This is a genomic window from Streptomyces sp. NPDC048590 (genome assembly GCF_043199535.1).
Lineage (GTDB): Bacteria > Actinomycetota > Actinomycetes > Streptomycetales > Streptomycetaceae > Streptomyces.
In genome coordinates this window covers 515663-628174 of record NZ_JBICWC010000003.1, presented here as the reverse complement: position 1 = coordinate 628174, position 112512 = coordinate 515663, and the positions used below count along the sequence as shown (strand labels likewise).

The 112512-nt window shown below is 71.4% G+C and carries 107 protein-coding genes, 1 tRNA gene, 1 pseudogene and 2 riboswitches (1 of these 111 running past the window's edge); of the genes and pseudogenes, 57 read left to right on the top strand and 52 right to left on the bottom strand.

Annotation, left to right across the window (positions count from 1 at the left end; all coding sequences use genetic code 11):
• Both ACGFNN_RS11145 and ACGFNN_RS11140 read left to right on the top strand, forming a co-directional pair.
• Positions 1-415, top strand: the final stretch of a protein-coding gene (locus tag ACGFNN_RS11145; protein ID WP_393555114.1) for a sel1 repeat family protein. It extends 1679 nt beyond the left edge of the window; 415 of the gene's 2094 nt are visible here — the last part of the coding sequence; the start codon falls outside the window, past its left edge; the stop codon is at positions 413-415.
• A gap of 132 nt (positions 416-547) precedes the next feature.
• Positions 548-621 (top strand) — tRNA-Met (locus ACGFNN_RS11140).
• 104 nt (positions 622-725) lie between these two features.
• Here the strand turns inward: ACGFNN_RS11140 and ACGFNN_RS11135 are convergent.
• Positions 726-1145: a Fur family transcriptional regulator gene (locus ACGFNN_RS11135; RefSeq protein ID WP_393554773.1), complete on the bottom strand. Its 420-nt coding sequence runs from the start codon at positions 1143-1145 to the stop codon at positions 726-728.
• A 160-nt stretch (positions 1146-1305) separates the two neighbouring features.
• Between ACGFNN_RS11135 and ACGFNN_RS11130 the strand changes: the two genes are divergently transcribed.
• Positions 1306-2775, top strand: a complete 1470-nt coding sequence (locus ACGFNN_RS11130; protein WP_393555112.1) for a catalase — start codon at positions 1306-1308, stop codon at positions 2773-2775.
• A gap of 109 nt (positions 2776-2884) precedes the next feature.
• On the opposite strand, the gene ACGFNN_RS11125 is transcribed toward ACGFNN_RS11130, so the two are convergent.
• Both ACGFNN_RS11125 and hisN read right to left on the bottom strand, forming a co-directional pair.
• Positions 2885-3286 (bottom strand): CBS domain-containing protein, encoded by a 402-nt coding sequence (locus ACGFNN_RS11125; RefSeq protein ID WP_362553497.1) that lies wholly within the window; start codon positions 3284-3286, stop codon positions 2885-2887.
• Between the two features lie 126 nt (positions 3287-3412).
• Positions 3413-4213 (bottom strand): histidinol-phosphatase, encoded by an 801-nt coding sequence (gene hisN / locus ACGFNN_RS11120; protein WP_362553499.1) that lies wholly within the window; start codon positions 4211-4213, stop codon positions 3413-3415.
• 135 nt (positions 4214-4348) lie between these two features.
• On the opposite strand from hisN, the gene ACGFNN_RS11115 reads away from it, so the two are divergent.
• A complete protein-coding gene (locus tag ACGFNN_RS11115) occupies positions 4349-4990 on the top strand; it encodes a TetR/AcrR family transcriptional regulator (protein WP_393554770.1) in 642 nt (213 codons plus the stop codon).
• Here ACGFNN_RS11115 and ACGFNN_RS11110 read toward each other — a convergent pair.
• The 4 genes from ACGFNN_RS11110 to ACGFNN_RS11095 all read right to left on the bottom strand — a co-directional run bounded on the left by ACGFNN_RS11110 (position 4882) and on the right by ACGFNN_RS11095 (position 8620).
• Complete coding sequence (locus ACGFNN_RS11110) at positions 4882-5205, bottom strand: multidrug efflux SMR transporter (RefSeq protein ID WP_362553505.1); 324 nt, start codon at positions 5203-5205, stop codon at positions 4882-4884. The two genes, ACGFNN_RS11115 and ACGFNN_RS11110, sit on opposite strands and share 109 nt — an antisense overlap.
• A 139-nt stretch (positions 5206-5344) precedes the next feature.
• Positions 5345-6361 (bottom strand): ribosome small subunit-dependent GTPase A, encoded by a 1017-nt coding sequence (gene rsgA / locus ACGFNN_RS11105; protein ID WP_393554767.1) that lies wholly within the window; start codon positions 6359-6361, stop codon positions 5345-5347.
• A gap of 4 nt (positions 6362-6365) precedes the next feature.
• Entirely contained in the window at positions 6366-7769 is a 1404-nt protein-coding gene (gene aroA, locus ACGFNN_RS11100) for a 3-phosphoshikimate 1-carboxyvinyltransferase (protein ID WP_393554765.1), read from the bottom strand.
• A gap of 137 nt (positions 7770-7906) precedes the next feature.
• Positions 7907-8620, bottom strand: coding sequence for a M50 family metallopeptidase (locus tag ACGFNN_RS11095; RefSeq protein WP_362553514.1), 714 nt, complete (start codon positions 8618-8620; stop codon positions 7907-7909).
• A 74-nt stretch (positions 8621-8694) separates the two neighbouring features.
• On the opposite strand from ACGFNN_RS11095, the gene ACGFNN_RS11090 reads away from it, so the two are divergent.
• The 9 genes from ACGFNN_RS11090 (at position 8695) to ACGFNN_RS11050 (ending at position 16962) form a co-directional block, all read left to right on the top strand.
• The gene (locus ACGFNN_RS11090) at positions 8695-9510 is read left to right on the top strand and encodes an SOS response-associated peptidase (protein WP_393554763.1); all 816 of its coding nucleotides are present in this window, start codon (positions 8695-8697) and stop codon (positions 9508-9510) included.
• Between the two features lie 10 nt (positions 9511-9520).
• On the top strand, positions 9521-10183 hold the full coding sequence (locus ACGFNN_RS11085) for an alpha/beta family hydrolase (protein WP_393554761.1): 663 nt from the start codon (positions 9521-9523) through the stop codon (positions 10181-10183).
• Between the two features lie 316 nt (positions 10184-10499).
• Positions 10500-11156, top strand: a complete 657-nt coding sequence (locus ACGFNN_RS11080) for a sigma-70 family RNA polymerase sigma factor (RefSeq protein ID WP_033298180.1) — start codon at positions 10500-10502, stop codon at positions 11154-11156.
• The gene (gene rsrA / locus ACGFNN_RS11075) at positions 11153-11470 is read left to right on the top strand and encodes a mycothiol system anti-sigma-R factor (RefSeq protein WP_362553524.1); all 318 of its coding nucleotides are present in this window, start codon (positions 11153-11155) and stop codon (positions 11468-11470) included. Before ACGFNN_RS11080 ends, rsrA begins: the two co-directional genes overlap by 4 nt.
• A gap of 142 nt (positions 11471-11612) precedes the next feature.
• Positions 11613-13004 carry an HD-GYP domain-containing protein gene (locus ACGFNN_RS11070; protein ID WP_393554758.1) on the top strand — a complete coding sequence of 464 codons (1392 nt, stop codon included), beginning with the start codon at positions 11613-11615 and terminating at the stop codon, positions 13002-13004.
• Entirely contained in the window at positions 13001-14248 is a 1248-nt protein-coding gene (locus ACGFNN_RS11065; RefSeq protein WP_393554756.1) for an HD-GYP domain-containing protein, read from the top strand. The genes ACGFNN_RS11070 and ACGFNN_RS11065 overlap by 4 nt, the downstream gene beginning before the upstream one ends.
• A 92-nt stretch (positions 14249-14340) precedes the next feature.
• Positions 14341-15333 (top strand): hypothetical protein, encoded by a 993-nt coding sequence (locus tag ACGFNN_RS11060; RefSeq protein ID WP_365528501.1) that lies wholly within the window; start codon positions 14341-14343, stop codon positions 15331-15333.
• Between the two features lie 78 nt (positions 15334-15411).
• Complete coding sequence (def, locus tag ACGFNN_RS11055) at positions 15412-16050, top strand: peptide deformylase (protein WP_393554754.1); 639 nt, start codon at positions 15412-15414, stop codon at positions 16048-16050.
• 174 nt (positions 16051-16224) lie between these two features.
• Positions 16225-16962: a D-Ala-D-Ala carboxypeptidase family metallohydrolase gene (locus ACGFNN_RS11050; RefSeq protein WP_362553539.1), complete on the top strand. Its 738-nt coding sequence runs from the start codon at positions 16225-16227 to the stop codon at positions 16960-16962.
• Positions 16963-16985: 23 nt separating this feature from the next.
• On the opposite strand, the gene ACGFNN_RS11045 is transcribed toward ACGFNN_RS11050, so the two are convergent.
• On the bottom strand, positions 16986-17960 hold the full coding sequence (locus ACGFNN_RS11045) for a GlxA family transcriptional regulator (protein WP_393554751.1): 975 nt from the start codon (positions 17958-17960) through the stop codon (positions 16986-16988).
• An 81-nt stretch (positions 17961-18041) separates the two neighbouring features.
• On the opposite strand from ACGFNN_RS11045, the gene ACGFNN_RS11040 reads away from it, so the two are divergent.
• Positions 18042-18251 carry a hypothetical protein gene (locus tag ACGFNN_RS11040; RefSeq protein ID WP_393554749.1) on the top strand — a complete coding sequence of 70 codons (210 nt, stop codon included), beginning with the start codon at positions 18042-18044 and terminating at the stop codon, positions 18249-18251.
• Here the strand turns inward: ACGFNN_RS11040 and ACGFNN_RS11035 are convergent.
• From ACGFNN_RS11035 to ACGFNN_RS11010, 6 genes are all read right to left on the bottom strand, one after another.
• On the bottom strand, positions 18248-19261 hold the full coding sequence (locus ACGFNN_RS11035; protein ID WP_393554748.1) for a ribonucleotide-diphosphate reductase subunit beta: 1014 nt from the start codon (positions 19259-19261) through the stop codon (positions 18248-18250). The two genes, ACGFNN_RS11040 and ACGFNN_RS11035, sit on opposite strands and share 4 nt — an antisense overlap.
• Entirely contained in the window at positions 19261-21654 is a 2394-nt protein-coding gene (locus ACGFNN_RS11030) for a ribonucleoside-diphosphate reductase subunit alpha (RefSeq protein WP_393554746.1), read from the bottom strand. Before ACGFNN_RS11030 ends, ACGFNN_RS11035 begins: the two co-directional genes overlap by 1 nt.
• Positions 21655-21785: 131 nt before the next feature.
• A riboswitch (cobalamin riboswitch) is annotated at positions 21786-21927 on the bottom strand.
• Between the two features lie 62 nt (positions 21928-21989).
• A complete protein-coding gene (locus ACGFNN_RS11025) occupies positions 21990-22490 on the bottom strand; it encodes a GNAT family N-acetyltransferase (protein WP_362553554.1) in 501 nt (166 codons plus the stop codon).
• 123 nt (positions 22491-22613) lie between these two features.
• Positions 22614-24248, bottom strand: a complete 1635-nt coding sequence (mctP, locus tag ACGFNN_RS11020) for a monocarboxylate uptake permease MctP (protein ID WP_393554744.1) — start codon at positions 24246-24248, stop codon at positions 22614-22616.
• Entirely contained in the window at positions 24245-24499 is a 255-nt protein-coding gene (locus tag ACGFNN_RS11015; protein ID WP_393554742.1) for a DUF3311 domain-containing protein, read from the bottom strand. The genes mctP and ACGFNN_RS11015 overlap by 4 nt, the downstream gene beginning before the upstream one ends.
• A gap of 176 nt (positions 24500-24675) precedes the next feature.
• Complete coding sequence (locus ACGFNN_RS11010) at positions 24676-25440, bottom strand: GntR family transcriptional regulator (RefSeq protein ID WP_362668536.1); 765 nt, start codon at positions 25438-25440, stop codon at positions 24676-24678.
• 285 nt (positions 25441-25725) lie between these two features.
• Here ACGFNN_RS11010 and ACGFNN_RS11005 point away from each other — a divergent pair, with 285 nt between their 5' ends.
• The 4 genes from ACGFNN_RS11005 (at position 25726) to ACGFNN_RS10990 (ending at position 30459) form a co-directional block, all read left to right on the top strand.
• A complete protein-coding gene (locus ACGFNN_RS11005; RefSeq protein ID WP_365095207.1) occupies positions 25726-27009 on the top strand; it encodes an extracellular solute-binding protein in 1284 nt (427 codons plus the stop codon).
• A 90-nt stretch (positions 27010-27099) separates the two neighbouring features.
• Positions 27100-28083: a carbohydrate ABC transporter permease gene (locus ACGFNN_RS11000; protein ID WP_393554739.1), complete on the top strand. Its 984-nt coding sequence runs from the start codon at positions 27100-27102 to the stop codon at positions 28081-28083.
• Complete coding sequence (locus ACGFNN_RS10995) at positions 28080-28922, top strand: carbohydrate ABC transporter permease (protein ID WP_362553569.1); 843 nt, start codon at positions 28080-28082, stop codon at positions 28920-28922. The genes ACGFNN_RS11000 and ACGFNN_RS10995 overlap by 4 nt, the downstream gene beginning before the upstream one ends.
• A gap of 10 nt (positions 28923-28932) precedes the next feature.
• Positions 28933-30459 carry a glycoside hydrolase family 3 protein gene (locus tag ACGFNN_RS10990; protein ID WP_393554737.1) on the top strand — a complete coding sequence of 509 codons (1527 nt, stop codon included), beginning with the start codon at positions 28933-28935 and terminating at the stop codon, positions 30457-30459.
• A 73-nt stretch (positions 30460-30532) separates the two neighbouring features.
• Here ACGFNN_RS10990 and nagB read toward each other — a convergent pair whose 3' ends face one another.
• Positions 30533-31318 (bottom strand): glucosamine-6-phosphate deaminase, encoded by a 786-nt coding sequence (gene nagB / locus ACGFNN_RS10985; RefSeq protein WP_393555110.1) that lies wholly within the window; start codon positions 31316-31318, stop codon positions 30533-30535.
• A gap of 549 nt (positions 31319-31867) precedes the next feature.
• On the opposite strand from nagB, the gene ACGFNN_RS10980 reads away from it, so the two are divergent.
• Positions 31868-33334, top strand: coding sequence for a PAS domain-containing sensor histidine kinase (locus tag ACGFNN_RS10980; protein WP_362554476.1), 1467 nt, complete (start codon positions 31868-31870; stop codon positions 33332-33334).
• Positions 33335-33520: 186 nt separating this feature from the next.
• Here ACGFNN_RS10980 and ACGFNN_RS10975 read toward each other — a convergent pair whose 3' ends face one another.
• Together ACGFNN_RS10975 and ACGFNN_RS10970 are read right to left on the bottom strand one after the other, a co-directional pair.
• The gene (locus ACGFNN_RS10975; RefSeq protein WP_003953983.1) at positions 33521-33778 is read right to left on the bottom strand and encodes a WhiB family transcriptional regulator; all 258 of its coding nucleotides are present in this window, start codon (positions 33776-33778) and stop codon (positions 33521-33523) included.
• A gap of 321 nt (positions 33779-34099) precedes the next feature.
• Positions 34100-35068 carry a diacylglycerol/lipid kinase family protein gene (locus tag ACGFNN_RS10970; protein WP_393554735.1) on the bottom strand — a complete coding sequence of 323 codons (969 nt, stop codon included), beginning with the start codon at positions 35066-35068 and terminating at the stop codon, positions 34100-34102.
• Positions 35069-35217: 149 nt separating this feature from the next.
• Between ACGFNN_RS10970 and ACGFNN_RS10965 the strand changes: the two genes are divergently transcribed.
• Positions 35218-35667, top strand: a complete 450-nt coding sequence (locus ACGFNN_RS10965) for a hypothetical protein (RefSeq protein WP_393554733.1) — start codon at positions 35218-35220, stop codon at positions 35665-35667.
• 50 nt (positions 35668-35717) lie between these two features.
• Here the strand turns inward: ACGFNN_RS10965 and ACGFNN_RS10960 are convergent, their stop codons facing one another.
• The 3 genes from ACGFNN_RS10960 to ACGFNN_RS10950 all read right to left on the bottom strand — a co-directional run bounded on the left by ACGFNN_RS10960 (position 35718) and on the right by ACGFNN_RS10950 (position 37569).
• Positions 35718-36638, bottom strand: coding sequence for an RNA polymerase sigma factor SigF (locus ACGFNN_RS10960; RefSeq protein ID WP_362554478.1), 921 nt, complete (start codon positions 36636-36638; stop codon positions 35718-35720).
• Positions 36639-36661: 23 nt separating this feature from the next.
• The gene (locus ACGFNN_RS10955) at positions 36662-37075 is read right to left on the bottom strand and encodes an anti-sigma regulatory factor (protein WP_362554384.1); all 414 of its coding nucleotides are present in this window, start codon (positions 37073-37075) and stop codon (positions 36662-36664) included.
• A 233-nt stretch (positions 37076-37308) separates the two neighbouring features.
• The gene (locus tag ACGFNN_RS10950) at positions 37309-37569 is read right to left on the bottom strand and encodes a UBP-type zinc finger domain-containing protein (RefSeq protein WP_362668519.1); all 261 of its coding nucleotides are present in this window, start codon (positions 37567-37569) and stop codon (positions 37309-37311) included.
• Between the two features lie 35 nt (positions 37570-37604).
• On the opposite strand from ACGFNN_RS10950, the gene ACGFNN_RS10945 reads away from it, so the two are divergent.
• The gene (locus ACGFNN_RS10945) at positions 37605-39206 is read left to right on the top strand and encodes a Na+/H+ antiporter (RefSeq protein ID WP_393554731.1); all 1602 of its coding nucleotides are present in this window, start codon (positions 37605-37607) and stop codon (positions 39204-39206) included.
• Here ACGFNN_RS10945 and ACGFNN_RS10940 read toward each other — a convergent pair.
• Both ACGFNN_RS10940 and ACGFNN_RS10935 read right to left on the bottom strand, forming a co-directional pair.
• A complete protein-coding gene (locus ACGFNN_RS10940) occupies positions 39182-40117 on the bottom strand; it encodes a 1-aminocyclopropane-1-carboxylate deaminase/D-cysteine desulfhydrase (RefSeq protein ID WP_393554729.1) in 936 nt (311 codons plus the stop codon). The genes ACGFNN_RS10945 and ACGFNN_RS10940 overlap by 25 nt on opposite strands.
• A 29-nt stretch (positions 40118-40146) precedes the next feature.
• Positions 40147-40737 carry an N-acetylmuramoyl-L-alanine amidase gene (locus ACGFNN_RS10935; RefSeq protein ID WP_365095225.1) on the bottom strand — a complete coding sequence of 197 codons (591 nt, stop codon included), beginning with the start codon at positions 40735-40737 and terminating at the stop codon, positions 40147-40149.
• A 266-nt stretch (positions 40738-41003) separates the two neighbouring features.
• On the opposite strand from ACGFNN_RS10935, the gene ACGFNN_RS10930 reads away from it, so the two are divergent.
• The 5 genes from ACGFNN_RS10930 (at position 41004) to ACGFNN_RS10910 (ending at position 46780) form a co-directional block, all read left to right on the top strand.
• Positions 41004-42392: an FAD-linked oxidase C-terminal domain-containing protein gene (locus tag ACGFNN_RS10930; protein ID WP_365095228.1), complete on the top strand. Its 1389-nt coding sequence runs from the start codon at positions 41004-41006 to the stop codon at positions 42390-42392.
• A gap of 233 nt (positions 42393-42625) precedes the next feature.
• Entirely contained in the window at positions 42626-44032 is a 1407-nt protein-coding gene (locus ACGFNN_RS10925) for a family 2B encapsulin nanocompartment shell protein (protein ID WP_393554726.1), read from the top strand.
• 271 nt (positions 44033-44303) lie between these two features.
• Positions 44304-45347: a family 2 encapsulin nanocompartment cargo protein polyprenyl transferase gene (locus ACGFNN_RS10920; RefSeq protein WP_393555107.1), complete on the top strand. Its 1044-nt coding sequence runs from the start codon at positions 44304-44306 to the stop codon at positions 45345-45347.
• A gap of 89 nt (positions 45348-45436) precedes the next feature.
• Positions 45437-46033 carry a GNAT family N-acetyltransferase gene (locus tag ACGFNN_RS10915; RefSeq protein ID WP_393554724.1) on the top strand — a complete coding sequence of 199 codons (597 nt, stop codon included), beginning with the start codon at positions 45437-45439 and terminating at the stop codon, positions 46031-46033.
• A gap of 78 nt (positions 46034-46111) precedes the next feature.
• Positions 46112-46780: a DUF6304 family protein gene (locus ACGFNN_RS10910; protein ID WP_393554722.1), complete on the top strand. Its 669-nt coding sequence runs from the start codon at positions 46112-46114 to the stop codon at positions 46778-46780.
• 108 nt (positions 46781-46888) lie between these two features.
• On the opposite strand, the gene snpA is transcribed toward ACGFNN_RS10910, so the two are convergent.
• Complete coding sequence (snpA, locus tag ACGFNN_RS10905) at positions 46889-47560, bottom strand: snapalysin (protein WP_393554720.1); 672 nt, start codon at positions 47558-47560, stop codon at positions 46889-46891.
• Positions 47561-47813: 253 nt separating this feature from the next.
• On the opposite strand from snpA, the gene ACGFNN_RS10900 reads away from it, so the two are divergent.
• The 4 genes from ACGFNN_RS10900 (at position 47814) to ACGFNN_RS10885 (ending at position 51149) form a co-directional block, all read left to right on the top strand.
• Positions 47814-48767: a LysR family transcriptional regulator gene (locus ACGFNN_RS10900; RefSeq protein ID WP_362554406.1), complete on the top strand. Its 954-nt coding sequence runs from the start codon at positions 47814-47816 to the stop codon at positions 48765-48767.
• A gap of 72 nt (positions 48768-48839) precedes the next feature.
• Positions 48840-49844, top strand: coding sequence for an NAD-dependent epimerase/dehydratase family protein (locus ACGFNN_RS10895; RefSeq protein WP_393554718.1), 1005 nt, complete (start codon positions 48840-48842; stop codon positions 49842-49844).
• 64 nt (positions 49845-49908) lie between these two features.
• Positions 49909-50271: a DUF952 domain-containing protein gene (locus ACGFNN_RS10890; RefSeq protein WP_393554716.1), complete on the top strand. Its 363-nt coding sequence runs from the start codon at positions 49909-49911 to the stop codon at positions 50269-50271.
• The gene (locus ACGFNN_RS10885) at positions 50268-51149 is read left to right on the top strand and encodes an SDR family oxidoreductase (protein ID WP_393554714.1); all 882 of its coding nucleotides are present in this window, start codon (positions 50268-50270) and stop codon (positions 51147-51149) included. Before ACGFNN_RS10890 ends, ACGFNN_RS10885 begins: the two co-directional genes overlap by 4 nt.
• Before the next feature lie 232 nt (positions 51150-51381).
• On the opposite strand, the gene sodN is transcribed toward ACGFNN_RS10885, so the two are convergent.
• Positions 51382-51777, bottom strand: coding sequence for a superoxide dismutase, Ni (sodN, locus tag ACGFNN_RS10880; protein ID WP_073745117.1), 396 nt, complete (start codon positions 51775-51777; stop codon positions 51382-51384).
• Positions 51778-51956: 179 nt separating this feature from the next.
• Between sodN and sodX the strand changes: the two genes are divergently transcribed.
• On the top strand, positions 51957-52394 hold the full coding sequence (sodX, locus tag ACGFNN_RS10875) for a nickel-type superoxide dismutase maturation protease (RefSeq protein ID WP_393554712.1): 438 nt from the start codon (positions 51957-51959) through the stop codon (positions 52392-52394).
• Here the strand turns inward: sodX and ACGFNN_RS10870 are convergent.
• A complete protein-coding gene (locus ACGFNN_RS10870; RefSeq protein WP_393554710.1) occupies positions 52277-52927 on the bottom strand; it encodes a CGNR zinc finger domain-containing protein in 651 nt (216 codons plus the stop codon). The two genes, sodX and ACGFNN_RS10870, sit on opposite strands and share 118 nt — an antisense overlap.
• A gap of 48 nt (positions 52928-52975) precedes the next feature.
• Here ACGFNN_RS10870 and ACGFNN_RS10865 point away from each other — a divergent pair, with 48 nt between their 5' ends.
• The 3 genes from ACGFNN_RS10865 (at position 52976) to ACGFNN_RS10855 (ending at position 55197) form a co-directional block, all read left to right on the top strand.
• Positions 52976-53785 carry a class I SAM-dependent methyltransferase gene (locus ACGFNN_RS10865; protein ID WP_393555105.1) on the top strand — a complete coding sequence of 270 codons (810 nt, stop codon included), beginning with the start codon at positions 52976-52978 and terminating at the stop codon, positions 53783-53785.
• 141 nt (positions 53786-53926) lie between these two features.
• Positions 53927-54418 (top strand): SigE family RNA polymerase sigma factor, encoded by a 492-nt coding sequence (locus ACGFNN_RS10860; protein WP_362554419.1) that lies wholly within the window; start codon positions 53927-53929, stop codon positions 54416-54418.
• Positions 54415-55197, top strand: coding sequence for a hypothetical protein (locus ACGFNN_RS10855; RefSeq protein WP_393554708.1), 783 nt, complete (start codon positions 54415-54417; stop codon positions 55195-55197). The genes ACGFNN_RS10860 and ACGFNN_RS10855 overlap by 4 nt, the downstream gene beginning before the upstream one ends.
• 80 nt (positions 55198-55277) lie before the next feature.
• Here ACGFNN_RS10855 and ACGFNN_RS10850 read toward each other — a convergent pair whose 3' ends face one another.
• Genes ACGFNN_RS10850 through ACGFNN_RS10840 form a run of 3 tightly spaced genes read right to left on the bottom strand, consistent with a single transcriptional unit; the run spans position 55278 to position 57966 of the window.
• On the bottom strand, positions 55278-56039 hold the full coding sequence (locus ACGFNN_RS10850) for an amino acid ABC transporter ATP-binding protein (RefSeq protein ID WP_362554423.1): 762 nt from the start codon (positions 56037-56039) through the stop codon (positions 55278-55280).
• On the bottom strand, positions 56036-56977 hold the full coding sequence (locus ACGFNN_RS10845) for an amino acid ABC transporter permease (RefSeq protein ID WP_362554425.1): 942 nt from the start codon (positions 56975-56977) through the stop codon (positions 56036-56038). Before ACGFNN_RS10845 ends, ACGFNN_RS10850 begins: the two co-directional genes overlap by 4 nt.
• Positions 56978-57006: 29 nt before the next feature.
• A complete protein-coding gene (locus tag ACGFNN_RS10840) occupies positions 57007-57966 on the bottom strand; it encodes an ABC transporter substrate-binding protein (protein ID WP_362554427.1) in 960 nt (319 codons plus the stop codon).
• Positions 57967-58490: 524 nt separating this feature from the next.
• Between ACGFNN_RS10840 and ACGFNN_RS10835 the strand changes: the two genes are divergently transcribed.
• The 5 genes from ACGFNN_RS10835 (at position 58491) to ACGFNN_RS10815 (ending at position 62263) form a co-directional block, all read left to right on the top strand.
• Positions 58491-59717, top strand: a complete 1227-nt coding sequence (locus ACGFNN_RS10835) for an NADP-dependent malic enzyme (protein WP_393554705.1) — start codon at positions 58491-58493, stop codon at positions 59715-59717.
• A 227-nt stretch (positions 59718-59944) separates the two neighbouring features.
• Positions 59945-60910 (top strand): zinc-binding dehydrogenase, encoded by a 966-nt coding sequence (locus ACGFNN_RS10830; protein ID WP_362554431.1) that lies wholly within the window; start codon positions 59945-59947, stop codon positions 60908-60910.
• Positions 60911-60915: 5 nt separating this feature from the next.
• Complete coding sequence (locus ACGFNN_RS10825; protein ID WP_393554702.1) at positions 60916-61449, top strand: GNAT family N-acetyltransferase; 534 nt, start codon at positions 60916-60918, stop codon at positions 61447-61449.
• 32 nt (positions 61450-61481) lie between these two features.
• Positions 61482-61691, top strand: a complete 210-nt coding sequence (locus ACGFNN_RS10820; RefSeq protein WP_014154112.1) for a sigma factor-like helix-turn-helix DNA-binding protein — start codon at positions 61482-61484, stop codon at positions 61689-61691.
• The gene (locus ACGFNN_RS10815; RefSeq protein WP_393554700.1) at positions 61691-62263 is read left to right on the top strand and encodes a Clp protease N-terminal domain-containing protein; all 573 of its coding nucleotides are present in this window, start codon (positions 61691-61693) and stop codon (positions 62261-62263) included. Before ACGFNN_RS10820 ends, ACGFNN_RS10815 begins: the two co-directional genes overlap by 1 nt.
• Positions 62264-62508: 245 nt before the next feature.
• Here the strand turns inward: ACGFNN_RS10815 and ACGFNN_RS10810 are convergent, their stop codons facing one another.
• Both ACGFNN_RS10810 and ACGFNN_RS10805 read right to left on the bottom strand, forming a co-directional pair.
• Positions 62509-63489 carry a helix-turn-helix transcriptional regulator gene (locus tag ACGFNN_RS10810; protein ID WP_393554698.1) on the bottom strand — a complete coding sequence of 327 codons (981 nt, stop codon included), beginning with the start codon at positions 63487-63489 and terminating at the stop codon, positions 62509-62511.
• A 1-nt stretch (position 63490) separates the two neighbouring features.
• A complete protein-coding gene (locus ACGFNN_RS10805) occupies positions 63491-64348 on the bottom strand; it encodes a DUF4097 family beta strand repeat-containing protein (RefSeq protein ID WP_362554439.1) in 858 nt (285 codons plus the stop codon).
• A gap of 177 nt (positions 64349-64525) precedes the next feature.
• Here ACGFNN_RS10805 and ACGFNN_RS10800 point away from each other — a divergent pair, with 177 nt between their 5' ends.
• Positions 64526-65416: a hypothetical protein gene (locus tag ACGFNN_RS10800; protein ID WP_362672258.1), complete on the top strand. Its 891-nt coding sequence runs from the start codon at positions 64526-64528 to the stop codon at positions 65414-65416.
• Here the strand turns inward: ACGFNN_RS10800 and ACGFNN_RS10795 are convergent, their stop codons facing one another.
• From ACGFNN_RS10795 to ACGFNN_RS10775, 5 genes are all read right to left on the bottom strand, one after another.
• On the bottom strand, positions 65417-65596 hold the full coding sequence (locus ACGFNN_RS10795) for a DUF6104 family protein (RefSeq protein ID WP_014048295.1): 180 nt from the start codon (positions 65594-65596) through the stop codon (positions 65417-65419).
• 90 nt (positions 65597-65686) lie between these two features.
• A complete protein-coding gene (locus ACGFNN_RS10790; RefSeq protein ID WP_393554695.1) occupies positions 65687-69493 on the bottom strand; it encodes a multifunctional oxoglutarate decarboxylase/oxoglutarate dehydrogenase thiamine pyrophosphate-binding subunit/dihydrolipoyllysine-residue succinyltransferase subunit in 3807 nt (1268 codons plus the stop codon).
• 258 nt (positions 69494-69751) lie between these two features.
• On the bottom strand, positions 69752-70828 hold the full coding sequence (locus ACGFNN_RS10785) for an ATP-binding protein (protein WP_393554693.1): 1077 nt from the start codon (positions 70826-70828) through the stop codon (positions 69752-69754).
• Complete coding sequence (locus tag ACGFNN_RS10780; RefSeq protein ID WP_362554448.1) at positions 70825-71562, bottom strand: response regulator transcription factor; 738 nt, start codon at positions 71560-71562, stop codon at positions 70825-70827. The genes ACGFNN_RS10785 and ACGFNN_RS10780 overlap by 4 nt, the downstream gene beginning before the upstream one ends.
• A 234-nt stretch (positions 71563-71796) precedes the next feature.
• Complete coding sequence (locus ACGFNN_RS10775; RefSeq protein ID WP_393554691.1) at positions 71797-72480, bottom strand: spermidine synthase; 684 nt, start codon at positions 72478-72480, stop codon at positions 71797-71799.
• Between the two features lie 408 nt (positions 72481-72888).
• Between ACGFNN_RS10775 and ACGFNN_RS10770 the strand changes: the two genes are divergently transcribed.
• From ACGFNN_RS10770 to ACGFNN_RS10755, 4 genes are all read left to right on the top strand, one after another.
• Complete coding sequence (locus ACGFNN_RS10770; RefSeq protein ID WP_393554689.1) at positions 72889-73527, top strand: LysE family translocator; 639 nt, start codon at positions 72889-72891, stop codon at positions 73525-73527.
• A 75-nt stretch (positions 73528-73602) separates the two neighbouring features.
• Positions 73603-74106: a DUF6924 domain-containing protein gene (locus tag ACGFNN_RS10765; protein WP_393554687.1), complete on the top strand. Its 504-nt coding sequence runs from the start codon at positions 73603-73605 to the stop codon at positions 74104-74106.
• Positions 74107-74481: 375 nt separating this feature from the next.
• Entirely contained in the window at positions 74482-76905 is a 2424-nt protein-coding gene (gene lon, locus ACGFNN_RS10760) for an endopeptidase La (RefSeq protein WP_393554685.1), read from the top strand.
• Positions 76906-77151: 246 nt separating this feature from the next.
• Positions 77152-77634: a MarR family winged helix-turn-helix transcriptional regulator gene (locus ACGFNN_RS10755; RefSeq protein WP_393554683.1), complete on the top strand. Its 483-nt coding sequence runs from the start codon at positions 77152-77154 to the stop codon at positions 77632-77634.
• A 65-nt stretch (positions 77635-77699) separates the two neighbouring features.
• Here ACGFNN_RS10755 and ACGFNN_RS10750 read toward each other — a convergent pair whose 3' ends face one another.
• Positions 77700-78485: a protein phosphatase 2C domain-containing protein gene (locus ACGFNN_RS10750; protein WP_393554681.1), complete on the bottom strand. Its 786-nt coding sequence runs from the start codon at positions 78483-78485 to the stop codon at positions 77700-77702.
• A gap of 369 nt (positions 78486-78854) precedes the next feature.
• Here ACGFNN_RS10750 and ACGFNN_RS10745 point away from each other — a divergent pair, with 369 nt between their 5' ends.
• The 5 genes from ACGFNN_RS10745 to ACGFNN_RS10725 are packed head-to-tail and all read left to right on the top strand — an operon-like array spanning position 78855 to position 84506.
• Positions 78855-81713: a nitrate- and nitrite sensing domain-containing protein gene (locus ACGFNN_RS10745; protein ID WP_393554679.1), complete on the top strand. Its 2859-nt coding sequence runs from the start codon at positions 78855-78857 to the stop codon at positions 81711-81713.
• Positions 81710-82189: a roadblock/LC7 domain-containing protein gene (locus tag ACGFNN_RS10740; RefSeq protein WP_393554677.1), complete on the top strand. Its 480-nt coding sequence runs from the start codon at positions 81710-81712 to the stop codon at positions 82187-82189. Before ACGFNN_RS10745 ends, ACGFNN_RS10740 begins: the two co-directional genes overlap by 4 nt.
• Entirely contained in the window at positions 82186-82599 is a 414-nt protein-coding gene (locus tag ACGFNN_RS10735; protein ID WP_362554468.1) for a DUF742 domain-containing protein, read from the top strand. The genes ACGFNN_RS10740 and ACGFNN_RS10735 overlap by 4 nt, the downstream gene beginning before the upstream one ends.
• The gene (locus ACGFNN_RS10730) at positions 82580-83230 is read left to right on the top strand and encodes an ATP/GTP-binding protein (protein WP_362554470.1); all 651 of its coding nucleotides are present in this window, start codon (positions 82580-82582) and stop codon (positions 83228-83230) included. The genes ACGFNN_RS10735 and ACGFNN_RS10730 overlap by 20 nt, the downstream gene beginning before the upstream one ends.
• Positions 83231-83267: 37 nt before the next feature.
• Positions 83268-84506, top strand: coding sequence for a styrene monooxygenase/indole monooxygenase family protein (locus ACGFNN_RS10725; protein WP_362554472.1), 1239 nt, complete (start codon positions 83268-83270; stop codon positions 84504-84506).
• Between the two features lie 123 nt (positions 84507-84629).
• Here ACGFNN_RS10725 and ACGFNN_RS10720 read toward each other — a convergent pair whose 3' ends face one another.
• From ACGFNN_RS10720 to ACGFNN_RS10700, 5 genes are all read right to left on the bottom strand, one after another.
• A complete protein-coding gene (locus tag ACGFNN_RS10720) occupies positions 84630-85790 on the bottom strand; it encodes an NlpC/P60 family protein (RefSeq protein ID WP_393554674.1) in 1161 nt (386 codons plus the stop codon).
• Between the two features lie 182 nt (positions 85791-85972).
• The gene (locus ACGFNN_RS10715; protein WP_393554672.1) at positions 85973-88852 is read right to left on the bottom strand and encodes a PQQ-binding-like beta-propeller repeat protein; all 2880 of its coding nucleotides are present in this window, start codon (positions 88850-88852) and stop codon (positions 85973-85975) included.
• Between the two features lie 70 nt (positions 88853-88922).
• Positions 88923-89198 (bottom strand): hypothetical protein, encoded by a 276-nt coding sequence (locus ACGFNN_RS10710; protein WP_362673356.1) that lies wholly within the window; start codon positions 89196-89198, stop codon positions 88923-88925.
• A 10-nt stretch (positions 89199-89208) separates the two neighbouring features.
• The gene (locus ACGFNN_RS10705; RefSeq protein ID WP_393554670.1) at positions 89209-89970 is read right to left on the bottom strand and encodes a TetR/AcrR family transcriptional regulator; all 762 of its coding nucleotides are present in this window, start codon (positions 89968-89970) and stop codon (positions 89209-89211) included.
• A 41-nt stretch (positions 89971-90011) separates the two neighbouring features.
• The gene (locus tag ACGFNN_RS10700; protein WP_393554668.1) at positions 90012-90947 is read right to left on the bottom strand and encodes a diiron oxygenase; all 936 of its coding nucleotides are present in this window, start codon (positions 90945-90947) and stop codon (positions 90012-90014) included.
• Positions 90948-91133: 186 nt separating this feature from the next.
• Between ACGFNN_RS10700 and ACGFNN_RS10695 the strand changes: the two genes are divergently transcribed.
• Complete coding sequence (locus ACGFNN_RS10695; protein ID WP_393554666.1) at positions 91134-92243, top strand: ferritin-like domain-containing protein; 1110 nt, start codon at positions 91134-91136, stop codon at positions 92241-92243.
• A gap of 139 nt (positions 92244-92382) precedes the next feature.
• Here ACGFNN_RS10695 and ACGFNN_RS10690 read toward each other — a convergent pair whose 3' ends face one another.
• The 6 genes from ACGFNN_RS10690 to ligD form a co-directional block, all read right to left on the bottom strand.
• Positions 92383-93546, bottom strand: coding sequence for an amidase family protein (locus ACGFNN_RS10690; protein ID WP_393554664.1), 1164 nt, complete (start codon positions 93544-93546; stop codon positions 92383-92385).
• 24 nt (positions 93547-93570) lie between these two features.
• On the bottom strand, positions 93571-95028 hold the full coding sequence (locus ACGFNN_RS10685; protein ID WP_393554662.1) for a peptidoglycan D,D-transpeptidase FtsI family protein: 1458 nt from the start codon (positions 95026-95028) through the stop codon (positions 93571-93573).
• Positions 95025-96389 (bottom strand): FtsW/RodA/SpoVE family cell cycle protein, encoded by a 1365-nt coding sequence (locus ACGFNN_RS10680; RefSeq protein WP_393554660.1) that lies wholly within the window; start codon positions 96387-96389, stop codon positions 95025-95027. Before ACGFNN_RS10680 ends, ACGFNN_RS10685 begins: the two co-directional genes overlap by 4 nt.
• An 82-nt stretch (positions 96390-96471) precedes the next feature.
• On the bottom strand, positions 96472-96792 hold the full coding sequence (locus ACGFNN_RS10675; RefSeq protein WP_362555505.1) for a zinc-ribbon domain-containing protein: 321 nt from the start codon (positions 96790-96792) through the stop codon (positions 96472-96474).
• The gene (locus ACGFNN_RS10670; protein ID WP_393554658.1) at positions 96789-98906 is read right to left on the bottom strand and encodes a HEAT repeat domain-containing protein; all 2118 of its coding nucleotides are present in this window, start codon (positions 98904-98906) and stop codon (positions 96789-96791) included. Before ACGFNN_RS10670 ends, ACGFNN_RS10675 begins: the two co-directional genes overlap by 4 nt.
• A 172-nt stretch (positions 98907-99078) precedes the next feature.
• The gene (gene ligD, locus ACGFNN_RS10665) at positions 99079-99972 is read right to left on the bottom strand and encodes a non-homologous end-joining DNA ligase (protein WP_393554656.1); all 894 of its coding nucleotides are present in this window, start codon (positions 99970-99972) and stop codon (positions 99079-99081) included.
• 59 nt (positions 99973-100031) lie between these two features.
• Between ligD and ACGFNN_RS10660 the strand changes: the two genes are divergently transcribed.
• The 3 genes from ACGFNN_RS10660 to ACGFNN_RS10650 all read left to right on the top strand — a co-directional run bounded on the left by ACGFNN_RS10660 (position 100032) and on the right by ACGFNN_RS10650 (position 103845).
• Complete coding sequence (locus ACGFNN_RS10660) at positions 100032-101048, top strand: Ku protein (RefSeq protein ID WP_393554654.1); 1017 nt, start codon at positions 100032-100034, stop codon at positions 101046-101048.
• Positions 101049-101088: 40 nt separating this feature from the next.
• Positions 101089-101211: riboswitch (ZMP/ZTP riboswitch) on the top strand.
• A gap of 39 nt (positions 101212-101250) precedes the next feature.
• Positions 101251-102531, top strand: a complete 1281-nt coding sequence (gene glyA, locus ACGFNN_RS10655; RefSeq protein WP_393554652.1) for a serine hydroxymethyltransferase — start codon at positions 101251-101253, stop codon at positions 102529-102531.
• Between the two features lie 162 nt (positions 102532-102693).
• Positions 102694-103845 (top strand): NERD domain-containing protein, encoded by a 1152-nt coding sequence (locus ACGFNN_RS10650; protein WP_393554650.1) that lies wholly within the window; start codon positions 102694-102696, stop codon positions 103843-103845.
• Between the two features lie 65 nt (positions 103846-103910).
• Here ACGFNN_RS10650 and ACGFNN_RS10645 read toward each other — a convergent pair whose 3' ends face one another.
• From ACGFNN_RS10645 to ACGFNN_RS10630, 4 genes and pseudogenes are all read right to left on the bottom strand, one after another.
• Positions 103911-105215: an MFS transporter gene (locus ACGFNN_RS10645; protein ID WP_393554648.1), complete on the bottom strand. Its 1305-nt coding sequence runs from the start codon at positions 105213-105215 to the stop codon at positions 103911-103913.
• Complete coding sequence (locus ACGFNN_RS10640) at positions 105205-106920, bottom strand: condensation domain-containing protein (protein ID WP_393555103.1); 1716 nt, start codon at positions 106918-106920, stop codon at positions 105205-105207. The genes ACGFNN_RS10645 and ACGFNN_RS10640 overlap by 11 nt, the downstream gene beginning before the upstream one ends.
• 39 nt (positions 106921-106959) lie before the next feature.
• Positions 106960-108252 (bottom strand): annotated as a pseudogene (locus ACGFNN_RS10635) (DUF6271 family protein); the annotation flags it as partial.
• A complete protein-coding gene (locus ACGFNN_RS10630) occupies positions 108234-109355 on the bottom strand; it encodes a phytanoyl-CoA dioxygenase family protein (RefSeq protein ID WP_393554646.1) in 1122 nt (373 codons plus the stop codon). The gene ACGFNN_RS10630 and the pseudogene ACGFNN_RS10635, both read right to left, overlap by 19 nt.
• A 518-nt stretch (positions 109356-109873) precedes the next feature.
• Here ACGFNN_RS10630 and ACGFNN_RS10625 point away from each other — a divergent pair.
• From ACGFNN_RS10625 to ACGFNN_RS10610, 4 genes are all read left to right on the top strand, one after another.
• On the top strand, positions 109874-110731 hold the full coding sequence (locus ACGFNN_RS10625; protein ID WP_393554644.1) for a hypothetical protein: 858 nt from the start codon (positions 109874-109876) through the stop codon (positions 110729-110731).
• Positions 110732-110804: 73 nt separating this feature from the next.
• Entirely contained in the window at positions 110805-111047 is a 243-nt protein-coding gene (locus ACGFNN_RS10620) for an acyl carrier protein (RefSeq protein WP_393554642.1), read from the top strand.
• Complete coding sequence (locus ACGFNN_RS10615) at positions 111044-111685, top strand: 4'-phosphopantetheinyl transferase family protein (protein WP_393555101.1); 642 nt, start codon at positions 111044-111046, stop codon at positions 111683-111685. Before ACGFNN_RS10620 ends, ACGFNN_RS10615 begins: the two co-directional genes overlap by 4 nt.
• A 121-nt stretch (positions 111686-111806) precedes the next feature.
• The gene (locus tag ACGFNN_RS10610; RefSeq protein ID WP_362555525.1) at positions 111807-112265 is read left to right on the top strand and encodes a nuclear transport factor 2 family protein; all 459 of its coding nucleotides are present in this window, start codon (positions 111807-111809) and stop codon (positions 112263-112265) included.
• Between the two features lie 78 nt (positions 112266-112343).
• Here ACGFNN_RS10610 and ACGFNN_RS10605 read toward each other — a convergent pair whose 3' ends face one another.
• Entirely contained in the window at positions 112344-112487 is a 144-nt protein-coding gene (locus ACGFNN_RS10605) for a hypothetical protein (protein ID WP_393554640.1), read from the bottom strand.
• Positions 112488-112512: the final 25 nt, after the last annotated feature.

The following is a 112512-nucleotide window of genomic DNA, read 5'->3' as shown; positions in this document are numbered from 1 at the left end:
AGAGCCGATGCCCGAGCGTACGGAGTGCGAGGAGTGGTACGAGAGGGCGGCCGAGCAGGGCCACCGTCGTGCCCAGGTCAGGGCCGGGATGCTCGCGGCCGCGCGCGGGGACATGACGAGCGCCGCGCGTTGGTACCGCGAGGCCGCGGAGTCCGGCAGCCGCAACGGGGCGTTCAACCTCGGCCTGCTGCTCGCACGTGAGGGCAGCGAGCGTGAGGCCGCCCTGTGGTGGGCCCGTGCCGCCAACGACGGCCACGGCCGGGCGGCCCTGCGCCTCGCGCTGCTCGCCGCGCGGCGGGGCGAGCTCGCCGAGGGGAAGCACTGGTGCGGCCGTGCCGTCGAGCTCGGCCCGGCCGAGGTGGCCGACCGGGCCGCACGGCTGCTGGAGGCCCTGCACCAGGAGCTCACCGCTTGACAGGACGGGCGAACCGGGTCGACCGCCCCGACGACTTCCGGTGTCCGCCGGTCGCCGCCCGGCTCCCACAGGGCGTCGGCCGAATGAATTTGCTCCGTTCGGCAAGGGTGTCGTAGGGTTGAACCACAACGACGCGGGGTGGAGCAGCTCGGTAGCTCGCTGGGCTCATAACCCAGAGGTCGCAGGTTCAAATCCTGTCCCCGCTACTGAAGACTGAGGCCCGGATCCTTCTGAGGATCCGGGCCTCAGTCGTGTGTTCTCGCGCCGGCCCGGAGCCGCCCGAGCCGGGCGTTCTCCGTGAGGCCAGGCGTCAGGCGGCCGCCGAGCAGTTGGGGCAGAGGCCGCGGTAGGTGACCTCGACGTCCGAGACGGTGAAGCCGAAGCGCTCCTCGGCCGGCAGGTCGGCCAGCGGGTTGCCCGACGGGTGCACGTCACGGATGGCTCCGCAGCCGCCGCACACCAGGTGCTGGTGGGGCCGGTGTGCGTTCGGGTCGTAACGCTTGGCCCGGCGGTCGGTGGAGACCTCGATGACTTCCCCGAGGGACACCATCTCGCCCAGCGTGTTGTACACGGTCGCGCGGGAGATCTCGGGCAGCTGTACGACGGCCCTCGCGTGGACCTCGTCCGCCGTCAGGTGCACGTGCTCCCCTTCGAGTACCTCGGCCACCACGCGGCGCTGTGCCGTCATGCGCCAGCCGCGCCCACGAAGTCGTTCCAGGAGGTCACTCATGGGCACCAGCCTAACAGTGGAGTGTTCGAGTCCCGAGCAGGTGTGACTTTAGATCACTGCTTGACTTGGACAATGTCCATTGTAGGATCGATTGCGATCGGCCGAGGACAGGTAACGGCCGGGAGAGAACACCTCGCACAGGGAGGACGCTGTGCGGGACATGACGCAGGAGGCGCGCGTGACCCAGGGACCGCTCACCACGGAGGCCGGCGCTCCGGTTGCCGACAACCAGAACAGCGAGACCGCCGGCCCGGGTGGACCGGTTCTCGTACAGGACCAGGCACTGCTGGAGAAGCTCGCCCACTTCAACCGCGAGCGCATCCCGGAGCGCGTGGTGCACGCGCGCGGGGCCGGCGCGTACGGCACCTTCACGCTGACCCGGGACGTCTCGCGGTGGACGCGTGCGAAGTTCCTCTCGGAGGTCGGCAAGCAGACCGAGACGTTCCTGCGCTTCTCGACCGTGGCCGGCAACCTCGGTTCCGCCGACGCGGCCCGTGACCCGCGGGGCTGGGCGCTGAAGTTCTACACCGAGGAGGGCAACTACGACCTCGTCGGCAACAACACCCCGGTGTTCTTCATCAAGGACGCCATCAAGTTCCCCGACTTCATCCACACGCAGAAGCGCGACCCTTACACGGGCTCCCAGGAGGCGGACAACGTCTGGGACTTCTGGGGGCTGTCGCCGGAGTCCACGCACCAGGTGACCTGGCTTTTCGGTGACCGGGGCATCCCCGCCTCGTACCGTCACATGAACGGCTACGGCTCGCACACCTTCCAGTGGAACAACGAGGCCGGCGAGGTCTTCTGGGTCAAGTACCACTTCAAGACCGACCAGGGGATCAAGAACCTCACCACGGAGGAGGCCGTCCGCCTCTCCGGGGTCGACCCCGACAGCCACCAGCGCGATCTGCGCGAGTCGATCGAGCGGGGAGAGTTCCCCAGCTGGACCGTGCAGGTCCAGATCATGCCGGCGGCCGAGGCGGCGGGATACCGCTTCAACCCGTTCGACCTCACCAAGGTGTGGCCGCACGAGGACTATCCGCCGATCGAGATCGGGAAGCTGGAGCTCAACCGCAACCCCGAGAACGTCTTCGCCGAGGTCGAGCAGTCGATCTTCAGCCCGGCGCACTTCGTGCCCGGCATCGGCCCGTCCCCGGACAAGATGCTCCAGGGCCGCCTCTTCGCGTACGGCGACGCCCACCGCTACCGCGTCGGGATCAACGCCGACCACCTGCCGGTGAACCGCCCGCACGCCACCGAGGCGCGTACGAACAGCCGGGACGGCCACCTGTACGACGGCCGCCACAAGGGTGCGAAGAACTACGAGCCGAACAGCTTCGGCGGCCCGGCGCAGACGGACCGGCCGCTCTGGCAGCCCGTGCCCGTCACGGGCGGGACGGGCAACCACGAGGCCCCCTCGCACGCCGAGGACGACGACTTCACGCAGGCCGGGAACCTCTACCGGCTGATGGCGGAGGACGAGAGGGCGCGGCTCGTCGACAACCTCGCCGGTTTCATCGCCAAGGTCTCGCGTGACGACATCGCCGAGCGCGCGATCGGCAACTTCCGGCAGGCCGACGGGGACTTCGGCAAGCGCCTGGGGGCCGCGGTCCAGGCCCTGCGCGGCTGACGGAGCGTCCACCGGCCGACACTGCCGTCGGCGGGAGGGCCGGCCACCCCACCCGGGCGGCCGGCCCTTTCGCGTACGCGGACCCTCTGAGTGCGGGCCGGACGGGCGGTCAGATGGTCAGGCTCGCGGCGGTTCTGCGGACCGGCGCCCAGCAACGGATGATGTCGCGCACCGAGACGATGCCCACCGGCCCGTCGCCGTCCAGCACGATCAGGTGCCGGAAGCCGCCGTGCGTCATGGCCTCGGCGGCTTCCTGGAGGGTCCATACGGGAGAGGCGAAGACGACGTCGGTGGTGGTGTGGGTGGACGCCGTCTCGATGTCGGGGTCGAGCCCGGCGCCGAGGGCGTCGAGGATGTCGCGTTCGGTGAGGATGCCCAGACCGCAGGTGTCGGGATCGTGGACGACGGCTGCCCCGATGCGGCGGGCCGACATGAGCCGGGCCGCCTGACGGAGTGTGTGTGCCGGGCCGATGGTGAGGACCAGGGTGCTCATGGCGTCGCGGACAAGCATGAAAGGAGCCACCTCCTTCGCTCGGTGACCGGTGAGGCGCCTCGTGAGGCGATTCACAAGTTCACAAGTGGGGGGACTCTCAGAGTGACACCCTGGAACCGTGCCGACAAGGGGGTGTGCGCGTCCTCAGTAACGCTGGTTGAGGTAGCCCAGCAGCTCGTCGTGGAGCAGACCGTTGGACGCCGCCGCGTTTCCGCCGCCCGGACCGGACACCCCGTCCAGGCTCGTGAAGCTACCGCCCGCCTCCTGGACGATGATCGCGTTCGCCGCCATGTCCCAGAGGGAGAGCTCCGGCTCCGCGCAGATGTCCACCGAGCCCTCGGCGACCATCATGTACGGCCAGAAGTCCCCGTACCCCCGGGTGCGCCAGCAGGCTCGTGTCAGGTCCATGAAGCCGTCGAGGCGGCCCTGCTCCTCCCAGCCCGTCAGCGAGGAGAAGGCGAACGAGGCGTCGGAGATCCGCTCCACCTTGGACACCCCCAGCCGCGTGGCGGAGGTCAGGCTGCGGCCCGAGAAGGCGCCGGCGCCCTTCGCCGCCCACCAGCGACGGTTCAGGGCGGGGGCCGACACCACGCCCACCACCGGCTGGAAGCCGTCCTCGCCTGCTTCCATGAGGGAGATCAGCGTCGCCCAGACGGGTACACCCCGTACGTAGTTCTTGGTGCCGTCGATCGGGTCGATGACCCAGCGCCGCGGACCGGTGCCCTCGACCCCGTACTCCTCGCCGAGGATCGCGTCACGCGGGCGGGCCCGGTGCAGGTGACCGCGGATCAGTTCCTCCGCGTGCTTGTCGGCCTCGGTCACGGGCGTCATGTCCGGCTTGGTCTCGACCTTGAGGTCCAGGGCCTTGAACCGGTCCGTCGTCGCCGCGTCCGCGGCGTCCGCCAGTACGTGGGCCAGGCGCAGATCATCGTGGTAATCGGGCATGCCGTCACAGTATCCACCGCCACCCGGCCGGGCTACACGGGCCCGTGCGACCGGCGGGTCCCGGGCGCGCGGACCCTTGACACCTCCGCGGCACGCCTCAACTCTGATTGGCAGGTCCCGGTGTGGGAGGCGGCGATGCCGACAGCGCGTGAAGCCCTGCTGGACGCCGCCCGCTCGGCGCTCTCCCGGCAGCCCTGGACTTCGGTGCGCATGGTCGACGTGGCGGTTCGCGCCGGGGTGTCCCGGCAGACGCTCTACAACGAGTTCGGCAGCAAGGACGGCCTGGCGCGTGCGCTGATCAGGCGCGCGGCGGACGACTACCTGGCCGGAGTGGACCGTACGCTCGGCGCGGACCGCCGCCGGGGCGCGGGCCCCGCCGCCCTCGCCCGGTGGACCGTCGGGGCCGCCCGGGCGGACACCCTGGTCAGGGCGCTGCTCACGGGAGTCTGGGGGGAACGGCTGCCGGTCCCGGCCGCCTCGCCGTCAGGCCGTGGGGCCGACGGCGCCGCCCTGCCGACGCCGGGCGAGTTGCTCAGGCTGGTACGGGACCGGGCGGTCGCCGCGCTGGAGGACACCTCGGCCAGGGGGACCGCCGGGCTGGAGCTGCAGTGCGAGATCGCGCTCCGTCTCGCCCTCTCCTACACGCTGGTGCCGGCGGAACCGGCGTCTCAGGCCGAGGAACCCGACAGCTGCAGGCCGATCACACCGATGATGACCAGCGAGATGGAGACCAGCTTGAGCGTGGACACCACATCGCCGAGGAAGACCATCCCGTAGATCGCCGTCCCCGCGGCACCGATGCCCGTCCACACCGCGTACGCGGGGCCGACGTCCAGCTTCTTGAGGGAGAGGGTGAGCAGCCCGAAGCTCCCGAGGGCGAAGGCGCAGAACGCGACCGTCGGCCAGAGACGCGTGAAGCCGTGCGAGAGCTTCAGACACACGGCGAAGCCGGTCTCGAGGAGTCCCGCGACCACCACCAGCAACCACGCCATCGTCAGGTGCCCTCCACGTAGGTGACGCTTCGACCCGCTCGACGCGATTATGCCCTTACCGCTCGCCTCAGCCCGTACACGTGCGCGCGTCGGAACGCCCGGCGGGAATCTTGCCGCGTGCCGGACGGCCGGGCGGCGGTCAGTCGCCCTCGCGCCTCTCCCGGGTCGAGAGGAGCCTGCGCAGCGAGTCGAGCCGCGCGGGATCCGCGTGGCCCTCCGCGACCCAGGCGTCCAGGGCGCACTCCGGCTCCTGGCCGTCATGCGTGCAGCCGCGCGGGCAGTCCTCGGTCCCCGGTTCCAGGTCGGGGAAGGCGTGGATGACCCGCGACGGATCGACGTGATGGAGCCCGAACGACCGTACGCCCGGCGTGTCGACGACCCAGCCGCGGTCACCGGGCAGCGGCAGCGCCAGCGCCGAGGTGGTGGTGTGCCTGCCGCGCCCGGTCACGGCGTTGACCACCCCGGTGGTCCTCCGCCGGTCCTTCGGCACCAGCGCGTTGACCAGGGTCGTCTTGCCGACGCCGGAGTGCCCGACGAAGGCGGTCACCCGGCCGTCGAGCAGCTCGCGCACCCGGTCGGCCGCATCGCCGTTCTCCAGCTCCTCACGGCTGGTCACGATGTAGGGGACGCCCAGGGGCGTGTACGCCTCCAGGAGCTTGTCCGCCGAGGCCAGGTCGGACTTGGTCAGCACCAGGAGCGGAGTGAGCCCGCCGTCGTACGCCGCCACCAGGCAGCGGTCGATCATGCGCGGACGGGGTTCCGGGTCGGCGAGCGCCGTCACGATGGCCAGCTGGTCCGCGTTGGCGACGACCACCCGCTCGAAGGGATCGTCGTCGTCGGCCGTGCGGCGGAGCACCGAGGTGCGCGCGCCGATCCGCACGATGCGGGCCAGGGTGTCCTTGTCGCCCGAGAGGTCACCGACCAGGGAGACCCGGTCCCCGACCACCGCCGCCTTGCGGCCCAGCTCGCGTGCCTTCATGGCCATCACCACGCGGTCCCCCACCAGGCAGGTGAGACGGCCGCGGTCGACGGTGAGGACCATGCCGTCCTCGGCGTCCTCGTGCTTGGGCCGGATGTGCGTACGAGGGCGGTTGCCCTTGCGGTTGGGGCGGACGCGGACGTCGTCCTCGTCGGGGTTCTTCCCGTAGCGGCGCATGCCCTCAGGCCCCGTGCCCGCCCGAAGCGGCGCCGAGCGCCCCGCCCGTGGAGGCGCCGAGCGCCCCTGACGACACCCCGACGGCCCCGGACGGTTCCCCGAGCATGCCGGTCCACATCTCCGGGAAGTCGGGCAGCGTCTTGGCCGTCGTGCCGACGTTCTCGATCTCGACCCCGGCCACCGCGAGTCCGATGATCGCCCCGGCGGTCGCCATCCGGTGGTCGTCGTAGGTGTGGAAGACACCGCCGTGCAGCGGGCGGGGCCTGATCAGCAGGCCGTCGGCGGTCTCCGTGACATCGCCGCCGAGACCGTTGATCTCCTTGGTGAGCGCGGCCAGCCGGTCCGTCTCGTGCAGCCGCAGGTGTGCGACACCGCTGAGGGTGGAAGGGGAGTCGGCCAGCGCGGCGAGTGCCGCGATGCCGGGGGTCAGCTCGCCGACCTCGCTCAGATCGACGTCGATGCCGTGGACGCTTCCCGACCCGGTGAAGGTGAGTCCCCGCTCCGTCAGCTCGCAGGCACCACCCATCGCGGTGAAGATCTCGCGGAGCGCGTCACCCGGCTGGGTGGTCCGCAGCGGCCAGTCCGGCACCGTGACCCGGCCGCCGGTCACCAGCGCGGCGGCCAGGAACGGCTGGGCGTTGGAGAGGTCGGGCTCGACGGTGAGATCCCGCCCCAGCAGCGCCGAGGGGGAGACCCGCCAGACGTCCGGCTCACCGCCCGACTCCGGCTCGTCGACCTGGGCGCCGACCGCGCGCAGCATGTCGACCGTCATCCGGATGTGCGGCATCGACGGCAGCGCCGAGCCGGTGTGGCGCACCTCCACGCCCTGGTTGAACCGGGGAGCGGACAGCAGCAGCGCCGAGACGAACTGCGAGGACGAGGAGGCGTCGATGGAGACCGGTCCGCCCACCAGGGCGCCCGCCCCGTGCACGGTCAGCGGGAGCGTGCCACGGCCGTCGTCGTCGATCCGGGCGCCCAGGGACTTCAGCGCGCCGATGACACCGTGCAGGGGGCGCTCGTAGGACCGCGGGTCGCCGTCGAAGTGGACGGGACCGTCCGCGAGGCAGGCCACCGGGGGCAGGAACCGCATCACCGTCCCGGCGTTGCCCACGTCCACCCGGGCCGGGCCGTGCAGACCCGCCGGGATGACCCGCCAGGCCTCGCCGGAGCCGTCCGGGCCCACGCCCTCCTCGATGCCGACGCCCATCGCGCGCAGCGCCTGGGCCATCAGCAGGGTGTCCCGGCTGCGCAGCGGGCGGCGAAGCCAGCCCGGCTCGGAGGAGAGGGAGGCGAGGACGAGGGCGCGGTTGGTGACCGACTTCGATCCGGGCACGGTGACGGTCGCGTCGACGGCCCCGGTAGCGAGCGGGGCGGGCCAGAGGGCGGGGTGCACGGAACTATCGGTCATGACCCTCACTTTAGTGGCTCAGCGCAAACCCAGATCCTGACCAAAAGTGTCGAAACCGGTCCGTAACACAAGGGTGGTACGGACGGGTCACCCGTCCGGTGCGCCCGTGCCCCGCTCGCGCGTCCCGGCCCGCGCCCTCACAGCCCGAGGAGCCAGCGACCGCCGCCGATCAGCGACGAGAGCGAGACCGCGTGGAAGAGGAGGAGCCAGATCGCCGCCGGCGCGTGCGTCAGCCTGGCCAGCTGGTCCGCGTCGGAGTCGGGCGCACCGCCGTACCTGCGCTTGGACTGGAGCTCGAACGCCGGGCGCACCCCGCCGAGCAGCAGGAACCAGACGACCGTGTAGGCGAAGGCGGACTGCACCTGCGCGGAGGTCAGCCAGGAGACCAGCAGGAAGGTCGTGCCCGTGAGGATGACCGTCAGCGCGCCGTAGAGGTTGCGGATCATCACGAGCATCACGGCGAGGAGCGCGGTGGCCAGCCACAGGAGCAGCGTGATCCGGCCGTTGGTCAGCAGCCAGGCGCCGCCCAGCCCCAGCAGCGGCGGCGCCGTGTAGCCGGCCGCCGCGGTGAGGATCATGCCGACACCGGTGGGCTTGCCCCGGCTCACCGTGAGGCCGCTGGTGTCCGAGTGCAGCCGGATTCCGGAGAGCTGGCGTCCGGTGAGCAGCGCGACCAGGCCGTGGCCGCCCTCGTGGGCGATGGTGATCGCGTTGCGCGAGAGCCGCCATATCAGGTTCGGCACCACCGCGACGAGCGCCGCCGTGGCGGTGACGACGACCAGCCACTGCTCGGGAGCCGGCTGGGTGCCGAAGACGCGATCCCACAGATCGCCCAGTTCGGTGCTGTCCATGGTGCGAGCGGCTCCTTGAGGTGGTCGGGGGTTCCGCGTCCACTCGGGTGGCGGGTCGTGGCAGTCTGGCACTTATGTGCGGACGGTATGCAGCGAGTCGGCGGCCGGAGGATCTGACCGGGCTCTTCGGGGTGGAGAAGTGGGAACCCACCGAGACCCTTGAGCCTGACTGGAACGTGGCGCCGACCAAGGAGGTCTACGCGGTTCTGGACCGCCCTGTGAAGGACGCCGCCGACCGGCGGCCGGTTCGCCAGCTGCGCGCACTGAAGTGGGGACTCGTGCCGTCCTGGGCGAAGACACCCGAGGGCGGCGCCCGCATGATCAACGCGCGCGCCGAGACCGTCCACGAGAAGCCGTCCTTCCGCCGCCCCTTCGTCTCCAGGCGCTGCATCCTGCCCGCCGACGGCTACTACGAGTGGGTCACCGGGTCCGACGAGCGGCAGCTGGAGGAGCAGGGGAGGAAGAAGCGGCCGCGCAAGCAGCCCTACTTCGTGACGCCCGCCGACGGCTCGGTCTTCGCCATGGCCGGTCTCTACGAGTTCTGGCGCGACCGGACCCTGCCCGACGACCATCCGCAGGCCTGGTGGGTCACCTGCTCGGTGATCACCACCGAGGCCGAGACCACACCCCTCGCCGTGGCACCCGCCGAGGGTCCCTCCTCGCTCTCCGACATCCACCCCCGGATGCCGCTGATGCTGACCCCGGACCGCTGGGACGACTGGCTCGACCCGTCGCGCACCGACCTCGGGGAGCTCAAGGCGCTGCTCGAGCCGCCGCCGGCCGGGCTGATGCGGGCCTACCCGGTCGCCACCGCCGTCAGCAACGTCCGCAACAACGGCCCGGAACTCCTGGAGGAGCTCGCCGCGCCGGAGGTCGGAACGCTCTTCTGAACCGGGCAGGATGGACACTGTGAGCCGTACCACGGGGACAGGGCAGAGGGCCGAGAACGTCGGCACGGACGCCGGGGAGGCCAGGATCACCTGGTACCCCGCCGAGCGGGCGCGCCTCGTGCTCGCCGTCGGGCACGGCGCGGGCGGCGGCATCGAGGCCAGGGACCTCCGGGCGCTGGCCGCCGTGCTGCCGGCCCTACGGGTGACCGTGGCGCTGGTCGAGCAGCCCTGGCGGGTGGCCGGGAAGAAGCTGGCGCCCGCGCCCCGGACCCTCGACACCGGCTGGCGCGGCCTGTGGCCCGCGCTCGCCGCCCGGGGGCTGCCCGTCGTCTCCGGAGGGCGCAGCGCCGGGGCCCGGGTCGCCTGCCGTACGGCAGGGGAGCTGGGGGCCGCCGCGGTGCTCGCCCTGAGTTTCCCGCTCCATCCCCCCGGCAAGCCGGAGAAGTCCCGGGCGGACGAGCTGCTCGGCACGGGCGTACCCACCCTCGTGGTGCAGGGCGGCCGCGACCCGTTCGGGCGCCCGGAGGAGTTCCCCGCGGGTGAACACACGCTCACCGAGGTGCCGTACGCGGATCACGGGTTCGCCGTGCCGAAGAAGGCCCCGCTGACCCAGGATCAGGTGCTGGACACCCTGACGGACGCCGTCACCGGATGGCTCGACGGACTCACCTGACCTTCTCCAGGAGGCCGGGGGCGCGGACCGCCCCGACGTACGCGCCCCCGGGAATGCGCCGTGAGGGACGGCTGTTGTGGCTGGTGTCGGTACAACAACGTCGTACGTGGAGAGAGAGGGAGTCCGTCGCATGGGATCGACCATCTGCCCGAGCCGCTCGAACGCCGCAGACCTGCAGTGGACGGTTCTGCACGCGGCGTCGGGCACCCCGGCGCGCGCCCCGGGCGGAGCGGGACGACAGCCCGCGCGCGAGCAAGGTCGACTATTCTCCGATGCGAGCGGGTCCGGTCTCGGTTCCGCCACATCGTTGGAGGAGGTGGGTCCGGTCACTGGGACCGACACAGGGACCGACGACGGCCGTGCGCAGGAGACGACTGCCGAGCGCAACGCGCGCTTCGAGCGGGACGCCCTCGGATATCTCGACCAGATGTACTCGGCCGCGCTGCGCATGACGCGCAACCCCGCGGACGCCGAGGACCTGGTCCAGGAGACCTACGCGAAGGCGTACGGATCCTTCCACCAATTCCGTGAGGGTACGAACCTCAAGGCGTGGATGTACCGCATCCTCACCAACACCTTCATCAACTCGTACCGCAAGAAGCAGCGTGAACCCCAGCGGAGCGCCGCCGAGGAGATCGAGGACTGGCAGCTGGCGCGTGCGGAGTCGCACATGTCGACCGGTCTGCGTTCGGCGGAGTCCCAGGCGCTGGACCACCTTCCCGACTCCGACGTGAAGTCCGCGCTGCAGTCGATCCCCGAAGAGTTCCGCATCGCCGTGTATCTCGCCGACGTAGAGGGCTTTGCGTACAAGGAGATCGCGGACATCATGGGGACACCCATCGGTACGGTGATGTCCCGGCTGCACCGTGGGCGCCGTCAGCTGCGCGGCATGCTGGAGGACTACGCGCGTGAGCGCGGACTCGTCCCGGCCGGAGCCGGTGAGTCGGACGACAGGAAAGGCTCGGCCTCATGAGCTGCGGAGAGCCGCACGAGACGGACTGCTCAGAGGTTCTCGATCATCTCTACGAGTTTCTCGACCATGAGATGCCCGAGGGCGACTGCACCAAGTTCGAGGTGCATTTCGAGGAGTGCTCCCCGTGCCTGGAGAAGTACGGCCTGGAGCAGGCCGTGAAGAAGCTGGTCAAGCGCTGCTGCGGGCAGGACGACGTACCGGCCGACCTGCGTTCCAAGGTGATGGGCCGGATCGACCTGATCCGCTCGGGACAGGCCGTGCCCGAACAGGACGTCGCCCTGGGCGGAGCGGACCGCCCGGCCGTCGCCGAGTGACACCGCCCGGCCCGCCGCGCGCCGGCCGCTGAAGCCGGAGTTTGTCACCCGAATGCGCTAATCCGGCCTGTTCGGGCCCTGCCGATCACCCAACTCGCTAGCCTGGCGCCTCCATTGACCAGGCTGGGGGCGGGCGGAACGGGTGAGGGGAACACCGGGGGCGGCGCGCGCCCACATCGTCTCCGTGGTGGTCTGCGCCGTGGTGTGCGCGCTTCCGGCGCTCGATCCCCGGGCCTCGACCCCCTGGGGCACCCTCGGTCTCCTGGCCGGCCTCCATCTCGCCTGCGAACTGCCCGGCCGCTGCAGGATCCTCTCCCGTGCCCTGCCGGTGGGCGCCGGATCGTTCTTTCCCCTGCTGCTCGCCGCGGCCTTCCTGCTGCCTCCCTCCGCCGCCGTCCTCGTCGCGGTGCCCGGCGCGCTCGCCGGGCCCGTGGACCGGCCCCCGGTGGCGGCCCGCCGCCTCTGGCGGGCAGGCCGGCTCGCGCTGGCCGTGGGGGCGGCCTCCTGGACGTACTCACTCCTGGGCGGTCCCGCCACGCTCGGCGGCCCTTCGGGCGGGGGAGCGCCGGAGCTGCCCTACGCCCTGCTGCCGGTCTGCGCGACGGCCCTCGTCTTCAGCCTCGTGCTGGCGGCGCTGGACGGGAGCATCCTCGTCACCGCCGAGCGGGTGGCAGCCGGGCACGCCTGGAGGGGCCTGGCGGCCCGCTCCGTGGGACCGCATCTGGTGCACGCGCTCGCGGGGCTGATGATGGCCGTCCTGTGGCGGAGCTCCTACGGACCGCCGTCCGCGCTGGTCGTCCTGCTGCCCATGTACATCTCGTGCTGGGTGTTCGCGCAGTACCACCGCCAGCACACGGCTCACCGCGCCACCATCAGGGCGCTCGTGCAGGCGGTCGACATCAAGGACGGTTACACCCGCGGGCACAGCGAGCGCGTGGGCCACGCCTCCGAGCTGATCGGCCGCGAACTCGGCATGGAGGAGGGCCGGATGGAGGCACTCCGCTTCGCCGGCATCCTGCACGACGTCGGGAAGCTCGGTGTGCCGACCAGGGTCCTGCGCAAGGACGGACCGCTCACGCCCGAGGAGCGCCGGGTCATCGAACTCCACCCCGAGTACGGGCACGAGATCGTCCGGGGCATCGGATTCCTGGACGAGGCCCGTGCCGCGATCCTGCACCACCACGAGCGGCTCGACGGCAGCGGCTACCCGTACGGCCTCACCGGTGACACGATCCCCGAGTTCGCCAGGGTGGTGGCGGTCGCGGACGCCTTCGACGCCATGACGTCGACCCGCTCCTACCGGCGCGCCCGGCCCGTTCCCGTGGCCGTGGAGGAGCTGAGGCGCTGCGCCGGCAGCCAGTTCGACCCGCGCATGGTGCACGCCCTGGCGCGCGCCCTGGACCGGCACGGCTGGTCGGCCGCGGCCAACACGGTCACCTCCGACGAGGAGCCGGCGGGACTGCCGCGGCCCAGGCCAGGGGCGCGGACCCCGGAGACCGGGCCGGCCGAGCGCCGGCCCGGACCGCCCCGGTGACCCCGCGCCACCCGTCCCGCACGGCGCTCGCCGTCCGCGGCGCCGCGCTGCTCCTCGCGGTGTCCGCGCTGGGGCACACCCTGTGGAACGGGGTCGTCGAACCCGGGCACGCACTGGCCTTCGGCGTCCTGGTCGCCGTCGGTGAGCTCGCCCGCTGGGGCGCGCTGCCCGGCGAGCGCGAGCCCGCGCCGCTGGGGGCGGCCGGGGCGCTCGCGTACGCCCTCCTCGGGCGCAGCGCCGGGCAGGAGACCGCGCACGGCGTCCTCCAGGTGGTCACCGTCACCGTCGCCGCGCAACTGCTGGCCTGCGGGCCCCATGTGGCGCGCGGGAACGGGCCGGGGCCCGACCGGGCGGCCCGCAGGGTCCTCGTCGTGGCGTTCGCCGCCCTGTGCTTCCAGCCGCTCCACCATTCAGGCAGGTCGGAGCTCTGGTTCGGGGAGGGGCCGTACTTCGCGCTCTTCCTTCTCCTCCTGCTCCTGCTCACCGCGCTCTGCGACGCCGTGCTCACCGCCCTCACGGCGGGGACGTCCCGGCCGTTCGGGCCGCAGCTGCGCGACGAGCTCCGGGCGCTCGGCGGCATCGGCCCGGCCGTCTGCGCGACCGGTGCGGTGATGGCCCTCGGGGTCGCCGTGGCGGGGCTGTGGGCGCTGCCCGTGCTCTGCGTGCCGCTGCTGCTCACGCAGGTGTCCTTCCGCCGCTACGCGGCGGTCACGACCACCTACCGGCAGACCATCGCCTCGCTGGCCCGGTCCACGGAGATCGCCGGCTACACCCCGCACGGCCACGCCCGCAGAGTGGCCGAGCTCTCCACCGCCGTCGGCAGGGAGATGGGCCTGGCAGGGCCCGAGCTGACCGTGCTGGAGTACGCGGCGCTGATGCACGACATCGGCCAGCTCTCGCTCGTCGACCCCGTGGCCGACGGGGCGACGGCCCTCCTCCCGGACGCCGAACAGCACCGGATCGCTCTCCTCGGGGGCGCCGTGGTCCGTCAGACGGGTGTGGATCCCGCGGTGGCCCTGGTGGTGGAACAGCAGGCCGATCCGTACCGCGAACAACAGACCCTCGCCAGGATCGTCCGCGCGGTCAACGCGTACGACGACCTGTGCGGGGAAGGCGTCAAGGGGTCCCTGCGGGCGCTGGAGCAGCTGAGGCTCGGCACCGGCCACATGTACCAGCCGCAGGTGGTCGAAGCGCTGGCCAGGGTCCTGGCGCGGGGCGGGCCGGCACCGGCCGGGGCCGGGTAACCCACGGGTAATGAGCGAGCGTCCGGCCCGGCATGGTTGGATGCGAAGAAGAGCGGAAAAACGAGGGTGTCCAGTCGGGACAGGCGGGAATCGTGAGGATCTTCGGGAAGGTACGGCATCGGCCGTCCGCCTCTTGGCGGCAGGCCACGGACCGCGCGTTCACGCTGATCGGCGACGGCCGGTACGAGGACGCGGGGGCACTGCTCACGCGGGCGGCGGATCTGGAGCCCTGGCTCTCGGAGTCCTGGTTCAATCTCGCGCTGCTGCACAAGTTCCGGCACGACTGGGAGCAGGCCAGGGCCGCGGGCCTCCGCGCTGTGGCGCTCCTGGACCGTGAGTCCGGGGCCCCGGACTGGTGGAACGTCGGGATCGCGGCCACCGCGCTCCAGGACTGGCCGCTGGCCCGCCGGGCCTGGCAGGCGTACGGGCTGAAGGTGCCGGGCGCCGGGCAGTACAACGCGGCGGCCAACAGTGAGCCGACGGGCATGCAGCTGGGCACCGCCGCCGTGCGGCTCTCGCCGGAGGGTGAGGCGGAGGTCGTCTGGGGACGCAGGCTCGATCCCGCCCGGATGGAGGTGCTGTCGATCCCGCTGCCGTCCTCGGGGCGGCGATGGGGCGAGGTCGTCCTGCACGACGGCGTTCCGAACGGCGAGCGGGTCACCGCGGCCGGGCCTTCGTACCCGGTCTTCGACGAGATCGAGCTGTGGGCTCCCTCGCCGGTTCCCACCTGGGTCGTCCTCCTGGAGGCGGCCACCGAGGCCGACCGGGACGCGCTGGAGCAGCTGGCCTCCGACGCGGGCTTCGCCGCCGAGGACTGGTCGTCCTCGGTACGGCTCCTGTGCCGTGCCTGCTCGGAGAGCAGGATGGAGAGCGACGAGGGCGACGGCGAGCACCTGGACCCGCACGACCACAGCGAGCCGGGCCATCCGGGCCCTCTCGGCCACCGCACCGCCGGTGACCTCTGGGTGCCGGAACGCGAGTGCGGGATAGCGGCTCCCGCCGGGCTGGTGCGGGGTCTGCTGGACGGCTGGGTGGCGGACAGCCCGGACAGCCGTGAGTGGCGGGATCTGGAAGAAGTCTGCTGATTGGTGCCCGTAGGCTGTACGGGCACCGAAGCGGGTGCGTACTCACGGGTTCAGGTTGCAGGAAGGCGTACGGCGGACATGTCGCAGCAGGAGACGGACCAGCAGGCCGGTGTGGACGACGAGGGGTTCCTCGTGGACACCGAGGACTGCGAGGCGCGCGAGGCGGCGCACCGCGAGCGCGGCACCTCCCGCCCGATCACGGTGGTCGGCAACCCGGTCCTGCACCGGGAGTGCAAGCCGGTCACCGAGTTCGGTGACGAGCTCGCCCGGTTGATCGACGACATGTTCGCGAGCCAGCGGACCGCCGAGGGTGTGGGGCTGGCCGCCAACCAGATCGGTGTGGACCTGAAGGTCTTCGTGTACGACTGCCCGGACGACGACGGTGTCCGGCACGTCGGAGCCATCTGCAACCCGGTGGTCGAGGAGCTGGCCCCGGAGCAGCGCAACCTCGACGACTCCAACGAGGGCTGCCTCTCCGTGCCCACGGCCTACGCCTCGCTCGCCCGCCCCGACTACGCGGTCGTGCGCGGTCAGGACGCCCGGGGCAACGCGGTCCGGGTGCGGGGCACGGGCTATTTCGCCCGATGCCTCCAGCATGAGACGGACCACCTGAACGGCTACCTCTACATCGACCGGCTCTCCAAGCGGGACCGCAAGGACGCGCTGAAGCAGATGGCGGAGGGCACCCCCCGCTACCCGGTCGTCGCGAACGACTGAGTACACGACGGACGACGGCAGGGCCCCACCGGTGACCGGTGGGGCCCTGCCGCGCTTCGGTGCCGCACAGTCGCAGTACGGTTCAACAAGCGTTTTCCCAGGGGCAGTTGACGCGGGTAGACAACTTCCGACAGGCTCACTGGCGGCAGCTCACCCCCACAACAGGGAGAACTCATGCTCCGACGTGTTTCGCGTGCGCTACTCGGATTTGTCATGATCATGGCCGTTTGTGTAGGCGGTGGGCTGGCCACCGCCGGCACCGCGCAGGCCGACGGCTGTTACACCTGGACCCGGACGCTGAAGGAAGGGATGTCGGGCAACGACGTCACCCAGCTCCAGATCAGAGTGGCCGGCTACCCGGGCTACAACTCGGTCCTCGCCATCGACGGCTCGTACGGGCCCGCCACCAAGGCCGCCGTCACCCGCTTCCAGTCCGCCTACGGTCTCGCCGCGGACGGTGTCGCCGGGCCGAACACCCAGGCGAAGCTGTACGCGCTCCAGGACAACGACTGCACCCCCATCCACTTCACCTATCCCGAGCTCAACACGTGCAACAGCACCTGGGCGGGCGGAAAGGTCGCCGCCGGTACCGCGAAGGCGAACGCGCTGAGCAGCATGTGGAAGCTGGAGGCGCTGCGGCACGCGCTCGGTGACCAGCCCCTCCGGGTCACCAGCGGCTTCAGGTCCGCCTCGTGCAACTCCGCGGTCGGCGGGGCGTCCAACAGCCGTCACATGTACGGCGACGCGGTCGACCTCGGCTCCGGCCCGCACTCGCTGTGCACCATCGCCAAGCAGGCCCGCAACCACGGCTTCAACGGGATCCTCGGCCCGGGCTACGCGGGCCACAGCGACCACATCCACGTGAACCAGGGGCCGAGCCACTTCTGGTCGGCCTCCAACTGCGGTATCTGACACCGGCTCCCGGGGCCGGAAGGTCAGGCCGCCTCGGCCAGGCCCTCCGGCCCCCGGAACGTACGCCGGTACGCGTTCGGCGTCGTGCCCAGGACGCGTACGAACTGGTGGCGCAGGGCCGCCGCGTTCCCGAAGCCGGTCCGCCCCGCGATCATGTCCACCGTGGCGTCGGAGGTCTCCAGCAGATGCTGCGCCAGCAGCACCCGCTGGCGCAGCAGCCAGCGGTAGGGCGTGGTGCCGGTCTCCTGCTGGAAGCGTCGGGCGAAGGTCCTCGGTGACATGTGGGTCTGCGCCGCCAGCTGTTCCACGGTCATCTCCTGGTCGAGGTTGCCCTCCATCCAGGCGAGCGTCTCGCCGACCGTGTCGCAGCGGTTCCTCGGCAGCGGGCGCTCGATGTACTGCGCCTGGCCGCCGTCGCGGTGCGGAGGGACCACCATCCGGCGGGCGATCGCGTTCGCGACGGCGGGGCCGTGCGCCTGGCGGACCAGATGCAGTGCCGCGTCGATCCCGGCCGCGGTGCCGGCCGAGGTGATGACCGGGCCGTCGTCCACGTAGAGCACGTCCGGCTCCACGCACGCTCCGGGGAAGCGGCGGGCCAGCTCGTCAGCATGACGCCAGTGGGTGGTGCAGCGCCGGCCGTCGAGGAGTCCGGCGGCACCGAGGACGAAGGCGCCGGAACAGACGCTCAGCACGCGCGCGCCTCGCGCGACCGCCCGGCGCAGGGCTTCGAGCACCTCCTCCGGGAACTCCCGCTCCACGTATCCCGCTCCGGCGGGCACGGCGACGAGATCCGCCTCCTCCAGGCGCTCCAGCCCGTGCGGGGTGCTGATCGTGAACCCCGCGTGCGTCCGCAGGGAGGGGCCCCCGGCAGAGACGACCGCGAAATCCTGCACCGGCAGCCCCTCCTCGGAGCGGTCGAGGCCGAACACCTCGCACAGCACGCCGAGTTCGAAGGGGTTGACCTCGTCGACCAGCAGGACGGCGACATTCTTCAGCATGGCGGCAGTATGGCAGTAATTCGATGCTGCATGACAGTCCTGCCACTGCCGCGAAAGCGCCGGCCGGACGACAGTAGAGCCATGAACACATTCCTGAGCTACCTGTCCATAACCGCACTTTTCGCCCTCGTCACGCTGCCCGCGCTGCTCGGGTTCGCGCGGGAGCGCCGGATCTCACAGGAACTGAGGGAGGCCCGACGGCGGGAGGCCCAGCCCCCGGAAACGGCGGACGCCGCGCGGCCGGTCACGGCCACGCGGCGTCCCCAACCGAGAAGCTGGGCGAGGATCTAGAAGTCGTCGTCGAAGCCGACGGTCCCCTCCACCGCCACCTGGTAGGCCGAGGGGCGACGCTCGAAGAAGTTCGTCAGCTCCTGGACACCCTGCAGCTCCATGAAGGAGAACGGGTTCTCCGAGCCGTAGAGCGCCGGGAAGCCGAGCCGGGTGAGCCGCTGGTCGGCGACGCACTCCAGGTACTGACGCATCGACTCGGTGTTCATGCCGGGCAGGCCCTCGCCACACAGGTCGCGGCCGAACTGCAGCTCCGCCTCGACGGCCTCCTTCAGCATGTCGGTCACCTGCTGCTGGAGCTCGTCGTCGAAGAGGTCCGGCTCCTCCTTGCGGACGGTGTCCACGACCTCGAACGCGAAGTTCATGTGCATCGTCTCGTCACGGAACACCCAGTTGGTGCCCGTGGCGAGACCGTGCAGCAGACCGCGCGAGCGGAACCAGTACACGTAGGCGAACGCACCGTAGAAGAACAGCCCCTCGATGCAGGCCGCGAAGCAGATCAGGTTCAGCAGGAAGCGGCGGCGGTCCGCCTTCGTCTCCAGCCGCTCGATCTTCTCGACCGAGTCCATCCACTTGAAGCAGAACTGCGCTTTCTCGCGGATCGAGGGGATCTCCTCGACCGCGTCGAACGCCGCCGCCCGGTCGTCCGGGTCGGGCAGGTAGGTGTCCAGGAGCGTCAGGTAGAACTGGACGTGCACGGCCTCCTCGAAGAGCTGCCGCGACAGGTACAGCCGCGCCTCGGGGGAGTTGATGTGCTTGTACAGCGTCAGCACGAGGTTGTTGGAGACGATCGAGTCACCGGTCGCGAAGAACGCCACCAGCCGGCCGATCATGTGCTGCTCACCCGGCGACAGCTTGGCGAGGTCGGCGACGTCCGAGTGGAGGTCGACCTCCTCCACGGTCCAGGTGTTCTTGATCGCGTCCCGGTAGCGCTCGTAGAAGTCCGGGTATCGCATGGGACGCAGGGTCAGCTCGAATCCCGGGTCGAGCAGGTTCTTGTTCTCGGTGGACATTACTGGCAGGCCTCGCAGGACTCGGGGTTTTCGAGGGAGCAGGCGATCGCGTCCGCGTCGGGGGCGGACGCCTGCTGCACGGGAATCGGCACGGCAGCCGCCTGGCCGGACGCCGCACGGGCGATCCGGGTGGCCGGGCGGGAGCGCAGGTAGTACGTCGTCTTCAGCCCCTGCTTCCAGGCGTACGCGTACATCGATGAGAGCTTGCCGATCGTCGGCGTCTCCATGAACAGGTTCAGCGACTGGCTCTGGTCGAGGAACGGCGTACGGGCCGCCGCCATGTCGATCAGGCCGCGCTGGGGGATCTCCCAGGCCGTGCGGTACAGCGCCCGCACGTCCTCGGGGATCCAGGCGAAGCCCTGCACGGAACCGCTGGCCTCGCGCAGCGCCTCACGGGTACGGGCGTCCCACACGCCGAGCCTCTTCAGCTCGTCCACCAGGTAGCCGTTCACCTGGAGGAACTCACCGCTGAGCGTCTCGCGCTTGAACAGGTTGGACACCTGCGGCTCGATGCACTCGTACACCCCGGCGATCGAGGCGATCGTCGCCGTCGGCGCGATGGCGAGCAGCAGCGAGTTGCGCATACCGGTCTTCGCGACCCGGGCGCGCAGCGCGTCCCAGCGCTCCGGCCAGTTCAGCTCGGTGTCGTAGTGGTCGGGGTGCAGCACACCGCGCGCGGCACGCGTCTCGGACCAGGCCGGCAGCGGGCCGGACCTTTCGGCGAGGTCGCAGGAGGCCTCGTAGGCGGCGAGCATGATCCGCTCGGAGATCTTCGTGGAGAGCGCGCGGGCCTCGGGGGAGTCGAAGGGCAGCCGCAGCTGGAAGAAGACGTCCTGGAGACCCATCGCGCCGAGACCCACCGGCCTCCAGCGGGCGTTGGAACGGCCCGCCTGCTCGGTCGGGTAGAAGTTGATGTCCACGACCCGGTCGAGGAAGGTCACCGCGGTGCGGACGGTGGCGTCCAGCCGCTCCCAGTCGATGGAGCCGTCGGCCACGAAGGCGCCCAGGTTGACCGAACCCAGGTTGCAGACGGCGGTCTCGCCGTCGTCGGTGACCTCCAGGATCTCCGTGCAGAGATTCGAGGAGTGCACGACCCGGCCCGGCTCGGCGGTCTGGTTCGCGGTGCGGTTGGACGCGTCCTTGAACGTCATCCAACCCTGGCCGGTCTGCGCGAGGGTGCGCATCATCCGGCCGTACAGCTCACGTGCCGGAAGCGTCCTGCGGGCCATGCCCTTCGCCTCGGCGGCGCGGTAGGCCGCGTCGAACTCGTCGCCCCAGAGGTCGACCAGCTCGGGGACGTCGGCCGGGGAGAACAGCGACCAGGTTCCGTCCGCGTCGACCCGGCGCATGAACTCGTCCGGGATCCAGTGCGCGAGGTTCAGGTTGTGCGTACGCCGCTGGTCCTCGCCGGTGTTGTCGCGGAGCTCCAGGAACTCCTCGATGTCCGCGTGCCAGGTCTCCAGGTAGACGGCCGCGGCGCCCTTGCGCCGACCGCCCTGGTTGACCGCCGCGACCGAGGCGTCCAGCGTCTTCAGGAACGGCACGATGCCGTTGGAGTGCCCGTTGGTGCCCCGGATCAGCGAGCCGCGCGCCCGGATGCGGGAGTACGACAGACCGATGCCGCCCGCGTGCTTGGAGAGCCGCGCCACCTGGTGGTAGCGGTCGTAGATGGAGTCCAGCTCGTCGTTGGGGGAGTCCAGCAGATAGCAGGACGACATCTGCGGGTGCCGGGTGCCGGAGTTGAACAGCGTGGGGGAGGAGGGCAGGTAGTCGAGCCGGTTCATCAGGCCGTACAGCGCGGCGACCTCGTCCAGGGCGCGCTCGGAGTCGTCCTCGGCGAGCCCGGCGGCCACCCGCAGCATGAAGTGCTGCGGGGTCTCGACGACCTGCCGGGTGATCGGGTGGCGCAGCAGGTACCGGCTGTACAGCGTCCGCAGCCCGAAGTAGCCGAAGCGGTCGTCCGCGGCGTCGGCCAGCGCGCCGTCGACCAGGGCGTCGAGGGCCTTCGCGTGCAGCGAGACGAACTCGGCCGTGCGGTCCGCGATCAGGCCCTCGCGGTGGCCCACGGCGACGGAGGCCGAGAAGGAGACCGCGCCCTGGCCGGCCGCCTCGTCCGCGACGGTCAGGGTCAGGAGCCGCGCCGCCAGCCGGGAGTAGGCAGGGTCCTCAGAGATCAGACCGGCGGCGGCCTCGGTCGCCAGCTCGCGCAGCTCCGCCTCGTCCGCCCGGGCGCTGCGGCCGCGCAGGGCGGCGGCGGCCACCCGTCCGGGGTCGGTGTCGGGCAGATCGGCGGTGAGAGCGGTCAGGGTCCGCAGAAGCGCGGTACCGGGCGCGTCGGTCGTGAGACCTTCGGATTCCGCTGCTGAAACCGGATCGGCAGGCGCGATGGTCACTGGGGCTTTCCCTCGCTCGGCTCGGGGCCTGCGGGAGCGGGGCAGCCGGACACGGCGAGGCACGGGGCAGCGCGGCGCGCGGCGTCCACCGGCCTTCCGCGAGGCCCGGACGTCTCGTCGCCCGGTTCGGTCGAGCCGGGCGCGCTGTCGACAGGTCCTCGGACTTCACGGGTGTGCGCAGGCACACCGCCACACCGTTGCGGGACAGTTCCGGATTCACACCGGATTCCCCTGTGACGACAGCGAGGTCGAGCATACATGTGGGGGCTGCTGGTTTGAGCAGCCCCCACATCTTGTGTCGCGCGATCAGAGATCGAGAATCTTGTGTCGCGCGATCAGAGATCGAGTTGGTAGGTGAGGAGCGCCGGACGCCCCGGAAGCGGGTTCCAGTCCCGCTCGGGAGTCCGTACGAAGCCGAGGCGGGCGTAGAGGCGATGGGCGCCGAGCATGGCCGGATGCGTCGACAGGACGATCCTGGACAGCCCGGCGGCGCGCGCCCGCTCGACGCAGGCCCGCACGAGCGCCTCGCCGGTGCCCCGGCCGCGGGCCCCGGAGGCCACGGCCAGCATCCGGAACTCGGCCTCGCCACTCCGTGCGATGTCGGCCCAGGGGCTGCCGGGCGGGACATAGGTCACACCTCCCAGCAGCCGCCCGCCGGCATCGGAGGCGGCGAGAACCTCCGCCTCGGCCGCCCGCCGGCCGATCGCCCGGAGCTGCTCCAGGTAGGGGTCCTCGTCGCCGAAGTCCAAGAGCCCGTCGCCGAGGTAGGCCTGGGCCGTGATCTCGCCCAGTTCCTCGTACCGAGAGGGCCCGACCGGCCCGATCGAAACGTCCATGGCCGCCAGTCTCGCGCGTCGTTCCGGATCCGCGCCCGGATTTCCGCCGTTCCCGGGCGGGCCCGCACATGGGACGGCCCCGACGGGAACTCGCTCCCGCCGGGGCCGTCCCGGGACCGGGGGTCAGTGACCGCCGGGCGCGCCCGCCGTGGCCGGCGGGAGCTCCGCCTTGACGCCGGGGTCGCCGATGTCCGCCGTGTAGTCGGACGGCGAGGTCTCGTCCACACCGGCCGGTGCCTTGGCCGCGTTCAGCACGAAGGTCAGCACGACCACCACGATGACGTTCAGCACGAACGCGGTGAGGCCGATGTAGCCGATCTCGCCGATGCCGGGGATCTCCTTCGAGGAGCCGCCGAAGTGCTTCTGGGTCGGGCTGGCGACACCGTAGGCGGCCACCGTGCCGTAGATCATGCCGACCGCCCAGCCGGCGATCAGCGCCCAGCGGTGGAACCAGCGGGTGAACAGACCGCCCACCAGGGCCGGCATGGTCTGGAGGATCCAGATGCCGCCGAGCAGCTGGAAGTTGATCGCCACGGTCTTGTCCATGGTGAGGACGAAGGCGAGCGCGCCCACCTTGACCAGCAGCGAGACCAGCTTGGAGACCTTGGTCTCCTGCTCCGGTGTCGCGTCGGGCTTGAGGAAGTCCTTGTAGATGTTGCGGGTGAAGAGGTTCGCCGCGGCGATCGACATGATCGCGGCCGGGACCAGCGCGCCGATTCCGATCGCGGCGAAGGCCACACCCGCGAACCAGTCCGGGAACATGTTCTCGAACAGCTGCGGGATCGCGAGCTGACCGTTGTCCACCTTGATCCCCGCGGCGATCGCCATGAAGCCGAGCAGGGCCAGCAGGCCCAGCATCAGCGAGTACAGCGGCAGGATCGTGGTGTTGCGCCGGATCACCTCACGGCTGCGGCTGGAGAGCGTCGCCGTGATCGAGTGCGGATACATGAAGAGGGCGAGTGCCGAGCCCAGCGCCAGAGTGCCGTAGACCCACTGGCCGGACGCACCGGGTGCGAGTCCCGCCACCGGTTTGCCGGCCGCGTCGTTCATCGCGGAGAACTTCTCGTTGGCCGCGGAGAAGATGTCGTCGAACCCGCCGAGCTTGATCGGGATGTAGATGATGGCGACGGCGATGACCAGATAGATCAGGCCGTCCTTGACGAACGCGATGAGCGCGGGCGCCCGCAGCCCCGAGGAGTATGTGTACGCGGCGAGCACGGCGAACGCGATGAGCAGCGGCAGGTCCTTGATGAACCAGTGCGTGTTCTCGCCGCCGCCCACGCCCATCACGTCCAGTACGGCCTGGATTCCGACCAGCTGGAGCGCGATGTACGGCATCGTGGCGAGGATGCCGGTGAGGGCGACCGCCAGCGAGAGCCCCTTCGAGCCGAAGCGGCCGCGGACGAAGTCCGAGGTGGTGACGTACCCGTGCTTGTGCGAGACGGACCACAGCCGGGGCAGGAAGGTGAAGATCAGCGGGTAGATGAGGATCGTGTAGGGAACGGCGAAGAAGCCCGCCGCGCCCGCCGCGTAGACCGCCGCGGGCACCGCGACGAAGGTGTACGCGGTGTAGAGGTCACCGCCGAGCAGGAACCAGGTGACCCAGGTGCCGAACGATCTGCCGCCGAGGCCCCATTCGTCGAGGCTGGCCTCGTTCTCGGCCTTGCGCCAGCGCGCGGCCATGAAGCCGATGACCGTGACGGCCAGGAAGAAGAAGATGAACACGGCGAGTGCGACGCCGTTCACGCCGTCCTTCATGCGGAAGCACCCCCCTTGCGGGCGCGCTGGTCACGCTGCCACAGCACGTACGCGATCATCGTCAGCGAGGTGGAGATGAGGACCCACAGCATCTGGTACCAGTAGAAGAACGGGATGCCGATGAAGGTCGGATCGACCTTCGAGTACGAACTCACCCACAGCATCGCTACGAACGGCGCGATCAGGCAGAGCGCGATCACCACCCTGACAGGTGTCACGGTCGGTGGTTTCGTAGATGTTTCATCTGACATGCGGTGTCCGTCCCCTCGCTGATCACCTGGTGTAATGCGCAGGAAATCTAGGCGAGAGCTCCGGCCACCGTCACCCCCCGTCCGCATTGCGGTCCTGCAACGTTCCGGTGTCGCCCGATATGACTGATCCCCCTGCTGGAACAGGGGGATCGGCGACGCGGAGGAGCCGGAGGATCTCAGTCGGCGGGACGCTTCAGACGGGCGACGAACTTGTACCGGTCGCCCCGGTACACCGACCGCACCCACTCCACCGGCTCGCCGTCGCCGTCGATCGAGTGACGGGACAGCATGAGCATCGGCAGACCCACGTCGGTGCCGAGCAGTCCCGCCTCGCGAGGCGTGGCGAGCGAGGTCTCGATGGTCTCCTCGGCCTCGGCCAGCCGGACGTCGTACACCTCGGCGAGAGCGGTGTAGAGCGAGGTGTACTTCACCAGTGAACGGCGCAGCGCGGGAAAGCGCTTGGCCGAGAGGTGGGTGGTCTCGATGGCCATCGGTTCACCGCTGGCGAGACGGAGCCGCTCGATCCGCAGAACCCTGCCGCCCGCCGTGATGTCCAGCAGCCCGGCGAGCATGTCGTCCGCCGTCACGTAGCCGATGTCCAGCAGCTGGGAGGTGGGTTCGAGGCCCTGGGCGCGCATGTCCTCGGTGTACGAGGTGAGTTGCAGGGCCTGGGACACCTTCGGCTTGGCCACGAAGGTGCCCTTGCCCTGGATGCGTTCCAGCCGGCCCTCGACCACCAGTTCCTGGAGTGCCTGACGCACCGTGGTGCGCGAGGTGTCGAACTCGGCGGCCAGGGTCCGCTCGGGCGGCACCGGCGTGCCGGGAGGCATGGTGTCCGTCATTTCGAGGAGATGGCGCTTGAGCCGGTAGTACTTGGGGACACGCGCCGTCCGCGCGCCCGCGCCCGTCTCGCCCGCGCTGCTGGCCCCTTCGGCACCCATGGCCCGCCTTCCCGACTGCTGCGTTGCTGCCGTCACCGGCTCCTCCGTCTGTCGCGGCTCACATGGTGGCACGGTCCGGTCACGGCTCGTCGCCCTCCCTCAGGTGTCGGTCCGATAACGGACGCGAGTGCACTTCTTATACACCCTTGACACCCCTAAAGGTCTAGGCCAAGCTCCCGGTACTGGTCTAAACCATTAAAGACCAGGTCCCAGCCCCACAGGTAGCGCCAGGCGTACGTCCTCGCGGGTGGGTGGGGGGTTGCAGCACCCTGAGGAGGGTTTGGCGTGAAGCGCAAGCTCATCGCGGCGATCGGCGTCGCGGGCATGATGGTCGGCATCGCAGCATGTGGCTCCGACGACGGCGGCAGCGACAGCGGCAAGCAGGCAGGTCCGGACAGCTACAAGGGGCAGACCCTGACTGTCTGGGCCATGGACGGCTCGACGCCTGAGCAGTGGCAGAAGGATCTTACCGCCGAGTTCGAGAAGAAGACCGGCGCCAAGGTCAAGTTCGAGGTCCAGCAGTGGAACGGCATCCAGCAGAAGCTGACGACCGCCCTCTCCGAGGAGAACCCGCCGGACGTCTTCGAGATCGGCAACACGCAGACCGCGGCCTACGCGAAGACCGGTGGCCTCGCCGACCTCGGTGACCTCAAGTCGGAGATCGGCGGCGACTGGGCGGCCAACCTGAACGAGGCCTCCGTCGTCGACGGCAAGCAGTACGCGGCCCCGTGGTACTTCGCGAACCGCGTGGTCATCTACAACAAGTCGGTCTTCGCGGAGGCGGGCGTCACCGAGACCCCCAAGACCCGTGACGAGTTCTTCGCCGCGCTCGACAAGATCAAGGCGAAGGGCAAGGCGGAGCCGCTCTACCTGCCCGGCCAGAACTGGTACTTCTTCGACGGCCTCACCATCGGCAAGGGTGCTGAGCTCATCAAGAAGGACGGGGACAAGTGGGTCTCCAACCTCGCCGACCCGAAGATCGGCGAGGCGATGGACCTGTACAAGAAGTACCAGGCCTACTCCAAGGCCCCCAAGGACAAGGACGAGGCGACCCCGCAGCAGGCGGACGTCTTCGCCAAGGGCAAGACCGGTGCCTTCATCGGCATGGGCTGGGAGGCCGGCACCGCGATCGCCGCCAACCCGGCCATCGAGAAGGAGATCGGCTACTTCACCATTCCGGGTGACACCGCCGACAAGCCCGAGGGTGTCTTCCTCGGTGGCTCCAACCTCGCCGTCGCCGAGGGCAGCTCGAAGCAGGAGCTCGCCAAGGAGTTCCTGAAGCTCGCGCTCTCCGACAAGTACGAGGGTCAGCTCGCCAAGCTGAACGGCGTCATCCCGAACAAGGAGTCGCTCAACTCCAACCTGACCGGCAACGTGGTCGCCGAGGCCGCCGCGCCGTCCGCCAAGGTCGGTGGCACCACGCCGCTGATCCCGGAGTGGGCCGCGGTCGAGAACGCGCCGAACCCGATCAAGACCTTCATGACGGCGGTCCTGAACGGCAAGTCGAACGCCGAGGCCGCCAAGCAGGTCGAGGCGGAGTTCAACAAGCGCCTCGCGCAGAAGCAGTAAGGCCGAACTGCCGGGGGACGGATTCCGAAGAGGAGTCCGGCCCCCGGCAGTCGACGTGTGTCCCATGGTGCCGAGAAAGAGATGGCGAGCATGACCGTGCAGACCGAACGGCCGCCTTCAGGTCCGACGGACGTGGTGAAGGGGACCGGCGCAGAGCCGAGCGGGGCCTCGGCGGCCCGTCGCAGAGTGGGCGACGCCGCCCCCTACCTGCTGCTGTTGCCCCCGGTGGCAGTCACCCTGGTGTTCCTCGGCTGGCCGCTGGTCAAGAACGCCCTGCTGTCGTTCCAGAACCTCAACATGAGGCAGCTGATCCAGCACCTCACCGAGTGGAACGGGGGTGACAACTACAAGGAGATCCTCGGCAGCGCGGACTTCTGGAACGTCACCGTCCGGTCCATCCTCTTCACGGCCGCCAACGTCGTCCTGATCATGATCTTCGGCACGCTGATCGGGCTCCTGCTGGCGAGACTCGGCAAGCGGATGAGGATCACCCTCCTCATCGCCCTGGTCCTCGCCTGGGCCATGCCCGTCATCGCCGCGACCACCGTCTTCCAGTGGCTGTTCGCCTCGCGGTTCGGCGTCGTCAACTGGGTGCTGGACAAGATCGGCTTCCACTCGATGGCCGACTACAACTGGACCGGCTCCCAGTTCTCCACCTTCTTCGTGATCACCATCCTGATCGTCTGGATGTCGATCCCGTTCGTGGCCATCAACCTGTACGCGGCCACCACGACGATCCCCAAGGAGCTCTACGAGGCGGCCGCGCTGGACGGTGCCACCGCCTGGAAGAGCTTCACCTCGGTCACCATGCCCTTCCTGCGGCCCTTCCTCTTCGCGACGACCTTCCTCGAAGTGATCTGGGTCTTCAAGGCCTTCGTCCAGGTGTTCGCGATCAACGAGGGCGGACCGAACCGCCTCACCGAGATCCTGCCGGTCTACGCCTACGTCGAAGGCGTCGGGAACCAGCACTACGGCATGGGGTCGGCGATCGCGCTCCTCACCGTCGTGATCCTGCTCCTGCTGACCTCCTACTACCTCCGGATCGTTCTCAAGCAAGAGGAGGACGAGCTGTGAAGCGCTCGGCTTCGTCGTCAACGTTCAGCCGCGTCTGGCCCAACGCCACGGCGGTCCTGCTGGTCATCGGCCTCCTGTTCCCCGTGTACTGGATGTTCGCGACGGCCTTCAAGCCGACGCCGGACATCGTCGCGGACGACCCGGTCTGGTTCCCCGTCAACTTCACGTTCGAGCACTTCCAGACCGCGGTGAACGCGGAGAACTTCTGGACGCTGGTCAGGAACTCGCTCACGGTCACCGTTCTCGCCGTGGCCTTCTCGCTCATCCTCGCGCTGGCCGGCTCGTTCGCCCTGGCCCGGATGCGCTTCAAGGGGCGCAAGGGCTTCGTGATCGGCTTCATGGTCGCCCAGATGGCGCCCTGGGAAGTCATGGTCATCGCGATCTACTTCATCGTGCGCGACGCGGACATGCTCAACAGCCTGATCCCGCTGACCCTCTTCTACATGGTCATGATCCTGCCCTTCACCCTCCTGACGCTCCGCGGATTCGTCGCCGCGGTGCCCAAGGAGCTGGAGGAGTCGGCGATGGTGGACGGCTGCACCCGGCCCCAGGCGTTCGTCAAGGTGATCCTGCCCCTGCTGGCCCCCGGTCTGATGTCCACCTCGATGTTCGGCTTCATCACCGCGTGGAACGAGTTCCCGATGGTGCTGGTGCTGAACAAGCAGGCGGAGTCCCAGACCCTGCCCCTGTGGCTGTCCCAGTTCCAGAGCCAGTTCGGCGACGACTGGGGCGCCACGATGGCGGCCTCCTCGATCTTCGCCATCCCGATCCTCGTCCTCTTCGTCTTCCTGCAGCGCAAGGCCGTCAGCGGTCTGACCGATGGCGCAGTGAAGGGATAACACGGCTGCCATGACCACTCTCGTATCCACCACGGACACCGTCACGCGCGACGCGCTCGCGGTGCTCCAGCCCGGTTTCACCGGCACGAGCGCCCCGGACTGGCTGCTGCGCAGGATCGGCGAGGGGCTCGCCTCCGTCGGCCTGTTCGGCCGGAACGTCGAGTCGGCCGAACAGCTCGCCGCCCTCACCGCACGGCTGCGGTCCGAGCGGGACGACGTTCTCGTCGCGATCGACGAGGAGGGCGGGGACGTCACCCGCCTCGAGGTCCGCAACGGATCGTCCTTCCCCGGCAACCTCGCCCTCGGCACCGTCGACGACACCGTCCTCACCAGGGCGGTCGCACGGGAGCTCGGCCGAAGGCTGGCCGAGTGCGGCGTCAACCTCAACTGGGCGCCGTCGGCGGACGTCAACTCCAACCCGGAGAACCCGGTCATCGGTGTCCGCTCGTTCGGACCCGACACCGGACTCGTCGCCCGGCACACCGCCGCCTACGTCGAGGGACTCCAGTCGGCCGGCGTCGCGGCGTGCACCAAGCACTTCCCGGGACACGGCGACACCGCGGTCGACTCGCACCACGCGATGCCCCGCATCGATGTGGACCTGGACACGTTGCACGCCCGTGAGCTGGTCCCCTTCAGAGCGGCCATCGCAGCGGGTTCCAAATCTGTGATGAGTGCACATATCCTGCTTCCCGCACTCGACCCGACCCGGCCCGCCACCCTGAGCCCGCAGATCCTCACCGGTCTGCTGCGCACGGAACTGGGCTACGACGGGCTGATCGTCACCGACGGCATGGAGATGGACGCCATCGCCGGCACGTACGGCATCGAGCGCGGATCCGTCCTCGCCATCGCCGCGGGCGCCGACGCCATCTGCGTCGGCGGCGGACTGGCCGACGAGGAGACCGTGCTGAAGCTGCGCGACGCGCTGGTGGCGGCGGTGCGGAGCGGCGAACTGCCCGAGGAGCGGCTGGCCGACGCGGCCGCACGTGTACGGGCTCTCGCGTCCTGGACGCAGGGAGTCAGGGGGGCTGCCCCGGGGCCGGGCGCGGACATGCAGGAGGGGACCGCGCCCGGAACCGGAGCCGGTATCGGCCTGGTCGCCGCCCGCCGAGCCGTGCGGGTCACGGGAAGCGGCTCGCCGCTGGACGGGCCGGCGTACGTCGCGGCCTTCACCCCGGTCGCGAACATCGCGGTCGGCGACGAGACGCCCTGGGGCATCGCGGCCGAGCTGACCAGGATGATGCCCGGCACCGGCACGGACACCTACGACAGCGAGCGCGAGTCCCCCGCGGAGGACATCCTCAGGGCCGCCGACGGCCGGCGCGTCGTCGCCGTGGTCCGCGACGTCCACCGGCACGCCTGGATGGGCGAGGCGCTGGACGCGCTGGTCGCGGCCCGTCCCGACACGATCGTGGTCGAGATGGGTCTGCCGAAGGCTCCGCCCCGCGGCGCGCTGCACATCGCCACGCACGGTGCCGCACGGGTGTGCGGCACCGCGGCGGCGGAGGCCGTGGTGGGCACCCCGGCCGGGTGACCACCGGCGGGAACGTCGGAGGGCCGGGTCACCAGTACGGTGCCCCGGCCCTCCGACGTTCCCGCTGGGGGCTCTACAGGCCCTGCCACCGGGGCTTGGCCTCGTAGGTCGCGCGGAAGTAGTCGGCGAGCTTCAGCTTCGACGCCGCGGCCTCGTCGACCACCACCGTGGCGTGCGGGTGCAGCTGCAGGGCCGACGCGGGGACGATCGAGGCGACCGGGCCCTCGACCGTACGGGCCACCGCCTCGGCCTTGCCCGCGCCGGTGGCGAGCAGGACGGGGTGACGTGAATCGAGGATGGTGCCGATGCCCTGGGTGATGACGTGGTGGGGCACCTGGTCGATGTCGTCGTCGAAGAAGCGCGCGTTGTCGACGCGGGTCTGCTCCGTCAGCGTCTTGATGCGGGTGCGGGAGGCCAGCGAGGAGCACGGCTCGTTGAAGCCGATGTGCCCGTCGGTGCCGATGCCCAGCAGCTGGAGGTCGACCCCGCCCGCCTCGGCCAGTGCCGCGTCGTAGGCCTCACAGGCCGCCTGGACGTCCTCGGCGGCGCCGTCCGGGCCCATGAAGGACTTCTCCGACAGGCCGAGCGGCTCGATGACCTCGCGCAGCACGACGGAGCGGTAGGACTCGGGGTGGCCCGGGGGGAGACCCACGTACTCGTCGAGCTGGCAGATGCGGGCGCGTGAGGCGTCCACGGCGCCGGAGCGGACCTTCGCGGCCAGGGCCTGGTAGATGGGCAGGGGAGTCGAGCCGGTGGCAACGCCGAGCAGGGCCTCGGGCTTGCGGCTCAGCAGGGCCGCGATGGCCTCCGCGATGAGTTCCCCGCCTGCCGTGGCGTCCGGGACGATGACAACTTCCACGCTGTGCCTGCCGATCTGGAGAATGGGCGTCATGTGGTATAGACCAATCTAAAGGCCCAATCTAGCAGAACGCGGAGACTCGGAGGTGAACCGTCCGCGGGTGCGCCATCGGTTGTCGCCCTGTCGGCGGAGAGGTGCCCGCGGGGGAGAGGGGCCCGGAAACACCCGCGGGCCGCGGCGCCGGGACGGGACCCTCAGCCCGTCCGGAGCCGCAGCCCGGAGCAGCGGGCCCGCCCCGTAGGGAAGGCCCCGCGTGGCCGGCGGTGTGCGGTGCCTCCGGCCACAGGAGGCACCGGCGCAGTCAGGGCAGAGAGCGCCGGGTACCTCGGTCCGCTCTCCTGTGCGGGGAGAGCGGAGGTCTTTCGCGTGGGCGGCACTCGGTGCCGGTCCCCACGTGGTGCATTGTGGACTAGACCAATAGGGCGTGTCCATCCATGGGCGCGGACATTCTTCGGGCCCGTGGCCGCCCCCTCCCAGTGTCACGTATCCCCGGGCCGTTCGGTTCGGAACCATCTCGTCGCCACGGGTAGGCTCGCGCGTGTGCCCTCCATGAACGATCTGGTCCGCCAGCACACAGCCCTGAGTGACACCGACCTCGAGTGGCTCCATCTGCTGGTCTCGGAGTGGCAGCTGCTCTCCGACCTCTCCTTCGCCGACCTCGTCCTCTGGGTGCCCACCCGGGACGGGACGCGCTACGTCTCCGTGGCCCAGATGCGTCCCAACACCGGCCCCACCTCCTACCAGGACGACATGGTCGGCCACCTCGTGCCCCGAGGTCGCCGCCCGCTGCTGGACGCCGCGCTCGACGAGGGCCGCATCGTCCGCGAGGGGGACCCCGAGTGGCGGGAGGAGGTCCCGGTCCGGGTCGAGTCGATCCCCGTCCGCAGGGAGGGCAGGGTGCTCGGGGTGATCGCGCGCAACACCAACCTCCTCACCGTGCGCACGCCTTCCCGGCTGGAGCTCACCTACCTCCAGTCCGCCTCCGACCTGGCCCAGATGATCGCCGCGGGTTCCTTCCCCTTCCCCGGCCAGCAGGTCGACATGGACGCATCGCCGCGGGTGGGGGACGGCCTCATCAGGCTCGACGCCGACGGGATCGTGCAGTACGCCAGCCCCAACGGCCTCTCCGCCTACCACCGGCTCGGCCTCGCGTCCGACCTCGTGGGCCATCACCTCGGTGCGACGACCGCCGAACTCGCCCCGTCCCGCGGCCCGGTGGACGAAGCCCTGGTGAAGGTGGCGAGCGGGTACGCGCCCCGCGAGTTCGAGGTCGAGGGTGAGGGCGGGGTCATCCAGCTGCGCGCCATTCCCCTGAAGCCCAAGGGTGTGCGCATCGGCTCCCTGGTGCTGCTCCGTGACGTCACGGAACTGCGGCGCCGGGAAAGGGAATTGATCACCAAGGACGCCACCATTCGGGAGATCCACCACCGGGTGAAGAACAATCTCCAGACGGTGGCCGCCCTGTTGCGCCTCCAGTCGCGGCGGATGGACTCCGAGCGCGGCCGTGAAGCCCTCAACGAGGCGGTACGGCGCGTCGGTTCGATCGCCATCGTCCATGAGACGCTGTCCCAGAATCTGGACGAGAGGGTCGAGTTCGACGAGATCGCCGACCGGGTCATCGCCATGGTGGCCGAGATCTCACCCGGAAAGGTGACCTGCCGGCGTACGGGGCGCTTCGGGATCCTGGACGCGGAAGTGGCCACCCCCCTCTCGATGGTGCTGACCGAGGTGATGCAGAACGCGCTCGAGCACGCCTTCGCCGTCGCCGAACGCGGCACCGTGGAGGTGTCCGCGGTGCGTGGCGGCACGAGTGCCGAGGGGCGGCTGCTCATCACGGTGACGGACGACGGACGCGGACTTCCCGAGGGTTTCGATCCGCAGCGGGCCGGCAACCTCGGGCTCCAGATCGTCCGGACGCTCGTGGAGGGGGAGCTGGGCGGCACCTTCGGCATGGTCCCCGGCCCGGAGCGCGGCACCCAGGTGGTGCTCGACATCCCGGTGCGGAACGACAAGTAGCGAGGTCGCGGTGGCGGTGGCCACCGCACGCGAAGTGGGCCCGGACCGTGGTGACGGTCCGGGCCCACTTCGTGGTGCTCACGGTGCGATGCGCTTCGGGGGTACTGCGCGCTGCGACTCGAAGGCGGGGCCGTGCGTACGCTCTGTACGCGCCGCCTGGCTGAGGCTCGTTGTGGGGGGCGTAGGTCAGGCGCTCGCGTTGCGCGCCCGGTTGCGAGCGGCGCGGCGCTTCATCGCGCGGCGCTCGTCCTCGCTGAGGCCACCCCAGACGCCGGAGTCCTGGCCGGACTCGAGCGCCCACTGCAGGCACTGCTCCATGACGGGGCAGCGACGGCAGACGGCCTTGGCTTCCTCGATCTGCAGCAGCGCAGGACCGGTGTTGCCGATGGGGAAGAACAGCTCGGGGTCTTCCTCACGACAAACGGCGTTGTGACGCCAGTCCATGGCTGCTACCTCTCCTTGGTATTACGTGCTTGTTGCTTGTGAATGTGAACGCTTTCACGAATCCCCCCGCAGACGAAGGTCCGACGTCCAGAAGGACTGGATGTGGTCCTGTTGTGGTGAGGAGGGGTTCTGGCTCTCAGTGGAGGCCGATGTTGCGGGCCGTCTCGATCGCCAAGTAGAGATTCGCAAACCTCGGCGGCGGATACAACCCCTTCTGGAAAGTTTTTTTTGATTCCTCGGTGTCGACTAGGTCACAGCCGTACTTCTAAGGGGTGGGGGCCAGCCCAAACGTTCGAGTTAAAGGACTTTGGGCCCTTCCACTCACACAATCACACGCAGTGCACGGCGTACGCCTGTGAACGTCACGCTCGTACGCAGCCCCAGGTGGTCACCGTCCATCTGGAAGGGCAGCGGAGCCTTTGAATGCAAGGTGAAGTCCGTGAGGTCGTGCAGTGAAACGGCGTGCTTGCCGTGAGGGCCCTTCTCCGGGCTCGAAGTGAGCAGCTGGGTGGCGTAGCGGGTCACGGCCGGGGTGGACAGGCGCTTGAGCCCGAGGACGTCCAGGGCGGTGTCGAAGGACGCCTTCGGGGAGGCGTATATGGGGCGGTTCCCCAGGTAGGTCCACGGGGCGGTGTTGCAGATTATCGACAGGGCGAGGTCGGTGACCGGGTCCTGGCCGGGCACCTCCAGGGTGATCATGCCGCCGCGCCGGTGCGGGTCGTCCAGGAACTGCCGGAGCACCTGGCGCACGTACAGCGCGTGGGTCGACCGCTTGCCCCGCTCGCGCTTCTGTTCGACCCGGCCGATCACGCCGGCGTCGAAGCCGAGTCCCGCGCAGAAGGTGAACCAGCGTCCCGGAACCGCTTCGTCGGCCGTGCCGGGTGTCCCGGCCGCCAGGCCGAGTCCGACGGTGCGCTCGCTGCGGTCGGCCAGGGCGTCCAGGATGGCGCCCGTCGCCTCGACGGCGTCGTTGGGGATGCCCAGGGCGCGGGCGAAGACGTTGGTGGATCCGCCGGGGACCACGGCGAGACTCGGCAGGCCCTCCGGGTCGGGTCCGCGGTGCAGCAGGCCGTTGACCACCTCGTTGACCGTGCCGTCGCCCCCGAGCGCGACCACCAGGTCGATGTCGTCGGAGTCGGCGGCGGTGCGGGCCAGGTCACGCGCGTGACCGCGGTACTCCGTGGTGACGGCCTCGATCTTCATCTCGCTCGCCAGCGCGTGGATCAGCACGTCACGCGTCCGCGCGCTGGTGGTGGTGGCTGCCGGGTTGACCACGAGGAGTGCGCGCATGCCCGCCAGCGTACCTACCGCGGGGTACCCGCCCGAAGTCCGGATCCGCCAGGTCTCCGCCCGGTCACACACGGTGACCCCCGCCTGGCGGGAGCGACGCCACCGCCCCGGCTTCGCTTTCACGGCGCCGGGATGCGAATCTGAGAGGCGTGAGCACTCAGCAGAACACGCCCTCCTCGTCGCCCGCGGCCGCCGAGGAGAAGCCGTGGCGGATCCCGGCACTGGCGGCACTCAACGCACTCGAGGGCGCGGCACTCGCCGTCGGCGGGATCTACATGCTGGCCGTCGGGATCTTCGGCAGCCCCGACGACATCCAGCAGGCGGAGATGGGCGGGCTCACCCTGGTGGCGCTCGGCCTGATCCCGCTGTTCGCCGCCCGCGGGCTGCTGCGCAGGCGCAGCTGGAGCCGGGGCCCCGCGCTCATCACCCAGCTGATGGCCCTGCCCGTGGCGTGGACCCTGCTGCGGGCCCAGGGCGCCCTGATCCCCGCCGGCATCGTCCTCGCCGCCGTCGCCGTGACGGCCCTCGTGCTGGTGCTCAACCCGGCGACCACGCGGGCGCTCGGCATCCGGGGGCCGCGTACGACCCCCGACGCCTGAGCGGCCCGGAAAAGGCCCGGTCCACCGTGAGTGGCCCGGGCCCCGGCCGGTCACTCGTCGACGAGCAGGCGCTCCCGCAGCTGGGCCAGTGTGCGGGCGAGCAGGCGTGAGACGTGCATCTGGGAGATGCCGACCTCCTGCGCGATCTGCGACTGGGTCATGTTGCCGAAGAAGCGCAGCAACAGGATCCGCTTCTCCCGCGGCGGGAGGTCCTCCAGCAGCGGTTTGAGGGACTCCCGGTACTCGACCCCCTCCAGGGCCTCGTCCTCCGAACCCAGGGTGTCCGCCACGGCGGGCGACTCGTCGTCGGTGTCCGGGACGTCCAGGGACAGGGTGCTGTAGGCATTGGCCGATTCCAGCCCCTCCAGCACCTCCTCCTCGGAGATGCCCAGACGCTCCGCCAGCTCGTGCACGGTGGGTGAGCGGCCGTGCTGCTGGGAGAGCTCCGCGGTGGCCGTGGTCAGCGACAGCCGCAGCTCCTGGAGGCGTCGCGGAACGCGCACCGCCCAGCCCTTGTCCCGGAAGTGCCGCTTGATCTCGCCGACGACCGTGGGGGTCGCGTACGTCGAGAACTCGACACCGCGGTCCGGGTCGAACCGGTCCACCGACTTGATCAGGCCGATCGTGGCCACCTGCGTCAGGTCGTCCAGCGGCTCGCCGCGGTTGCGGAACCTGCGGGCCAGGTGCTCCACGAGCGGCAGGTGCATCCGCACCAGCCGGTTGCGCAGCTCCGCCTTCTCCACCGAGCCGTCGGGGAGGCCCCGGAGCTCGAAGAAGAGGGCCCGCGCACCGCTGCGGTCGTTCGGATCGTGGTGCCCGTGCTCGCTCATCCCGCCCGCCCGCTCCACCGCCGCCGGACGGTCCCGCGTACCGTCCGTGCCGTCCGCCCCGCCCTCCGGATGGGGCCGGGCCTGCTGTTCCGGGAGGGCTGCCGGTCGCACAGCCCCCGGCCGGATCGTCTCGTCCCGCACCGGACCGTCCCCGTTCCCGTCGCTCACGCCGGCCCGGGTCCCGCGCCGCGCTGTTTGTAGAGGCTGATGCTGACCGTGCGGTCGTCGGCGACCGCGGAGTCGACCTTCCCGGCCAGTGCGGAGAGCACCGTCCAGGCGAAGGTGTCGCGTTCCGGGGCGCGGCCGTCCGTCGTGGGTGCCGAGACGGTCACCTCGAGGGAGTCGCCGACAAGGCGGAACACGCAGCTGAGTACGGAGCCGGGCACGGCCTGCTGGAGCAGGATCGCGCAGGCCTCGTCGACCGCGATGCGGAGATCCTCGATCTCGTCGAGAGTGAAGTCCAAGCGCGCTGCGAGGCCGGCCGTGGCCGTGCGCAGCACCGACAGGTAGGCACCCGCAGCGGGCAGCCGGACCTCTACGAAGTCCTGGTTCCCGGGCTCGCCTGCGATCTGGGACACCCTCACCTCCAAGGTGGCACAAACTCGTTCGGGGCTCCGGGACGCGTGCCCCGGGGCCGTGCGGTCCGCCACCGGCCTTCGGTCGGCCGGCGACACGTTCGCGACCCATGATGCCGTGTCGCCGGGACCGCGACCCCATGGTCACTCATGGTAGGCCCATGGGTACGCACAGTGGGTAGAGGTCTGCGGCGTTCAATTGCGAAGAACCGGCGCCGGTTTGACGTACCCAGGCCTCAGACGATCGAACCGTCCACGAAGCACCAGCGCCAGCTCTCGGCGGAGTCGAAGCTGCGCATCACCGGGTGACCGGTCGACTCGAAGTGCGCCGTGGCGTGTTTCAGGGGCGAGGAATCGCAGCACGCTACGTGTCCGCAGACCAGGCAGAGCCGCAGTTGCACCGGGTGCGTCCCCGCCACGAGGCACTCCGGGCACGTGGTGTCGGCCGGGGCGGGCTCGGGGCGCGGCAGTTCGGCTACGTGGAGGCACTCACTCATGATTGCCACGTTACGTCGGATGTGAGGACGGTGAGATGGACGCTCTGCCGCTGGTGGCGCTCGTGGCGGTCAGCGCGGCGGTCGCGGGGGCGGCCCGCCGTACCCCCGTGCCCGCCCCCCTGCTGCTGGTCGCGGCCGGACTGCTGGCCTCCTACCTGCCCGGGGTCCCGGAGTACACCCTGGACGCGCACATCGTGCTGCCCCTGCTCCTGCCGCCGCTGCTCCACACGGCGGCGGTCGACAGCTCGTACCTCGACCTGAGGGCCAACGCGCGCCCCGTCGCCCTGCTCTCGGTGGGGTACGTGCTTTTCGCGACGGTCGCCGTCGGCTGGCTGGCCTACCAGCTCGTGCCCGACCTCCCGCTCACCGCCGCCCTGGTGCTCGGAGCCGTCGTGGCACCGCCCGACGCGGTCACGGCCGCGGCGATCGCCCGCCGCGTCGGCCTGCCCGCGCGGGTCACCACCATCCTCCAGGGCGAGTCGCTGGTGAACGACGCCACCGCGATCACCGCCTTCCGGGTCGCGCTCGCCGCCGCCGTGGGGGAGGGCATGAGCTGGGGCGCGGGCATCGGCGAGTTCCTGCTGGCCTCCTTCGGCGGCGTCGCAGTCGGCCTGCTGCTCATGGTGCCGCTGCACTGGCTGCGCACCCACCTCAAGGAGGCGCTGCTCCAGAACACCCTGTCGCTGCTCATCCCCTTCGTGGCCTACGCGGCGGCGGAGCGGGTGCACGCCTCCGGGGTGCTCGCCGTGGTCGTCGTCGCGCTCTACCTGGGGCACCGCTCCTGGCAGGTCGACTTCGCGACCCGACTCCAGGAGGCGGCGGTCTGGAAGATGGTGGCCTTCGTCCTCGAGTCCGCCGTCTTCGCGCTCATCGGGCTGCAGTTGCCCTTCGTGCTGCGGGGGCTGGGTTCGTACGGCGTCGGGGAGGCCCTGGGCTACGCGGTCCTCGTGTTCGTGGCCGTGGTGGTGGTGCGTTTCGTCTGGGTGTACCCCGCGACCTATCTGCCGCCCCGGCTCTCCCGCCGGATCAGGGAGCGCGAGGGAACGCCGTCGGCCGCCTCGACCCTGATCGTCGCCTGGGCCGGGATGAGGGGCGTGGTCTCGCTGGCCATCGCCTTCTCCATCCCCGCGGCGACGCACGACGGGGAGGCGTTCCCCGCACGCAACCTGGTGCTGTTCCTGACGTTCACGACCGTCATCGGGACCCTGGTCGTCCAGGGGCTCAGCCTGCCGCTCCTCGTGCGTGTGCTGAAGCTCCACGGACGCAGCGCCCGCACCGAGACGCTGGCCGAGGCGCAGGCGCAGAGCGAGGCGTCCTCGGCCGCGGACGCGAGGCTGGAGGAGCTGCTGGCCGACCCGCGCAACGCCCTGCCCGACCCCCTCACCCAGAGGCTGCGCGCGGTCATGGAGCGTCGCCGCAACGCCGTCTGGGAGCGACTCGGGTCCCCCAATCCGCTCACCGGGGAGTCGGCGGACGACACCTACCGGCGGCTGGCGCGGGACATGATCGCCGCCGAGCGCGAGGTGTTCGTGAAGTTGCGGGACGACCGGCGGATCGACGACGAGATGCTGCGTACCCTGCTGCGCAGACTGGATCTGGAGGAGGCGGCCGCCTACCGGGAGTCGGACGGCGACTGACCGCCGTCCCCGGCCGTCGAGGGACGGCCCGTGATCACGGCGGTGACCGCGGAGCCCCGGGGGAAGGCGCCCTCGCCGGCCAGCACGGTCAGCCCGTACAGGAGCTTGGCCACGTAGAGCCGTTCCACCGGCAGTCCGTGCCGGTCCTCGAAGTCGTCGGCGAAGGCGTGCAGCTCCGGGGTCGTGCGCGCGTAGCCGCCGAAGTGGAACCGCTCGTCCAGGGACCACCGGCCGGCGGGACCGCCGAAAGCCTCCCGCTGCAGTCCGCGCACGGCGTCACCCAGGAACCCGCCCCGCAGGACGGGCACACCGAGGGCGCGCTGGCCGTCCCCGAGGCCCGCCGCCAGTCCCGCCAGGGTGCCACCGGTGCCGCAGGCCACCGCGACGGTCGCGCTCACCCCCCGCAGCTCACGGCCGAGCTCTGTGCAGCCCTGTGCGGCGAGCGCGTTGCTGCCCCCCTCCGGAATGACGACGCAGTCCCCGAAGAGGCTCAGCAGGCCCTTCAGGACGTCGGGAGAGGCCTTGGCGCGGTACGTCGCCCGGTCCACGAAGTGCAGGCGCATACCGTCGGCCGCGCACCGCGCGAGAGAAGGATTGAGGGGGCGGCCGGCCAGCTCGTCGCCGCGGACGACACCGACGGTGGGGAAGCCGAGCAGCCGGCCGGCCGCGGCCGTTGCGCGCAGGTGGTTGGAGTAGGCGCCGCCGAAGGTGAGCACCGTACGACCGGCGGCGTCCCTGAGGTTGGGGGCGAGCTTGCGCCACTTGTTCCCGGGGAGGTCCGGGTGGATCAGGTCGTCGCGCTTGAGGAGCAGCGTGACGCCGTGCCGTTCGAAGCGCTCGTCCCGGGCCGGCCGCAGCGGCGAGGGGAGCGCCGGTCGCAGCCGGGTGAGACCGGGCTCTTCGTCGTCCATGACCTCATTGTGGGCGGTCCCGTCCCGGACTACTTCAGCCGCTCGTGGATCCTGTTGCGCATGCCCGCCATGGAGAAGCCCCGCGGGTCGATCTTGCCGGGCTGCCACTCCAGGTGTCCGATGACGGAGGGGGCGTTCCAGCCGTGGTGACGGCAGACCGCCGCCGCGGCCTTCTCGATGGCCTCCAGCTGGACGTCGGGCCACGGGTCCTTGCCGTCGCCGAGGTTCTCGCACTCGAATCCGTAGAAGTGCCGGTTGCCGTCGGTGTTGGACTCGTTGTCGGCCGGCAGGCGCCGCTCGGCGATGACGGCGCGCAGCACGTCGTCGTCGCCCAGGCCGGCGTGGTTGGCGCGGCCGTAGCCGACGAGGTGGACGCGGCCGTCCTTGGCGATCACGCCGTGGCAGAGCGGGCCGGGCAGCCCCGAGTAGCCGTCACGGCAGATCTCCACGGTACGGGCCGTGCCCTTGGTGACGGTGTGGTGCAGCATCACCCCGTGCACCGGCCCCCAGGGGCCCTTGTGGTTCCGGTTGTGGGTGCGCCAGTCGCCGACCTGGACGACCGTGAGGCCCTCGTCCTTCAGGGCTTCGAGGAAGTTGCTCGCGGACATGGGAGAGGACATGGCCGACTCCTTGGGGGATTCGTTCGTACGTGGCTTGCCGTGTGTGACACCGGGGACGTGTCCGTACAGCGCTTGTACCGGAACTGGACACTCCGGCAAACCTGTTCGACCGCATTTCGCTTCCTGTGCGAGTCGATCCGGACAGCCCTCGCATACCCCCGGCCAGGTGCCGCGCAGAGGGCCGGCAGCCGCCGGGATCATCATGGAGTGAGCGGTTCCGCTTCGGGTGCGGGGCCGGTGAACTGCGAGAAGGGTGGACAGCGGTCGTGCCGAAGCCGAACACAGCCGACGGGATACCGGCGGGCAAAGTCATCACCGATCCGGACGGTATGGCCCGTTACGCGCACGACGAGGCGGAGTGGGCGCCCGCGGGCAGGCCCCTCGCCGTCGTACGGCCCCGGAACACCGAGGAGGTGCGGGCGGTCGTCGCCTACTGCCTGGAACACCGTGTGCCGGTGGTCCCGCGCGGCGCCGGTACCGGCCTCTCGGGCGGAGCCAACGCCGTGGACGGCGCCGTGGTCCTCTCGTTCGAGGACATGAACCGGATCCTGCGCATCGACCCCGTGGAGCGCCTGGCCGTCGTCCAGCCGGGGGTCGTCAACGACGACCTGCGGGCGGCCTGCGCCGAGCAGGGACTGTGGTACCCGCCGGACCCGGCCAGCTCCCCCTGGTCCACCATCGGGGGCAACACCGCCACCAACGCGGGCGGCATGTGCTGCGTCAAGTACGGCGTGACCCGCGACTACGTCCTCGGGATCGAGGCGGTCAACGGCCTCGGCGAGGTCGTCCGGATGGGCCGTCGGACGGCGAAGGGGGTCGCCGGGTACGACCTGTGCGGGCTCTTCGTCGGTTCCGAGGGAACTCTCGGCGTGATCACCGAGATCACGGTGCGGCTGCGCGGGGCGAGGCCGCCCGAGCGCACGGTGGCCGGCTTCTTCGACTCGGTGGTCGCGGCGGGGGACGCGGTGAGCCGGGTCACCGCGGCGGGAGTCGTGCCCTCCGCCCTCGAACTCCTCGACAGGCACTGCCTGAGGGCTGTCGACGAGTGGAAGAACATGGGCCTGTCCGCGGACGCCGACGCGATCCTGCTCGGGAGGGTGGACACCCCCGGAGCCGCGGGTGACGCGGAGGCGGAGACCGTCCGGGCCTGCTTCGAGGCGGCCGGCGCCGCCTGGGCCGAGGTCTCCACCGACCAGGCTGAGGCGGACGCGCTGTTCGAGGCCCGCCGCCTCGCCTACCCCGCCCTGGAGCGTCTGGGACCCGTCCTCACCGAGGACGTGGTCGTCCCCAGGGCCGAGGTGCCGCGGATGCTGGCCGGCATCGAGGAGATCGCCGCCCGTCACGACGTCCTCATCGCCAACATCGCCCACGCGGGCGACGGTAACCTCCATCCGCTGATCATCACCGAGCCGGGGGACGACGCCGCCCGTGCCCGCGCCCAACTGGCCTTCGAGGAGATCCTCGACGCGGCGATAGCGCTGGGCGGCACGGTCACCGGCGAACACGGGGTGGGCCTGCTGAAGATGGGCGGGATGGACCGTGAGGTCGGGCCCGTCAACCTCGCCATGCAGCGCGCGGTCAAGGCCGCTCTCGACCCGCACGGCATCCTGAACCCGGGCAAGGTCGTCGTCTCGGGAGCGCCGCTCGCCCGCTGAGCGGCGCTCCTGCCGGGCCTGAGGGCCCGTCATCTCTCGCCGGTCCGGATCGCGTCCGTCCTGCGCCCTCCGGACCGGCCGACGAGGGAGAGGCGTCGAGCCCCGGGCGGGCAATGTGCCCGCGCTCGGCCCGAATAGTCACACTCTTTTGTGTAATAGCGCCCTGTGTCCTCCGGCTGCAAGTCTTCTTCTCGCAGGTCAGCTCATGATCGAGGAGATCGAGAGGATGTCGGATGTCCGTTGGTGAAGAGGTTCGCGACACGCAGCCGCCGCAGCAGCAGAGTCTCGGCACGGCGGCCGCGCGGAACCTCGCGACGACGACCAAGTCCGCCCCGCAGATGCAGGAGATCACCTCACGGTGGCTGCTGCGGATGCTCCCGTGGGTCCAGGTGCAGGGCGGCACCTACCAGGTGAACCGCAGGCTGAGTTACTCGGTCGGCGACGGCAGGGTCACCTTCGTCCAGACGGGAGACCGGGTCACGGTCATCCCCGCCGAGCTGGGGGAGCTCCCGGCCCTGCGCGACTTCGGTGACGAGGAGGTCCTCGCCGAGCTTGCGCGCAGGTGCGAGCAGCGGGACGTCGAGGCCGGGGAGGTGCTCGCCGCGGCGGGCGACGCGGCGGACCGCGTCCACCTCCTCGCCCACGGCAAGATCGAGAAGATCGGCACCGGGCCGTACGGCGACGAGACCGTGCTGGGAGTGCTCGCCGACGGTTCCTACTTCGGCGACCACGTCCTGATCGACGGCGAGGCGACCTGGGAGTACACGGCCCGCGCCGTCACCGCCTGCACGCTGCTGACCCTGCGCCGGTCGGACGTGCTCAACCTCGCGGCCCGCGCGGACTCGCTCCGCGACCACCTCGCCGGCCTGCTCGCCATCCCGCACCAGCGCACCAACAAGTACGGCGAGGCGGAGATCGACCTGTCGGCGGGGCACGTGGGGGAGAGCGTCGTCCCGCACACCTTCGTCGACTACGAGTCGGCGCCCCGTGAGTACGAACTCAGCGTCGCGCAGACGGTGCTGAAGGTCCACAGCAGGGTGGCCGACCTCTACAACCAGCCGATGAACCAGACCGAGCAGCAGTTGCGGCTCACGGTCGAGGCGCTGCGCGAGCGCCAGGAGCACGAGCTCATCAACAACCGGGAGTTCGGCCTCCTGAACAACTGCGACTACGGGCAGCGGCTCCAGCCGCACGACGGAGCCCCCGGCCCCGACGACATGGACGAACTGCTCTCGCGGCGCCGCGGTTCGAAGCTGTTCCTCGCCCACCCGCGTGCCATCGCCGCCTTCGGCCGTGAGTGCAACAAGCGCGGCCTGGTGCCGGAGACGGTCGAGGTCGGAGGGCAGCACGTGTCCTCCTGGAGGGGCGTGCCGATCTTCCCCTGCAACAAGATCCCGGTCACGGACGCCCGTACCACCTCGATCATCTGCATGAGGACCGGTGAGGCCGACCAAGGTGTCATCGGACTCCAGCAGACCGGCATCCCGGACGAGATCGAACCGAGCCTCTCGGTCCGTTTCATGGGCATCGACGAGCAGGCGATCATCTCCTACCTCGTGACGGCCTACTACTCCGCGGCCGTCCTGGTGCCCGACGCCCTCGGCGTCCTGGAGAACGTCGAGGTGAGCCGCTGGCGGTGACACTCCCCGGGCCAGACAGAGGCGCGACCGGGCGCCCCGTGGCGCCCGTCAGTGCCTGTGTCGAGATCCCCGTCCGCGCCCCGACGCCCGGCACCCCCCAAGGTCTTCGAGCAGGGGGACGCCCACTCGCCGCACGGCACGCCAGGACTGGTGGCTCCGCCGCATGACCCGGAGTGCCGCACACCGATCGCACGCACCGACCGCCGCGTCGCCCGCCCTCCGGGCGGACGGCGCGGCACCCGGTACAGGCCCTCTAGGAGTGACCGTGACCCTGACCAGTACGGATGCCGCGATGGAGGGGCACAAGGCAGCGGCGTTGCTGGAACGCACCCGCAACGAGGTCGACCCCCACCTCATCGGGGCGGTCGAGACCCTGCCCGGGGCGATCCGCCGGGTGGCCCTCTACCACCTCGGACGGCAGAACGCCGACGGCACACCCGCCTCGGGGCAGGCCGGCAAGGCCATCAGGCCGGCACTCGTCCTGGCCGCCACCCGCGCCCTGGGCGGAGACCCGGAGGCCGCGATGCGCGCGGCCGTCGCCGTCGAACTCGCGCACAACTTCACCCTGCTCCACGACGACGTCATCGACGAGGACACCACACGACGGCACCGGCCGACGGCCTGGGCGGTGTTCGGGGTTCCGGACGCCGTGATCGCCGGGGACGCCATGTCCTCCCTGGCCGTGCGGCTGCTGGCGGACGATCCTCACCCCGCCGCCGCGAGGGCCGCCGTCCGTCTCTCCACCTGCGTCATCGAGCTCTGCGCGGGCCAGCAGGCCGACTGCGCCCTGGAGGAGCGCGGGCCCGAGACCGTAGGCCTGGACGAATGCCTCGCCATGGCCATGGCCAAGACGGGAGCACTGCTCGGCTGCGCCTGCGCCCTCGGCGCGCTCTACGCGGGGGCCGGGGAGCGGGAGGTCCGCGCCATGGACGGCTTCGGCCGGGAAGCGGGCCTCGCCTTCCAGCTCATCGACGACCTGATCGGCATCTGGGGGGACACGGACCGTACGGGCAAACCGGCCGGGGCGGACCTCGCCGCCCACAAGAAGTCCCTGCCGGTGGTCGCGGCGCTGACCTCGGACACCCCGGCCGCGGCCGAGCTGGCCGCGCTCTACCGGGGACCGATGAACACACCGGAGGAGGTGAGAAGAGCCGCCGACGCCGTCGACCGGGCGGGCGGGCGCGACTGGGCGCAGTCGGCGGCCGCGGACCGGATGGCCAGGGCCGTCCACCATCTGTCCCGGGCGCTCCCCGCGTCGGAAGCGGCCGGGGATCTGCTGGCCCTGGCGGAGTTCGTCACCCGCAGAACACACTGAACCGGACCGCCCATGACCAGGCGTCGATCCCGTAACTCTAGTATCTCGTACGTCGGTTGGGGATCGCGGAGCAGAGGGGTGGGCCGGTCATGGGCGTACGTGTGCGACGGGCGGACGAGCGGGACAGGGACCAGGTGGTGCGGATCCTGGAGGAGGCGTTCCACGACGACCCGGTGAGCGGCTGGGTCTTCCCCGACGAGGAGCACCGCCGGGCCGTGCACGGGAAGTTCCTGGGCGTCTTCGCGGACATCACACTGAAGGGTGGCTACATCGACCTGCTGGAGGACGGTACGGCCGCCGCGCTGTGGCTGTCCGTACCGGCGGGCGCGCCGGAGGGCGACGACGACACCCCCGCGCTCATGAGGGAGACCGCCGACCCCGGAAACGAGAGGGCCGAGCTCGTGGGCCGGCTGACCGGGGCCGTGCACCCCCACGACCGGGCGCACGCCTACCTCCTGATGATCGGTGTCGCGCCGGAGCGGCAGGGCGAGGGCATAGGGGAGGCGCTGATCGCGGAGGTCCTGGAACGGTGCGACCGGGAGGGGACGCCCGCCTATCTGGAGGCGAGCAGCGCACGCAGCCGGGGCCTGTACGAGAGGCTCGGCTTCACCTTCATGGGGCGCACGGTCGACCTCCCCGACGGGCCGCCCATGTGGCCCATGTGGCGTGAACCGCAGGCCGGATGAGAGCGGCGGAAGGAAGGGCCACGCAGGTGGAGGGGGCCCGCCGGAGGGACCGGCGGGCACGGACTACAGTCCCTGCTCATGACAGATGAGTCGTGGGCAGGCTGGTACCGGGACCGCCATGGTTCCGAGGCCGTCATTCTCACCACCGACGGCCGGCAGCTCCGTATCCGGGCCAGGGGCACGGACTTCGAGGGCGAGAGCTTCGACGCCCTGGCGCCGGTGGCGGGAACACCCCTCCAGGACGGCCTGTTCGACCTTTCGGACGGTGTACTCGGGGACTGCGTCCTGGAATGGGACCTCCCGGTCCCGGTCCTGGTGTCGGGGACGGTCCGCCAGGCCACCCTCAGCTGTCTGCTGTCCCTGCGCCGGGCGGACCCGGACCTGTTCCTGGCACTCCACCTGGACGGCGCGGTGTACGAGTCGAACCGCGCCGAGGGCGACTTCGCCGCCGCCCTGGCCACGGTGCAGCGGGTGCTCCCGCCGGGACTCCATCTCCAGACCTGCATAGCCTGCGCGTTCTCCGACTACTTCCCCGCTCCGGTCCGCGGCCTCTCCGGTGGGCTCGCCTGCTTCCGGGGCGCGAAGGACGCCTACCGGGAGGTGGCGGGCGGGGAGGGCGTCGCGGATCTCTGGGACCGGCGTACCGGATTCGTGCAGGAGATCTGGAGCTGCCGGGAGTTCGAACCGCGCCCAGCCCACGGAGCCGGTACCGGGCACCGGGGCGCCTTCCCGCTCGAACACGCCTGAGCCGGGGGCGTCCCGCAGCGGTCCGCCCCCGGACGCCACGCCGGGGGCACACCGAGGGGCCGCCCCGCCCGAGGCGGAACGGCCCCCGAAGGCCGGATGCCGCCGGTGTCAGGAGGTGGCGTCGGCCAGAGCGGCCGCGAGGCCGTTCTGCCAGAGGGAGTTCACCCGCGAGCGCTCGGTGGCGTTCGGGTAGGCGTTCGTGCAGGAGGTGCCGGGACCGCCGCCCGACATGAGCTCGCTGCAGGGGCCGCTGTAGTGGTCGGGAAGGCCGAGCACGTGCCCCGTCTCATGGGCGGTGACCCGGGTCGAGTTGTACTGCTGGTTCTGCGCGTAGTCGAGGAAGATGTAGCCGCTGCCGTGCCCGTCGGTGCTCGCGTACGAGCCCCGGGAGTCGTTGCCCTCGTAGTAGGCGAAGTCCGCGTTGGACCCCTCCTGCAGCTTGACGTTGCTCACCGAGCTGTTCCAGATGCTGGTGCTGCTCGCTATCTGGCTGCGGAAACTCGGTGCGTTGGCGGTGCTGTAGACGACGGTGACCGCCGCGGCACCCGGCTTCGCGGCCCGCTTCTCGGCTACCGACTTCATGACGGCCTCGAAGAACGCCTCGTTCGCCGCCGCGTTCTCCGCCGAACCGGCGTACGCCGCGTAGCCCGCCTGAGCGGTCCGCGTGGTGTCCGCCGAGGGCGAGGAGGTGCTCGCGGACGCCGGGGCGCCGCCGAGCGCCGCCAGTCCGAGTCCGAGGCCTGCCACTGCCGATACGAAGGCGGTCCTGGGGTGTCTCATGGGGGGTGTCTCCTGCCTGTCCGAGGAACCCCGCCCGGAGCGGACGGGGAACGGGTGGGGGGTACGGACAGAGTCTCGGGGCAGCCGGGGCCGAGCGGATGATGTCAACCGGCGATAGCTCCGTGCTATCGGCGGGACGGCGGGCACACGGAATCAGCACGAGCCGCTCGCCCCGACACCCCCTGAACCGTCCCCGTTTGGTGGGGTTGGGGCATCTGGTGCGCGCCGCACACGGAGCCCTACTCTCGCCGTCATGGAGCTGGAGGTGAGACACCTCAGGGCGCTCTGCGCCATCGCCGACGCGGGCAGCCTGCATCAGGCGGCACGCAGGCTCGGCGTCAGCCAGCCCTCCCTGACCACACAACTCCAGCGGATCGAAAGGACGATGGGCGCCGAGCTCTTCCGCCGCGAGCGGACGGGCTGCCGGCCGACCCTGCTGGGACGCGCCGTCCTCAGCCGGGCACGCCCGCTGGTCGACGGGATGTCGGACCTGGTGGGCGCGGCGATGGCGGAGGCGGCGGCCGCGCGGTCCGGCGGCCCCGCACTGCGCATCGGCTCCACCGCGAGCCGGGTCATCGGTGGCTGGCTGCGCGGGCTCAGGGGACGCCTGCCCGGGGCCGACATCTCCCTCCAGGTGGACGTCTCGGCCAGGTCGCTGATCGGTTCGGTGGCGGCGGGCCGGCTCGACGTCGCCTTCGTGCACGAGGTGGAGGGCTGCCCGCTGGGCATACCGGACGGCCTGACCCAGCGCGTACTGCTGGAGCGCGAACCGCAGTTCATCTCGCTGGCCCGGGACCACCCGGCGGCGGCACAGCCTGTGGTGGATCTCGACGACCTGGCGGGCGACCGGTGGATGGTCGACCCTTCCGTGGACGGTGAATGGGACGGCGTACGCCGGGTCCTCGGCGCCGCGGGCATCGATCCGCCCGTCCTGCAGGGGGACTACCTCACGGCGGCCTCGCTCGTCGTCCTCGGCGAGGCTGTCGCCCCGTGCCAGCCCACCTCCGGCCCCCGCGACGACATGGCCATCCGGCCCCTGCGCGGCGACCCGCTGGCGGTGCGGCTGCTGCTTGTCTCACGGTCCGGGGCGGACATGGACCCCGTCTACGAGGAGTTGGAGACCGCCTACCGTGACGCGGCGCGACGCGCGGAGCAGTACCACCGGTGGCTGCTGCGCCACCGCAGCCCGCTCGCGCACACGTCCTGAGCCGGAGGTTCCCCGTTCTGCCGACAGCGAGGTCCGTGGACCGGCCGGCCCCGGTTGGGCACCATCGCCCGTATGAGGCTCCTGATGATGGGCGGAACGGAATTCGTCGGACGAGCGGTCACCGACGCGGCACTCCGGCGCGGGTGGGAGGTCACGGTGTTCCACCGTGGCCGCCACCCGGCACCCGCCGGTGTCAGGACGCTGACCGGCGACCGGACGGCGGGGGCAGACGGCCTCGGTCAACTGGCCGACGGCACCTGGGACCTGGTGGTCGACACCTGGAGCGGCGCCCCCTCGGCCGTACGGGACGCCGCCCGGATGCTGTCGGGCAGGGCGGGGCACCTCAGTTACGTCTCCAGCCGGTCCGTGTACGCGTACCCCACCCCGGCGGGACTCGCGGAGGACGGACCGCTCGTCCCCGGCGCCTCTCCCGACGCGGGCCCCGACGTCTCATACGCCCTGGCCAAGCGGGGCGGCGAGCTCGCGGCGCAGGAGGCGTTCGGCGACCGCGCGCTGCTGGCCAGGCCCGGGCTGATCCTCGGCCCGGGCGAGAACATCGGCCGCCTGCCGTGGTGGCTGAGCCGGGCGGCCCGGGGCGGGGACATGATCGCACCGGGTCCCGCGGACGCCGCCCTCCAGTTCATCGACGCCCGTGACCTCGCCGAATGGCTGCTCGACGCCGCGACGGCCGGCCTGTCCGGGGCGTACAACACCGTGAGCCGGCCTGGCCACACCACCATGGGAGAGCTGCTGGACACCGTCGTCCGCGTCACCGGCTCCCATGCCCGGCTGCGCTGGACCGACCCGGGGACGCTCCTCGCGGCGGGTGTCGAGCCGTGGACGGACCTGCCCGTCTGGCTTCCGGCGGGAGAGCTCCACGACAGCCTGCACCAGGGCGATGTCACCCGGGCGCACGCCGCCGGCCTGCGGTGCCGACCCGTCGCCGAGACCGTCGCCGACACCTGGGCCTGGCTGCGCGACCTGGGCGGCACCGCCCCGCAGCGGGCCGACCGCCCGGCCCCGGGCCTCGACGCGCTGACCGAGGCGAAGCTCCTGGCAGCCCACCGGAGCATGTGAGGCTTACGGCGACCGCGCGGCGCCGATACGCCGGGCACCGCGGGTCAGCCCTTAGCGTGGCCCGATGACCGAAGAGCTTCTGCACCTCACCGAAGCGCCTCTCTGGGAGGCCGCCCGCGCAGCGGGGACGTACGAGATGTCGACCAGGGGACGGACCCTGAGGGAGGAGGGGTTCATCCACTGCTCGCTGCCCCATCAGCTTCCCTCCGTCGCACACGCGTTGTACGGAGCCGACGTCGGGGACCTGGTGGTGCTGGTCATCGACGAGGCCCGGCTACCGGCACCCGTCCGGTACGAGGCCTTCGAGCCCGGCGGTGAGCGCTTCCCGCACATCTACGGGCCGCTGCCGGTCGACGCGGTCGCCCAGGTGCGCACCTGGGCCGAGCACACCGGGAACTCCGTGCGCGAGGAGGGTGAGGCCAGGTGATCAGCCCTCTCGTCGCGGTCACCGGCGCGAGCGGCGAGGTCGGCGGCCGGGTGGCCCGCCGGCTGGCCCGCACCGGCGTCCCCGTACGCCTGCTCGGCCGGGACCCGTCCCGGCTGCCCCCGATCCCCGGCTCGTCGGCGGCGCCTCCCGCCGCCTACGGGGACGGCGAGGCGATGCGCCGCGCGCTCGACGGCGCGCACACCCTGTTCCTGGTGTCGGCCCACGAGAGCCCTGACCGGACCCAGGAGCACATCGTCGCCGTGGACGCGGCCCTCGCCGCCGGCGTCGAACGGATCGTCTACGTGTCCTTCCTCGGAGCGGCACCGGACGCCACCTTTACCTTCGCCCGGGACCACTGGCACACCGAGGCCCACATCCGTATGACGGGCGTACGCCACACCTTCCTGCGCGACAGCTGGTACCTGGCCGGGATTCCCGCGATGACCGGTGCCGACGGAGTCCTGCGGGGGCCCGGCGGGAACGGTCGGGTCTCGGCCGTCTCCCACGAGGACATCGCCGACTGCGCGTCAGCGGTCCTGCTGGACGAGGGAACCGGCCACGACGGCGTGGTCCACGACCTCACCGGCCCCGAGGCGTTCACCCTCGCGGAGGCGGCGGCCGAACTGAGCCGCCGCACCGGGCGCGAGATCCGCTACGTCCCGGAGACCAGGGAGGAGGCCTACGCCTCGCGCACCCACTACGGGGCCGAGGAGTGGGAGGTGGCCGGCTGGGTCACCTCGTACGAGGCGATCGCCGCCGGTGAACTGGCCACCGTCTCCGACGCCGTCCGCACGCTCACCGGCCGCCCGGCCCAGAACCTGGCCGGCTACCTCGAGGAGAACCCGGACAGCTACCGGCACCTGCTGCCGGAGGCGTGACGCGGCCGGGGCGCCTCCACGCGCGCCGAACCGCCTTGCGGTGGGCGTCCGTCCGCCGGATCCGGGCCGGCCCCTGCCCGCCCGCGCTGCGGCCCCGCACGCATCGGCGGCCGGGTGAAGCAGACCGCCCCCGGTCCGCGCGGACGCCGTTCTCGGCAGCCCTGCGGACCGGGGGCGGACAGTGGCCGTCCCGGCCCGTGTGACCCACGGGCCGGGCGGCTCGACCCGTGGGTCAGGCCTTCTTGGTCTCCCAGAAGATCTTGTCGATCTCGGAGATCAGGTCCAGGGCCTTCTGGCCCGTGGCCGGGTCGTTCGAGCCCTTGGCCGCGGAGAGCGCCTTCAGGGTGTCGTTGACCAGCTGGTGCAGCTGCGGGTACTTCTCGAAGTGCGGGGGCTTGAAGTAGTCGCTCCAGAGCACCGAGACGTGGTGCTTCGCGAGCTCCGCGCGCTGTTCCTTGATCAGAACGGCGCGGGTGCGGAAGTCCGCGTCCTCGTTGGCCTGGTACTTCTCCTGGACGGCCTTGACCGACTCCGCCTCGATGCGGGCCTGGGCCGGGTCGTACACACCGCAGGGCAGGTCGCAGTGGGCGCTGACCTTCACCTTGGGGGCAAACAGGCGGGAGAGCATGAGCTGTCCTTCCTCGTGATCGTCTTCTCAGGTGGGACATTACTCCGTAGGGACCCGCTTTTTGCGGCTGCCCCCTGGGGCTTAGGCCAAAAGTCCAGGGTGCGGATGGGACCGGCGGCGGAAAATACGGAGCGGTGTGCGTGGCCGCACGCCGGAGGACGGACCGGGAGGTGCCACAGATGGCTGAGCCGGCGCAGGGGCCGTGGAGCGGGCCGGCGGCGCGCAGGGCGTACCAGGTGGTGGAGGTGACGGGGCCTTCGATGGTGCCCACGCTGTATCACGGGGACTGGCTGCTCGTGCAGCGAGGCGCTCCGGTGCGCCCGGGGGACGTGGTGATCCTGCGTCACCCGTTCCAGCAGGACCTGCTGGTCGTCAAGCGGGCCGTCGAACGGCGCGGCAACGGCTGGTGGGTGCTGGGCGACAACGCGTACGCGGGCGGGGACAGCACGGACTACGGGACGGTGCCCGAGGAACTCGTGCTGGCCCGCGTACGGGCCCGCTACCGGCCGCTGGGGAAGGGTCGGCGCTCGCCGTTCGCGCTGCTGGCCTGGGCCGCGTCGGCGGTGCGCCGCGTCTCGGCGGAGCGCTCGGCGCCGAGGCGCTTGCGCGCCCGGTAGGCCGCGACGTTGGCGCGGGTCGCGCAGCGGTCCGAGCAGTACCGCCGCGAGCGGTTGGTGGAGGTGTCGAGGTAGGCGTTGCGGCAGGGCGCCGCCTCGCAGAGGCCGAGCCGGTCCGCTCCGTGCGTGGTGAGGTGGAAGGCGAGGCCCATCGCCGCGATCGCCGCGAACCCGGCCGTGGCGTTCGAGGGGTGGTCGGCGAGGTGCATGTGCCAGTCGGGCCTGCCGTCCTCGTCCCGGACGTCGTGGCCGGAGATCTGAGGGCTGACCGGGAACTCCAGCAGCAACGAGTTCAGCAGGTCCACCGTCAGTGTCTCGTCCCCGGCGTCCGCGGCTTCGAAGACCGCGCGCAGCCTGGCCCGCACGGAGCGGAAGCGCGTCACGTCGGCGTCCGTGGCCCGACGGGCCGCCTGGGCGCTGGCGCCGAACAGCTCACGGACGGACTCGACCGTCGTGAGCGAGTCCCGTCCACGTGCCGGTTCCTCCGTGTTGACCAGACGCACGGCGTAGTCCGAGTAAGAGGCCAATTCCACTTGTAGTCCTTACGGCGTCGGTCTATGGTCGGGGTGTCGACCAGTGTAATGGTTGGTTCGGCAAATCGAGTCTTACTTTGCGGATGCGTGGAGGTCCGAGTGACGACGACGGCGGGCACCGACTGGCAGGCCTGGCAGGAGAGCTGGGACCGGCAGCAGGAGTGGTACATGCCGGACCGCGAGGAGCGGTTCCGGGTGATGCTGGACATGGTCGAGGCCGTGGTGGGGCCCGAGCCGAAGGTGCTCGACCTGGCATGCGGTACAGGCAGTATCACGGATCGGCTGCTCCGGCGGTTCCCCGGCGCCACCAGCACCGGGGTCGACCTCGACCCCGCCCTCCTCACCATCGCGCGTGGCACCTTCGAGGGCGACGACCGGGTCACCTTCGTGACCGCCGACCTCAAGGACGCCACCTGGACCGGGAAGCTCCCGCACCGGTCCTACGACGCGGTGCTCACGGCGACCGCCCTGCACTGGCTGCACGACGAACCTCTCGCCGCCCTCTACGGACAGATCGGCACCGTGGTCAGGGACGGCGGTGTCTTCATGAACGCGGACCACATGATCGACACCGAGACCCCTCGCATCAACGCTGCCGAGCGCGCCCACCGACACGCCGCGATGGACCGGGCGAAGGCGGAGGGCGCTGTGGACTGGAAGGAGTGGTGGGAGCTGGCGGCGAAGGACCCGGCCCTCGCGGCGCCCACGGCCGAGCGCTTCGTGATCTACGGGGAGCACGCGGACGGAGACATGCCGTCCCCCGCCTGGCACGCCAGGACCCTGCGCGAGGCGGGCTTCGGGGAGGCGCGCACGGTCTGGGCCTCGCCGTCGGACACCCTGGTGCTGGCCGTGAAGTAGACGGCACCGCGGAACGTGGGAGGAGGGGCGGCAAGGGCCGCCCCTCCTCCCACGTTCGTCCGGACCGCAACCTGCCGGACGGGCCGGCGCACTGGAAGGGGTGAGACGGTCCGCGCCCGCGGACCTGGAGAGGGGGCGCCGATGACGCGGGGCGGGGACGACGACGCGCTGCACGCGTTCGTGGAAGGCAGACGGACGGCGCTGTTCCGCAGCGCCTACCTGTTGTGCGGCGACCGCCACGAGGCGGAGGACCTCGTCCAGACGACGCTGGTCAAGGTCGTACTGGGCGGCAGGAGACACGGGCGGCTCGACAACATCGAGGCGTACGCGCGCAAGACGCTGGTCAACACGTACATCGCCGCACGCCGCCGCTTCTGGCGGCGCGAGCGGCCCTACGGCGAATTGCCCGACACCGTCGGCGACCAGGCCGACTCGGACACCGGTCTGATGGTCCGGGCGGCGCTCGCCCGGCTCACGGCCAGACAGCGGGCGGTGCTGGTGCTGCGCTACTGGGAGGACCTGAGCGTCCAGGCCACGGCCGAACTGCTCGGGATGCGGGAGAGCACGGTGAAGAGCCACACGGCACGGGGACTGGCGGCGCTGCGCGCCGAGATGGCGGAGGAACTCGTATGAACGACGTACGTGAACTGCTGGGGCGGGCTGCCGACGGCGCGGGACACTCCGGGCTCACCACCGACGCGGTGTACGCCAGGGCGGGCCGGGTGCGCAGGCGCCGTCGCGCCGCCGTCTCGGGGGCGGCGCTGGCCGTCGTGGCGGCGGGAGCGGTCGCGCTTCCCGGCTTCGCCGCCGGGCCGGAACCGGAGCGGACCTCGGTGGCGGCACCCGCCGAGAAGAGCGGCAAGGAGGACAGGGCCGGGCGGCTGACCGCGCTGCTGCCCTCCGGCGTGGGCACCGTCGAGCAGGTGTCCCTCGCCGTCCTGATCAAGAACGCCACTCCCGAACAGGCCAAGGAGACGTACGCCGGCCCGCTGGACGGGCAGTACGCCGTCCGCGGGGACGGAGGCGTCGGCTTCCTCACCCTCTCCTACATGCCCCGGGCGCAGGTCGCCAAGAAGTACGCGACCGACCCCGCGTTCGACCTGTGCGCCGTCAACGGGAAGGAGCCGCCCCGCGCCGACTGCGTACGCGAGGAACTGCCGGACGGCCGGATCCTGACCATCTGGCACGACGCCATGGACCACGGCGACGGCGGCACCCCGCAGTGGGGTCCCGAACTCGACGCCCGCCTCGTCCTGGAGGACGGATCGGTGCTGGCCGCGCGTTCCAGCACGGGTTACGAGGGGGGCAGGTCGCAGGGGCCGCTGCTCGACGACCCGCCGCTGGACCGGGGACAGCTGCGTGACCTGATGCTCCGCCCGGAGCTGCTGCCGGCCGGGGGGACCGCGAAGTAGCGGGCGGAACGGGGAGGACGACGAGGAGGGCGGTACGGACCAGGTCCGTACCGCCCTCCTTTTGTCCCTCCGTCCGGGTGCTAGAGCACCTTGGACAGGAACGACTTCGTCCGGTCGTGCTGCGGGTTGCCCAGCACCTCGCGCGGGTGGCCCGACTCCACCACGACGCCGTCGTCCATGAAGACCAGCGCGTCGCCCACCTCACGGGCGAAGCCCATCTCATGGGTGACGACGATCATCGTCATGCCGTCCTCGGCCAGTCCGCGCATGACGTCCAGGACGTCGCCGACCAGCTCCGGGTCGAGCGCGGAGGTCGGCTCGTCGAAGAGCATCAGCTTCGGCTCCATGGCCAGAGCGCGGGCGATCGCCACGCGCTGCTGCTGTCCGCCGGAGAGCTGCGAGGGGTAGTTCTTCGCCTTGTCGGACAGGCCGACCCGGTCGAGCAGCCGCTCGGCACGGGCCCGTGCCACGGCCTTGGTCTCGCCCTTGACCTGGACGGGCGCCTCCATGACGTTCTCGATGGCCGTCATGTGCGGGAACAGGTTGAAGCGCTGGAAGACCATGCCGATGTCCCGGCGCTTCAGCGCGACCTCGCTGTCCTTGAGCTCGTAGAGCTTGTCGCCCTTCTGGCGGTAGCCCACCAGGTCGCCGTCGACGTACAGCCGGCCGGCGTTGACCTTCTCCAGGTGGTTGATGCACCGCAGGAACGTCGACTTGCCGGAACCGGACGGGCCGATCAGGCAGAACACCTCACGCGGGGCGACCTCCAGGTCGATGCCCTTGAGGATGTGCGCGGGGCCGAAGGACTTGTGTACGCCCTCGGCCTTCACCATGGCGGTCATGCGGCGCCTCCCTTCGGGCGGCCCAGCGACAGCATGGAGGCCCTGATCTTCTGGAACGGGGTGTCCGGCAGGCTGCGGCTCGAGCCGCGTGCGTAGTACCGCTCCAGGTAGTACTGGCCGACGCTGAGCACCGAGGTGAGCACCATGTACCAGGCCGCGGCCAGGAACAGCATCTCCACGGTGGCACCGGAGGTCTGCGACACGTTCTGGGTGGAACGCAGCAGTTCGGTGTACTGGACGGCGACCGCGAGCGAGGAGGTCTTCAGCATGTTGATGACCTCGTTGCCCGTCGGCGGCACGATCACGCGCATCGCCTGCGGTACGACGATCCGGCGCAGCGTCTTGCCGTGGCTCATGCCCAGGGCGTGCGCCGCCTCGGTCTGCCCCTCGTCGACGGACTGGAGGCCGGCCCGGCAGATCTCCGCCATGTAGGCGGCCTCGTTCAGTCCGAGCCCCAGCAGCGCGCAGAGGAACGGGGTCATGAAGGACGACCACTCGTCCTTGTAGATCGGCCCGAGGTTGATGTACTCGAAGACGATCCCGAGGTTGAACCAGACCAGCAGCTGTACGTAGACGGGGGTGCCGCGGAAGAACCAGATGTAGCCCCACGCGATCGACGTGGTCACCGGGTTCTTCGAGAGCCGCATGACGGCCAGAACGATGCCCAGCACCACACCGATGATCATCGAGAGGACCGTGATGATGACGGTGTTCTTGACGCCCTCGAGGATCTGGTCGTCGAAGAAGTAGTCCGGGATCGCGGCCCAGTTGATGTCGCCCTGCGAGAACGCGTAGACGAGCGTGGCCAGGAGGCCCAGCGCGACGATCGCCGAGACGTACCGCCCGTAGTGGCGCACCGGTATGGCCTTGATCGCCTCCGGTCCCGCCGACGGGACGGGCGGGGTGTCCGCCGGGCCCGACTTCTTTATGTCAGTCACAGATGAAGCCTTTCAGCGCCGGTCCCCGGTCAGGACCCGCCGTTGATCTTGGCCTCGGTGACCGCACCGGCCTGGACGCCCCACTTGGCGATGACCTTGTCGTACTCGCCGTTCTTGATGATCGCGTCCAGGGCCGCCTGGATGGCCTTGGTGAGGTCGTCGTTGCCCTTGGCCACGGCGATGCCGTACGGGGCCGCCTCCACCTGGTCGCCGACGAGCTGGAAGTCCTTGCCGCCGCCCGAGGTCTTCACCGCGTATGCGGCGACCGGGAAGTCGGAGGAGCCGGCGTCGGCACCGCCGCCGCGCAGGCGGGTCTGGGCCTCGAGGTCGTTGTCGAACGGCTCGATGGTGATCTTGCCCTTGCTGCCGCACTTGGTGCTCTCGGCCTTGGCGAGGTCGTGCGAGACCGTGCCGCGCTGGACGACCAGCTTCTTTCCGCAGAGGTCCGACCAGGCGCTGATGCCCTTGTCGTCGCCCTTCTTGGTGTAGATGGAGACGCCCGCCGTGAAGTAGTCGATGAAGTCGACGCCCTCGCCGACCTTCTTCTTCGTCTCGGAGTCGACACCCTCCTGGCGGTCCTTGGTGTCGGTCATGGCCGACATCGCCAGGTCGTAGCGCTTCGAGCGCAGACCGGTGAGCAGGGTGTCGAACGTGCCGTTCTCGAAGGTGAACTTCACTCCGAGCTGCTTGCCGAGCGCGTCCGCGAGGTCGGGGTCGATGCCGACCGTCTTGCCGGACTTGTCCTTGAACTCGACCGGCGGGTAAGCGATGTCCGAGCCGACCTTGATCTCGCCCTTGTCCTTGATGGACTGGGGGAGGAGGTCCGCGAGGGGTGCCTTGTCGGCGGAGGCGGAGCCGGACTCCTTCTTGCTCGCGCTGTCGGTCTGGTCCCCACAGGCGGTCAGCAGCAGGGTGCCGGCGACCGCGACTGCGCAGACCGCGGCAATCCGGGACTTCGCGGTCGTGCGGCAGAGGGTGCTTGCGGTCATGGTCGGAATCCTCCGGCGGTGAGGGAGTGCAGGTCAGGCGGGGCGGGCACGCACCTTCGAGTGTCGCCACCGTGTGTGATTAGGGCATCTTGCCATTCGGACTCACCCATTCAGGGGACCGGTCATGTCAAAATCGGGTAACGGGTGACCCCCGAACCTCAACAGGCCGGTACCGCGGGGCCGGACCATCTGCTGGAAAGTTCGCACTCCTCCGGAGAATCTCCGGTGCGTCTCGACTGACGGACGAGCTTCATATCCCTTAGTGGACTTGTCCAGATATTCGGCTATGAGTCATCTCACCGAATCGATACCGACTCGTAAGAGGCCCGGTCCGTCCGGTAAGAAAGACCTTTACACCCCTCATCCGGGGCTCAGGGCGCGTGTGCGGCGCGCCCGCGCGTATGTGTCTCCCCTGCCCGAGCGGGCCAACCGCCCGGCGCCGGGAACGTACGCGGTGCCCGCCCACCCCTCCTCAACCAGGAGTGGCCACCCTCAACTGATGAAGACTTAAGGGGTCAACAGAAATGGCAGCGGAGATCGTCAATCCTCGCAGCGACAGCACGGCGCACGGTACGACCGGTCCCATCGGGGCGGACGAGCCCTTCGACCAGGCGTTCGCGCTCCACCGCGGCGGGAAGATGGCCGTGCAGGCCACCGTCCCGATCCGCGACAAGGACGACCTGTCCCTCGCGTACACGCCCGGCGTCGCCAAGGTGTGCAGCGCCATCGCGGACAATCCCGAACTCGTCCACGACTACACCTGGAAGTCCCAGGTCGTGGCCGTGGTGACGGACGGCACCGCCGTCCTCGGCCTGGGGGACATCGGCCCCGAGGCCTCCCTCCCGGTCATGGAGGGCAAGGCGATCCTCTTCAAGCAGTTCGGCGGGGTCGACGCGGTGCCGATCGCGCTGGCCACGACCGACACGGACGAGATCGTCGACACCGTCGTGCGGCTCGCGCCGTCCTTCGGCGGGGTCAACCTGGAGGACATCTCGGCACCCCGGTGCTTCGAGATCGAGCGCAAGCTCCAGGAGCGGCTCGACATCCCGGTCTTCCACGACGACCAGCACGGCACCGCGGTGGTGACCCTCGCCGCCCTGCGGAACGCGGCGAAGCTGTCGGGCCGGACCCTCGGCGACCTGCGCGCCGTGATCTCCGGCGCGGGCGCGGCCGGTGTGGCCATCGCCAAGTTCCTGCTGGAGGCGGGCATCGGTGACGTCGCCGTCGCCGACCGCAAGGGCATCGTCAGCCGCGACCGGGACGACCTCACCGACGTCAAGCGCGAGCTCGCCGAACTCACCAACCGGGCCGGCATCACCGGTTCCCTGGAGACGGCGCTGACCGGCGCCGACGTCTTCATCGGAGTCTCCGGCGGTACGGTCCCCGAGCCCGCGGTGGCCTCGATGGCGCCCGGCGCCTTCGTGTTCGCCATGGCCAACCCGAACCCCGAGGTCCACCCGGAGGTCGCGCACAAGTACGCGGCCGTGGTGGCCACCGGCCGGTCGGACTACCCGAACCAGATCAACAACGTGCTCGCGTTCCCCGGCATCTTCGCGGGCGCGCTGCAGGTGCGGGCCTCCCGGATCACCGAGGGCATGAAGATCGCCGCGGCGAACGCGCTGGCGGACGTGGTCGGGGACGAACTGGCCGCGGACTACGTCATCCCGTCGCCGTTCGACGAGCGGGTCGCCCCCGCCGTCACCGCCGCGGTGGCCGCCGCCGCCCGCGCGGAGGGTGTCGCGAGGCGCTGACCCCGCAAGGGGGCGGACGGGTGGCCCTCGGCCCCTCAGGGGGCCGGGAGCCCGCCGCCCGCCGCTTCCCGGCACATCGCGCCGCCCGGCCCGTCGGCCCCGGACCTGATCCGTGGCCGACGGGCCGGGCGCGTATCCGGGGCACCGCCCACCGCCCGCCCGGCTGGGGCGTGTGTCACACCCGCGAACGGTTACGTCACGGCACGTCACGGCCTAGGGTCGTGGCCATGTTCGCCGCCTACGCAGCACGCATCGACCGTGACCGCCCTCTGGACGGACTGGAACTGGGTGAACGCCCGGCGCCCGAGGCGCGGTCCGGCTGGACCACCGTCCGAGTGAAGGCCGCATCGCTCAACCACCACGACCTCTGGTCGCTGCGGGGTGTCGGCCTCGCCGAGGACAAGCTGCCCATGATCCTCGGCTGTGACGCCGCGGGCGTCGACCAGGACGGCAACGAAGTCGTCCTGCACTCCGTCATCGGTCAGTCGGGACACGGCGTCGGCCCCGAGGAGCCGCGCTCCATCCTCACCGAGCGCTACCAGGGCACCTTCGCCGAGCTGGTGACCGTACCCAGCTGGAACGTGCTGCCCAAGCCCAGGGAGCTGACCTTCGAGGAGGCGGCCTGCCTGCCGACCGCCTGGCTCACGGCCTATCGGATGCTGTTCACCAACGCCGGTGTCCGGCCCGGTGACTCCGTGCTCGTTCAGGGCGCGGGCGGCGGTGTGGCGACCGCGGCGATCGTGCTGGGCAAGGCGGCGGGGCTCCGGATGTTCGCCACCAGCCGGGACGAGGCCAAGCGCAAGCGCGCGGTCGAACTGGGGGCCGTCGAGGCGTTCGAGCCGGGCGCCCGGCTGCCCCAGCGGGTCGACGCGGTCATCGAGACCGTCGGCGCGGCGACCTGGTCCCACTCGGTCAAGTCGCTGCGTCCCGGCGGCACCCTGGTCATCTCCGGTGCCACCAGCGGGGACCGGCCCGCGCACGCCGAGCTGACCCGCATCTTCTTCCTGGAGCTCAAGGTCGTCGGCTCCACGATGGGTTCCAAGGACGAACTCGAGGATCTGCTGTCATTCTGCGCGGCGACCGGGGTCCGGCCCGTCATCGACGAAACCCTTCCGCTCGACCGTGCCCGCGAGGGCTTCGAGAAGCTCGCGGCAGGAGACCTGTTCGGAAAGATCGTCCTCACCACCGGGTGACTCCGGTGGAGCTGCTGACGCCTGAAGGGTTGCTGCTGCGGCCCTGGCGGCCGGACGACGCCCCTGCGGTGCTCGACGCCTTCGCGCCCGCCGAGATGGCGCGGCAGTCCGGCACACCCGTCACGACGCTCGACGAGGCGCTCGGCTGGATCGCGGAGCGGGAGCGTGAGCGGGTGGCCGGACGCGGGTACGCGTGGGCCGTCGTGCGTGACGGTGCGGCCCTGGGGTCGGTGGCGGTGACGGCGGTGAACCGTGTGCACGACACCGGCTGGGTCTCGTACTGGACGGCCGAATCGGCCCGGGGCACCGGCATCGCCGCCGCGGGCGTACGAGCGACGGCCCGCTGGGCTTTCGACGACCTGGGGCTCCACCGTCTCGAGCTCGGCCACAGGGTGAACAACCCCGCCTCGTGCGCCGTCGCCCTACGGGCCGGATTCGCCGCCGAGGGGATCGAGCGGGGGAAGCTTCGTTACGGGAATACCCGCTACGACGTGGAGCGGCACGCACGCCTCGCCACGGATCTTGTCAACGCGGGTTGACGCCGCCTCGCGTGTCAACGTAAGTTGACATCATGACCGAAGCAACGGATCTCGCCGCGCGCGCCGGTGACCGCGACCCGCGTGTGGGGCTCCGGGCGGTCGCCGCTCTGCGGCGGCTGCTCGAACAGCTCGAAGCCGTCCAGGTGAGAAGCGCCCGCGTCCAGGGGTGGTCGTGGCAGGAGATCGCCGCCGAGCTGGGCGTCAGCAGGCAGGCCGTCCACAAGAAGTACGGGAGGCATTGATGTTCGAGCGATTCACCAAGGGCGCCCGGGTGGTGGTGACCGGGGCTGTGTCCCATGCCGAGCGGGCCGGTGCGGACAAGGTCGCCGAGGAGCACCTGCTGCTGTCCCTGCTGGACCAGGAGGAGGGGCGTGGGTCGTTCGCCGTCACAGCGCTCGGCCTCGTGGACCGTCGGGCCTCCGTCGAGGCGTCACTCGAACGGGCTCGCCGCCGAGGAGGGCTCACCAGCGCCGACGAGGAGGCGCTCGCCGGCCTCGGTATCGACGTCTCCGAGATCGTGGCCCGGATGGAGGACGTGCACGGTGAAGGTGTTCTGGCTCCACCACGGGGGACTCGCCGATGGCGGAACGGGCACCGGCCGTTCGCGGACGGCGCCAAGGGCGTCCTGGCCAAGTCGCTCCGCATCGCACTCGGCAGGCGCGACCGCTTCATCGGTGAGGAGCACCTGCTGCTGGCGCTGACCGCCTGCCCGGGCGTGGTCGCCGACGTGCTCGCGGAGCACGGGGCGACGTACGTGAGTGTGGAGCGGGCGCTGTACGGGGATGGCGGCGAAGGCCAGGCCCGGGCGAGCTGACCTCGCCTTCCGAGCCACCGAGCCGAAAGTGTCCGTGTGCCGGCCGCCCTGTCGGGAGGGCGACCGGGGGACTGGGCCGTGCCCTGCCTGCCTGCCGGCCCGTGCTGAGAGCGGTACGGACCAGCGTTCCCTGCGCGGTCTTCATCGCGTGCCGGCCGCCGTATCGGCGGGGCGGAGGGCTGGACCGTGCCCGGCCCGCCGGCCCGCGCTGAACGGGGCACGGGCCGGAGCCCCTTGCGTGGTGTTCACCGCGTGCCGGACGGGCCGTTCTTACCGGCCGCGGTGCCGCGCAGCACCGAGCCGATCTGGGTCGCGGCCGACGCCAGGTGGCGGCGTGCCTCGGCGAGCTGAGTCTCACTCACCCCGTGGTCCCGGGCCGCGTCGCGGACGTCGTCGCGGAACCGGTCCAGCAGGCGGTCCAGGTCGCGGGAGGGATCACCCGTGCCGGTGGCGTCGGCGGCCCACTCGATGTCCGGCTCCCCGGGCGCGGGCCGGCTGTAGGAAGGCCAGGAGCCGGTCCTGGCGAAATTGCCCAGCTGTCCGGTGATCTCGGCCAGACCGTCCCGCACCCCCGCCGGCCAGTCACCCCGAGAGAAGTGCTCCTGGACCTGCCGCGCGGCGTTCTGCATCTGCTCCCGCGCCTTCTCCTGAGCTTCCTGGGCCTGGCGGCGGGCGCGGTCCGCGTCCTCGCGGGCCTTGCGGGACTCGTCCTTCGCCTTGCGGGCCTGTTCCTTCCACTCCTGCTTGGCCTTGCGCAGCTCCTCCTTCGCCGTGCGCCAGGCCTCGCTCTCTCCTGACCCCGGCTCCCATCCAGTCCGGTGGTCTCCGGCAGGGGTGTGCTTGGACTCGGAGGCGGCCGCACGCATCTCGCTGCGGAGCCGTCCCGCCGCGCCCCGCACGTCGTCGCGGATCTCCGCGGCGAGCTCGGAGACCGATTCGCGGATCTCCAGCTCCAGATCGGCCAGCTCCCCACCCCGGCCGGCGAGCTCGGCGCGCCCCGCCTCGGTGATGGAGTAGACCTTGCGGCCTCCCTCGGTCGCGTGGGTGACCAGCCCTTCGGTCTCCAGCTTGGCCAGGCGTGGATAGACCGTGCCGGCCGAGGGCGCGTAAAGGCCCTGGAAGCGCTCCTCCAGGAGCCGGATCACCTCGTACCCGTGCCGGGGTGCCTCGTCCAGCAGCTTGAGGAGATAGAGGCGGAGGCGGCCGTGGGCGAATACGGGGGCCATGTCAGAGCACCTTTCCGGTCTGCTCGGCGTCGTGCGCGCTGTCCTGGGCGGGAGGGCGTCGCAGCAGGGCGATCGATCCCGAGACGGTGGTCGCCTTCAGCTTCCCGGTACCTGCCCCCAGTGTGCCGGTGATCTTCTTCGCGCCCCACTGGCCGCCTACCCGCAGGTCCTCGAAGGCGTTGGAGACCGTGCCGCTCGCGGTGTTCGCCTCGACCCGTGCGTCCGCCGGGTGCGGCAGCCGGATGGAGATCTCACCCGAGACCGAGGTCAGCCGGATGTCCGTCGGTTTCGAGGAGGTGTCCAGGTCGAGCACCATGTGGCCGGTGACCGATTCCGCTCGCACCGAGGTGCCCGCACCCTCGACGACCGTCAGGTCCCCCGAGACGGACTGGAAGCGCAGGTCGCCCGTGACCGTCTGGGCCTCCAGGTGGCCCGACACGGTCTCGGCCCGGACCACGCCGGAGAGTCCCACCAGGGTGCTGTCGCCTGAGACGCCCCTCAGCTCGGTGCGCCCACGGATCCCCGAGACGACCGCCTCCGCTCCGACCGCTCCGACCTTGACCGTCGCGCCCGCAGGCACCGCCAGGGAGACCACGGCGGTGCGGCGCGGACGCCGGCGGTCGAGCCAGGTGAGGAATCCCTGCCAGGGAAGGTCCTCGTACGTGACGGTGAGGGATCCGCCCTCCTGGGTCACGATCAGCGGGGGGCCGTCGATCGCGGACACCTCCAGCCGTGCGGTCGGCTCGTCCGTGCCGACGACATTCACCGTGCCGTCGACGATGCGCACGTCGAGTGCTGTCACGGGCTCGTCGAAGGTGAGCTTTCGGGGCTCGGCGACGGTCCACGTCGGCTCAGGCATGGATATGACCTCCCGCTGGACGGTGTGACGCAATATATCGCGTCTCATGAGGAACACGATATATCGTGGATCGTGGAAGTCAAGGGCGGGATCCGAAGGGTGGCGGCGAGGGGACCAGGGTCGCCGCACAGGGGTGAAAAGGTTCAGACGGGGCGAAAGTGACCTAGCGTGTGAGGCATGACCGCGACATCCGTGGGTGCCCTGCTGCTCTGCCGGGCCGAACCCGAGACCGTACGGCCCGTGGCGCACCTGCTGCAGGAGCGCATGCTCCTCGTACCGGCGGGGGAGGGCTGGAGCGTGCTCGTGCCCGAGGGGAAACCCTGGCGGAGGGACGGACACGACGGCGGCGCGGCGGACAGGACCGCGTCCCCCGGCGGGTCCGCGGCCGACGGCGAAAGGCCCGAGCCGGTCGACCGGGTCGTCGGGGGATGGGCGACAGCCCTCGCGGTCGGCTCGACCTGGCCGGTGCTCGCCCTGTGGTGGGACGCCGATGGTTCCGGCTACACCCTGGCCTCGGGATTCCGCCGTCCGGTCGGCTACATCTGGCTGGCGGACGGCACGCCGGCCGCCGAGGAGGAGGCGATGCGCACTTCCGCCCTCCGGCTCGGCCTCGACCCCGTGCTCGACGTCCAGGCGCTGGAGGCGCTCACCAGGGAGGATCCGGCGGCCGACTCCGGCGCCCGGCTGCGCGACCTGCTCACCGTCCTCGCCCGTGCGGGGGTGGAACTGCCCGCCGGACTCACGCCCGGTGAGCCGGCCGACCGGCTGCGCTCGGTCGCCGCGATCCTGCCACGGGCGGAACTCATCGAATGGGCGGGCTGGCGTGATGCCGTACGCGTCGAGCTGGACGCCGTGGAGAGCGGCAGCCTCGGTCCCTGGGTGCTGGGCCCGAGGGCCCGGGCGGTGGCCGCCGCCCAGATCGCGGCGGGACTTCCGCTCACCCTCTGGGGAGCGCGGCGCCGCAGCGGCGGCTGGATCACGGCGGGTCTGGTCCTGCTCGCGCAGGGCGTGCTGGGGCTCACCTACAACCGGATCAGGGGCACCGAGGCGGGGAGCCCCGGGAGGTGACTACTCGTCCTCGTCGTCGTCGAGCCGGGCCAGCCAGGTCGCCAGACGCTCGACGGGAACCTCGAAGTCGGGGTTGAGGTCGACGAACGTGCGGAGCTGCTCGGCGAGCCACTCGAAGGTGACCTCCTCCTCGCCGCGCCGCTTCTCCAGTTCCTCGATGCCACGGTCCGTGAAGTACATGGGACCAGGATAACGAGGCCGGAAAGCCGGAGGTCCCGGCCCCGCGAGATGCTCGCGGGGCCGGGACCTCCGGTGGTGCACAGCGGCTGATCAGGCCTCGAAGACCTCGGCGACCAGCTGCGCCTGCTCGGCCTGGTGACGCTTGGCCGAACCGACCGCCGGGGACGAGCCGTGCGGACGCGAGATGCGGCGCAGGCGCTCGCCGTGCGGCACATCGGCGCCGACGGCCAGGTCGAGGTGGTCGATCAGGTTGAGCGCGATGAACGGCCACGCACCCTGGTTTGCCGGCTCCTCCTGGGCCCAGAGGTACTTCTCGGCGTTCGGGTACTTGGCGATCTCGGCCTGGATCTCCGCACCCGGCAGCGGGTACAGACGCTCCAGCCGGATGATCGCGGTCTCCGTGTCGCCACGCTTCTCGCGCTCGGCGTCCAGGTCGTAGTAGAGCTTGCCGGACACGAAGACGACCTTGCGGACGTCCTCGGCCTTCACCGTGTCGTCGCCGATCACGGGGCGGAAGCCACCGCTGGTGAACTCCTCCACCTTCGACGCGGCCGCCTTGAGGCGGAGCATCGACTTCGGGGTGAAGACGATGAGCGGCTTGTGGTGCGGGTTGTGCACCTGCCACCGCAGGAGGTGGAAGTAGTTCGACGGGAGGGTGGGCATCGCGACCGTCATGTTGTCCTGCGCGCACATCTGCAGGAAACGCTCCGGACGCGCCGACGAGTGGTCCGGGCCCTGGCCCTCGTAGCCGTGCGGGAGCAGCAGGGTGACGCCGGACGTCTGGCCCCACTTCTGCTCGGCCGAGGAGATGAACTCGTCGACGACGGTCTGGGCGCCGTTGACGAAGTCGCCGAACTGGGCCTCCCAGATCACCAGGGACTCCGGGCGGGCCAGCGAGTAGCCGTACTCGAAGCCCATCGCCGCGTACTCGCTGAGGAGCGAGTCGTAGACGTTGTAACGGGCCTGGTCGTCGGCGAGGTAGAGCAGCGGGGTGTAGTCCTCGCCGGTCTTCTGGTCGACGAGGACCGCGTGACGCTGGCCGAAGGTGCCGCGGCGGGTGTCCTGGCCGGCGAGCCGGACCGGGGTGCCCTCCATCAGCAGCGAGCCGATGGCCAGGGTCTCGCCCATGCCCCAGTCGATCGTGCCGTTCTCCACGGAGGCCGCGCGGCGCTGCATCTGCGGGAGCAGACGCGGGTGCACCGTGATGCCGTCGGGGATGTTGACCTGGGACTCGGCGATCAGCTTCACGACCTCCGAGGAGACCGCGGTGCCCACCGAGACGGGGAACTCCGCCTGGACGTCCGGGACATGCGGCTGGGACGGCGCCGAGGTGGCCTCGCGGACCTCCGCGAAGACCTTCTCCAGCTGGCCCTGGAAGTCCTGGAGGGCCTGCTCGGCCTCTTCCAGCGTGATGTCGCCGCGACCGATGAGGGACTCGGTGTAGAGCTTGCGCACCGAGCGCTTCTTGTCGATCAGGGTGTACATCTGCGGGTTGGTGAACTCCGGGTTGTCGCCCTCGTTGTGACCGCGGCGGCGGTAGCAGATGAGGTCGATCACGACGTCCTTGTTGAACGTCTGCCGGTACTCGAAGGCGAGCCGCGCGACGCGGACCACGGCCTCCGGGTCGTCGCCGTTGACGTGGATGATCGGCGCCTCGATCATGCGCGCCACGTCGGTGGCGTACATCGAGGAGCGCGAGGACTCCGGGGCGGCGGTGAAGCCGACCTGGTTGTTGATCACCACGTGCACGGTGCCGCCGGTGCGGTACCCGCGCAGCTGCGACATGTTCAGCGTCTCGGCGACGACGCCCTGGCCCGCGAAGGCCGCGTCGCCGTGGAGCGCGACGGGCAGGACCGTGAAGTCGGTGCCGCCCTTGTTGATGATGTCCTGCTTGGCGCGGGCGATGCCCTCCAGGACCGGGTCGACCGCCTCCAGGTGCGAGGGGTTGGCGGCCAGCGAGACCTTGATCTGCTCGCCGTCCAGACCGGTGAAGGTGCCCTCGGCGCCCAGGTGGTACTTGACGTCACCGGAGCCGTGCATCGACCGGGGGTCGAGGTTGCCCTCGAACTCGCGGAAGATCTGCGCGTACGACTTGCCGACGATGTTGGCGAGGACGTTGAGGCGGCCGCGGTGGGCCATGCCGATGACGACCTCGTCGAGGCGGGCCTCGGCGGCGGAGTCGATGACCGCGTCGAGCAGCGGGATGACGGACTCGCCGCCCTCCAGCGAGAACCGCTTCTGACCGACGTACTTGGTCTGCAGGAACGTCTCGAACGCCTCGGCGGCGTTGAGGCGGCGCAGGATCCGCAGCTGCTCCTCGCGCTCCGGCGCGGGGCGCGGACGCTCCACCCGGTCCTGGAGCCACTTGCGCTCCTTCGGCTCCTGGATGTGCATGAACTCGATGCCGGTGGTGCGGCAGTACGACTCACGCAGGACACCGAGGATGTCACGGAGCTTCATCATCGTCTTGCCGGCGAAACCGCCGACCGCGAACTCGCGCTCCAGGTCCCACAGGGTGAGGCCGTGCTCGGTGATGTCCAGGTCGGGGTGCTTGCGCTGGCGGTACTCCAGCGGGTCGGTGTCGGCCATCACGTGACCGCGGACCCGGTAGGAGTGGATCAGCTCGAAGACCCGCGCGGCCTTGGTGACGTCGTCGTCGTGCGAGGCGTCGATGTCCTTGAGCCAGCGGACCGGCTCGTAGGGGATGCGCAGCGCCTTGAAGATCTCGTCGTAGAAGTCGTTCTCGCCGAGGAGGAGCTGGGCCAGCACCCGCAGGAACTCGCCGGACGCGGCACCCTGGATGACCCGGTGGTCGTACGTCGAGGTCAGGGTCATGACCTTGGAGATACCGAGCTTGTTCAGGGTGTCCTGGGAGGTGCCCTGGAACTCCGCCGGGTAGTCCATCGCGCCGACGCCCATGATGAGGCCCTGTCCGGGCATCAGGCGGGGCACCGAGTGGACGGTGCCGATGCCGCCGGGGTTGGTCAGCGACGCGGTGACGCCCGAGAAGTCGTCCATGCCGAGCTTGCCGACGCGGGCCCGGCGGACGATGTCCTCGTAGGCCTGCCAGAACTCGAAGAAGTTGAGCGTCTCGGCCTTCTTGATGGCCGCGACGACGAGCTGGCGGTCGCCGTTCGGCTTCACCAGGTCGATGGCCAGCCCGAGGTTGACGTGCTCCGGCTTGACCAGGGTCGGCTTGCCGTCCTTCACCGCGAAGGAGTAGTTCATCGACGGCATGGCCTTGAGGGCCTGCACCATCGCGTACCCGATGAGGTGCGTGAAGGAGATCTTCCCGCCGCGGGCCCGCTTGAGGTGGTTGTTGATGACGATGCGGTTGTCGAAGAGCAGCTTCACCGGGACGGCGCGGACGGACGTGGCCGTCGGCAGCTCCAGGGAGGCGTTCATGTTCTTCGCGACCGCGGCCGACGGACCGCGCAGCGTCACGTACTCGGGGCCCGCGGGGGCCTCGGCCGGAGCTTCCTGCGACTTCGCCGGCGCCGGGGCGGCCTTGGCGGGCGCGGCCTTCGCCGGAGCGGCGGGCGCCTTCGCGGGAGCCGCCGGAGCGGCGGCCGCGGGCTTGGCCGGGGCGGCGGGCGCGGCCGGGGCCTCGGCCGGAGCGGAGTTGTTCACGGTGCTCGCGGCGGTGGCGGCCGGAGCCGGTGTCACCGCTTCCGCAGGTGCGGGTACGGGCTTGTCCGCCGTGCCGGACGCGCCCGGCTTGTAGTCGGCGAAGAAGTCCCACCAGGCGCGATCGACCGAATTCGGGTCCTGGAGGTACTGCTGGTAGATCTCGTCGACGAGCCACTCATTGGCGCCGAACGCAGCGGCCGGGTTCGACCCGGGGCCTGCTTCTTGATCGGTCGAGATGCTCGAGTTACTGGGGGACTGAGACGACACGGCGGCAACCGCCCTCTTCCGCTTCACAAGGTGATGGACAGCGGAAATCAAGGCTACGCCTCCCCAGCCGTTACGTGCAGGCCGGGCCGGTCTTCGTCGTGCACATCACATCAGAAGCCGGGTTTCGGCGCATGAAATGGCGGGAAACAAGCAGGGTTCCGCTGCCCTTCGGTACGCGAGGCCGCTGTACGGCCCCCTGGACCGTATCGCTTTCCCGGCCCGGAGGCAGAAACGGGCCCCTCCGCTTCGAACGCAGGGTCAATCGCGGAACTGCGTGAGCCCCGGAAGGGTGACCTGGATCCGGCAGCCCCGGGCGGATTCGGCCACCCTGATCCGGCCGCCGTGCAGATCCACCGCCCAGCGGGCGATCGCCAGGCCGAGCCCCGTACCGCCGTCGCTGCCGGGGCCGTGCGGGGACGGCGCCTGGCCCCGGTTGAAGCGCTCGAACACCCGGTGGCGCTCCGCCTCCGGGATGCCCGGGCCCTCGTCGACGACCTCGAGCTCCAGCGACTCGGGATGCGCGCCGCGCCGTGCCAGCACGGTGACCCGGCCGTGCGGCGGGCTGTGCTTGACGGCGTTGTCGATGAGGTTGGCGACCACCTGGTGCAGGCGCTCCGCGTCGGCGTGAGCCGTCAGCTCGGGTGGCGACACGTCCAGATGCAGATGGACATCTGTACGGGTGTGGTTGCCGGAACCTGAGGAGAGGCGGCGGTGGGAGGCGGCCAGATTCGCCTCCTTCAGTACGCCGGAGAGATACGGCCAGACCTCGAATCGGCGTGCCTTGATCTGGACCACACCGTTGTCCAGCCTGGACAGGTCCAGCAGCGTCTCCACCAGCCGGCCCAGGCGCTCCGTCTGCTTCAGCGCCGTACGCATCGTCTCGGGGTCGGCCTCGGACACCCCGTCCACGACGTTCTCCAGCACGGCTCTGAGCGCGGCGATCGGGGTGCGCAGCTCATGTGAGACGTTGGCCACCAGCTCCTTCCGGTGCCGGTCCTCCGCCTCCAGATCGTCCGTCATGCGGTTGATCGTCTGGGCGAGGTCGCCCAGCTCGTCACGCCGCCCGGCGCCGCTCACCCGTCTCGTGTAGTCGCCGTGCGAGATGGACCGGGCCACGGCGCGCATCTCGTCCAGCGGCGCCGTCAGCCCGTGCGCCACGAACTGGGTGATCAGCAGGGTGGCGATCACCGAGAAGACGGTGATGAACCTGAACTCGGTCCTGGTCCGCAGCGCGACGATCAGCAGTCCGGTCGTGATGAACACGGAGACCACCACGAGCGTGCCCAGCTTGGCCTTGATGGAGAACGGCCGCAGTCCTGAGCCGGGCCGCGTCATGGCGCGGGGGTCTCCAGGGCGTAGCCGACGCCGTGCACGGTGCGGATCCGCTCGGCGCCGATCTTCCGGCGCAGGGCCTTGATGTGGCTGTCGACCGTGCGCGTACCCGAGGCGTCCGCCCAGTCCCAGACCTCGGCCAGCAGCTGCTCCCGCGACAGCACCGCGCGCGGGGTGTTCGCCAGGCAGACCAGCAGGTCGAACTCGGTCGGCGTGAGGTGCACGTCGTCGGCGCGTACCCGGACGCGGCGCTGCGAGTGGTCGATCTCCAGTTCGCCGAGGCGCAGGATCCCGCTGCGGGGTGTGACGGCCGCGAGAGCGGCCCGCTCGACCCTGCGCAGCAGGACGTGGACGCGCGCCGCGAGCTCCCGCATGGAGAACGGCTTGGTCATGTAGTCGTCCGCGCCGACCCCGAGCCCGACCAGCATGTCGGTCTCGTCGTCGCGTGCGGTGAGCATCAGCACCGGCACGGGGCGCTGGGCCTGCACGCGTCGGCAGACCTCCAGGCCGTCGAAGCCGGGGAGCATGATGTCGAGCAGCATCAGGTCCGGCTGCCACGCCTCGGCCGCGTCCACGGCCGACGGACCGTCGGACGCGGTCTGCACCAGGAAGCCCTCCGCCCGCAGTCGGGCGGAAATGGCGTCGACGATCGTCGCGTCGTCCTCGACCACCAGCACCCGGCGCTGAGCCCCGGGGGTGGCCGCCGCGCCGTTGTGGGTGGTGTGTGTCTGTTCCATCGCCCCGCCCCTGCCCGTTCTCGCGGAGGCCATTCCTCCGGAGGCACGGTTGTCGCTTGTGGATTTCGTCGGTAGGCCCCTTGTGCCGGTCAGCAGCGTAAAGGCAGAGGACGTCTCCCGGCTACGCAGGGTGTTGTCCGGCATGAAGGTGTTACCCGCGGGAAAGGATACGGACCGGCGGGGTGGGGCCGCTCCACCCCGGGCGGGACCGGGGTGTACATACCGGGTGGGGGTTCAGTCTTCGCGCGATGCGAGATGGACCACGTCCGGAACACCTCGGGCAACGGCTACTTCTTCGGTTCTTACCGCGCGGAATCCGGCATTCCGCAGCGCCGCGCCGAACTCCGGGGACGGTTGTGCGGACCACACGGCGAGGACCCCGCCCGGCGTCAGCCGGGCCCGGCAGGCCGCGAGGCCGGTGGGGGAGTAGAGGCTCCCGTTGTCCTCCGTGACGGTCCATTCCGGACCGTTGTCGATGTCCAGGCACAGCGCGTCGTAACGCTCCGTGGTCGTACGGAGGTGTTCTACGAGGTCGGTACGGAGGATCTCCGTCCTGGGGTCGGACAGCGCCGGACCGGTGATCCGCCCGAGCGGGCCGTCCTGGTGCCAGTCGACCACCGCCTCCTCGCGCTCGGCCACCACGATCCGGCCCCAGCGGTCCTCCTCGGCCGCCCGCACGAGCGAGAACCCGACGCCGAGCCCGCCGATGAGGACCGACGGGTCCTGCCGGTTCCCGGGCAGGGCGGCCAGCGCGGCATCCACCAGCAGGCGCTCGGAACGCCCGTCGGAGGTGTCCATCAGGAAGCATCCGTTGGCGATGATCTCGAAGTGCTCGCCACGCTCACGCAGGACGACTTCGCCGAAGGGGCCGTCGCGGCGGTCGAGGACGACGGGGCTGTGGGCTTCTGTGGCCGGCATGCGCGGGTCTCCGGTGGGTGCTCGGGATCGTCACGGCGTGCCCATCCTTCCGCGCCGCCCCGTGCCCGGGCCAGCGGATTTCGGCCGTGCCACCCGTGGGGGTGGTGCGCCCGTCTTCCTGCCGCTGTGGGGGTTCGGCTACGCCCCAGGCGTGCACGACGGCGCTGGGCGGCTCGAATTCGCCCTGCGCGACGCCACGCGTCGGCGGGTGCTCGCGGCGTTCGGCATCCCTGCGGGCCGGTGGTGCTCATGGGGACGACCCGGCGGGCACCGGGTGCGGTCACCGCGCCGCCGCGTCCCACCTCCGGGCGAAGGGGTCCGGATGCGTGCCGGCCGGGGGCGTAGGAGTCGGCGCGATGCGGCGCAAAGGGCTGGAGGGGCGGTGTCCCCCGTGCTTGCATGGGTTTCATGGTGTCCGCCGACCGACTGCTCGCCTTCGCGGCCATGTCGTTCCTGCTGATCGTGATCCCCGGTCCCAGCGTGCTGTTCGTGGTCGGACGTGCTCTGGCGTGGGGGCGTCGTGCGGCGCTGACCACGGTGGTGGGGAACACGCTCGGCGCCTGTGTGCTGGTCGTGGCCGTGGCGTTCGGGGTGGGGGCGGTGGTGGAGCGCTCGGTTCTCGTCTTCACGGTGCTCAAGCTGGTGGGTGCCGGGTACGTGGTGTCCCTCGGCGTCAGGGCGTGGCGTGAGCGCGGATCGCTGCGGGCCGTGGTCACAGGGACGGAGGCCGCGCAGGGTGGGCTTCGCACGTTCTGGGAGGGGTTCGCGGTCGGGGTGACCAACCCGAAGACGATCGTGTTCTTCGCCGCCGTGCTGCCGCAGTTCGTCGACCGTGGCCAGGGGCATGTCGCCGCGCAGATGCTGCTGTTGGGCCTGGTCTTCAACGTGATCGCCGTGGCGTCCGACATGGTGTGGGGACTGGTCGCGGCCGGTGCCCGGGACTGGTTCGCGCGCTCGCCGCAGCGGCTTTCGCTGGTGGGCGGGATCGGCGGACTCACCATGATCGGGCTCGGTGTCACGGTCGCCACGACGGGGCGCAAGGACTGAGCTGTCCCGGCCGACGCTCTTCCGGATCACTCCCGCGGGAGCTGGTTGTCGGTGTGGGGTGGGAGAGTCCTGGGCATGACGCCGCCGGAGAACGTCGAGCGAGTGCTGCCCGGGATCGGACGCGACCTGTTCGACGTTCTCGTCATCAGGACCGACTTCAGCGACGACGAGGCGTGGACCGCCGTGGTCGAGGAATTGTGCCTGCCGTGGGGGCCGGGCGGTGAGTTCGCCGCAGCGGTGCAGCTGGTCGATGCGCCCGCCTGGTCAGGAGCAACGGCCGACGAGGTGCTTGCCGCCGTGGTGGATGAGCCCCTGGTCGTCGTCTTCCTCGCCGACCGCACCACGATGCAGTCGCCGGCGCGGGCGTTGCTGGCTCTGTCGACCACCTGGGAAGACGTGAGTGGCCTCGACCCCGTCTACTACCAGGAACTCATCGAGTCGCCGGAGCCCAGGGAATTTCGAGTCCTGCCCGTTGCCGTGCACGGTGTCCAGGTGAACCTGGCACTCGGCAACGTGGACTTCGCGGAGTACGCCGGGGCTGCATCCGAAGAGCCTGATCAGATACTGCGGCTCACCTGACCGGTACGGCGGACGGCCGTTGCCCCGGCAGACGCGAGCCGTTCGCCGGGGCATGTCGTCGAGTGACGCGCCGTGGGCGCGGATCGCGCCGTTGCTGCCGGATCGGACGGCGGGGCGCGACAGGCGGAACCCGGTCCCGTCCCGGTCGGCATGAGCGACCGCGAACCTCCCGCCGGTGACCTGGTGACCCCGCCCGGCAGCTTCCCTGACGCCCCTGCCGCAGACCGGTCGACGCGTCCTCCGATACGAGGTCGCTCGGACCTTCGCAGGATCACACGCGAGCTGATCGCCCAGAGCGAACGGGAGACGGGGAACATTCGGAGGCTCACAAGCATTGAGCCCACATAGCTCAACTTGCCTGCCGAAGGGGAGATCATGACTGCAGAGTCCGCGTCCAAGGCGTTCACGCCGATCGACCTGCCCGTGCTGCCGCTCGACGACGAGGTCGTACTGCCCGGGATGGTGGTGCCGCTCGATCTCTCGGACGCGGAGGTCCGTGGGGCGGTGGAGGCAGCGCAGGCCGTCGCCCGGCCCGGTGGCGGCAAGCCCGAGGTGCTGCTCGTGCCGCGGATCGACGGGAAGTGGACCGGGACCGGTGTCCTCGGCACCGTCGAACAGGTCGGGCGTCTTTCGGACGGCGATCCGGGGGCGCTGATCCGGGCCCGTGACCGGGTACGGATCGGAGCCGGGACCAGCGGTCCCGGGAACGCGCTGTGGGTCGAGGGCACCAGGATCGACGTGTCCCTGCCCGACCCCCTGCCCGGATCGGTCGCCGAGCTGGCCCGGGAGTACAAGGCCCTGGCGACCAGCTGGCTGAAGAAGCGCGGTGCCTGGCAGGTCGTGGACCGTGTCCAGCAGATCGAGGACGTCTCCGCCCTCGCCGACAACTCCGGCTACTCACCCTTCCTCACCACCGCCCAGAAGGTGCGGCTGCTGGAGACCGCCGACGCGGTCGCCCGTCTGAAGCTGGCCCTGCAGTGGCTGGGCGAGCACCTCGCCGAACAGGACGTGGCGGAGACCATCGCCAAGGACGTCCAGGAGGGCGTCGACAAGCAGCAGCGTGAATTCCTGCTGCGGCGCCAGCTCGACGCAGTACGCAAGGAGCTCTCCGACCTCAACGGCGAGCCGGACGACGAGTCGGGCGACTACCGGGCTCGTGTCGAGGCCGCGGAGCTTCCCGGGCACGTCCGCGAGGCCGCGCTCAAGGAGGTCGAGAAGCTGGAGCGCGCCTCCGACCAGAGCCCCGAGGGTTCGTGGATCAGGACGTGGCTGGACACCGTCCTCGAACTCCCCTGGAACGAGCGGACCGAGGACACCTACGACATCAAGGGCGCGCAGGAGATCCTGGACGCCGAGCACGCGGGCCTGCAGGACGTGAAGGAACGCATCACCGAGTACCTCGCGGTGCGCAAGCGCCGTGCCGACCGGGGGCTCGGGGTGGTCGGCGGCAGGCGGGGCGGTGCGGTGCTCGCGCTGGTGGGGCCGCCCGGGGTCGGCAAGACCTCGCTCGGCGAGAGCGTCGCGCACGCCATGGGCCGCTCCTTCGTCCGGGTCGCGCTCGGCGGGGTCCGGGACGAGGCTGAGATCAGGGGACACCGGCGGACCTACGTCGGCGCGCTCCCCGGGCGGATCGTACGCGCGATCAAGGAGGCCGGCTCGATGAACCCGGTGGTCCTGCTCGACGAGATCGACAAGGTCGGCTCCGACTTCCGGGGCGACCCCGCCGCCGCGCTGCTCGAAGTGCTCGACCCGGCGCAGAACCACACGTTCCGCGACCACTACCTGGAGGTCGAACTCGACCTCAGCGACGTGGTGTTCCTGGCCACCGCCAACGTCGTCGAATCCATCCCGGAGGCCCTGCTCGACCGCATGGAACTGGTCACGCTGGACGGGTACACCGAGGACGAGAAGGTCGTCATCGCGCGCGACCACCTCCTCCCGCGCCAGCTGGAGCGGGCCGGCCTGGCGGAGGGAGAGGTCTCGCTCGACGAGTCCGCACTGCGCAAGCTGGCCGGCGAGTACACCCGCGAGGCCGGGGTGCGGAATCTGGAGCGTGCCGTCGGACGGCTGCTCCGCAAGGTCGCGGCCCAGCACGAACTGGGCGAGCGGGAGATCCCGTTCGCGGTGTCCGACGGGGACCTGCGCGGTCTGATCGGGCGGCCGCACCATGTGCCGGAGTCCGCCCAGGACCCGGCGGAGCGCCGGACCGCGGTGCCGGGTGTGGCCACGGGCCTGGCCGTGACCGGGGCGGGCGGCGACGTCCTCTTCGTCGAGGCGTCACTGGCCGATCCGGAGACCGGGGCGTCCGGACTGACCCTGACAGGTCAGCTCGGCGACGTCATGAAGGAGTCCGCGCAGATCGCGCTGAGCTTCCTCCGCTCGCACGGCGCCGAACTGGAGCTCCCGGTCGCGGACCTCAAGGACCGGGGCGTGCACATCCACTTCCCGGCGGGCGCGGTCCCCAAGGACGGCCCGAGTGCGGGCATCACCCTGACGACCGCGCTGGCCTCGCTGCTCTCCGGGCGGCTGGTCCGCACGGACGTGGCGATGACCGGCGAGGTGTCGCTGACCGGCAGGGTGCTGCCGATCGGGGGACTGAAGCAGAAGCTGCTGGCCGCCCACCGCGCGGGTGTCACGACCGTGGTGATCCCCCAGCGGAACGAGGCCGATCTGGACGACGTCCCCGCCGAGGTCCTCGACGCACTGGACGTCCACCCGGTGACGGACGTGCGCCAGGTGCTGGAGATCGCGCTGGCCCCGGCCTCGGCCGGGGTGCAAAGGGTCCCGGCCGCCGCGTAGGCGTCACGCTGTGACGGACGTGGCGCCACGTCCCCGGCCGGTACGGACGTCCCGCCCTCCCCGGAGGGCGGGACGTTCCGCGTGCGCCAGGAGCGGCGTGCGGTGACGCCACGCGTGCTGATCCGCGCCCGGGCAGAGGTCCGGTCTCCGCCACAGGGCCACGCCTGCGAAATACTGATCCGGCTGCGGCGACGGCCGCGGTGGGCAGGGTCTTCCATCGGCGGGAAAGCGTAGAGGGGTGCCGGCGTGCACGGGAGTGGCAGCGGTGGTGAACCCGGGCGGACTCCGGGGCGGGACGTGGACCACGAGTTCCTCGCTCTGGAGCGGGAGCTCTCGGTCTTCCTGCGCCGGGCGCGGGCCAATTCCGGCGAGATGGCGCGCGAGGTCCACCCGGACCTGGAGGCGGCCGCCTACGGGCTCCTCGTCCGGCTGGAATCCACCGGACCGCAGCGGGCGACGGACCTCGCCGCCTACTTCGGGGTGGGCAAGGCGACCATGAGCCGTCAGCTGCACGCCCTGGAGCGGCTCGGGCTGGTGGCACGCGAGACCGATCCCGCCGACGGCCGTGCCTGGCTCGTCCATCTCACGGACGAGGGCCTCGCGCGCTTCACCAGCGTCCGGGACGCCCGGCGCGGACGCTACGCCCGGAAACTCGCGGACTGGGACAGGAGCGAGATCGCGGAACTGGCCCGTCTCCTCCACCACTTCAACGAGCGCTCCGAGGACTGAGCCACAGCGTCCGGGCCTCCCCGGCCCCGGAGCGTTCGGGCCCCGGCCGGGTGCGGGGCGGCCGGTCAGAGCTCGACGAGGACCGCGGTCGCGTCGTCGTGCGGCTTGCCGCGGCGCGGGCGGCCGCTGTCCCTGTCCGCCCGTTCGAGCTCCCTGACCCGGTCGATGAGCCCCTGCGGTCCCGCCGTACGCAGCATCTTCAGCGCGGCACCCCAGTCCCCCTCCTGGAACCGTTCGGTCCAGCGGCTCGCACCGTCGGTCAGGGCCGCGAGGGCGCGCACGTCCCCCCGCGGGGTCACGCCCGTCACGGCACGCGAGGCGACCCCGGGGTCCGCGGCGGCCGTGAAGAAGCCGCCCTCCTTGTTCCGCAGGCGCGTGTCCACGGTCTCCACCGAGGTGAGCGAACCCGCCGGCAGCCGGTCGATACGGTCGTCCAGGACCGGCGTGACCCGTCCGTCCGGAGCCTCGACGAGAAGTGCGGAGTCGGAGAGCACGAGGTGCTCGACCCGCTCCTCGTCCCAGCGCACCAGAACCACCGTCGCCTGAGGCGTGCGGGGGTGAGAAAGGTCACACGTCGAACGGTGTGCGTCGGCGGTGCGCCGGATGGACTCCGACAGGATCGAGGCGGGCGTCATATCCCTCCGCGAAGCGGACAGTTCGGCCAGGGCGCCCCCGAGTCTCGCCGTGAACCACGGCACCGAGTGCACACAGCCGTCACTGCCTGTCGGGGGTGTCACGCCGTCCAGTACGACGAGGGTGCCACCCCGTCCCTCCGCAGGGACGGAGGCCGATGCCCAGTCCTCGTTGGGGCGTTCGGGGCCGCCCGGTTCGCTGGCGAGTTCGATGCGCATCCCGGCAGTCTGCACGATGCCTTCACGGAGCCTGCACGATCCGGAGGTTGGACCGTACCAGCAGGTCAGAATGGCCACCGGCCGCCGGAGCCAGGGCTCCAGGCATATGCGGGCGGGCATACTGCCAAAGGCTGGCCGTAAGTTCCACCTCGCCCGTCGCGCGTGAGCCGGGGCGCCGGTGGGGAGACTTGTTCGCCAACTCCGGAGTGATGTTCACTCGTTCGAGTGGCGGAGCGGTTGATGCACGGCCCCCTCTCAAAAGCGCTGGAATCGTCGGAAGCCGTACGGGGTGCCCAGGGTGGGCGCCCATCCACGTGACCGTGCGTCATCTCTGCTTCAAGGGCGGACGAGTCAAGATTGCGAGCACCGGTGCAGAAGAAGCGGCCTCGGAGCAAGGACAGCACGCGTGAGGAGCCCGGGGTGACGCCTCAGGCAGCGGGTGCGGCCAAGCGGACCGTGCGGGTGCGCAGCCGGCTCGTCGCCGGCGTCGCCGTCGTGGGGATCACCGTCATCGCGGCGGGCGCCCCGGCGGCCCTCGGCGCGTCCTCCGATCTCAACGAGTCCCAGCGGCTGGTCACGCTCTCCGAGCTGAACCAGCAGGCGATCACCCTCGCGCACTCCCTCGCGGACGAGCGCGACCAGGTCGTCGCCCACATCGCCGGCGGCCGCGAGGAGGAGAAGGGCGCCGACGGCGCGAACGGTCCCGCGACCCGCGTCGACCAGCAGGTGGACGAGATCCGGGACGCCGCGCCCGCGGCACTGCGCCGGGACCTCGCCGAGATCCCCTCGATCCGCCGTACCTCGCTCACCGGCAAGGGTTCGGCGATGGAGGCGTACCAGGCCTACTCGGAGGTCATCGCCAAACTCCACGACCTCGCCGAGGAGCTGGCCGAGAAGACGCCGCCGCGCGCGGCCGACGCCACGCGCGCGCCGCTCGCACTCGGTACGGCCGTGGAGCAGGCGTCCGCCACCCGCGGTCTGATCCTCGCCGCACTCGCCGTGCCCGGAACCCAGCCCCAGCAGCCGCAGATCGACCCGTTCACCGGTCTGCCCGTCCAGGGCCAGGACACCGGCGGCAGCGAGGACGACCGCGCACGTGACGAGCTCAGCGCCGCCGCGCAGCAGGCGCGGGTGCGCGAACTGGCCTCCCTCGCCGAGTTCGACCAGGCGGCCGGGACCTCGGCCCGGAACAAGCTCTCCTCCACGGTGACCGGTTCCGAGGTCACCCGTGCGGAGAAGTACCTGACCCGGTTCACCGACCGTCCCGAGTTCTCGGACGACGACCGTGAGGCGGACCCGGAAAAGGTCGCCGCCGCGCTCTCCGCCCGTATCGACCGGATGCGCGGGGTCGAGTCCGCGCTCGGCACGGAGCAGGTGCAGCGGCTCGAGGCACTCCGTGACGACGATGTCACCGCGCTGGAGCTGCGCCTCGCCCTGCTCGGCGGCTGTCTGCTGATCGCCGTCGGCGTCTCCACCGCCGTGGCCCGTACCCTCACCCAGCCGCTGGCCGTGCTGCGGATCGGGGCCGGCCGCATCGCGGCGGAGCCCGAGACCGCCGAGCCGGTTCGCTACACCGGGCGCAACGACGAGTTCGCCCAGGTCGTGCGCTCCATCAACGCCCTGCACGGCAAGCTCCACGAGCTGCACCACGACGTCACCGACCGGCTCGCGACCATGCAGACCGAGCGTGCCGAACTCGTCGCGGGCCGCGAGGCGCTCACCCTGCAGCGGGCCGAACTCCAGGTCAGGGTGGCGGAACTCACCGGACACCTCGAACGCCTGCGCAACACGGTCCACCACACCTTCGTCAACCTCTCGCTGCGCACACTCGGCCTGGTGGAGCGCCAGCTCGGCGTCATCGAGAGCATGGAGGAACGCGAGCAGGACCCGGAGCGTCTCTCGACCCTGTTCAAGCTGGACCACATGGCCACGGTCATACGGCGCCACAGCGAGAACATGCTGGTCCTCGCGGGAACGGACCACAACCAGGGGCACGCGAACCCGATCCCGCTGGTCGACGTCCTGCGCGCCGCGGTCAGCGAGATCGAGCGGTACGAGCGGGTCACCATCCAGTCCCTTCCGCCGCACGCCCAGATCGCGGGCTTCGCCGCGGACGACCTGAGCCACCTCGTCGCCGAACTCCTGGAGAACGCGACCTCCTTCTCCCCGCCCGACTCCCATGTCGAACTCTCCGGCTGGCTGCTGGAGACAGGGGAGGTGATGCTCTCCGTGCAGGACGAGGGCATCGGCATGTCGGCGGTCCGGATGAGCGAGCTCAATGCGAGGCTTGCGGACCCCGCGTCCTTCGAGGCGGGCGAACAGGCCGCGGACGGGGCGGGGCTGGGACTCCAGGTGACCTCGCTGCTGGCGGCCCGCCACGGGGTACGGGTCCAGCTTCGCGAACAGAAGGGGAGCGGGGTGACCGCGGTCGTCGTCCTTCCGCAGGCGCTGCTGCCCAAGGCGCCGCCCGCGGCCTCGCCGCCGCCGGTGCCGCGTCCGGGCGACGCCCCCACGCTCAACCTCCCCGGGTCGGTCGCGGAGGCCAACTCCAACGCCCTGCCGCCCCGCTCGGCGGCCCCCGCCGGCGACCCGCTGATCGCGGCCGCGGAGCGGACCCTTCAGGCCGCGGGCACCGAGCCGGCCGCACCCGGTGCCGCGGCACCCGCACCGCCGGCGGCACCCACGCCGGCCCAGGCGCCCGCGGAGGTGGCCCCCACGACCGTGGGCGGACCCTCCGCCGGAGTGCCCGAGGAGTCCGAGTCCGAGACCACGATGCAGGTCCGGCTGCCCGCGCAGCAGGCCGCGCCGAGCCCGTACGCCATCGGACCCGACCGTCACGAGCGCGCCGCCGACACGAGCCCGGCCACGGCTCCGGCGTCCGCCCCGGCCCCGGCCGCCGATGCCGTGCCGGGCCCCCGGCAGCCGTTGACCGGCCTCGGCGAGGAGGTGCCCGACCCGGCGCCCTCGCCTGAGCGGCTCACGGACAAGGGGCTGCCCAAGCGCACCCCCAAGATCTCCGCGCCCCCGTCCGCCCCGGTCACCGAGCGGAAGGGCACCTTGGACAAGGAGGCCCTGCGCCGTCGGCTCGGAGGCTTTCACCAGGGTGCCAAGGACGGCCGCCGCGACGTCGAGGCGGAGATCGCCGACAGCGGCGCACAGACCGACCACGGCCGTACCGACGGCCGCATCGATGAGACGGGGGACACAGTCGAGGAGGCACGCAGTTGACTGCGCCCAGCACGTTCGGGCTGAGTACCGAGGCCCGGAACCTTCACTGGTTGCTGAGCAATCTCGTGGAGGAGGTGCCAGGGGTCCACTCGGTCACCGTCGTCTCGTCCGACGGACTCATGCTGCTCTCCTCGGACCCCGGTCTCGCGGCGGCGAGGACGGAAGGACGGAGGACGGGGCCCCGCGGCTCCAGCGCCGACCTCGCCACCATCGTCTCCGGCATCGGATCGCTCACGATCGGTGCCGCCAAACTGATGGACGGCGGCGGCGTCAAGCAGACGATGGTCGCGATGGACGAGGGCAGTGTCTTCGTCATGTCGATCAGTGACGGCTCCCTGCTCGGAGTGCACGCCACGCCCGACTGCGACATGAGCGTCATCGCCTACCACATGGCGCTCTTCGTCGGCCGCGCCGGACATGTACTCACCCCCGAACTCCGCAGTGAGCTGCGCAAATCGATGGAGAGCACCCAGTGACCTCAGCTGCTGAACCCGTACGAAAACTCCCGGTCCGGGGTGCCGACCGCAAGGCCGCGCGAGTCCGCCCGTACTCCCTCACCGGGGGTCGCACCCGCTTTGGGCACGTCCTGCTCGTGGAGACCTTCGTCGCCGCGCTGGACGCTCCGGAGGAGCGAAGAGAGCTCACCAACGGCAACCTCGCCTCGCGCGTCATGCCCGAGCTCCACGCCATCGTCGAGCTGTGCCGCCGTATGCGTACGGTCGCGGAGATCTCGGCGCTGCTGAAGATGCCGCTCGGCGTGGTCCGAGTGCTCCTCAGCGACTTGGCCGACCAGGGAAAGATCCGCGTCTACGGGACCGGCCACGGTGCCGGCCAGCCCGACCGCGCGCTGCTCGAAAGGGTGCTCAATGGACTCCGCCGTCTCTGAGGCGCCGCTCTTCACCCCGCGCAAGCGGGACCCGCAGGCCCGGCCCGAGGAGTCGGTGCAGGCCTGGCAGCTCGACCACACGCGCGCGCCGATCGCCACCAAGATCGTGGTGGCGGGCGGGTTCGGCGTCGGCAAGACGACCTTCGTGGGCTCGGTCTCCGAGATAACCCCGCTGCAGACCGAAGCGCTGATGACGCAGGCCAGTGAGGAGACCGACGACCTCACGGCCACACCGGACAAGGTCACCACGACCGTCGCGATGGACTTCGGCCGTCTGACGCTCGACGACGACCTGGTCCTGTACGTCTTCGGCACCCCCGGTCAGCAGCGCTTCTGGTTCATGTGGGACGACCTGGTGCGTGGCGCGATCGGCGCCGTGGTCCTGGCCGACACCCGCCGTCTCGCCGACTGCTTCGCGGCGCTCGACTATTTCGAGAGCTGCGGCCTTCCCTACATCGTCGCCGTCAACCACTTCGAGGGCACCCCCGGTTACGACGAGGCCGACGTCCGGGAGGCCCTGACCGTACCGCCGCACGTACCTGTTGTGATCATGGATGCGCGTAAGAGGATCACGGTCGTCGAGTCGCTGCTCGCCCTGGTGGGCCACGCCCTCGACGTCGCCCCCGAGTAACGACCTACGCACCCAGAACACGTAACGGAGAACCGCGATGCGGAAGATACTCATTGTCGGAGCCGGCCAGTCCGGTCTCCAGCTGGCCCTCGGGCTGCAGTCCCACGGGTACGAAGTCACCCTGATGTCCAACCGCACCGCCGACGAGATCCGGTCCGGCCGGGTCATGTCGACGCAGTGCATGTTCCACACGGCTCTCCAGCACGAGCGCGACCTGCAGCTCAACTTCTGGGAGTCCCAGGCCCCGCAGATCGAGGGCGTCGGCGTCTCGGTGGCCGGCCCCGACTCCTCGCGGGTCATCGACTGGGTCGGGAAGCTGGACGGCTACGCGCAGTCCGTCGACCAGCGGGTGAAGATGGCCGGCTGGATGGAGACCTTCGCCCAGCGTGGCGGCCAGCTCGTCATCCACGGCGCCGCGGTCTCGGACCTGGACTACTTCTCCCGTACCTACGACCTGGTGATGGTCTCGGCCGGCAAGGGCGAGCTCGTCTCCATGTTCGGCCGGGACGCCTCGCGTTCGCCCTTCGACACCCCGCAGCGCGCGCTGGCCGTCGCCTACGTCCACGGCCTGGGCCCCCGTCCGGAGCACCCGGAGTTCGACGCGGTGCGCTGCAACCTCGTCCCGGGCGTCGGCGAACTCTTCATCATGCCGACCCTGACGACCTCCGGTCGCGCGGACATCCTGTTCTGGGAGGGCATCCCCGGCGGTCCGCTGGACGCGTTCCAGGGCATCAAGGACCCGTCGGAGCACCTGGCCAAGACGCTGGAGCTCATGGAGAAGTTCACCCCGTGGGAGTACGCGCGCGCCACCAAGGTCGAGCTGACCGACGCCAACGCCACGCTGGCGGGCCGTTACGCCCCGACCGTACGCAAGCCCGTCGGCCGGCTGCCCGGCGGCGGCCTGGTCCTCGGTGTCGGCGATGTGGTCGTGGCCAACGACCCGATCACCGGCCAGGGCTCGAACACGGCGTCCAAGTGCGCCCACTCCTACCTCCACTCGATCCTCGAGCACGGCGACCAGCCGTTCGACGAGGCGTGGATGGAGGCGACCTTCGAGCGTCACTGGGAGAACACCCAGCACGTCGTGAAGTGGACGAACGCGATGCTCGGCCCGCCGCCGGAGCACGTCCTGAACCTCATCGGCGCATCGGGTCAGATCCAGCCCGCCGCCGACCGGTTCGCCAACGGGTTCAACAACCCGGCGGACTTCGACAACTTCTTCTTCGAGCCGGAGAAGACCAACGCCTACCTGGCCTCGCTCACCGGCGGTCAGTAGGCTCCCCGCCCGCGAGGCAGCGGGCGGTTCCCGGTGAGAGCGCCGGTGTCCGTGGGCCGTCCCCCGACGGCCCACGGACGGCTCACGCCCCGGTCCCGCGCGTCGGACCGGGGCTCACCACGTTCAGGTGGCCGGGGCGTCGTACCCCGTGTCCGCCCCCGAGGTCGCACCCTCGGGCAGTTCCGGGAGGGTGTACGAGCTCAGCGGCGTGCTCCCCGGGTCCGGGCGGACCGCACCGAGCAGCGGGTTCGAGGCGAGGGGCGACACCTTGACGGTGGCGCCCGGCCGGGGCGCCTGGATGACGAGGCCGTCGCCGATGTAGAGCGCGACATGGGTGGCTTCGGGGAAGTAGACGACCAGGTCTCCTGGGCGCAGCGAGCCGATCGGTACCCTCGGCAGTTCCCTCCACTGTTCCTGCGACGTGCGGGGGAGGGTGCGGCCCGCGTCCGACCAGGCCCGGGAGGTGAGCCCGGAGCAGTCGAAGGAGTCGGGCCCCTCGGCGCCCCAGACGTACGGCTTCCCGATCTGCTCGATCGCGAAGCGCACCGCCTCGCTGCCCGCCTCGGACGGGAGGCGGACCGAACTGAGCGCACCCGAGGCCGTCAACGCGTCCTGTGCCTCGCTCACGTTCTTGCGTTCCAGCGCGGACACCGCGGCGATCTGCTCGGGCGACAGCGAGGCCAGCATCGCCTCGATGCCCTTGAGCCGGGACTCCACGGTGTTCCGCTGCGCCTTGCGCCGTTCCGTCAGCAGACGCTGCTGGTTCTGCGCCGTCCGGGACTTGGCGGCCAGATCCTCGGCGTGCCGCTCGGCGCCGGTCAGCCGGTCGACCACCGCCGAGCGGCCCGCCTGGGCTCGTTCGATCACGTGGCTCTGCTCCAGGGCCCGGGCCGGGTCGTCGGCGAGCAGCAGGCGCAGGTAGACGGAGAAATCGGTGCTCCCCTGGTACTGGTCGCGGGCCAGCCGTCCCGCGTCCCGGCGGCCGGTGTCCAGCGCGGCTCTCGCCCTGGCGAGTTCGGTGCGCAGCCGTCCTGCCTCGGCGGTCCGCTCCCTGAGCGCCTCCTCGGTGCCCTTGTAGAGCTCGCCGGCCTCCTCGGCCTCCTGATAGAGCGTCTGCAACTGTTTCAGCAGCCCGGCCACCCCCTGGGGAGCCGGACCGGCGGCAGGGGCCGGGGCGTCCGAGGGCGAGGGGACCGGTGCCGGCGGATCGGCGACGGCGGGGGAGGCGGCGACGACGGCGGCCAGCGCCGCCGAGCAGAGAGCACGCGCGACGCGTCCTGACACGACATCACCTCCGGTGTCAGGGGCGGCACCGAATAATCGGACTACCCCACAAATGCTCGGATGTCGTCCATCCGGTCACCCGCCGCCGGGCGATGCAAGGACCGCCCGGTGCGCCACCCGGAGCTGTGCCCCGGACGGCGGACGCCCCGGCCGTACGGGCCGCCCGCCGTCCGGGGCGGCCGTCACTGGGCGGGGAGGGAGTAGAAGACGCCGCCCCGCTGCACGACGACGGCCTTCCCGGCGGGCAGGACCCGGTACGGCGCGGTGACGGTGGCTCCCTTCGGGTCCTGGGCGCCGATGTCCTGGAACTTCCAGAGCCGGCGTCCGTCCTCCGCCCGGAACGCGGTGACCTGGGAGGCGTCGGCCGCGTAGAGCGTCTTCCCGCTGCCGCTGAGGGTCAGCGCGGGTGTGCCGTCGCCGAGCGGCACTTCTGTGGACCGGCGCCAGACGGCCTTCCCGGTGGCACGGTCGACCGCGGCCACCTCCTGGTTGCGGTTCGTGGTGTAAAGGAGCCTCCCCGCCGGCACCGGTGTGCCGTAGACGGAGGACTCGGCGCCGTCGAGGGTCCAGACAGGCTTGCCGGTGCCCGTCTCGAAGGCCTGGAGGTCGTCACCGACGGCCCCGTACAGGTGTCCCTCCTGGTCACCCACGGCGGCGCCGCCCGGAGCGACCGTCCCGAACTGCCGGCTCCACAGCTGCTTGCCGGTGGTCCGGTCGAAGCAGCGGAACACCGCCTTGCCCTTGCCTGCCTTGACGTCGTCCGGCGTGAGGGTGTCGGCGCTCTGCCGTACGACGAAGTCGGCGTTCCGGACGGCGGTCAGGCGGTAGGCCGGAGTGCCGGGAGCCCGGCCCGCCGGGACCGGGGTGCGCCACAGCTCCTCGCGCCGCACGATGTCGTAGGCGAAGAGGTACGCCTTCACCACCTGGGTGTCCTTGCCGGGCTTCTTGCCCTTCTTCGGCTTGGGCGCCTTCACGGTGACCGTGTGGGACCCGGTGAACCAGAGGACGGAGCCCGAAAGGCCGGTGAGGGGAGCGACCTTCATGTTCGGTACGCCCGTGAACTGGTCCACGAAGCGGACCCGGTGTTCGATCCGCCCGTCCTCGGGCGACAGCCAGAGGAACTCGGTCGGACTCGCGAGGAAGCAGAGGTCGTCGCCCGCCGCCAGCACTGTCTGGGCTCCGGCGGCGTCGGCGCGCTCCCATGCCTTCCGTCCGGTTCGGAGGTCGAGAGCGGTGGCTCCGGCCGTGTCCGTGAGGACCAGCAGCCTGTCCCGCCAGATTCCCGCCGTCGCGGGGGCGGGCGATCCGGTCGGCCGCGTGTGGATCCACCCGGGATCCGGGGCGCGGCCGGGGAGCTTCGGGCCGGGCTCGGCCGTGGGCTTGTCCTCCGTGGCGGAGGCCGGCTCGTCCGACCCGAGGACGGACACCGCGGTACCGCCGAGGACGAGACCGGCCACCCCGGCGGCGACGGCGGTGATCAGCGCCCGTCGTCCCGGAGCCTGGGCGGAGACGGAGGGAGTGGTCCGCGGCGGCGAGGTGGGCGCCGGCGGGCTCTGCGGGTAGGCGTACGGGTACGGCTGTGCGGGCGCGGGCGCGGGCGCGGGCGCGGGCGCGGGTGCGTTCGGCGGCGGCGCGGCGGCCGGGAGGGCGGGGTGCGAGGGTGCGGCGCCGGCGGGGTCCCGGGGAAGGGAGAGCTGCTGCGTGGCCCGGTCGGTCTGCGACGGACGTGCCCCGGTGCCCAGGAAGCGGGTGGTCCCGTTGTCGTCGGGGTTCTCCCCGGCGGTCTGCGGCCCTTCGCCGGGCGTCCGTTCACCGACGGGCACGGAGTCCGTCGGTACGGCGTCCATCGGGACGCCGTCGATCGGAACGGCGTCCGAGGGCACCGTGTCCGGGGGCACGGAGTCCGTCGGGACGGCGTCCGTCGGGATGACGGCGTCCACGGGTGCCGCGGACGTCCGTACGGCGTCCACGGGGTCCGCTGCGTCCACAGCATCGGCGGCGTCCGCGTCCACGGCGTCCGCACCGGTCGCGGTCACGGTGTCCCGGGGCGAGCCGCCGCTCGTGGGCGCCACGTCGTCGGGTTGCCCGATCTCGGCTGCGGCGTCCGCTGGTCCCGCGTCCGCGGGCCTCTCGCCCTCCGCCTCCCGGACCGGATCCGCCGGAGGCTCCAACGCCCCCGCACGCGCTGCCTGGTCCCTCAGGGCAGCAGACAGCGGTTCCGGCAGCCAGCCGCCCTTCGCGAGACCGGCCGCGCCCTCCAGGGCGAGCTCCGCGGCGACCGATCCGGCCGTGGGACGGTCAGCCGGGTCCTTCGCCAGGCAGTTGGCGACCAGTTCCCGCAACTCCGCGGGAACCGAGCTCAGTTCGGCCTGCCGGTGAGCGATGCGTTCGGCGGCCTCCTCGGCCGGGCCGTCGGCGAGCGGGGTCGTGCCGGTCGCCGCGTACGCCAGCAGCAGTCCCAGGACGAACAGGTCGGAGGCCGGTCCCGCCTCCTTACCCTCGACCTGCTCGGGGGTGAGGTAGCCCAGCCGTACCGAGAGCTGTCCGCCCTCCCGGACCTCGGCCGAGGCCGCCGCGCCCAGCGGACCGAACGCCGTGAGCCGGGGCCCGTCCTCGGCCAGCAGCACCGTCCCGGGTGCCAGCCCCTGCAGCACCGCCCCGGTGGCGTGCACCCGGGACAGGGTCTCGGCCAGACCCGCGCCCAGTATCCGTACGGCACGTTCGGGCAGCGGGCCCGCGAGGCCGATGGCCTCGGTGAGCGTCACCGCGGGCACGTACGCGGAGGCCGTCCACAACGTGTCGTCCGTCGCGGGTACGAGAGGCGGCTGCACCCAGCCGCCGGCCAGACGCTCCGCCGTACGCGCCTCGGACAGGAAGCGGCGCCGGAAGGCGGGCGCGGCCGCGAGGCCGGGCCGCGCGGCCGTGACGACGGCGAGTGCGTCCGAGCCGGTCCCCGACGCGTCACGCGCGAGGTAGTGCACGGCGCTCGCACTCGCACGGAAGCGCGCCAGCGCCGTGTACGGGCCGAAGCGGCGTGGATCGTCCTGACGCAGCGCCTCCATGGCGCACCCCCTTGTCACCGTGCTCCCGGCACCTGACCGCCGATCTTACGGGCGTCCGTGCGCCGGGATCTCAGGACCCGCTACGGGGCTTGCTCCAGGGCCACTTGGGGGTGAAGCGCTCGCGGCCACCGGGGGCGTACTCGTACACCCAGCCGCGCTGGATCCCGAGCCGCTTCGAATACCCGGCCGGGACCCGCCGGTAGGCGTACACGGTGGCGGGACCGCCCTCGGCGTCCGGCACCGGTACCTCGTACCACTTCGGGGGATGGCCGGTCGGCCCGAGCAGCACGGGCAGGACCCGGCCGTCCAGGGGGCCGCCGCGGAAGGACGTGTTCTCGCTTTTCACCCGGCAAGTGTCACCCGGGCGGCAGGAGGTGCGCCGCGTGCCCCACCACCGGGACGATACGCGCCGCGAGCCGGCCACCGGGACCGTCGGCGGTCTCCAGTTCCAGCAGCCCTGCGACGACGGCCCGCGTCTCGGTGTCCGAGGCGGCCGTGACCGTGAGCAGTGCCATCAGATGGTCGACGAGCCAGTCCCGGAGTTCGGATGCCGCCGGCTGCTTGTCCTCGTCCAGCCAGATCAGGGACGCGGCCTCGACCGCCGCGATCCAGGTGCGCACCATCATCCGCAGCCGGGGTCCGGCCGTCTCCTGCCCGGGGCCGCCGCCCCGCCCGAGGTGGAGCAGGATCTGCTCGGCGGCGGACCGCCGTACCCCGTCCACGATGGTGCTCGTACGGGAGGTCTCCGCGACACTCCCGCCGCGGAGCAACGCGCTGAACCCGGCGTCGTGCTGGTCGACGAAGCCCAGGTAGCGGTCCAGGACCCGGCTCACACGCTCGGTGGGCGGACCGACCGCCGGTTCCGAGAAGCAGAGGGTCAACTGCTCGGCGGCCGACCCGAGGGCGGCCTCGTACAACTGCTGCCTGCCACCCGGGAAGTAGCGGTAGACCAGCGGACGGGAGACTCCGGCCGCCACCGCCACCTCGTCGATCGACACGTCGTCGGGGGCCCGGTGGGCGAAGAGGGTGAGCGCCGCGCCCAGCAGTTGGGCGCGGCGCTCCTCGACACCGAGGCGTCGGTAGGCACGGGCCGGAGATGCTGCGGGTGCGGAGGTCATACCCCGAAGCCTAAGCGCTCCCCCCGGAAGGGGGAGGGCCCTCAGGCGAGCAGCCCCGAGCTCTTCCACAGCCTGCGCCCCACTCCGTTCAGCACCCCGATGTCGTCGAAGAAGTCCGTGAGCCGCTTCGCTCCCGTCTGCATGACCTCCGTGCGGTGGCCGCTCGCCTTCACCTGGGCGACGGCCTCACGGCGGTCCAGACCGACGTTCTCGTAGACCTGGGGGTTGATGAAGCACACGGAGAAGACCCGTGCCGCCTCGCCGGAGTTGACCCGGGTCAGCCGCCGCTCCCACGCGGGCGCGGTCACCATCTGGCGGCGCAGCTCCTCGCGGGCGTAGCGCACATGCCTGGACTCCTCGATCACATGGATGCGGGTCACTCCGCGGACCAGCGGCTGGACGCGCTCGTCCGGGAAGGTCAGCCGCTGCATCCAGTCCAGGATCTCCTCGCCGAGGAGCGTCGCGGCGAACGAACCGGGGGTGGTGGAGACGGTCTTCAGCACCCGCGCCAGATTGTGGTACCGCCGGGGGACCGGGTAGCTGGGCCCGCCGCCCCACTCGATCATGCGGGCGAACATCATGGAGTGCCGGCACTCGTCGGCGATCTCCGTGAGCGCGTAGCGGACGTGCTTGCTGGTCACGGACTTGTCGTAGATGTGGCGCACGAGGAGCTGCATCAGGATGATCTCGAACCAGATCCCGAGCGAGGCCAGCGAGGCCGCCTCGTGGCGAGCCAGCTCCATCCGCTGCTCCTCCGACATCCTGCGCCACAACGGGGTGTCGTAGAGGGAGACCAGCTCCGGCGGCCAGAACCACTTGCCCTCCTCGACGGGCGACTCCCAGTCGAGGTCGGTGTCGGGGTCGAAGGAGTGCTTGGCCGAGGCCTCCAGCAGGCGGATCGCGACCTGTTCACGGTCCTTGAGCGGGCCGAGCGCATCGCGTAGCACCTGGATGTCCTCGTCGGTCACGGTCGTCATGGCTGGGCACCTCGCACAGGGGTTACCGGCGGTCAGTTTTCCGGTCAGGATTATGAGACTGCCTGTCAGCAAGGCAGTCAATCCCTTGCGCCCGACTTGTTGACCGCTCGTCTACCAGCGTGTGAACCTGCCAACTGACGTCAGCACCACGGAATGCACGATCCTCGCCAGGCGAAGGAGCTGTCCGTGTCGACACACGACCTCTACACCACCGCACCCGCCGCGCCGTCCTGGGAGGTGCCCGCCACCGGCGCCGCCCGCTTCAGCTGGGACTACGACGACGGCCGCGAACGCCTTCTCGCCCTCTACCAGAAGGGCAAGGACAAGCAGTGGGACGGCAACAAGCGCATCGACTGGAGCCTGGAGGTCGATCCGGCCGACCCCCTCGGCACCCCGGACGAGGCCCTCACCCTCCACGGCACCCCGCACTGGGCGAAGATGACCGAACGGGACCGCGGCGAGCTGCGCAAGCACTACACCTCCTGGCAGTTCAGCCAGTTCCTCCACGGCGAGCAGGGCGCGATGGTCTGCGCGGCCAGGATCGTGGAGTCGGTCCCCGACCTGGACGCGAAGTTCTACTCGGCGACGCAGACGATGGACGAGGCCCGGCACGCGGAGATCTACGGCCGCTTCCTCCACGAGAAGGTCGGGATGCTGTACCCGGTCAACGACAGCCTCCAGGGGCTGCTCGGCGACACCCTGCGCGACTCCCGCTGGGACATGCCCTACCTCGGCATGCAGGTGCTCATCGAGGGGCTCGCGCTCGCCGCCTTCGGCATGATCCGCGACACCACCACCAAGCCGCTCCCCAAGCAGATCCTCACCTACGTCATGCAGGACGAGGCCCGGCACGTGGCCTTCGGGCGCATGGCCCTGCGCGACTACTACAAGCAGCTGAGCGACGCGGAACTGCGTGACCGCGAGGAGTTCGTCATCGAGGGCTGCTACCTGATGCGCGACCGGCTCAGCGGCGTCGAGGTCCTGGAGAACTTCGGCATCGCCCGGCAGGAGGCGAAGGAACTCTCCGAGCACTCGGAGTACCTCCAGCTCTTCCGCAAGCTGCTGTTCAGCCGGATCGTGCCCTGTGTGAAGGACATAGGGCTCTGGGGTGAGCGGCTCCAGAAGGCCTACGTCGACATGGGCGTGTTCGAGCTGGGCGACTCCAGCCTCGATCTGCTGATGGCCCAGGACGAGGAGCTGGCCGAACAGCTGGACCGCGACCGTTTCACGGTGGAGGAGGAGGCGCGTGTGGCCGAGGTGGCCCAGGCGGTGGCGGAGGGCGGCACCGAGGGCTGAGCCTTGTGCAACCGTCGGCAGGCAGGGAGAGCGGACTTCTGACGGCGAGGACCAGGGCCCCACAGGACCAGGACCGCACAGGGCCAGGGCCCCACAGGGCCAGGACCGCACAGGGCCAGGACCGCACAGGGCCAGGACTTCACAGGACCGGGCGGCCCAGCGGAGGGGATGCCTCCCGAATGGCTCCTGCGCCGGGAACCGACGGCCTGACGGACGGGCCCGTCGTATCGGCCCGCAGGGCACCCTCCAGGGCACGCGCCATGCCGAGCAGCGCCGCGTCCTGCCCCCGGCCGGCAACCAGTTGGAGCCCGGCCGGGCAGCCGTCCGCGGTGAAGCCGGCGGGCAGGCTCGCCGCAGGGTGGCCGGTGAGGTTGAACGCCCAGGTGAGTGCCGTGGAGTAGGTGTCGCCCGGGCCCTCGTGGCCGTGCGGTGTGTTCGGTGTGACCGGTGTCAGCAGCAGGGGCACGCGGCCGAAGAGGGCGTCGAGCGCGCGGTCGTCGGCGGCACGGAGCCGGTCGGTGGCGGGCGTCGGCCGTCCGGCGCGCACCGCGAGCCATGCCTCCGCCGGGTCGAGCAGGTCGCACCCGCCTGACACCAGGCGGACCGCGCCCGCGGCCACCAGCCGGTCCACCGCCTCCCGGGTCACCCGCGCCACGTCCGGGTCCACGTCGGCGAACCCCAGGTCAGGGCTGTGGACCGCCGGGACCGGAAGCCGGGCGGGGCGGGGGACGTACCCCTTCACGAGGTGGCCCAGAGCGAGTTCCGCCGTCGCCACCGACCCCGCGAGCAGCCCGGCGGAGGCCAGGCCCGTGCGGTCCGGGGAGGGGAGCAGGCCCGAGGTCGTCCGCAGACCGAACACCCCGCACCAGGCCGCCGGGACGCGTACCGAGCCGGCCCCGTCGGCGCCGGTCGCGAGCTCCACCATGCCCGCGGCGACCGCCACCGCCGACCCCGCCGACGAGCCGCCCGGAGTCCGGTCGTGACGCCAGGGGTTGACCGTACGGCCGTGCGCCCCCTGCCCCCAGGTCTGCCAGGCCGTGCCAGAGCCGGGTACGGAGGTCGCGCCGACCGGTATCCCGCCGGCCGCGATCAGCCGGCGGGCGCTGTACGAGCGGATCCCCGTACGGCCCTTGACGGCGAACGGCAGCCCGGCGAGGGGAAGACGGCGGGCGCTCTCCAGGCGGGACCGCGCCTCCTCGTGCCACACCTCCGTGAAGGCGCACAGCTCCGGGTCGAGCCGGTCGATCCGGGCGAGGGACTCCTCCAGGCGGGATTCCGGGGACGCTGCCGGGGCCGATGTCATGCGTCCAGTGTCGGACCCCGGGCCTCAGCCCCGCAGCGCCTCCTCCATCACCGCCCGGGCGATGGGGGCCGCGTTGCCGCCGCCGCTGACATCGGCCCGGTCGGCCGCGGCGTCCTCCACGACCACCGCCACGGCCACCGCGGGCCGCCCGGAGTCCGGGGACTGCGCCCAGGCGATGAACCAGGCGTACGGGGTGCCGGAGTTGTCCACGCCGTGCTGGGCGGTGCCCGTCTTGCCGCCGACGGTCACCCCGTCGATCGCCGCGTTGGTCCCGGTGCCGTTCTCCACGACGTCGACCATCATCCGCTGCAACTGCTGGGCCGTCGTCGGTTCCATCGCCCGGTGGTAGGAGTCCGCCCCTTCCTGCCGGACCGTGTCACCGTCGGCGGTGGTGACCCGGTCCACCAGCCTCGGGCGCATGAGTTCGCCGCCGTTGGCCACCGCCGAGGCCACCATCGCCATCTGGAGCGGGGTCGCCGCCGTGTCGAACTGCCCGATCGAGGACTGGGCGAGCTGGTCGTCGCTCATGTCGGTGTCGAAGTTGCTGCGGGCCACCCGCGACGGGATACCGAGGTCGTCGTCGTTGAATCCGAAGCCCTCCGCCGTCTCCACCATCCCGTCCAGGCCCACCTGGACGCCCAGATGGGCCATCACCGTGTTGCAGGAGACCCGGATCGCCTCCGCCAGCGACGCCTTCTCGCAGCCCCGCGCCTCGTTGGGCAGCACGGTCGAGGTACCCGGCAGGACGTACGGCGACGGAGTGTCGGTCTCCTCGTCCGGGTCGGTGACCACCCCCGCGTCCAGCGCCGCCGCCGCGGTCACGATCTTGAAGGCCGAGCCGGGCGGATAGGTCTGCCGGATGGCGCGGTTCAGCATCGGCTTGCCCGACGCGCGGTTCAGCCGGGTCCAGGCGTCCGTGACCGCGGACCCGGTGCCGGAGAGGACCTCGGGATCGTACGAGGGCGAGGAGACCAGGGCCAGGATCCGGCCGGTGGCCGGGTCGAGGGCCGCGACCGCGCCGCGCCGGCCGTCCAGGCCCTCGTACGCCGCGCGTTGCACCCGGTCGTCGACGGTGGTGACGACATCGCCGCCCGGCTGCCTGCTGCGGGTCAGGTCGCCCCAGAGCGGGAGCGGGGCCAGCACCGCGGCGGTGCCGGACAGCACCTCGTCCTCGGCGTTCTCCAGCAGCGAGGTGCCGTACGTCTGCGAGGCGTAGCCCGTCACCGGTGCGTACAGCGGGCCGTGACGGTAGGTGCGCTCGTACGCGAGCTGCTCGCCGGTGTCCTTCGAGCCGGTGACCGGCTCGTCGCCGACCAGGATGTTGCCGCGCGGCTGGTCGTAACGGTCGATGGTGGTGCGGCGGTTGGCGGAGTTGCTGTTGAGGTCGTCGGCCTCGAAGAGCTGGACCCGCGCCGCGTTCGCCAGCAGGGCGAGGAGCAGCAGGAGGCAGAACGCGGCGGCGTGCCGGATGTAGGGGATCACGGTTCCTCCACGGCCGGCGCCGGCGCGGCGCCGGGGTCGGGTGTGCGAGCCACGTCGCTGACCCTGATGAGCAGCGCCACGATGATCCAGTTGGTGACGACGGACGAGCCGCCCTGGGCGAGGAAGGGCATCGCCATACCGGTCAGCGGGATCAGTCCCATCACACCCCCGGCGATCACGAAGACCTGGAGCGCCAGGATCGAGGCGAGCCCGATCGACAACAGCCGCCCGAACGGGTCCCGCAGGGCCAGCCCCGCCCGGAAACCACGGGCCACCAGCAGCGCGTACAGCAGGAAGACCGCGGTGAGCCCGGCCAGGCCGAGCTCCTCGCCGGCGGTGGCCAGGATGAAGTCGGACTTGGCGGCGAACCCGATGAGGATCGAGTGCCCGAGCCCGAGTCCGGTGCCGAGCATGCCGCCGGCGGCGAACGCGAAGAGCGACTGGGCGAGCTGGCTGGGCCCCTGCCCGGCCTCGATCGTGGCGTACGGGTTCAGCCAGTCCTCGACCCGGCTGTGCACATGGGGTTCGAAGGAGCCGACGGCGAAGGCCCCTGCCGCGGCGAGGAGCAGCCCCACGGCGATCCAGCCCGTCCTTCCGGTCGCCACGTAGAGCAGGATCACGAAGAGACCGAAGAAGAGCAGCGAGGTGCCGAGATCCCGTTCGAGGACGAGGACACCGACGCTGAGCAGCCAGATGGCGACGATGGGCCCGAGCACGCGTCCCGTGGGGAACTGGATCCGCCAGATCCTGCGGCCGGTGTAGGCGAGGGCGTTGCGGTTCGCGGCGAGGTACGCGGCGAAGAAGACGGCGAGCAGGATCTTGGCGAACTCGCCGGGCTGGAAGGAGAGTCCGCCGACCCGGATCCAGATCTTGGCACCGTTCACCGCCGGGAAGAAGATCGGCACGATCAGCAGCACCAGCGCCGCCGCGACCGAGAGGTACGCGTACCGCTGGAGCACGCGGTGGTCCCTCAGCATCACCACGACGGCGATGAAGAAGGTGACTCCGAGCGTGGACCAGATCAGTTGCGTCGTCGCCGCCCGGTCGCCCGGGGTCTCCAGGTCGAGGCGGTAGATCAGTACGAGGCCCAGTCCGTTGAGCAGGACGGCGATGGGCAGCAGCAGCGGATCGGCGAAGGGGGCGCGGAAGCGCACCGCGAGATGGGCCAGCAGGGCGAGGAGCCCGAGCCCCGCTCCGTACCCGGCGACGTCGGGGGGCACCGCGTCGTTCCGCGCGAGGCCGACGGCGGCGTAGCCGTATACGGAGATGAGCACCGCCCCGATCAGGAGCGAGAGCTCGACCCCGCGCCGCTTGGGCAGGCGTAGCTCGGGCGGGCGTGTGTCCGCCGTCGGTGCGGTCATGCCCCGCAACGTAGCAAGACGCGGGTGTTATTTCCCTTATGTCAGCTTCGTGGCACTCCTCGGCGGGCCCCGCCTGTCCGCGTCAGCTCTGGTAGGGGTTCTGGCCGCCGCCGGGGGCGTAGCCGGGCTGCTGCGGTGCCTGGCCGTAGGGGTTGCCGTCCTGTCCGCCCTGGGCCTGGGCCAGGAGCTGGTCCGCCTGTTCCTTGGGTATCTGCCGCTCCCCGCCGCAGAAGGTGCACTGCGTCGCGTACTTCGTGGAGAAGGGGAAGAGCGGCACGAAGAACAGCGTGAACTTGGTGACCCGCTTGCGCAGGGTGTGCGCCGCCGGGTTGCCGCACCAGCCGCACACCATCGTGAGGACCGCCAGCTGGTACAGATAGCCTCGCGTACCGAAAATGATCATGATGTCGTTCCCTTCCCCGTGTCTTCCGGGAGTGCCCGCCGGCAGAGAGCCAGCAGTGTCTCGTCCCCGTGGGCGTTGTGGCTGCTGCCGTATCCGCCGTCCGACGTCGTGTGCCGGCGTACGGACCGAAGCTCGGCGCGCAGCACCCGTGTCGCCTCCGAGCCTGCACCGCCGGGGCCCATTCGCGCCAGACATTCCGCGACCCGGACCCTGACGTGGCAGTTCTCCTCCCAGGCGCCGAGGAGCACCGGCACCACCTCGGCGGCCCGCCCGGCGATCTCCCACAGCGCGATCGCCGCGTCGACCCGGAGCCACAGCTCCTCGTGCGAGAGCAGCGCGCGCAGCCTCGGTGCCACCACCGCGGCCCTCGGGCCGAGCGACCCCAGCGCGCTCGCCGCCGTACGACGGTCACGCGCCTGCTCCGCGTGCAGTCCCTCGGTCAGCGCCGGCAGCACCGCGGCGGCGTCCCCGGTGACCGCCCACAGCGCCTCCGCGGCCTCGGTAGCCGCGGCCGTGCCCGGCCTCCCCGTCAGCCGCCGGAGCTCCGGCACCGCACAGCGGGCCGCGGGACCGAAGGAGCCCAGGGCCCGCAGCGCGGCCGTGCGCAGCCACTCGCCCCGGTAGTCGGGCGCGCTCCGCAGCACCCGCAGCACCTCGGGCGCCGCCTCACCGGCGCGCAGCGCCGTCAGCCCGGCCAGCAGCGGGCTCGCCCGGTCGTACGCGTCCTCGTCCGGCCGGACCTCGCGGAGCCTCCTGCGCAGCGACCCGGCGAGCGGGGCGGCCGAATCGCCCAGGAAGCCGATCACGAACCCCACGTCACCAGGTACCTCCGGCCGCTCCAGCGCGGCCGCCAGGGCGGGCAGCGCCCGTACGTCCCCCGCCTTGGCCAGCGCCTTCACCGCCGGGTCGAGGCCCGGGGGGCCGCCGGCCCACTCCTTCACCCACGCGCCGGGATCCGCCGCCACCCGCCGGGCCAGGGCGTCCCCGGCAGGCGCGGCGAGAGCGCACAAGCCGTCGAGGGCGTACGCGGCGGCCTCCGCCAGCCGGGGTTCCGGATCGGAGAGCTGCGCTCCGACCAGCCGCACCAGATCCTCGTAGGATCCCCGCCAGCCCCCGATCAGCCCGCCGCTCATCCGTACGGCGTCGAGCCGCTGTCCGGGGTCGGGGCTGGACAGCTGGTCCTTCAGCAGTGCCGTGCGGTCCGCCACGCGGTCGCCGAGGCCGGCGTGCAGGGTCCGCAGCAGATCGGCGGTCCACGGGGCGCTCCGTCCGGGGGACTCCTCGGTGGCCAGCTCCCGCTCCCGGCCGACCAGGGTCACGGACGCCGCGCCGTCGCCCGTGACCGTGTCCCCGCCGGACGGGCCCGGGCGGACGGGCCCGGAGCGCAGGCCCTCCAGCAGCGCGGACACCACCGGTACGACGTCGCCGGGCAGTGCGCCGGGGGAGCATCGGGCGAGCTGTGCGAGCGCCGCGAGCCGCAGCCCCGGTGGATGTCCCTCCGAGGCGAGCCGGCTCAGCCAGTCGGCCGCCTCCGAGGCCGGCGGCCGGTGCCGCAGAGCGATCCGGCCGGCGGCCTCGACGAGCGCCCGCCGCACCTCGTCGTCGGCCTCCACGGGCAGCCGCTCCCGCAGCAACGCGAGGACCCGGCCGGGCCGGGAGTGCAGGGTGGCCAGCGCCAGGGGGGCGGCGAGGCGCACCCCGGGGTCCTCGTCGGCGACCAGCTCGAAGAAGACCGGTGAACCGGCCGAGACGGCCACCGCCGCCATCGCGTAGTTGGCGATGCCCTCGATCTCGTCCGGGTCCAGCTCGTCGAGGCCGTCCACCTCGTCCTCGTCCACCTCGATGCCGCCGATGCTGGTGAGCAGCTCGATGACACCGCCGCGGTCGGGTACCGCCGGGTCGACGGCCAGTTCGAAGAGGAACGGGATGCAGGCGAGCGTGCACGCGTAGACGTCGCCCTGGTGGTGCACCGCGCCGTACATCCCGTCGAGCGCGATCTCCCGCTCCCCCGGATCGGCCGAGGCGAGCCCGTGCAGGAGGGCCGGCACGTCGTCCGCCGGTCCGTAGGCATGCTCCATCGAGGCCCAGTCGACCTCGTCGATCCCCCTGAACACGCCACGCCCTCCCCGTGTCTCGCTCCGCCACGGGACGCGGCAGGACCGTGGGCCCCTGAGGCGGTGTCTGCGCAGAGTGTGCACCATGCCGGTGACGATCCGCCCTCCCCGTGCGGCCATTACTCGCCGCGCCTTCCACGGCTGTGAACGGGCTGTGCGCGCGCTGCTCCGCTCAGTCGCCGGGAAGCGTCCCGGCCCGCCCGGAGTCGTGCAGCGGAGCGAGCAGATCGCCGTACCGGTCCAGCCGTGCGGCCATGTCCCCGGCGAGGACGACGAGCGCGTCCGGGGCGCGGCACGCCTCGATCTCGTCCCAGGTGACGGGTGCGGACACGGTGGGGCTCGACCTCGCCCTGAGGGTGTAGGGGGCCGCCGTGGTCTTCGCCGCAGCGTTCTGGCTGAAATCGACGAACACCTTGCCCGGGCGCAGTGAACGCGTCATGCGGTGGACGGCCAGTCCGGGCAGCGCGTTCTGGGCCTCCACGGCCAGTCGCCTCGCGTACGCCGTCACGTCCTCGGACGGGGCGGGTTTCAGCGGGACGAGCAGATGCAGGCCCTTCGAGCCGGACGTCTTCCCGTAGGAGGACAGCCCGTCGCCGGCCAGCCGCTCCCGCAGCCAGAGCGCGACCCGGCAGCACTCGACCACACCGGCAGGCGGGCCCGGGTCCAGGTCGAACACCATGCGGTCCGCGACGGCCGGGGAGTCCTGCCGCCACTGATGGGTGTGGAACTCCACGACCAGGTTCGCCGCCCACATCAGCGACGGCAGGTCCTGGGCGAGCACCTGACGGGCGTCCGGATCGTCACTGCGGGGGACCGGCGCCGTGGAGACCCAGTCGGGTGTACCCGGCGGAGGGTTCTTCGTGAAGAAGCGCAGTCCCTCCGGACCGTCCGGGTACCGCAGGAACGACAGGGGGCGGTCACGCAGGTGCGGCAGCATGACCTCGGCCGCCGTGGCCGCGTAGTAGTGCAGCACCTCGCCCTTGGTCGTTCCGGTGTCCGGATACAGCACCTTGTCGAGATTGCTGAGCGACAGCCGCCGCCCCTCCACCTCCGTGATCGGCGTCATACGATAAGAATCACACGAAATCGTTTGAATGCTGGCGTACCCGTCATAAGGGGTGAACGGTGAGGTCCATCTGGAACGGCACCATCTCGTTCGGGCTGGTCAGCATCCCGGTCAAGCTGATGAACGCCACGGAGAACCACTCGATCTCCTTCCGCCAGATCCACCTGGCCGACGGCGGCCGCATCCGCTACCACAAGGTCTGCGAACTGGACGAGGAGGAGGTGCCGGCCTCCGAGACCGTCAAGGCGTACGAGGACGCCGACGGCTCGGTGATCCCGGTGACCGACGAGGACCTCGCCTCGCTGCCCCTGCCGACGGCCAAGACCATCGAGATCGAGGGATTCGTGCCCCCCTCGGCGATCGATCCCCTCCAGCTGGACTCGGCGTACTACCTCTCGGCGAACGGAGTCCCCGCCGCCAAGCCGTACGCGCTGCTGCGCGAGGCCCTGAGGCGCAGCGGCAAGGTCGCCGTGGCGAAGTTCGCGATCCGCGGCCGGGAGCGGCTCGGCATGCTGAGGGTGGTCGACGACGTGATCGCGATGCACGGGCTGCTGTGGCCGGACGAGATCCGCACCCCGGAGGGGATCGCACCGGACTCCGGCGTCAAGGTCCGGGACGCGGAACTCGACCTCGCGGACGCCCTGATGAACACCCTCGGGGACGCCGACATGGACACCCTCCACGACGACTACCGCGAGGCGGTCGAGGAACTCGTCGCCGCGAAGGCGGCCGGTGAACCCGTGGCCGAGGAGGAGGGCGAGAAGCCCGAGGGCAAGGTGATCGACCTGATGGCGGCCCTCGAGAGCAGCGTCCGGGCGGCCGAGGACGCGAAGGGGGGCGGCGATGGCGAGGAGGACGGCACACACGCCGACGTCCACCCGATCAAGGGCCGCACGCCGCGGTCCGGCGGGGGCGGTACGGGCCGCGCCGCGACGAGGAGGACCGCGCGGAAGCGGACCGGGGACGAGGAGCCGGGACAGCGGCAGGGCGGCGGCACCGGGAAGGCCGCGGCGAAGAAGACGGCCTCGAAGAAGGAGCCCGCGAAGAAGACCACCCGGAAGCGCACCACGGCCTGAACACCGTTCGGGCCCCCTCCGGCCGCCGGGGCGGTAAGGTGCCGAATGCCGCGACTGGCGCGTACCCGGCAGGGTGCTCCGTGGAAACGACCACGAGGGAGCGGCACACTCCGGGCGTGCCCGGGGCGTCATCGCCGGAGGGCCGTCCGCCTGGGCAATCCGGGTCCATGTCGCCCCGTGCGACCGACCCGGGAGGAAACCCGTGGCCGTGAAGCCGTCCGATGCCCGCCGCCCCGCCCTGTACTCGGCCGACCCCGAGATCGCCGCCCTGGTGAACGCCGAGGAACGGCTCCAGGCGGACACCCTCCGTCTGATCCCCAGTGAGAACTACGTCTCCGCCGCCGTGCTGGAGGCCTCCGGCACGGTGCTGCAGAACAAGTACTCCGAGGGCTACCCCGGCAAGCGCTACTACGAGGGCCAGCAGGTCATCGACCAGGTGGAGACCCTCGCCGTGGAGCGCGCGCAGGCGCTCTTCGGGATGGACCACGCCAACGTCCAGCCCTACTCCGGCTCCCCGGCCAACCTCGCCGTCTACATGGCCTTCCTGGAGCCCGGCGACACCGTGCTCGGGATGTCGCTGCCCATGGGCGGGCACCTCACCCACGGCTGGGGCGTCTCCGCCACCGGCAGCTGGTTCCGTGGCGTGCGGTACGGCGTACGGAGGGACACCGGGCGCATCGACCTCGACGAGGTGCGCGACCTGGCGCGCGCCGAGCGACCCAAGCTGATCTTCTGCGGGGGCACCGCCGTGCCCCGGGTGATCGACTTCGCGGGGTTCGCGGAGATCGCCCGTGAGGTGGGGGCCGTGCTGGTGGCCGACGTCGCCCACATCGCCGGTCTGATCGCCGGTGGCGCGCACCCCTCGCCCGCCCCGTACGCCGACGTCGTCTCCACCACCACGCACAAGACGCTGCGCGGGCCGCGCGGCGCGATGCTCCTGACCCGGGCCGAGCACGCCAGGGCCGTCGACCGCGCCGTCTTCCCCGGCCTCCAGGGCGGACCGCACAACCAGACGACCGCCGCGATCGCGGTCGCGCTGAAGGAGGCGGCCGCGCCCGACTTCGCCGCCTACGCCCACCGGGTCGTCGGCAACGCCCGCGCGCTGGGCGAGGAACTGGCCGCGCGCGGCTTCGACCTCGTCTCGGGCGGTACGGACAACCACCTGCTGCTCGCCGATCTCACCGGCAAGGGGGTCTCGGGGAAGGTCGCGGCCAAGGCGCTCGACCGGGCGGGGATCGTCGTCAACTACAACACCGTCCCCTACGACCCCCGCAAGCCCTTCGACCCCTCTGGTATCCGCATCGGCACTCCGGCCCTCACGTCCCGGGGCGTCCCCGCCTCGGAGATGGGGGCGGTCGCCCAGTGGATCGACCTGGTCGTCGACGCCGCCCGTACAGGTGACGAAACGACGGTTTCCAAGGTCAGGGACGAAGTGAGGACGATGATGGACGCCTATCCGGCACCGGGGCTCCCCCTGCTCTGAGCAGGGCGCCGTGGCGGTCCGGGACGGGGCACACCCGGCCCGGACCGCCACGGAACGCCGTGTCCCCGATTCCGCGCGCCCGCTCTGCGCCCTGTGCGACGGCCGGACCGCGGTACAGGCTGGGGAGAGTGAGGAAGCCGGCGGGTGAACAGAGGGGGCACGATGCAGGATCTCAAGGTCACGTCATGGCAGCTCTTCGGGCACGACCGGCTGTACGTGAATCTGCCGGACGGCACCGCGATCGGGTGGGCCGACCGGGGCAGCGGCACGATCACGGTGCTGCACCCCCGCTACCGGGACGCGGTGACCGACGCCCTCGCGCGCCAGGTCCCCGATCTACCGGCCCTCGTCGGGGAGGAGGTCCCGGCGAGGGTGCCGGGCCCGCCGCCCCCGCCCCCGGTCCCTCGGATCCCGCCGATGCGGGGGCTGCGGAAGCGGGGTGCGGAGCCGGTCCTGTCCCCCTTACCCGCGCAGGAGACCGCGCCCGGCCCCGAGCGGGAACCGGCCCCGGGACCCGGCACCTCTTCGGTGCCGGCGCCTTCGCAGGTGCCCGCACCCGACGCCGGGCCGGAGCCCGTACGGCGGGAAGCCGCCCCCGACGGCGGATCGGAGTCCGTGCGGCGGGAAGCCGCGCCGGGGGCCGGGACGGAGACGGAGCACCGGCCGCGTCGGCGCCCCGCCGTGCTGCCCGCCCTCACCCCCGCCGACGACCTCGCCGCCCGTCGGCCCGGTGCCGGACTCCGTGAGCAGCTCGGCGAGTCGGGGGCCGGGGCCCTGGTCAGGACGGCGACCGCGGCGCTGCGGCGGCACCGGGACGGCGACCCGCGCAGGGGAGCGCTCGCGGGGGAGCGCCGGGTCGGCTCCGAGCTCAGGCGCCTGACCCGGCACGGCTGGCGGATCCTGCACTCCGTCCCCCTGCCGGACGGCACGGAGATCGGCCATCTCCTCATCGGGCCGGGCGGGGTGTTCGCCGTGACGACCGACCACCGCCCCGGAGCCTCGGTGCGGGTCGGCGACGGCATCCTGCGGACCGATGACGCCGAGCCGGTCCCGTACGAGCTCGGCCCGCGGCCGGAGGCGGGCTACGCGCGGACCGTGCTGGAGACGTACTGCGCGTTCGGCGTGCCGGTCGAGAGCGTGCTGGTGTTCACCGGCGTCACCGGGCTGGAGGTGGCCGCCACCCCGGAGGGCGTGCGGGTCTACGGCGAGCGGCAGGTGTCCGCGCTCGCCCCGCTGACGGGTGTGCTCACCCCCACCCAGGTCGAGCGGGTCTACGACGTGGCGAGGAACGCGGTGGCCTGGCTGGAGGGTTGAGCGAGGGTCCCCGGGGGCCCGGGAGCTGGACACCGCTCCCGGGCTGCTCCTGGGGACGCCCTCCCTCAGGCGGGGTTGCGGACCGGTCCCGGGACCTCCTCCGGTGCGAGGGGCTCCGGAGGCACGTCGAGCTTCCCCGGTCCACGGCCGAGACCGCGGATGGCGGGGACGGCGAGCATGACGGCGAGACAGATCACGGACACGGCCGAGGAGAAGAGCAGCACCCGGTCGGCGCCGAAGGCCTCGGAGGCGGGGCCCGCCAGCGCCCTGCCCAGCGGGATGGCCATGATCGACCCGGCGACGTCGTAGGCGTAGACGCGGCTCAGCACGGTGAGCGGGATGTGGGACTGCACGCTCGTCGCCCACATGACCCCCCAGAAGGCGAAACCGCAGCCCGCCAGGACCCCGGTCAGCAGGGTGACGGTGAACGACCATCCCAGCGCGGGAGCCAGCGGGTTGAGGGCGAAGCAGAACATCGCGCACGCCCCGGCGACGAGCGGACGGGCGGGCCGTACCCGCATCCCCAGCAGTCCGCCGAGGATCGTCCCGGCGCCGTCCGCCGAGGCGATCCAGCCGTACCCGGTGGCGCCGTGCTGCTCCGTGAGGAGCGCCGCGCCCAGGGGCAGGGCGGGGCCGAAGACGAACAGGCCGTAGACGGCCCAGACGACGATGACGCCCCACAGCCAGGAACGCGACCTGAACTCCTGCCAGCCCGTCCTGAGACGGTGCCACACGGGCTCGTCGCCCTCCTCGCGCACGACGTCGAGCCGGCGCAGCGGCACCAGGACCAGGGCGCTGAGCCCGTAGGCCGCCGCGATGACCAGGTAGGAGCCCGCCACCTGCCAGTAGGCGACCAGGAGGCCCGCCAGGCCCGGGCCGATCAGCGCGCTCATCGCCTCGGATATCCGCAGCAGCGCGTTGGCCCGCTGGATGTCCGGGGCGACCCGGGGAACCATGCTCGCCACGCCCGGCTGGAACATCGCGGTCGCGGCCCCGCTGAAGGCCATCAGCACCATGATCTGCCACAGCCGCACCTCGGTGGTGACGAGGAGCGCGGCGAGGACCAGCATGGCCAGCATCCGCGCCAGGTCGGCGCAGACCATCATCACCTGCGGGGTGAAACGGTCCGCCAGTACGCCTCCGAAGAGGACGAGCAGCGCGATGGGCGTCATCCACGCGGCCAGCGCGTACCCCACGCCGCCAGCTCCGTGACCCGCCCCCAGCACGGCCGTGGTGAGGGAGACCATCAGCATGCCGTCGGCGAGGAGGGACGAGCTCCGGGCGGTGAAGAAGAGCTGGAAGGGCCTCGACGCCCAGGGGCTGGGAAGCCGTTCCGGCGTGGGCTCGGCGGTCGCGTCGTCAGTGGTCATCTCGCATCGGCCGTCGGCGGCCGTTCCCTTCCATGAGGATCCGCCGGCCGAGCCAGGCGTGCGTGTCGCCCGTCCGGGCCGGCGGATCGTGAACGATGACGTACCGGGCGGGTGCCAGCAGGCCGGACGCGTGCGGACCGGACAGGCAGTCCATCAGCGCCGCGTGGGCGTCCTCCGGGGTGAGCGCGGCGCCGCCCGACGCGATGAAGGCCGTGAGCCCCTGCGGCGCGCGGGCGTCGGGGCTGTCCGCGGTGACGTGCACGGGCAGGCCCCCGAACGCCTCGCCCAGGGCGTGTGCCACCGCGGGGGGCGACACCCAGCAGCCGTCCACCTGCCGCCACCCGCCGTCGCGTGCGGCGGGCCTCACCCCGGTGACCCGGGTGAGGGAATCCAGCGGTACGTCCTCGTAGGCGGCCGCCTCCAGCAGCAGCACCAGTCCGGCGAGGAAGGCCTCGGCCTCGTCCCGGGGGAGGAGGACCGGGTCGGCCCACATCGAGAGGTGCAGCAGGGGTTCCGTCCGGTACACGAAGCTGAGCAGCCGGGTCGGCATCTCCTGGACGGGACCCCACTCCAGTTCCGGCGGGGCGTCCTCGTCCTCCCCGGATGTCCCCCCGCCGCGGCTCGCGGTGATCACGCTGACGTCGTTGAAGACCACGTCGCGGGCGAACCTGCTGCCGCGTTCCGCGGTCGCCCCGTCGATCGCCTCCCACAGGCGGACCGAGTCGAACCGGCTGTGCCGGTACGCGTCGAGGGCCGCCCCCCAGGTCTTGCGCAGCACCGCGTCGAAGGAGGGACCCCGTACGTCGAGGTGGAGCAGCGCGTCCTGGGACAGGGTGTTCACCGAGCGGGCGAGTCCCGGTCCCGACCGGTTGGCGACGGGTGCGGCGGCGACACAGGAGGACTGGCCGGCCCGGTGTGCCACGAGCGTGCACCACGCCGCCAGCAGCACGGTGGACGCGGGGCTGCCGGTCCTCTTGGAGACCTGGGCCAGCGCCTGCCCGGCGCGCCGGGACCGCAGGGTGAGCTGCGGCTGCCGGGCCTCGGACCGGGCCGTCCGGGGCTCGGCGAACATCTCCTGCGGACCGGTGGAGATGATCCTCGTCCAGTACCGCAGCGAGGCCTCGGAACGGCGCAGGCCGGCCGGTGCCGCCTCCTGCGCGGCGAGTTCGAGCGGGGTGAGCCCCACGCGCGGGAGCCCGTCGCCCGCCAGCAGCGCGAGCCACTCCTCGCGCAGGACGGCGAGGGCGCTGCCGTCCGTGGCGGCATGGCTGGAGGCCAGGGTGACGAAGGCCGGCGCACCGCGCAGCGTGAGCAGCGAGAGCCGGAGCGGGAAGTCCCGGTCCAGCCGGAACCGCCCCTCCCGTGCCCGGCGGGCCACCGCGTCGGCGTACCGCCAGGGATCCGGCGGGAACTCCTGGTGGTCGACGACCTCCACGGTGAACGAGCCGTGAGCGGACACGCGTTGTGTGCGGGGCGCGGAACCGGACGGTTCGGGGAAGGTGGTGCGCAGGGCCTCGTGGCGCACCACCAGTGCGCGCAGGGCGTCGACGGCCCGCTCGGGGGTGGTGCCCTCCGGGGCCGGCCAGACGTCGTGGATGTTGATGTGGCTCGGTTCGTCCCGCAGGATGCAGCGGATCATGTTGGCCTGCCCGGTGGTGACCGGCCCGCCGCGTTCCTCCCCGCCGGTCCAGTCGACGGTGACCACGCGGGCGTCGGCCGGTCCCGCCGCCGCCGCGGGACCGAAGCCGGAGTCACGGGCCGCACGGACCAGGGGCCCCCACGCGTCGATCAGCAGGGCGAAGTCCTCCATGGCGGTGCGCGCCTCGTCGAGGATCCGCGTACGGCCGTCGGCGAGGGCCTGTGCGACGGCCGTCCAGCGGCCGCCCAGCGCACGGTAGGAGCTCTCGACGATGCCGAACCGTGCCTCTCCGGACGCCGGGCCGGTCCGGGCGCTGTCCCGGACCAGGGCGGCGACCGCGGAGGCACGCGGCCGGCCGTCGTCGTCCAGGAGTGTCTCGCCCGCCGCGGCCAGTCCCGCGTGCACGGCGTGGAAGTACGGGGCCGCCAGCAGGAACCTCGCCAGGCGCAGGTGATAGGCGACGAGTCCCGGGCCCGTACGGCGTTCCCCCGTGTGGTAGTTGACGATGTGCCGGTTGTGCAGCACCCCGGGCAGGCGCGCCTGGTGGACGAGGTGGATCAGGAAGTAGTCGCTGCCGATCGTGTCGGTGGCGGGCGGCAGCGGTACGCGTGCGTAGACCTCCCGGTCCAGGGCGATGTTGCACATGTCCACGCTGCTCGGGCCGACCCTCGTCAGCGTGGTGAGGTCGGTGTCGAACGGGGTGGTGCCCGCGCCGCGGAAGGACTGCTCGATGAGGTTGTCGCGCCAGATCGCCGGAGAGCCGTCGGGGACGGACAGCCCCACCAGCCGGTGGTGCACGGCGGGGTCGATCCGCCGGATCTCGGCCACGTCCACCGACATCTCACCGATGAAGGAGCCACCGACGAGGGACACCGGCCGGTGGGCGAGCACGGGGTCGAGCCTGCTGCGTGACACCGTTCCCGACACCTCCGCCGCCGGCCGGCCCAGGGCGGCGAGCTCGTGGTGGATCGGGAAGACCGGCTCGCCGTCCACGCTCTGGTAGCGGCTGTCGGAGTCCCGGCGGTGCACCGAGGAGCAGCCCAGCGCCTCGGCGATCAGGAAGGCCCGGTTGGTGCAGGCACCGTAGGACACCCGGTCCGGCAGCATGAGCCGGGCCACCCGGTCCGGGTCGGTGACCCCGGAACGGGAGGCGGTGTCCGACAGGAACGCACGCTGCGCGGTCTCGTCCATGTGGTGGACGACCACCCCGGGTTCCGGGGGGAGGGCCCCGACGGCCTCGCGGTGGTCCGCGAGCGCCCGTGGGCCGGAGGTGTCGAGGATCAGCAGGTGCACCTCCACGCCGAACCGCCGGGCGCCGTACGCCGCCTCCTCGGCGACGGCAGCGATGGTGGCGGCACAGGGGCGGTCGGTGGGCAGGGTCAGGCAGACGCGGCGCACGAGGGCTCCTCGCTGCGGGCGTCCGCCGTGGTGCGGGTGCCCGCGGCGTCGGCCGTTCCCTCGTCCGCGGCCTCGTCGTGCCAGGAGGTGAGTCCCAGCAGGCGGCTGCCGAGTCCGTCGAGCGAGGCCGTCGGATAGCGCTTGGACTCGTGGAGTACGGGGTCGCCGACCAGGGTGCGGTTCCAGCGCGGGGTGCGCAGGTGGCGCCAGGACTCGACGCGGGAGCGCCGCAGCCGCTCGTGTTCCTCCAGCGCGGGCATCATCGACAGGTACTGGACGGCCCGGACCCCGTCGGCGGAGGTGTTGCGGGCCACTCCGTGGGCGAGGAGCCCGTTCCAGATCAGCAGGTCGCCGGGGTGCAGGTCGGGCCGGACGACGGGGAGTTCGGCCCGGTCGATGTCGGGGCGCAGGGGGTCGCGGTCGGCGGGCCGGCCCGTCTTCCACTCCTCGAACCGCCGGAACAGTTCGGGGCAGCACTGGAAGCCGCCGGTCTCCGGGCCGGTCTCGTTGAGCGCGATGATTCCCTGGACCCGCTGCGGCGGGACGCCCAGCGTGGTGTCGATGTCCCAGTGCAGTTCGATGTCGAAGCCCCGGTCGGTGGGCTCGATGAGGGCGCGGTCGCGGTTCCCCCTGTTGGGCGGGTTGAGGTTGAGCCGGTCCAGGGTCACCCACAGCTCCTCGCAGTCCCACACGTCCACGAAGGCGTCGTACACCCTCCGGGCCTGGCGGCTGTTCCAGAGCAGCTGGTGGTGGTAGGCCTCCACGAATCCGTAGACGTGCAGCTGCCGGTCGAGCTGGGACCGGAACGGGCGGTCCTCGTACCAGCTGTCCGGCCGGGAGGGATCGAGCCCCTGGAACTCCCAGGTGAAGTCCAGCAGCCGACGGGCGTCCCCGGCGGGTATCGCCTCCCGTACGACGACGAAGCCGTAGGTCTGCCAGTGGGCGAAGTCCTCCTCGGACAGCACCCGCAGCGGGCGTGATTTGTCGAGCTCCCGCAGGGTGGTCGAAGCGAGGTAGGACTCGCCGTCGGCACTGAAGTACGCCCGGTCGGACGCCGCCCGGTGCAGCCGGGGGAATCGGGGGCCTTGCGCGGTGGAGGGCATCACGCGGTCCTTCTGTGCTGAGGGCCGGGCGTCGCCCGGCGAGCGGTGCGGGAGACAGGGGCCCGGGGAAGCGCGCGCGGAGAGGGTGGGCGCGGTGTCACCGGCATGGGCTTCTCCTCGGCCAGGGGGTGGCGAGCCGTGTCCCCGTCGAGGCGTGAACGGCAGGATCGAAGGCAGGCGCTCCGGTTGATCGGCGGATGGCCCGGAGCAGCACAGTGGTCCAGACCATTCGGTCTGTCAAGCGGTGCGCACGACCCGGCCCCGGGTCGTGCGCGCGCAGAGGCCGGTCAACCGGCCTGTGAGCACGATGAGTTCGTCCAGCATGGTCTAGACAACTGCCGGGGGGCTGTCCTAGTGTCCGGACGTGGCCCGTACATCGACGGGTGCTGCGGGCGAAGTGCCGCTGTTATCAGCCCTGTTCGGGGGTGTGGTCCTGCCGGCGGCCCGTTGCGCGGCCGGCACTTCCCCGACCGGGGCCACGCCCCGACTGTTCAGCACGCTCAGAGGGAGCGGTCTTCTTGAGCACCACCGACACCATCACCCCGCCGGTCGTTCCCCTGAGGAGCCCCGGACCCGGCCTCGTCGCACTGGACCCGGTCCACACCGCTCTGCTGCACGGGCTGGACGGACTGCTGCGCGGCCTGGCCGCCCGTCTCGGAGCCCCGGAAGTGGTCGGTCCGCCGCTGCTGGCGGCGGAGGGCCTGGCCCGTCTGGACTACTTCCGCAACTTCCCCCACCTCGGGGTCGGCGCCGGGCGGTTCAGCCCCGACGCGCTGGACGGCCTGGCGGGCGGACAGCCGGCCGGGGACCTGCCCCTCGACCCGACCGGCCATCTCCTGCCCTCCGCCACCTGCTACGGGCTGCTGCTCTCCCTGGAAGGCCATGAGACCGGCGAGGACGGGCTGCGGCTCTCGGCCACCGGCCGCTGCTTCCGCAACGAGACCCACTACGACGGACTTCGCCGGCTGTGGGGCTTCCACATGCGGGAGGTGCTCTACCTCGGGACGAAGGACGGGGCCGTCGAACACCTCGAGCGCGGGGCGGAGTTCATCGGGGAGGCCGCCGCGGCCCTGGGCCTGGAGCTGACCCGGGCCACCGCCGACGACCCGTTCTACGACCAGGGCGGCTCCCGCGCCCGGCTGATGAAGCTGGACCCGGTCAAGCACGAGTTCAGCGCGCCGGACGGCACGGCGATCGCCTCCGTCAACCGGCACCGCAACTTCTTCGGCGAACGGCTCGGCATCCGCGCCCACTCCGGCGACCCGGTCCACAGCTCCTGTGTGGCCTTCGGCGTCGAGCGATGGGTCCACGCCATGATCCTCGCCCACGGCACACCCGAGCGGGCCCTCGACCGTCTCCGCCGGGCGACGGCCTGACCCGCCGGCCGTACGCGAGCACGGCAGCCCTCACCCTGGTAACTCCGCGACGAAAAGGAACGGTTCGGCACCCATGGACAGCATCACCGCCTGGCTCCACGAGAAGAACCCCGGTCTCGACGGCCCCGTCGCCGCCGACGAGGACCTGATCGAGGCCCGGCTGATCGACTCCATGGACTTCCTGGAGTTCATCGACCTCCTGGAGGAGCTCACCGGCACCTCCATCGACCTCCAGGAGGTCACCATCGACGACTTCCGCACCCTCGACCGCGTCCGGCAGCGCTTCCTGGCCCCCGACGCGACGGCGGCCCACTGAGCGGGCCGCGACCGCCCCACGGCCCTGTCGTGGCCGCGGTGGCGACCACCGCGGAGGTACTGGCCCGCCCCGGCCTCGACGAGGGCGTCCTCGCCCCGTGGGAGCGGCGGCGCCTGGACCGGATCCGTGTACCGGCCCGCCGTGACGACGTGGTCGCCGCACGGCTCCTTCTGCGGCTGGTCGCGACCCGGGTCACGGGCCGTCCGCCGCAGACCCACCGGCTCGTCCAGTTCTGCGCGGAATGCGGGCGGTCCGGGCACGGCCGCCCCTCGCTGAGCGACCTGCCCGGCACGGGCGTCAGCATGAGCCATGCCCCCGGCCTGGTCGCCGCCGCGGCCGGCCCCGGCGCCGTGGGGATCGACGTCGAACCCTCGTCCCGTCGGCCGGGGCCGCGAGCGGTGCTGGAGCGGATGCTCCCGGAGGCCGACCTGGTGGCGGCGGACCAGGCCGCGGACCCCGGCGGCGCACTGCTCCGGGCCTGGGTGCGCCGGGAGGCCCTACTGAAGGCGGGCGTGGACGGCCGGCCCGGGCTCCGGGAGTGGCGGGACCACGGCCGGGGGGCGACGGTGGCGGTGGCCTGCGAGGCGGCGGTCGAACTGCTGCCGGAGGACCGGTACGGGGTCACCGCGGACGGCTGAGGGGGAGCGGATCGCGCCCGGAGCGAGGGGCGAGCGCCTCTCCAGCGGCGCTGCAGCCGCGCCCGGCAGCCTGGTGGTGACGGCGGCAGCCATGAGGGCGGCCGCCGCGAAGGGAGTTGCCATGTCTCAGTCCGTCGGGACCCTCCGCCCGCAGGTCACCGGTGACCTGTACGCCGAGGTGCAGACCTTCTACGCCCAGCAGATGCGGCGGGTGGACGCCCTCGACATCGAGGGCTTCGCCGCCACGTTCACGGCCGACGGCGAGGTCGTGCACGCGGGCGGCCAGCGGCAGAGCGGCCAGGCGGAGATGATCGCCGGGATGCGCGCCAACCTGCCCCGGTACAAGGACATAGCGGTGCGCCACTGGTTCGGTCACCTGCTCATCGAGGCCGATCCGGCCGACGAGGACACGCTGCGTGTCTCGTACTACACGCTGGTCACCCAGACCGACCGCGAGGGAAAGGTCTCCTTCCAGCCGACCTTCACCGTCGACGACGTGCTGGTCCGCCGCGACGGCCGTCTGCTGACCCGCTCGCGTGTCATCCACCGCGACAGCCCTGACACCCCGTCCGGTTCCTGACGCGGGTATCCGGTGCATGGACGAGGGGCCCAACGCGTTGGGCCCCTCGTCCATGCACCGGACACGTCCCGGCAGCCCTCAGTCGATACCGCGGCAGATGTGCGGTTCGCTCCCGTCGTCGTCCAGGTCCCCGGCCAGAAGCAACGGGACCCAGCCGGTCGGCTCGTCCGGCGGTGCGGGTGGCAGTACCACCGTGACGCGTTCCAGCAGCATCGTCTCCATCGACGACTCCTCCTCGAGTAGCGCG

Coding starts and splice junctions, on each gene's coding strand:
- ACGFNN_RS10785 (WP_393554693.1), bottom strand. CDS start 70,828: ATGACGCGGCCCGGCTCAGGACTGCGGCCGTTCTCCATCAAGGCCAAG.
- ACGFNN_RS10775 (WP_393554691.1), bottom strand. CDS start 72,480: ATGCCGGCCACAGAAGCCCACAGCCCCGTCGTCCTCGACCGCCGCGAC.
- ACGFNN_RS11015 (WP_393554742.1), bottom strand. CDS start 24,499: ATGTCAGATGAAACATCTACGAAACCACCGACCGTGACACCTGTCAGG.
- ACGFNN_RS10690 (WP_393554664.1), bottom strand. CDS start 93,546: ATGACATCGGCCCCGGCAGCGTCCCCGGAATCCCGCCTGGAGGAGTCC.
- ACGFNN_RS11040 (WP_393554749.1), top strand. CDS start 18,042: ATGAACACATTCCTGAGCTACCTGTCCATAACCGCACTTTTCGCCCTC.
- hisN (WP_362553499.1), bottom strand. CDS start 4,213: ATGCCCGATTACCACGATGATCTGCGCCTGGCCCACGTACTGGCGGAC.
- ACGFNN_RS10895 (WP_393554718.1), top strand. CDS start 48,840: ATGAGGCTCCTGATGATGGGCGGAACGGAATTCGTCGGACGAGCGGTC.
- ACGFNN_RS10855 (WP_393554708.1), top strand. CDS start 54,415: ATGAACGACGTACGTGAACTGCTGGGGCGGGCTGCCGACGGCGCGGGA.
- ACGFNN_RS11090 (WP_393554763.1), top strand. CDS start 8,695: ATGTGCGGACGGTATGCAGCGAGTCGGCGGCCGGAGGATCTGACCGGG.
- ACGFNN_RS10890 (WP_393554716.1), top strand. CDS start 49,909: ATGACCGAAGAGCTTCTGCACCTCACCGAAGCGCCTCTCTGGGAGGCC.
- ACGFNN_RS10605 (WP_393554640.1), bottom strand. CDS start 112,487: ATGGAGACGATGCTGCTGGAACGCGTCACGGTGGTACTGCCACCCGCA.
- ACGFNN_RS11045 (WP_393554751.1), bottom strand. CDS start 17,960: ATGCTGAAGAATGTCGCCGTCCTGCTGGTCGACGAGGTCAACCCCTTC.
- ACGFNN_RS10840 (WP_362554427.1), bottom strand. CDS start 57,966: ATGACCGCAAGCACCCTCTGCCGCACGACCGCGAAGTCCCGGATTGCC.
- ACGFNN_RS10850 (WP_362554423.1), bottom strand. CDS start 56,039: ATGACCGCCATGGTGAAGGCCGAGGGCGTACACAAGTCCTTCGGCCCC.
- ACGFNN_RS10835 (WP_393554705.1), top strand. CDS start 58,491: ATGGCAGCGGAGATCGTCAATCCTCGCAGCGACAGCACGGCGCACGGT.
- ACGFNN_RS10805 (WP_362554439.1), bottom strand. CDS start 64,348: ATGCCTGAGCCGACGTGGACCGTCGCCGAGCCCCGAAAGCTCACCTTC.
- ACGFNN_RS10815 (WP_393554700.1), top strand. CDS start 61,691: ATGTTCGAGCGATTCACCAAGGGCGCCCGGGTGGTGGTGACCGGGGCT.
- ACGFNN_RS11000 (WP_393554739.1), top strand. CDS start 27,100: ATGACCGTGCAGACCGAACGGCCGCCTTCAGGTCCGACGGACGTGGTG.
- ACGFNN_RS10820 (WP_014154112.1), top strand. CDS start 61,482: ATGACCGAAGCAACGGATCTCGCCGCGCGCGCCGGTGACCGCGACCCG.
- sodX (WP_393554712.1), top strand. CDS start 51,957: ATGGCTGAGCCGGCGCAGGGGCCGTGGAGCGGGCCGGCGGCGCGCAGG.
- ACGFNN_RS10795 (WP_014048295.1), bottom strand. CDS start 65,596: ATGTACTTCACGGACCGTGGCATCGAGGAACTGGAGAAGCGGCGCGGC.
- aroA (WP_393554765.1), bottom strand. CDS start 7,769: ATGACCGATAGTTCCGTGCACCCCGCCCTCTGGCCCGCCCCGCTCGCT.
- ACGFNN_RS10725 (WP_362554472.1), top strand. CDS start 83,268: ATGCGGAAGATACTCATTGTCGGAGCCGGCCAGTCCGGTCTCCAGCTG.
- ACGFNN_RS10765 (WP_393554687.1), top strand. CDS start 73,603: ATGACGCCGCCGGAGAACGTCGAGCGAGTGCTGCCCGGGATCGGACGC.
- ACGFNN_RS10680 (WP_393554660.1), bottom strand. CDS start 96,389: ATGACCGCACCGACGGCGGACACACGCCCGCCCGAGCTACGCCTGCCC.
- ACGFNN_RS11035 (WP_393554748.1), bottom strand. CDS start 19,261: ATGTCCACCGAGAACAAGAACCTGCTCGACCCGGGATTCGAGCTGACC.
- ACGFNN_RS10610 (WP_362555525.1), top strand. CDS start 111,807: ATGTCTCAGTCCGTCGGGACCCTCCGCCCGCAGGTCACCGGTGACCTG.
- ACGFNN_RS10780 (WP_362554448.1), bottom strand. CDS start 71,562: ATGGAACAGACACACACCACCCACAACGGCGCGGCGGCCACCCCCGGG.
- ACGFNN_RS10705 (WP_393554670.1), bottom strand. CDS start 89,970: ATGACCTCCGCACCCGCAGCATCTCCGGCCCGTGCCTACCGACGCCTC.
- ACGFNN_RS10940 (WP_393554729.1), bottom strand. CDS start 40,117: ATGGACGACGAAGAGCCCGGTCTCACCCGGCTGCGACCGGCGCTCCCC.
- ACGFNN_RS10935 (WP_365095225.1), bottom strand. CDS start 40,737: ATGTCCTCTCCCATGTCCGCGAGCAACTTCCTCGAAGCCCTGAAGGAC.
- ACGFNN_RS10970 (WP_393554735.1), bottom strand. CDS start 35,068: ATGCGCGCACTCCTCGTGGTCAACCCGGCAGCCACCACCACCAGCGCG.
- ACGFNN_RS10915 (WP_393554724.1), top strand. CDS start 45,437: ATGGGCGTACGTGTGCGACGGGCGGACGAGCGGGACAGGGACCAGGTG.
- lon (WP_393554685.1), top strand. CDS start 74,482: ATGACTGCAGAGTCCGCGTCCAAGGCGTTCACGCCGATCGACCTGCCC.
- ACGFNN_RS11095 (WP_362553514.1), bottom strand. CDS start 8,620: ATGGACAGCACCGAACTGGGCGATCTGTGGGATCGCGTCTTCGGCACC.
- ACGFNN_RS10645 (WP_393554648.1), bottom strand. CDS start 105,215: ATGACCACTGACGACGCGACCGCCGAGCCCACGCCGGAACGGCTTCCC.
- ACGFNN_RS10620 (WP_393554642.1), top strand. CDS start 110,805: ATGGACAGCATCACCGCCTGGCTCCACGAGAAGAACCCCGGTCTCGAC.
- def (WP_393554754.1), top strand. CDS start 15,412: ATGTCGCAGCAGGAGACGGACCAGCAGGCCGGTGTGGACGACGAGGGG.
- ACGFNN_RS10865 (WP_393555105.1), top strand. CDS start 52,976: ATGGTTGGTTCGGCAAATCGAGTCTTACTTTGCGGATGCGTGGAGGTC.
- ACGFNN_RS10650 (WP_393554650.1), top strand. CDS start 102,694: ATGCAGGATCTCAAGGTCACGTCATGGCAGCTCTTCGGGCACGACCGG.
- ACGFNN_RS10800 (WP_362672258.1), top strand. CDS start 64,526: ATGACCGCGACATCCGTGGGTGCCCTGCTGCTCTGCCGGGCCGAACCC.
- ACGFNN_RS10910 (WP_393554722.1), top strand. CDS start 46,112: ATGACAGATGAGTCGTGGGCAGGCTGGTACCGGGACCGCCATGGTTCC.
- ACGFNN_RS10810 (WP_393554698.1), bottom strand. CDS start 63,489: ATGGCCCCCGTATTCGCCCACGGCCGCCTCCGCCTCTATCTCCTCAAG.
- ACGFNN_RS10950 (WP_362668519.1), bottom strand. CDS start 37,569: ATGAGTGAGTGCCTCCACGTAGCCGAACTGCCGCGCCCCGAGCCCGCC.
- ACGFNN_RS11110 (WP_362553505.1), bottom strand. CDS start 5,205: ATGGCGTGGTTGCTGGTGGTGGTCGCGGGACTCCTCGAGACCGGCTTC.
- ACGFNN_RS11025 (WP_362553554.1), bottom strand. CDS start 22,490: ATGGACGTTTCGATCGGGCCGGTCGGGCCCTCTCGGTACGAGGAACTG.
- ACGFNN_RS11130 (WP_393555112.1), top strand. CDS start 1,306: ATGACGCAGGAGGCGCGCGTGACCCAGGGACCGCTCACCACGGAGGCC.
- ACGFNN_RS11050 (WP_362553539.1), top strand. CDS start 16,225: ATGCTCCGACGTGTTTCGCGTGCGCTACTCGGATTTGTCATGATCATG.
- ACGFNN_RS11010 (WP_362668536.1), bottom strand. CDS start 25,440: ATGGGTGCCGAAGGGGCCAGCAGCGCGGGCGAGACGGGCGCGGGCGCG.
- ACGFNN_RS10715 (WP_393554672.1), bottom strand. CDS start 88,852: ATGGAGGCGCTGCGTCAGGACGATCCACGCCGCTTCGGCCCGTACACG.
- ACGFNN_RS10980 (WP_362554476.1), top strand. CDS start 31,868: ATGAACGATCTGGTCCGCCAGCACACAGCCCTGAGTGACACCGACCTC.
- snpA (WP_393554720.1), bottom strand. CDS start 47,560: ATGAGACACCCCAGGACCGCCTTCGTATCGGCAGTGGCAGGCCTCGGA.
- ACGFNN_RS11085 (WP_393554761.1), top strand. CDS start 9,521: ATGGACACTGTGAGCCGTACCACGGGGACAGGGCAGAGGGCCGAGAAC.
- ACGFNN_RS10730 (WP_362554470.1), top strand. CDS start 82,580: ATGGACTCCGCCGTCTCTGAGGCGCCGCTCTTCACCCCGCGCAAGCGG.
- rsrA (WP_362553524.1), top strand. CDS start 11,153: ATGAGCTGCGGAGAGCCGCACGAGACGGACTGCTCAGAGGTTCTCGAT.
- ACGFNN_RS10750 (WP_393554681.1), bottom strand. CDS start 78,485: ATGCGCATCGAACTCGCCAGCGAACCGGGCGGCCCCGAACGCCCCAAC.
- ligD (WP_393554656.1), bottom strand. CDS start 99,972: ATGACGCCGATCACGGAGGTGGAGGGGCGGCGGCTGTCGCTCAGCAAT.
- ACGFNN_RS10770 (WP_393554689.1), top strand. CDS start 72,889: ATGGTGTCCGCCGACCGACTGCTCGCCTTCGCGGCCATGTCGTTCCTG.
- ACGFNN_RS11125 (WP_362553497.1), bottom strand. CDS start 3,286: ATGCTTGTCCGCGACGCCATGAGCACCCTGGTCCTCACCATCGGCCCG.
- ACGFNN_RS10945 (WP_393554731.1), top strand. CDS start 37,605: ATGGACGCTCTGCCGCTGGTGGCGCTCGTGGCGGTCAGCGCGGCGGTC.
- ACGFNN_RS11115 (WP_393554770.1), top strand. CDS start 4,349: ATGCCGACAGCGCGTGAAGCCCTGCTGGACGCCGCCCGCTCGGCGCTC.
- ACGFNN_RS10860 (WP_362554419.1), top strand. CDS start 53,927: ATGACGCGGGGCGGGGACGACGACGCGCTGCACGCGTTCGTGGAAGGC.
- ACGFNN_RS10675 (WP_362555505.1), bottom strand. CDS start 96,792: ATGATCATTTTCGGTACGCGAGGCTATCTGTACCAGCTGGCGGTCCTC.
- ACGFNN_RS10900 (WP_362554406.1), top strand. CDS start 47,814: ATGGAGCTGGAGGTGAGACACCTCAGGGCGCTCTGCGCCATCGCCGAC.
- ACGFNN_RS11135 (WP_393554773.1), bottom strand. CDS start 1,145: ATGAGTGACCTCCTGGAACGACTTCGTGGGCGCGGCTGGCGCATGACG.
- sodN (WP_073745117.1), bottom strand. CDS start 51,777: ATGCTCTCCCGCCTGTTTGCCCCCAAGGTGAAGGTCAGCGCCCACTGC.
- mctP (WP_393554744.1), bottom strand. CDS start 24,248: ATGAAGGACGGCGTGAACGGCGTCGCACTCGCCGTGTTCATCTTCTTC.
- ACGFNN_RS10990 (WP_393554737.1), top strand. CDS start 28,933: ATGACCACTCTCGTATCCACCACGGACACCGTCACGCGCGACGCGCTC.
- ACGFNN_RS10925 (WP_393554726.1), top strand. CDS start 42,626: ATGTCCGTTGGTGAAGAGGTTCGCGACACGCAGCCGCCGCAGCAGCAG.
- ACGFNN_RS10830 (WP_362554431.1), top strand. CDS start 59,945: ATGTTCGCCGCCTACGCAGCACGCATCGACCGTGACCGCCCTCTGGAC.
- ACGFNN_RS10975 (WP_003953983.1), bottom strand. CDS start 33,778: ATGGACTGGCGTCACAACGCCGTTTGTCGTGAGGAAGACCCCGAGCTG.
- ACGFNN_RS10630 (WP_393554646.1), bottom strand. CDS start 109,355: ATGCCCTCCACCGCGCAAGGCCCCCGATTCCCCCGGCTGCACCGGGCG.
- ACGFNN_RS10700 (WP_393554668.1), bottom strand. CDS start 90,947: ATGACGACCGTGACCGACGAGGACATCCAGGTGCTACGCGATGCGCTC.
- rsgA (WP_393554767.1), bottom strand. CDS start 6,361: ATGCGCCGCTACGGGAAGAACCCCGACGAGGACGACGTCCGCGTCCGC.